This window comes from Flavobacterium reichenbachii, from assembly GCF_002217435.1.
Classification (GTDB): Bacteria; Bacteroidota; Bacteroidia; order Flavobacteriales; family Flavobacteriaceae; genus Flavobacterium; species Flavobacterium reichenbachii.
Genome location: NZ_MUHF01000017.1, coordinates 38,352 through 153,694, shown reverse-complemented (window position 1 = coordinate 153,694; position 115,343 = coordinate 38,352). Strand labels below are relative to the sequence as shown.

The following is a 115,343-nucleotide window of genomic DNA, read 5'->3' as shown; positions in this document are numbered from 1 at the left end:
AACAGCTGACAGCCTTATTTTTACTTAAATTTGCAACATCCAAATCTTCTTATGAAACGTTCCGGTACAGCAGATCTTCCGTTGCATTATGGCCATGTCCCTTTATGGCTGGCCGAACGTATGTCTAAACTTGGTTTTGCAATTGTAGAAACGATTGCCTTAGAATTTTCTACTTCAGAAGTAATTACAAAATTGAGTAATCCTTTTTGGTTTCAGAGTTTTGGTGCCGTTATGGGTATGGATTGGCATTCGTCGGGAATTACAACTTCTGTACTTGGCGCTTTAAAAAAATCGGTAAATCCGCATTCTAAAGAATTAGGAATTTACATCTGCGGCGGCAAAGGAAAACATTCTACGCAGACACCTCAAGAACTTTTATACGTAGGAGAAAAAACAGGTCTGGACGGTCTGGATCTTGCCAATTGCAGCCGAATTACAGCCAAAGTAGACAACACGGCTATTCAGGACGGATTTCAGTTGTATCAGCATAATTTTATTGTAGACAATAAAGGACAATGGGCTGTTATTCAGCAGGGAATGAATCCAGATTCTAAAACCGCCAGAAGATATCACTGGCATTCAAAGGATTTGAAATCTTTTGTAAATGAGCCTCATACTTTTATTTACGGAGAAAATCAGGGTTCAATTTTAAATCTGACTGCCCAGTCTGCAGAGGAATCGAGAGCAGGAATATTAGAACTGGCAAAAGAATCTCCAACAAAAATAATGAAAGAAATGCAATATCTTTCTATGCCGGCACACCATGATGTACGTATGGAAGATGTAAACATGAAACGCCTTGGCGCAATGCTTTGGGCAACGCACGAAAACAAACCAGAAGATTTTGAAGAGCTTTTACTCTTAAAAGGAATGGGACCCAGAGCACTGCAATCGCTGGCTTTGGTAAGCGAAATAATCTACGGAACTCCAACCCGATTTGAAGATCCAGCGCGTTTTTCTTTTGCACACGGCGGTAAAGACGGGCATCCGTTTCCAGTTCCGATTACCATTTATGACGAAACAATTAATACACTGCAAAAAGCAATTCAAAGAGCAAAAATTGGCCAGAATGATAAAATTGATGCTATTAGAAAATTATCAGAAATCTCAAGAAAAGCAGAAGAAGGTTTTACACCAAATAATAACTTTGACGCATTAATTCAAAAAGAAAGAAACGAATCTTATAAATATCAGGGAAAAACAGTTTTTGGAGATGCAAAACCGCCAAAGACTAAACCTTCAAATCCCGGAAATCAATTAGAATTGTTTTGATTTAATACTCTTTTCAATAATTATAAATATAAAAACCGCACAGTCTCTATTGATTCTGTGCGGTTTTCTTTTATTTATTTTCGCTAAATTAATCCCATTTATTAGTATGAGAAATAGAATATTTTCCTGCGCCCGTAAAAAATAAAGCCACAGCTCCTAATAAATAAAGCATTAATAATTCGTTTGCATAACCTCCGTGCTCGCTGATAGAAAAAAGATCCTGCGCATGTGCAACTGCAATTGCTACAATACAATTAACTGCAAAAACAACTGCTGCAATTCTAGTACGCCATCCTAATAAAATGGCAAGCGGAGCCAAAACTTCACCAATATAAACAGCATAACCTACAGGTCCCATATTTTCCAGAAGGAAAGAAATACCATGAAGTATTTTTGATACGCCATGAAAAAGCATTAAACCTCCAACACTTATACGTAATAAAAGTAATCCAAAGTCTGTGTTTTTTGAAATCATAATAAATTGTTTTGATTAAATTAATTCAAAATTTAGGTTTTGTGATCAACTAAAATACAATTTTTTATGATTTAAAAGCCCTCGTACTTTCTTCAAATTTAAAAAAAGTGAACAGTCTCAGAATTTTTAATACCAATTAGTATATAAATTACTTTTAAATATATCTTACAAAATGCTGCTATATTTGATTACAGGTTGTTATATTCGTGTTCTAAAGTGTACATTTTTAATATGGTAGAAATTATGTTAGAAGAACCTTTTGAATTGGTTCTTACCAAATTGACAGAAGAATGCCCTAAACCCGGGTACATGCACAGTATTTTTGAAGTAGCGTACATTGTTGAAGGGAACGGCACACAGTCTGTAAACAATACTACTTTTAATTACGAAACTGGAAACTTGTTTCTTTTGACTCCTGATCATCAAAACTATTTTGATTTTGCTGCGCCTACACAATTGTTTTTCATTCGATTTAATAACTTCTATCTAAACGGAGTCTATGACCAGCAATTATTGCAGCAAATAGAAATAATCCTTAAAAATGCTCCACAGCAATCTGGCTGTATCATACAAAATGAAGACGATAAAATTATTGTTCGCCCGATCATTGAAGCCATAATTAAAGAACATGAAAAAGGAGGCTTGTACCACAAAGAACTTATTTCTCAATACATTAACACTTTACTGATTATTATCGCACGGAATATCATGGTAAAACTTCCGGAAAAGATCAACGATCAAAGTGATAAAAAAATCGTGGCAATATTGCAATATGTGCAGGCAAATATTTATCATCCTGAAAAACTAAAAGGACAGCACATCAGCAATAAATTCGGAATTTCTGAAACCTATCTCGGGAGGTTTTTCAGAAAACATACTAATGAAACATTACAGGAATATCAAACCAATTATAAGCTTAAACTAATAGAAAACCGCTTAGTAAATACCAATATGAGGATTACGGAAATTGCTGCAGAATTTGGCTTTACAGATAAAAGTCATTTTAATAATATGTTTAAAAAACACAGAGGTGTAAATCCGACAGAATTTCGCAAAATGTTTTTTGGTTTCGGAAATGTCTAATTAATAACTAAAGCAATATGGATAATCAATTACAGCCCACTGTACTTTCAGAAAGAATATCGTCTCTTGACTTTTTAAGAGGAATTGCCATCTTGGGAATATTGTTTATTAATATTGAAAATTTTGCTTACGAAAGCCCTTGGAGTTCCTGGAAATGCGGTTATGAAAGTGCGATAGATTTCAACACCAGATTTTGGGTTTATTTTTTAACTCAGGGTAAATTTTACAATATGTTTGCCATGTTGTTTGGAGTTGGTTTTGTAATTTTTTTAGAACGTTTAGAAGCAAAAAATATCGGTCTTAAAGCAATGGATATTTATGGTCGCAGATTGTTTTGGCTGTTTATAATTGGGGTCATTCATGCTTATTTTATCTGGGACGGCGATGTACTTTATCACTATTCAATTTGTGGTTTACTTTTAATTCCGTTTCGCTCTTTTAAAACCAAAAGTATAATTTTAGTTCTTTTACTTTTAGTTTCCATTATCATATTCAAAGCTTACACTACTACACTAAATTCGCAAAAAAAACAAAACGATTATCTGGCTGCTTTACAAATAAAAGAATCTCAAAGAACTGAGGAACAAGCTAAAACCATCAGTGAATGGAAAAAAAGATTTGCGGTAAAATCAACTAAAAAAGTCGAAAAAGAAGAAGTCGAAAATCCAAAACCAACTTATTTTGAAGGTTTAAAAAAATCTTTTGAACACGCAAAAGTACACGAAGGAGAACTGTACTATCAATCGATACTATTTCCGACATTAATTATTATGCTGCTCGGAATGATGCTGTACCGCACCGGCATTTTTGTAGATTACAGCGTTTGGAAAAATTATTGGCTGATTAGTATTTTGGTTTTAGCAATCGCCTTAATCATTAATTACTACAGATATTACCATTGGACTTTTGAAGATCAGAAACCCGTAGTGAGCTTTTGGGAAAATCTGCTCTATACTTTTCCAAGAGAAACTTTGGGCGTAGGATATGTTTTAATTCTAAATGGCATTTATCAGCGATTCCTAAAAAACATCAAATTAAAAATAATTTCAAATATTGGCCGCACTGCTTTATCTAACTATATTTTTCAGAGCATTATTGCCGGAATTATTTTTTACGGTTACGGTTTCGGACAGTTTAATCAATTCTCCAGATTTGAATTAATTCCGATAGTGATCATTATTTGGGTGATTCAGATTCTGCTGACAACCGTGTGGCTAAGATTTCATAAACATGGTCCTCTCGAATGGCTTTGGAGAAAACTGACTTACAGTTCCTTTAATAACTAAATCTTTCTGAATAGTCTATTTAGTAATAAATATCTAAGACAATAGTCGATTTTGAAGCATCTATTATTTTCTCCAGTTTCTTAAAGAAAACTTCATTTACCATAGGACAGCCGTGGCTTAAAGCAATATAATAATCTTGTTCTGCTTCTGGCACAGCAGAATAAGAATGTAGTACAATGGCTCTTTTTGAGGCATTATTGTTTGTCGCATCAAGACCGCATAATTTATATGATTTTCCGAACTTGCCATAGTATGATTTTCCTATTGCATAATTTCCTAATGAAGTACTGTTGGAATTGGGTTCGTTACTAAATTTCAGTTCGCCGCTAACTCCGGTTTCAGAACCGGAACCATTGGCAGTCAATCCCTGATATAAGATTTTGTCGTTCTCAAGATCGTAGACAAAAAATCGATTTTTGCCCGATTTGATTTTCATATCAACAAAAAAAGCAATTTTGGTATTATACATTCCGTTAGAACTAATTTGAGCTTTTACTGCTGTTACCTGATTATTAAATCGAATCATTTCCGCTTCAGACAGCGTTTCTATTTTATCAGATTTTGGAGCAGTAAAAAAACTGGCTGTAATAAAAAATAGCAGATTGAATAGTTTCATGATATGTGGTATTTTAATTTTAAAGTCCTTAGAAATAAAGACATGCAAATTTACCACCAAGAAGAGGATGCAAACAACCTTTAAAAGACTGAATTACAAAACAATAAGACTTATTTTTATCTTTACTTTTACAGCCTAAAATCTACCAGAATTTTTGAATTATAAACAAATCCACAAAAAAATAATGTAATTTTGGACTATTAGATCATTTTCAATTTTACAAAACAAACAGTCCAGATGTTACGACCGTGGTCATTAGAGATTCAGCTTGACAAAAATTCAGGAAAAGCCCTTTATCTGCAGATTGCAGATGCGGTTATCAATGCGATAAAAACAGGAAAACTTACAAGCGGTAATGCGCTGCCGGGAAGCCGACAGCTTGCCGGACTGCTGCAGGTAAATAGAAATACGATTGTGGCCGCACTTGACGTTCTAATTGCAGAAGGCTGGCTGATTACAATAGACCGAAAAGGAACTTTTGCTGCAGCTATACTTCCTGAAAATAAAACGCTTAAAACCAGCAGCCAAAAAATAAAAATCGATAAAGAAGAACCAAAACCGCATCTTATTTTTGATGATGGTCTTCCCGACAGCCGTCTCGCTCCTATGAATGATCTGGCGAGAGCTTATCGCGAAATATTCAGCAGAAAATCGAGATGGCAGATTATGGGTTACAGCAGCGAATTGGGGCATCCCGAATTTAGAAAAGCAATTGCGCAGATGCTCAATTTTAAAAGAGGAATGAGTATTGCTCCAGAACAAATCTGCATTACACGAGGGAGTCAGATGGCGATGTACCTTGCCGCACACTGCTTATTTGAAAAAGGCGATTATGTCATGATCGAAAATCCAGGATATAAACCCGCATGGGAAGCTTTTGAAAATGCAGGCGCAGTATTACTTCCTCTTAACATCAACAAAGACGGGATTGATATCGGCCAAGCCGAAGAATATCTTAAAAAATATCCCAACATAAAAGCCATTTACGTTACACCTCATCATCAGTTTCCGACTACCGTAACATTATCGCTCAAAAAAAGATTAAGACTTATCGAATTATCCAATCAATATGGTTTTACAATTATAGAAGACGATTATGATAACGAATTTCATTTTGGACAACGGCCAATATTACCCATTTCCAGTTACGATTCGCTGCAGAACTATATTTATATTGGCACATTAAGTAAGATTGTGGCACCGGCACTGCGTATTGGCTACCTGACAAGTTCTCTCGAAAATATTGAGAAAATAAGCCGACACAGGAAAATTATAGACGTACAAGGCGACAACATCATGGAAGAAGCAGTTTTAAGTCTTATAAACGAAGGTAAAATCAAGCGTCACCTCAAAAAAACAAATGTTCTTTATAAAGCAAAAAGAGATTATTTTGAAAATCTTTGCAGTCAATATTTAAAAGATAAAGCAGCTTTTATAAGACCAGAAGGCGGTTTGGCTTTTTGGATTGTGCCAAAATCCCAAACAAATGTACAACTCGTTTACCACCAGCTTTTAGCAAAAGGAATCAAGATTATAAATCCGGAAAACTTTAGTTTTGGCGAAACTATTTCTGGTTTTCGTTTAGGCTACGCTTCATTAACAGAAACACAAATGGAAGAAGGAATTCTTGCGCTTGCTGCACTTTTAGAAACAAAAAAAGACTGAAAGCCGCTATACTTTCAGTCTCACAATCAACCATTCTAAAATAAAACTAATTACAGTTTTCCATTTCAATAATAGAAAAACCATTTTCCCGTACCTGGTTTTCAATTTCAATTGGCGCCTTATCAATATGACAGAATCTGCATTCTTTTGAGCTTAACTCCTGCCCTTCCTGCGCCACACTTTTCAGGTATTTTTTTCCATATTCAAAAACCTCTTCTGCATTTTTTGTATCTTCATCTACCAAAATATCAAAATGCATAATTTTGCCGTCTTTTCGGGTTACATAAGTATCCCATACCGCTATTTTCATAAAATCTTTATTAAAATTAATATCTAAAAAATCTTTCCTAAAACATTGATTTTTATAAGACAAATTTACAGCAGATCTAAAATTCTAAAATGATCCAGTTTTTTTAATAATCAGCTCTAACTGGTCCAGATCATTCATTAAAATAATAATCAGGAGCTTATTCCAGCCATCCGCTGTATCTTTCTCTGCCTAAAGAAGGCACAGAAAGGATGCCGCTGCTGTCTGGGCTATGGCTCTCGTTTTCATAACAAATCTGGACTACTTTTAATATTCAAAACTGGATCAAAACCACCATCCTGAAAACCTATAATTTTACAGCATGAAAGACGAAATTATTTTAAACCTGAAAGAAGTTCACCAACGAATAACAGATGCGTGTCTTCTGGCAGGGAGAAATCCAGCAGATGTTGCACTTTTGCTGGCCGTAAAAACTGTTGCTCCAGAAAATATTCGAATTGCAGTAGAAGCCGGAGAAACCTTAATTGGTGAAAACAAAATGCAGGAACTTCGCGACAAAGATTCAGGATTAAAAGATCTGGTTATCGAGCGCCACTTTATTGGGCATCTGCAAACCAACAAAGTAAAAGACGTGCTAAAATATGTTTCCTGCATTCAGTCTCTGGATCGCTTAAATCTGGCCAAAGAACTGCATACACAATTAGAAAAACAGCACCGAACCCTTGATGTTTTTGTGCAGGTAAATACTTCTTATGAAGAAAGTAAATTTGGTCTTCCGCCCGATGAAGTTTTAGCTTTCATTAAAAAAATAAAAGAATATCCAACACTCCAAATTAAGGGATTAATGACAATTGGCCTGCTGGATGTTGACAAAGAAAAAATGCTACCTTCTTTAAGATTATTAAGAGAAATTCGGGACAAAATTTACGATGCCAAAATAGACGGTTTAACGAATCTAAAACTCTCTATGGGAATGTCTCAGGATTTAGAACTCGCTATTGCCGAAGGTTCTAATATGGTTAGAATTGGAACATCGATATTTGGAAACCGCTTTTTGGGAAAAGAAATCTGGAACGAAAATAATGCAGAATAAAACCTTAATTTTGCAAAAAAATACAATGACATGAATCTTAATGATCTTACTGTAAACGATACCGAGAAAATTGCTTTGGATGATTTATTCTTTAGCGACGAAAACAAATCTGCTTTGCTTCAGATCATTAAAGAACATCAATATATTGAAGAATTAAAAAAATACAATCTTAAAGTAGACAACAAGATTTTACTGCACGGAAGTTCGGGCTGCGGTAAAACAACTACTGCAAAAGCCATTGCCAATACGCTCAACAAAAAGATCATTATTGTAAATCTCAGTACTGTTATCGATGCCAGAATCGGCGAGACTTCTAAGAATTTAAAAGCCATTTTTGACAAAGCAATTCGGGAAAGAGCGGTTCTGTTTCTGGATGAATTTGACCAGATCGGAAAAAGCCGTGACAGTGATGATAAAGATGTCGGCGAAATGCGTCGTTTGGTCAATACAATCATTCAGCTTTTTGATTATTTCCCCTCAGACAGCTTATTAATCTGCGCTACAAACCATTACGAGATTATTGATACTGCATTGCTTAGAAGATTTCAACTGCGTTTAAAATACGAAATGCCTTCTGAGAATCAACTCAACGTTTATTACGACAAGATTGTTTCCGGATTTCCTTTGCATCTGCAGAACATCAAACGCAAATATGACATCTCTTATGCTGAAGCTTTAGATTATATTCATACCAAAATGAAAAAATTGATTATTGAAGAATTAGAATTAGTTCAGCAATAACTTCACAGAAAATAGTACCTAAAAGCAGCCGCATTTTAAAGAAAAAGAGAAATGTTATTTTTATATTCTACTAATTACATAGAATTTGTATATTAAATATAAAACCTTACATTTGTATTCAATCCAAACCTATTGAAACATGGAAAATACGATCATAACATCAGAATCTGTAAAAGTAAAAAGAGAAAGCTTAATCCTGCTTCACGGGTTATTTGGAGATTTAAGTAATTGGAATGCTGTGAAAGATAATTTTTCGGCAGATCATAATATTTTCATTCCAAAATTACCATTATATAAAAAAAGCGAAAAAGACGCTACACTAAAGCATTATGTAAAATTTTTATGTGAATACATTACTGAAAATCAAATAGAAAAACCCATTTTAATTGGTAATTCATTAGGCGGACATATTGCTCTTTTATATGCTTTAGAATATCCGAATGAAGTTGAAAAACTCGTTCTTACGGGCAGTTCTGGATTATACGAAAGTACTTTAGACATGTCTTTTCCGCGCATAAATGATTTTGAATTTATAGCCGAAAAAGTTCGCGAGGTTTTTTATAATCAGGAAATTATTTCTGATTCCTTAATCGAGAATGTTTACAATACCATTCAGGATAAAGAAAAAGCTTTATCGGTTGTACGCACGGCCAAAGCGGCACGAAATCAAAATCTTAAAGATGATCTTACTTCTATAGCACTTCCTGTTTTATTAATCTGGGGAATGCAGGATATCGTAACGCCGCTCAGCGTTGCAGAAGAATTCTTTTATTTACTTCCTAATGCCTATCTGCATTTAATTAATCATTGCGGACACGCACCAATGATGGAACAGCCGGCAGAATTTAATAAAAGGCTAAAAGAGTTTTTAATCAGTTGATTGTAAAATAGGTGAATAAAAAACACCCGATAATTTGACGTGCGGTATTATTATTATAATGCCGCTTTTTACAGCTGTTTTGTATCTTAATTCTACAAAACCTGTCAAGTTATTACCAACTGCGTAATTTTATGTGTTTTTAGACACTTTTTTGGCAATGAATAAAGTGCATAAACCGAGTCAGATTCAGTACAAGTTGGCTGCGATTGAATGAAATTGCAGGTTTTTAGCCTTACCTTTGCCGCATATTTCATTTTCATTAAAAACATACCGTATTTATTACCCATCAAAATAAAATGATTGAATTAAAAAATATAAGTAAATCTTTTAAGACACCGCGCGGCACTTTTCACGCTTTAAAAAACGTCTCGCTTCAAATTCCGCAAGGTGCTATTTTTGGCATTATCGGAACTTCTGGTGCCGGAAAAAGCACCCTTATTCGCTGTGTAAATCTTTTAGAAAGACCTGATTCCGGACAAGTTATTGTAGACGACATTAATCTTTTAGAATTATCTGCAAAAGAATTAACGCTGAAAAGAAGAGAAATCGGAATGATCTTTCAGCATTTTAATCTGCTTTCTTCCCGCACAGTTTACGACAATGTTGCTTTTTCATTAGAATTAGCAGGCATTTCAAAAAAAGAAATTAAGCATCGTGTAGAAGAACTTTTAGAATTAGTTGGATTAACAGAAAAGAGAAATGATTATCCTGCAAGTTTATCAGGCGGACAAAAACAACGTGTCGCCATTGCAAGAACGCTTGCCAACAATCCTAAAGTTTTGCTTTGTGATGAAGCTACAAGTGCGCTCGATCCTGCAACTACAAGATCTATTTTAAATCTTATAAAAAATATAAATAATAAACTCAATATTACCATTTTGCTGATTACACACCAAATGGAAGTTGTAAGAGCGATCTGCGATACTGTTGCCGTAATCAGTCACGGTGAAGTTATTGAACACGGAACTTTGAGCGAAATTTTTACGAGCGCAAAAGATCCGATTACACAAAAATTTATCGCTTCTGCCCTTCATGTTGATCTGCCTCAGTTTTATGCCGATAAGTTAAAAACCAATTGGACGGCAGACAGCAATACGTTACTGCAATTAGAATTTACAGGAAAAAGCACCGACGAACCTTTATTGACACAAGCCGCAACACGATTCGGAATCAATGCCAGTATTGTCAGCGCGCAGACTACCTATGCAGGTACAACACGTTTAGGAATTCTTTTGGTTGATCTTTCGGGAACGACAGAAAATCAAAAACTAGCCATCGAATATTTTAAAGAAAATCATATTAAAACTCAAATTTTAGGCCATGTCTGAATCTGTTATAAATTTACTAATACAAGGAACCTGGGAAACGATAGTCATGACATTTGTATCGGGATTTTTCGGTTTTGTTCTGGGTCTGCCTGCCGGAATATTTTTGTTCCTTACCAGAAAAGGACAATTATTAGAACATACTACTCTTAATCGCATCCTTTCTATAACGGTAAACGTTTTTCGTTCGATTCCTTTTATCATTTTAATTGTCTGGATGATTCCTTTTACAAGAGCTCTTATTGGCACTTCGATTGGTGTAAGCGCCGCTTTAGTTCCGTTAAGTATTGGAGCAGCGCCATTTATTGCACGTTTGGTAGAAAATAGTCTTTTAGCTTTACCGCAGGGATTAATAGAAGCAGCAAGGGCGCTGGGTGCAACACCTTTGCAGATTATTTTTAAGGTATTAATGCCAGAAGCACTTCCTTCTCTGATCAATGCTGCAGCCATCACTTTTATTACACTTGTAGGTTATTCTGCAATGGGCGGTGCTGTTGGAGCTGGCGGATTAGGACAAATAGGATATCAATACGGTTATATTGGTTATGACAGTACGATTATGAATACTGTTCTTATTCTGCTTGTCATTCTGGTATTTATCATACAATTTGCAGGAGACAGACTTTCAAAATATTTTGACCATAGATAATAATTTTAATACTAAAAAAATGAAATCAAAAAATAATATAACGGCAGTTTTCGTAATTGCTTTGGCTGTTTTAACAAGTTGCGGCGGTCCAAAAAAGAATGATCCTCATCATATTTCTGTTGGAGTTTCTTCTGGACCTGAATTTACAGTAGCACAGGCAGCACAAAAAGAAGCCAAAGAAAAATACGGTCTGGAAGTAGAGTTAATTCCATTTAATGATTATGTAGTTCCAAACGAAGCGTTAAATCAGGGAGATATCGATGTAAATGCTTTTCAGCATCTTCCGTATTTAGAAGAACAATCTAAGCAAAGAGGTTATAAACTGGCAGTTGTCGGAAAAACTTTTTTATACCCAATCGCAGCGTATTCAAAAAAAATAAAATCAATTGCTGATTTAAAAGACGGAAGTACAATTGCTATTCCGAACGATCCTACAAACGGCGGGCGTTCTTTATTGTTATTGCAAAAAAACGGACTTCTAAAATTAAAAGCCGGAACAGGATTACTTCCTAAAGTGATTGATATTGTTGAGAATCCTAAAAAACTTGTTATAATAGAATTGGAAGCGCCGCAGCTGCCAAGAGTTTTAGATGACGAGAAAGTTGCTGTTGCTATTATCAACAATACATTTTCTGCGCAGGCTGGTTTAGTTCCGTCTCGTGATGCTCTTTTTGTAGAAGGAGCAGATTCTCCTTATGTAAACTTAGTAGTTTCAAGAGAAGACAATAAAAACGAAGAAAAAGTAAAACAGTTTGTAAAAGCTTTTCAATCTGCTGCAGTAGAAAAAGTGGCAAAAGAACAATTTAAAGAAGGTGTTATTAAAGGCTGGTAATTTTCTTTACTTAAAAATATTAAAAAACTCCTGTTCATAACGAACAGGAGTTTTTTGTTGAGAATTGAATATAATAGATTGAGAACTAATCTCGTGGTTATTTAGCTACTACTAAGCCTCTGGTAAGCCATCCTTTTTTATTTGCCGTTGCAATGGCATAAGGAGCAATCCAGAATAAACTGAATGTGTAAAAGATACTGTAAGTGTAAGCCCAAAACGATTCTGAAACACTATATCTTTTTGCATAAAACAATGCAGAGAAGCTTGACAATATAAGAATTCCTAAAAATGTTGAGCTTAAAAACAATAAAGGATGTATTGCAATAAAGAACAGCATAAACAATAAAAACGGATACGTCATTACGATTTTAAAGAACTGATTTGCAAACAATAATCTTGGTCCAAATTTAGATTCTTTTCTAAAATCTGTAAACACATATTTTGCCATAGCCAGATTTTCACGCACATTACTTCTGCTCCATCTGATAAACATTTTGTACAAACCTGTATATTCTTCCGGAACATTGGTTAAAACAACAGCATTTCTCTGAAACAAAACATGCTGCCCTTGTTTTAAAATCATATTGGTCATCGCGCGGTCTTCTCCAATGTCTGACGGCTGTCCCATAAAAGTCTGATTGATCCATTCTGGAAGACAGGCAAATACTGCAGTACTTCTGTAAGCTGCTAATGCTCCCGGAGTACATAATACAGAACCTAACATGCTTTCTGCAGAACGTTGAAATTCGAAACTCATTACAAAACTAACATTCAGCATTTTAGGAAGAATAGCCGTTTTATTGTTTAGAACATGAACATTTCCTGCAACTGCACCACATTTTTCGTTGGTTACAAACGGACTAACCAAATTTCTTAAAGTATCTTTTTTAACAATAGAATCACTGTCTACTGTTACGAAAATTTCTCCGGTTCCAAGATTAAATCCACGGTATAAGGCGTGACGTTTTCCTTGGTTTTTTTCCTGCTGATAGATAGACAAACGATCACCAAGTTTCTTTTTTGCTTCCTGCATCCAATACCATGTATCATCTTTACTTCCGTCATCTACAGCCAGAATTTCTAATTTATGGGCTGGAAAATCACTTGCTGCTAAACTCATCAAAGTATCCCAAACCAATTTTCCTTCATTGTAAGCGGGCACAATTACTGTAATTGTTGGAAGCTCCTCGTCTGAAACTGAAGGAATCGCTTTGTAACGCAAATACAAATAAGAATTATAAAGAAAAACTCCTGCCTGAAAAAAGAATAATATTCCTGTAATTATTAGAAAAGGAAGTCCCCACGAAGAATTTACTCTGTCGATCTGGAACTGCTCAAAATCGGGTTGAAATTGATACACAAAAAAAGCTCCGGCCAGCATTAGAATAAAAGTACCAATCAGCACCATTAAACCAAACCCGCTCGAAGGTCTTTCTACAATTGCTTTTGATGATTTGTTTTTTGTTCCAAAAAGGGAACTATTTAATGAACTTTCGTTTATAACGGCATCGTTATTAGAATAAAATTGTTTTGCTAAGATTGTTTCGCTTTCCATGCTTGTATTTTCTATTGATTCGTATTGTGAGGCTTTTAGAAAATTTCTTTACTTCTAATGATTTTAGCATTCAAACTAAAATTAAAGAAACAAGAAATTGATACTATCACAATTTACAAGCGCTGTGCCAATATCAATTTTGATTGATGCAGAGCATTTTAGCTGATTTGAGACATACTTTGAGTGTGTAATTTGTATACACTTTGTACAAAATGTATACAGTTTTTATAGAAGTTGTGAAGTGGAAAGCAGCGTAAAATAAGGCGATGCGACTTTAAAAAAAAATAGTATTTAAAGAAGATCCAAGAATAAATTAAAACGCAGCATTTGTCAAAAAATTGTATCAGGCGTTTTTTTTGAATTCTTTACTTATTTAAAATTAAATTGATACTACAGATCTGTGTAAAGTACTAAAAAACAATTTATAACGATAAATTACAACTGCTGGTGATAATTTATTCGAGAAAAGAATTAGATTAAAATTTTAAATTATTATTAAAAAGAATTAAATTTAGCGATACAACATCGATTAAAATTGCTGCAATAAACCTCATTACAGTACTTTTAAAATTAAAGAATTTTACTTTTTATAAAAATGAACAAGCATATTTACAATCTTTTACTAGCGGATGATGACGAAGATGACTGTGATTTTTTTAAAGAAGCATTAGAAGACATTTCGCTTGAAACCACAGTAAAAATGGTTCATGACGGTGTACAGCTAATGGAATATTTAAAGACAGACTCTTTGGTAAATTTACCAGACATTGTTTTTCTTGATGTAAACATGCCTCGTAAAAACGGTCATGAATGCCTAAAAGAAATCAGGACAATTGATGCATTAAAAAATCTTCCTGTAATCATTATTTCCACGTCTTTGGATTGTGGTATTGTGGATATAATGTACGAAAAAGGTGCAAATTATTACATTCGAAAACCTGGTGATTTTTCTAAATTAAAAAATGTTATAGAAAAAGCACTTATTACAGCATCTGAAAATAACTTTCAGCGACCAAGCAGAGCAAATTTTATACTCCAGCCATAAATCATTTTTTGGAATGAACCACAACAAAAAGGACCATTATTTTCTAGCCGATGGCGGAGAAATGGGTAAATTAAGCCGCACCAAAGACTGGAGCAGAACATACTTAGGTGATCCTGAACAATGGCCAAAAAGTCTTTGCACGATGACGGCTGTGGTGCTTAATAATCCTTTGGCAATGTGCATTGCCTGGGGAAATGATTTTACACAAATTTATAATGATGCCTTTCGTCTTATCCTTGCATCGCCCCAACAGAATGAAGCTTTAGGAAGCAGCGCCAAAGAAACTTTTTCGGAAATCTGGAAGATTATCGAACCTAAGTTTACGGATGCAATGAAAGGAAAAAGTGGTTCTTTAGATGATTTTATAATTTCTGTTGATAGAAATGGAGATGAAGAAAAAAGCTGCTATAACTTTTTGTACAGCCCAATAAAACTAGAAAATGGAGAGATAGGCGGTGTTTTAATCACGGCCGTTGAAAATAAAAAACTTTTAGATACAACCATAAAACGCACTGTAAAAGAGAAAGATTCTGCAAAAAAAATAGAAGAAAGCAACAAACGTTTTCGAGATACGCTTAAACAAGCTCCAGTTGGGATTTCAATTTTGCGTGGTCCGGATTATTTTGTAGAAATGGCAAATGAAGCTTATCTGCAAATAGTAGATCGAGAAGAAAGCTCCTTTGTAGGCAGACCTTTGTTTGAATCGCTTCCAGAAGTAAAAGAATCTGTAAACAGCTTGTTAGAAAGTGTTTTGACAACTGGAATTCCCTTTCATGGAAATGAACTCCCGATTCCGTTAAAACGATTCGGAAAAATTGATATTTCGTATTTTGATTTCCTTTATTATCCTTTAAAAGAAGAAGACGGGGAAATTTCCGGAATCATTGTTACCGTGACTGAAGTAAGTGATAAAGTAGAAGCCAGAAAAAAAACAGAACAAAACGAAGAACGTCTGAACATTGTTTTAGAAGCCAGCGAACTGGGAACCTGGGAGCTGAATGTAAAAATTGGAGAACTCATCTACTCTCCCAGATATCTTGAAATCGTGGGCGGTTATACTGAAAATACAGACTTAACTCATGAACAATTAGTGCAGCATATTCATCCTGATGATATGCCAATTAGAAATAAAGCACTTCAGGATGCGCTTGTTTCAGGTGTTTTAAATTACGAAACCCGAACAATCTGGAGCGACAAATCGATTCATTGGGTTGAGGGAAAAGGGAAAGTTTTTTATGATGAAAATAACAAACCTGAGAAATTAATAGGAACTGCCAGAGATATTACCAGAGAAAAAACACATCAGCAGCAAATTGAAGAAAATGCTATTCGTTTTAGAAACCTCGTCATGCAGTCGCCAGTGCCAAAAGCTATTTTGCGGGGAACCGATATGAAAATAGAAATGGCCAATTTTGTGCTGCTAAAAAACATCTGGAAAAAAAATGAAAGCGATGTTCAGGGAAAAAGAATTCTGGACGTATTTCCTGAACTTCAAGAACAAAAATATGCAAAACTGCTGCAGGAAGTATACAGCAACGGAAATGTAATTGCAGAATCTGAATCTTTGCTTATTATTGAAAGCAATTCTTTTTATGTAGATTTTGAATTTGCACCGCTGCTGGAAAACGATAATTCTATTTCCGGCATTAAAATAACCCTTATTGATGTTACTGAAAAAGTAGAAACGAGAAAAAAAATAGAAGAAAGTGAAAAGAGATTCCGCTCTCTCACCGAAAGTATTCCGCAGTTAATTTGGGAAACCGATGAAAAAGGAAATTACTTGTTTGCATCAGGAAAATGGGTAAAATATTCTGGAATTCATCCTGAAGGAAAAGAATCCTGGAACATTATAATACATCCTGATGATCTCAAAGGAAATACAGCAATATGGAAACACTCCTTAAAAACCGGCGAAGCTTACAGGTCTGATGTAAGGATTTTAAGAAAAGATGGTGCTTACAGATGGCATACCGCAATTGGCGAACCTGTTCTGGATGAAAATAATAAAATTGTAAAATGGGTTGGCGCTTTTTCTGATATTCATACCGAAAAGGCTTTTTCTCAGGAATTGGAACAGCAGGTTGCAGCAAGAACCAGAGAACTGCTTTTGATGAATGAATCGCTGAAAAAAAGCGAAGAACGCTATCATTTAATGGTCGAAGAAGTGCAGGATTACGCCATTTTGTATTTGAATCAGGATGGAATCATTGAAAACTGGAACATTGGTGCCGAGAAAATAAAAGGGTACAAATCGGAAGAAATTATCGGCAAGAATTTTCAGGTTTTTTATACCGAAGAAGATAAAAAAAATAAACTGCCTCAAACTTTACTGCAATTGGCCCGGGAAAAAGGAAAAGCAGTACAAGAAGGATGGCGCGTTAAAAAAAATGGAAAGCTTTTCTGGTCCAGCGTAGTGATTACTGCAGTCCATAATAAAAAAAATGAGATCATCGGATTTTCTAAAGTGACGCATGATTTAACAGAAAAGAAAAAAGCCGATGATAAATTAAAACTGAATGCTTTAGAACTTAAACAAAAAAATATAGAACTGGAACTGATGAACCAGGAACTCCAGTCTTTTGCTTACATCTCTAGTCATGATCTGCAGGAACCGCTCAGAAAAATTCAGACTTTTGCAACACAGATTATGGAGAAAGAATCTATAAATCTATCCGAAACGGGCAAAGACAAATTTAAGCGAATGCAAAATGCGGCGCAGCGAATGCAGACTTTAATAAACGATTTGCTGGCATATTCCAGAACCAATGTCGAGGAACGGATCTTTAAAAAAACAGATCTTTCTAAAATTATTAATGAAGTAAAAGAAGATCTTAAAGAAGAACTCACTCAAAAAGATGCAGTTATAGAAATTGGCGAATCCTGCGAACTAAAAATTATTCCGTTTCAGTTTAGACAATTACTTTACAATCTGGTTAGTAATTCTCTAAAGTTTTCTAAACCAGATATCCCGGCTGTTGTAAAAATTAAAAGCGAAGTTAAAAAAGGAGAAGATTTAGGAAACAACACTTTGAATAAGGAACTAAATTATTGCCACATTAGTGTTGCAGATAACGGAATTGGGTTTGAAGAGCAGTACAGCAAAAAAATATTCGAAGTTTTTCAGCGTCTTCACGGACGAGATCAATACAAAGGAACAGGAATTGGTCTGGCAATCGTAAAAAAAATTGTCGATAATCATAACGGAGTCATTACAGCTTCTGGAGAACAAAACGAAGGTGCCGTTTTTGACATTTACATTCCGATAAATTAAAATACAAAAGCAAAAAACGGAAATAACTAAAAGTCATTTCCGTTTTCATTTCCAATTCCAAAAATATCAAAAATCTAATTAAAAGTATTATCTAGTATAAACTGTGATTACACCTGTTGCTTTATCTTTTAATTTTAATTCTTTGTTAGTAAGGTTCATAATGTCGCTAGTTGTAGTAACTCCGCCAACAGTAAGTGTTAAATCATTATGAGATCTTACGTAAGTTCCTTCAGTTTGTACCAAAGCACAGTTAGAACCGCTGTAATCACCAACAACAGCTGTATTACTCAATTTAAGTTCTAAAAAATCTCTGTTACATCCAGGTGTATTTCTAATATCGTCAGTTAATTGTTCTGTTCCGTTAACCACAATACCTGATTTGCTTAAGTTGTAAGTTCCTTGTAGAGGAATAATTGTTTCTCCTTCATTATCATCGTTGCTGCAAGACGTTGCAAACATTCCCACACTTAAGGCTAATACGAATAAAAAGTTTCTATTTTTCATGTCTGATTTGTTTTTAAATTTAATGTTTGATTTTGTTTAAAATTATATAGGCTAAATTACTTTATCAATAAGTAAGTTTTGTTTTATAATTTTAGATAAATTTTACATAAATCTCATCATATAGATACAAAATCGTATTATAATCAAAAAACTAAAAAAACTGATTCTCATTCTATTAGCTTATTACAGAAATTCCTACTAAACAGTTAACTATTTCATAACCTTATGATTACGTTATAATTAAGATTATTTTTTTAATTTGAATAAAACTAATCGTTATGAAATTCTTCAGTCTAAAATTTCTAGTTTCTTTCAAAGAATGGCTTTTTTTAAGAGCTATGCAATCTTCTTTTTTACATTAATATATAAGGAAAGATTTTTTGAATGAATAAAATTGAAAGCTCATTTTTGCATAAAGACCAATTTGGTCAGGATTTTTTATGGGGCGTTTCTACAGCTGCCTTTCAAATAGAAGGCGCACACGATGCCGACGGAAAAGGAAGCTCAATCTGGGACGTCTTTACTTCACAAAAAGGAAAAATTAAAAATGGCCATCATGCCATTACTGCCTGCGATTTTTATAATTCCTATCAAAACGATATTCAATTAATAAAGGAATTAAATATTCCGAATTTTAGATTTTCTATCAGCTGGTCCAGAATTATGCCTTCCGGAACTGGCTCAGTTAACCAGGCAGGAATCGATTATTACAATAAAATTATAGATTGTCTGCTGGAGTCAAACATAGAACCTTGGGTAACTCTTTACCACTGGGATCTGCCGCATGCTCTTGAAGTAAAAGGCGGCTGGACCAACAGAGAGTGCGTAACCTGGTTTTCTGACTATGTAAAAATATGTGCTGAACATTTTGGAGACCGTGTAAAAAACTGGATGGTTATAAATGAGCCGTCTGTTTTTACGGGTGCAGGATATTTTCTGGGTATTCATGCGCCGGGAAAAAAAGGCATTACCAATTATCTAAAAGCCATGCATCATGTAACTCTTTCTACTGCTGCGGGTGCCAAAATACTTAGAAATCTTGTTCAGGATGCTAATATTGGAACTACGTTTTCCTGTACTCATATTGAACCTGCTTCTGAAAAACCGTCTGATGTACAAGCCGCAAAACGTGTTGATACACTTCTTAACAGAACTTTTATAGAACCAATTTTAGGTCTCGGATATCCGCAGAACGATCTTCCTGTTCTTAAAAAACTGAATAACTACATTATAGGTGACGATTTAAATAATCTGGCTTTTGAATTTGATTTTATAGGGCTGCAATGTTACACTCGCGAAGTGGTAAAATCTTCTATCCTCATTCCGTATATTGGAGCCGAATTGGTCAGCGCCGAAAAAAGAAATGTTATTTCGACCGATATGGGCTGGGAAGTTTATCCTCCTGCCTTATATCATGTTCTAAAGAAATTTAACGAATACAACATCAAGAAAATTATCATAACCGAAAATGGTGCCGCTTTTCCAGACAAACTGACCAACGGAAAAGTTTATGATATAAAACGTACACATTATATTCAGGATCATTTAGAACAAATTCTTAAACTCAAAAATGAAGGCTACAAAGTCGATGGTTATTTTGTGTGGAGTCTTACTGATAATTTTGAATGGGCCGAAGGTTACAACGCCCGCTTCGGATTAGTTTATGTTGATTTTGAAACTCAGGAACGCACTATTAAACAATCTGGATTATGGTACAGCAGTTTTTTATCTTGAGATTGCAATTTTATCACAGCTTTTTTTTCCATACTTATCAAACATATAAGGAGTTAAAGCTCTTAGAGCCTTTCTTGTTTCGGGATGCAATCCGTGTGTGTTAAAAAAATCAACACCGTTGGCTGTTTTACTATACCAAACAATCGGTGTTCCATCTTCTCTAAAACAAGTAGTGGTATCACATACAAATACTTTTCTAAAATCCAGAAGAGTATCATCTTTTGGAATAATTATATTAGGATTACCTTTTATTCCTACACCACAATCTACAATTTCGTAGTGATCGTCTGACCACTGCATACAATTCATTTTAAAGAAAGCAAAATAAACTACAGCTCCAACTAAGCAAAAAATAATAGTTGTTGCTGCTATAGTTCGTTTTGATTTTTTTATCATTCTTTCGACAAAACCTTTTTTCGGAGTTTCAACAAAGCCAGTAGGTATATTTACATTTGTTCCTTCCACAATTTCTTTTTCTACCAAATTTACAGGTACTCTTAAATCTTCAATGAGTACTTTATCCTCTTCATCAATTTTTTCAAAGCTTTCATCTGAAAGTTTTTTTCCTTCGTTTAAAGTTGATATTGTAACATCACTTTTATCGTCCAGAACTATTCCTTCTTCCTTAAATCTTCTAAACTTATTATAAGGTCTAAGTTCAAAATCTACTAAAACCGCTGCGAGTTCAATTATTTCTTCAGTTGGGTTTTCCGTTTTTCCTCTATAATAAGCTCCAATAGATTTAAACTTATCTGTCTTTGCCTGAAGAGCATTCTTTTTAGAAATATCAAAACAAAATTCAAATAAAGAACTGAAAGCTTTCAAGTCATCTGAATTCTGATTTATTTGAAATACTTCCCAGCATAGTTTTCGAAGTTTTGCCTGAGATGGATTTTCTAAAAAACGGCTGTTCTCTCCATTTTTCACCTCTTCATATTTTTCCCGAACAGCTTTTATATAATCTTCTATAGTAATGTTTGGCATAAGCGTCAATTTTATTTTTTAGGAATTTTCAGGACTTCATAGGAATTTTTAGGATTCTAAAAAAGTATTTCGGAAGTCCCGGAATTCCGTATGAATGCAGGCTTGTAAGCGATATAACTTTGTCCTCAGAATTAGTTACCGCTTTGATCTGCAGGTCTAAAACAAAAGTACAAAACTAGTTCAATTAAAAGTGCGGAAAACCGTAAAACGGACTTTATCCGGGAAGTATAAATGAAAATTTTATAGTTCTACGCACTCTACTTCCCAAAATCATATGGCTTTGAAAAGATCCGGAAAAGTTCCGGACAGCAACAGCCATTTCAAATCTTAAAAAATAATCAAGATGAAAAATCTATTTTTAATGGGAGTATTTGCACTATTGTGTACAACGTTATTTTCTTGCACTGCTGATGAATATGAAACACAGCCAAAAAATGAAATTAAAAAACCTTCTAATACAGTTGCAGACGGTCCTGGGGATGGACCTATAACAGTACCACCTCCACCAGTTAAGGATTAAATAAAGTTTATAAATAAATATTAAAATTCACTAAATTCGGGGAAAGTAAACTTTATGTTACGATCCCCGTTTTTTTGTTTCTTTATTTTTCTTTCTATGCTTTCCTGCAAAGAAGAGCCAGCTGTTATTGTAAATAAAAAAGCTCTTAAAAAAGAAGCCCTTAACTTTCGTGAAAAAGGAATCTTAAGTATAGAAAATAAAAAATTTAATGTTGCTTTTTACAACTTCAATAAATCGAAAATAACTTTTGATGTTTTAAAAGATAGTGCTAATGTTGTTTATAATCTTATTCAAATGGCTTACATCCAGCAGATCAATGGAGATTATTACGGCAGTAAAGAAACTCTGACAGAAGCCCTGCCTTATATCACAAAAAAAAATGTTTACAGTGCTTCTATTAATAACTTTTTTGGCATTGCAGATAAAGAACTTTCAATTTATGACGATGCAATTTATTATTACAAAGAAGCTCTAAAAGACTGCACAGATATTATTTCAAAACAAAATCCTTTAAATAATATTGCTGCTGTATATATCAATCAAAAGAAATACGACAAAGCAATTGTTATTTTAGATTCTCTTCTTAATCAGAAAACATTAAATGACAAATCACTTGCTGCTACTAAAGCAAGGATTCAAGATAATTTGGGTTACGCTTATTTTAAAAAAGGCCTGAACCAAAGAGGGCTTTTATTAATGAACGAAAGTCTGTCCATAAGAAATCAAATTGATGATGTGTATGGAAGTATTGAAAGCAACCTTCACTTATCTGACTATCATGCAGCAACAGATTCTAAGAAATCTAATCAACATGCTTTAGAAGCGTATAATACAGCCACAAAACTAAATAGTATTGATGAAAGATTGAAGGCATTAAAATTTTTAATTTCAAACAATTTCAATAATCAAGGTACAAAATATGCACAAAAATATATTACGTTAAACGACAGCATAATTAAGATTCGAAATAACTATAAAAATAAGTTTGCCAAAATTAAATATGATTCAAAAAAAGAAAAAGACGAAAATCAGAAACTGCGTTTAGAAAAAGCAGAAAATTTACTGGTGATTCAAACAGCTAAATATCAAAGAATCTTTTTAATATTAGGAATTATTTCGCTTTTCTCTTTGGTCGCTTATCTGATAAAACGTCATAAAACAAAAACCCGTCTTGTAGAGATACAAACGGCTTATGCAACCGAAACGAGAATTGCCAAAGACATACACGATGGACTTGCAAATGATGTTTTTAATGCCATAACTTTTACGCAAACGCAACCTTTAACTACAGAAAATAGTAAAAAAACATTATTACAAAACCTTGATCATATCTATTCACGCGTTCGGGGTATTTCTCGAGAGAACAGTAATATTGATACCGGGCCAAATTATGCTGCTAGTTTAAAAGAAATGCTTTCTACTTATAATTCCACCAATACAAACGTCATTATAAATAATATAGAAAAGATAAACTGGGACAATATTGAAGATGAAAAAAAAGTTGCACTGCAGCGCGTACTGCAGGAATTAATGGTAAATATGAAAAAACACAGTGCATCTTCTCTCGTTGTTTTAAAATTTGACACCAACTCAAAATCTTTATTGATTGATTACAGTGATAACGGAAAAGGCTGCGAAAAAAAACAAATTATAAAAAATGGTCTTCAAAATATGGAAAACCGTATTCTGGCCATAAAAGGAACTATTACTTTTGACACTGAGCCTGATAAAGGTTTCAAAGTAAAAATAACACTGCCTAAATAAAAGCCTATGTTTAAAAAAGTTATAATTGCCGAAGATCTTGATGCTATGAATTTAGGAATTCAACAAGTCTTAAAAGATTTAAACATCAACAATTCTCAACATTCAAAATATTGTGATGATGCATTTCTAAAAATACGTGCTGCAATCAATCAAAATGAGCCTTACGATTTATTAATCAGCGATCTTTCTTTTAAAACAGATCATCGCGCGGTGACAATTGCGAGTGGAGATGAATTGGTTCAAAAAGTTCGTGAATTACAGCCTGACATTAAAATTATTGCCTATTCTGTAGAAGACAAAAGTTTCCGAATCAAATCGCTATTTGATAATGCCGGAATTAATGCTTTTGTTTTAAAGGGTTTAAATAGTATTGAAGAATTAAAAAAAGCAATTAACATTCTTTTGAATTCCGATCAAAAATTTATTTCTCCCGAAGTTGCTTCGGCATTGCAGGAAAAAAATAATTATGAAATTGATGATATCGACATCAAAATCTTAAAACATTTATCGGCAGGAACTTCGCAAGACGAAATTATCGAAATCTTTAAAAATTCAGATATCAAACCCAACAGTAAAAGCGCCGTTGAAAAGAGACTTTCTAAACTGAAAGACTTTTTTAAAGCAAATAATACGGTTCATTTGGTTTCTATTACAAAAGACATGGGAATTATTTAAAGCCTGCTGTTTATAATTTTACAAAGCTCCTTCGGGGGCTTTTTTTATTCCTGAATTTAAAATTTTTAGGATTATGGATTTCCGTAAAATACTGGTTTTGATTGAGTTTACATTTGAATAATTAAATAATAATTAAAACCTAAAAAATCATGGAATATAAAGTAGTACCATTTGTAGCTTCAATTGATCCCAAAAAAGGAAATTCTAATCATGTTGCGGAACAACTTGAAGACTTAATAAAAAATTTCACAAATAGAGGTTGGGAATATGTGCGATTAGAAAGCGTATCAACATTTATTCAACCAGAAACTGGGTGTTTTGGTTTGGGAGCTAAACCAGGATATACAACAACTCGTCAAATGATTGTTTTTAAAAAATAAATGAAATATTTCATCTTATTTGCTATTCAAATATATTGGAAAGCTATTCCTGCGTCTAAAAGGAAAAAATGCATTTTTAAAAAATCCTGTTCTAATCATGTTTTTGAAATAACTCAAAAGGAAGGATTTTTAAAGGGAATAAAAGCATTCCAATTTCGATATAAAAATTGCAGAGGGAACTTTGTAATTTTTGAGAATCCAATAAATAATAAAATCCAAATGATTCTTCCCTCTCAAATAATAATTGAGAGGAAGGAAATTGCGGATCGACTAATCAATTAAAAGCCAGAATAAAATCAGGTATAATTACGCATTTTAAGAGAATCAATTCTATTTACATTTAAAAAATATCTGAAATTTAATATCCTATAATTTGTTTTCAAAATATTTAAAATATTTACTTAAAAAAAGCGCCTTTACAAAAACAGTATTGGCCAGATTCTTTATTATACTTTTTAGAAGAAATAAAGATATTATACTATTAAAATTAAATTACAACGCCAATCATCTTTTCAAAAATAGTTTTATCATCATAGATTATCAATTCAATAATGCACTATGGTATTCATTTAACAATAGAAAAACTTTAGAAAAAAGTATCAAAATTTTCAACCTTGAAAATATACCTTCAAAGATAGATATTGAAGTCTATGGCTTTTTTAGAAAAAAGAAATATTCATTAAAATTTGAACCTACATTAAAAATTGAAAATCAAAGTTTTAAAACGAATTTTTCAAATCTTTCTTTAAATCTAAAAAGAAATTCAATTCCACAATTAACTCACTCTTTGATTGAGATTTCTACTAAAAAACCAGCAATAAAAATATCAAAAATTAGAATAGAAGATCAACCATTCAATATCAAACATAATAATTATAACCAAAACGATTTTATATGATACGAGAATATTACAAATTACCAGAATCAAGTGCAGTGATGCGATTTCTATGGAAATGCGCTGGTGGAGATCGCTATTTACTTGAAAGAGCAACCTATTCTGATCAAATAAAATATATGTGTCTTGGCGGAATTGTTTTTGCAACTGGTGCATTAGCAGGTATTGCAGGAGGTTATGCTTTTTATACCATATTTGAGCCTAGAGGATCAGCAATTGAGAATCCAATAGATTTACAAACAATTTGCATAGCATTGTTCTTTGGAATTGTTTGGGGACTAATGATATTTAATATTGACAGATTCATTGTTACTAGTACTGGAAAAGGAGATGGAACTGAAGCTATAACGATAGGCGAATTAAAAAGTGCTCTCCCAAGAATTTTGATGGGAATGATAATCGCAATGACAATATCAAAACCTGTCGAAATTAGAATGTTTAAAACTGAAATTGATATAAAATTACGAGAAAAGCAACTTGAACAACAAGCTGAATATCAGAAAAAAGTAGATAAAACTTATGCAGATAGAGAAAAACTACTGACAGCAGAATTTGGAAATATTGCAAAAGACAGAAATGCTCTCAATGAAAGAATTAAAGTGGCTGAACAGGCATATACTGATAATTTAATGGGTAAAGGAGAAAAAGTTCCTGCAGGTAACGGACCACTATCTAAGGCGTTAAAATCACAATTGGATGATTTATCTAATCAATTAAAAACTTTTGATAATCAAAATGGAAAAGATTTAGCTGAATTAAATAAAAGAAAAGATTTCTTACGAATAGAAAAAGACAAAGCAAGATCTGATAATACTAAAATAGCCAATGGCTTAGATGGTTTATTAGAAAGAATTAAAATCGCTCATGAAGTTGCAGGATTTTGGATTTCCTTATTTATAACCTTATTATTCATGGCTATTGAATTAACACCAATATTTTTCAAATTGATGTTGACAAAAACCACTTATGATTATCTCGCAGAAAATCGAGATGAACTAATTAAAGCTGAATACGGAATTGAAGTTAAATATGATTATTACAAAGATAAACAAGGAGTAGAAAAGCATTTAGTAATAAATCATGAAGCTGAAAAACTAATTTTTGAAAAAATGAAAGTTACAGAAATTCAAAAAGAGCTCACTGAATATGCTGTCAAAAAATACAAAGAAAGAGAAATGAAAAAGATAGACGAGAATCTTGACAACTACATTAATTCAATCGAAAAGAATGAACAAGGCAGTTAATGAAATTCGGCTTTTTCTATTTACGTGTTCAGGAGAAGACAATTATATTCTAAAAAGATGCAGTGCAAAAATTCAAAGAAGATTTGCTCTTCTAGGTTTTTTTGTTTTCCTAATATTTATAGGATGTTTTTTTAGTGCTACATTTTTCATTATCTCTTTATTTGATGGAGCCAAATGGGTCAGTTTCCCAATGGGAATAATATGGGGGACTGTAATCGTAAATATGTATTTGTTATTACTGCACACTATTTCTCCCGCAATTATTCCATTATCTTCTAAAAGAAAGAAAAACAAAAATTCTAATGTTAACTCAGATTCAAAGCAAAATGAGAGTAAGTTTTTAACGTTATCCATGAATTTACGGATTGGTTTCATGATGCTATTAGCGGTAATAATTGCACAGCCTCTGAATGTGTTTATGTTTTCTTCATCAGTAAAAAACAGCATTGATAAACACAAAATTTGTGAGAGGATTAAACTGTATTCATTAACAAATAAGCAATTAATTAAAGAAGAGTTCATTAATCAGAAAGAGTTTAATGATAAAATAATCACTCGCTTAAATTTAGCTGAAGTACGAATAATTACAAAACATCTGAATATCATAAATTCAAAAATTACAACGGACAGTTTATTTGTAATAAATGCCACAAAGAAACTAACTCAGTTTAACAAAATCGATGAAAATTTCAGCTCAACTAATGAAGATGAGTTAAAAAAAATCAAGATTTTAAATGATCTCGATAATTTATTAAACAACGAATTGATTTCGGATAATGATTTTATAACTAACATCAATTCCATATCAATTGCAGGTTCTTTAAAGAAAGATTTTGATGATTTCAAAATAACCTTAACCAAATTGGTTAATGATAAAATTGAAAACTATAATTCTCTAAATATTCTTTTAAACAAGAGTAATTTTTATATAAAAACTATTCAGCTATTATTTATTGAAAGTCCGTTTTCATGGTTACTGACATTAGCTGTTTGTTCAATATTTCTATTACCAATTTATTTCAAATATAAAGCTCGTAATTTATGTTCTAAGGTTTTCAAAACTGAAGAAAAAAATGAATCGGAGATTATTAAACTGAGAGAGGAATTAATTAATACAACAAATTTTAATTGGTTAGAAAATAAAATTAAATCGATCAACATTACTAATGTTAAAACCTCTGATTATTATTTTCAGAGAATGCTTATTGAGCACAGAATTATCTTAGAAGAATACGACGAAACTAAAAAATTATTTAAAAAAAAACTAACCCATAACATTTCATTATTTAATAGAGCATCATTGGTAAAATTAACGCCTTTATTAGAAAAACTAAAACAATACAATATTAAAAAGTACAATGAAATCTTAATAAGTATATCTAAAGAATTCGTAGACGAGGAAATAATTAAATATGAATATTGGTTAGATTCTCCATTCAGAACTAAAATGAGATCAATCACAAAAACTTTAAATGAGGAAAAGGAATTATTAGATTTTATATATAATCAAAACTTGGAAACCAACGATTAAAATATGCTTGATAAAACTATAAATATTATCAATGAAGAAACTTTCGTAGGAGAAGATAATTTGACGTATAAGAAAGTAACGTATGAAATTAAAACTCCAAGAAAGACGTATTTGAAAGGAGTAATTTCTGGAAAATATAGAGGCATTAAAATTGAAGATGATTTTGCAGATTTATTTGATTTTGAAATTTATGAAGCAAATGTAATAAGTGAAAGTCGGGATGATTTTAGGGCAGACAAACCTTTTGTTTTTGCTACAGACTTTGAAAGCGTATTTAAAAGAAAAAAAATAAAAGGCGAGAAATTTCCAAAAGAAAAATTACCACAAGATCTTCCGGTCTTAATTATTGCAAATGAAAAATCATTTGGAGTAAATGTTTTGGAGCCACAATTATTCGAATTTGAAATAATTAGGAAACTTCATCAAATTGAGGGAGATGAAATTTTTGGATCCTTTAATGCTTACATTACAGGATACATTATTGATTATACAACAGAAATTAAAGAAGAGATTATATTGGTTGAAAGTGAAGAAACACTTCAACCTGAGCCCATTGTTACTTGTTTAGCTAGTAGTATAGAAACTGGAAAAATAGAAACTAGAAATAATTACATACGAAGAGAATACAAATGCAAAAATCATAAGGATAATGTTTGGGGCAATTGGGAATATGAAAATAAAGGCTCGAATTCAAATTTTTATAGTAATACAAATACTGGTTGTTTCAATCAAGTATTTGGAATATTGGGTGTTTTACTTGGTTTAGCATTTCTTATTTTCCTATTACCTGGTATATTATACATAATTGCATATTTTTCTATTATTCTCATTTTAGGGTATCTAGGTCCCCATTTAAAACTAGTTTTTAGAATAATTGGAATACTATTCTTATTAGGATTTATTGCTTCGCTTATTAATTCCTTTAATCAGCAATCCCATACTTATAATCCAAAACCATTAATTGTTGATTCTCCAAGAGAAATAAGTCCTATTATAGAACCTGTAAAAGATATTGTTACTGATAATACTGAAAACACGGAAAATGATAGTATACTAACCAGATATAGATCTTGGAAAGATTATGCTGGAAACAAATACGAAGGGAAATATCAAATTAAATTAAGTGACTATAAAAAAGCACATCTATTTAAAACAAGTATTAAAACAGATCAAAATTCTATAAATGAATATGATCGTATAATTTTTAATCTTAAAGAATTTGACAAAGATAAAATCCCGAGTATTTATAAACTTTTTGATAGTATTGGTAATGCAAAAAAATTAGACAAAATAAAATTTGCTGAAATGATTGTATCATTTGTTCAAGATATACCTTACGCTTTAGTTTTGGATAAAGAATGTAATGCAAGTTTATATAGTGATCAATTTACAAAAAATTATCTTTTGAGTAATAAAGGAGACTGTAGTGGAAACCAAAGATTCGGAATCAACACGCCAGTCGAATTTTTAGTAAATTTAAAAGGAGATTGCGATACACGTACATTACTTCTTTATAGCATTTTAAATCATTATAATTATGATGTTGCCATTATGAGTAGTGAATTTTACGGGCATTCTGTAATAGGAATTAATCTGCCAATTACTGGCATTACTTACATTTATGATAATCAGCATTATGTACTTTGGGAAACTACTGTTCCAAATGCTAAACCTGGAAATATTCCAAATGAAATTTCAAATTTAAACAACTGGAGAATATCCTTAAAATCAAAATAATATGGACAAACAAAGTTTATTTTTTACATGTATTGTTGTAATCGTCTCAACCTTATTAATGTTATTAGCAATTCAGTTTCTTGCAAAGAAATTAAATATAAAAAGCGAATTTGAAAAACCTCTAAAAATTTCATATTCTATTTGGTACATTTCCATTTTGATTTGTTTCTTCTTATTTCTTAAAGTTGCTTCTGAATTAATCGAAAATTCAATTGAAATTATTATTTATTCCAAAACGATTGAAAATACATTTATCACAGTTATGCAAAAAGTCATAATTTTTACTGGCTTCACATTTTTCTTCACTTTTACATCATACTTCTTGGTTGATAAAATTTTACAGTTCACATTTGGTAAGCGATCAGATGACATTGAAATTGAAAAAGAAAATATTGGTTATTTTTTGATAAAGGCAATTTTATTAATATCATTTGCTCTTTCCTTAATAACTATTTTTGAACATTTTTTAAAATGGTTTATGCCAACAGTAGAAACACCTTTTTACCATTAAAGCTTATTTTTATAATAGTTATGGATTTCCGTAAAATACTGGTTTCTATTGGTTTTACATTTGAGTAAATAATTTAAACCTAAAAACAATGGAAATTAATATTCAACTTAAATCATTGGCTGATAAAATCAATCAGTTAAAAAATAAAATCGAAACAGAAGAGTCTGCTAAACATGCTTTTGTACTGCCGTTTATACATATTTTAGGATATGATGCCTTTAATCCTTTGGAAGTTGTTCCGGAATTTACTGCTGATTTGGGATTAAAAAAAGGAGAAAAAGTAGATTACGCTATTTTTCAGAATGGCGAACCTATTCTTATTGTAGAATGTAAAGGATGGAAAGAAAAACTGACAGTTCATAATTCGCAGTTGTTTCGGTATTTTCATGTTACAAAAACACGATTTGCTCTTTTGACAAACGGAATCTCATATCAGTTTTTTACTGATTTGGATGCGCAGAACAAAATGGACGAAAAGCCATTTCTGGAGTTTGATATTACCAATCTTAAAGAAAATACAATCAATGAAATTACTAAGTTTCATAAGTCAAATTTTAATGTTGATAATATTGTAAACAATGCGAGTTCTTTAAAATATATCAAAGAAATTAAAAAGCAGATCAATGACGAATTAGAAAATCCGTCAAATGAATTTACGAAGCTTTTTGCGAATAAAGTTTACACTGGCAGACTGACAGAGAAAGTTGTAGATGAATTTAAAGATTTGGTTCAGAAATCTGTGAGCCAATATATTAATGAAAAAATTAACGACCGCCTTAATGCCGCACTGACTAAAGAAACCATTAAGCAGCAGGACGAAGCAGTTTTAATTGTGGAAGACGAAAACAAAGTCAATACAACTGAAGAAGAATTGGAAGCTTACCGAATTGTTGTTGCTATTTTGCGAAGAAAACTGCCAACAAGCCGAATTGTACATCGCGACACTCAATCTTATTTCGGAATTCTTCTTGATGACAATAATAGAAAACCACTTTGCAGGCTTCATCTTAACGGAGGAAAAAAATATATCAGCCTTTTTAACGATAATAAAACAGAATCTAAAACAGCGATTACATCAATTGATGAAATCTATCAATTTGAAAAAGAATTACTAGATACTGTTGATGCTTATGAGGGCACAATTCAGGTATAAATACGCGCAACTAATAATTTGATTCTTAGTAATTTTAAAACTAAAAAAACCAGATTTTTGATCCGGAATTAACAGCTAATTATAATTAAAAATAAAATTATCGAAACAAAACTACCAACCATGTTTTCTAAATACAAAATACTATTCCTAGTCTTACTTTTAGGAATAACAGGCTGTAAAAAAGAATTACCGCAGCCCAAAATAAACACATTTCTAAAGGAAGTAATTGCATCTGACGATCGTAAAGTCATAACGCCCGAAGAAGCAAAAACGTATCATATCGATACAAAACGTAAATACGAATACCGCACAGGAAATCCGGGCGAATACAAGTATAATTATGATGTAAAAGGAATCAGCATAAATGGTGATTCGGTTTTTGGAAACATCAATACAAAAGGAAAATTTGGAGCCGGAATTCTAATTTCTGACACTATTGCAGATGTCGAAATTAAAACAGAATGGATTTCTTACGGAAAACTTAAAGCTACAGATAATCAAGGAAATGAATTCTATCTGATTGTAAAATAACTTCTTTAAACTTAAAACATAAACATGAAATATACTGCAATAGTACTATTCATCTTTTTAACCTCTTTTATTCCCACAGAAACTATGGTTTTTATATGTGGATCTGGCGGAGCAAAAAAATATCATCTTAAAGACAACTGCCGCGGTTTGTCATCGTGTAAACAGGAAATAGTACAGACTTCAATTACAAAAGCAAAAAACAGTGGTTTAACCATTTGCGGATGGGAAGATTAAGAAAATTAATACTTCTGTAAAATTCAAAAGCCTTTCAGAATTTCTTCCGAAAGGCTTTTTATCTACAAATAAAAAGGCAAAAAACTATTTCCAACCGCCGCCCAAATCTCTGTAAACATAAACTGCTGCATTCAGCTGTTCTTTTTTTGTATCTATCAATTCTAATTTTGCTTCTAAAGCGTCACGCTGTGTCATCAAAACTTCGAAATAATCTACTCTTGCCGATTTAAATAAATCATTAGAAACATCTATAGAAGTATTTAATGCATCAACCTGTTGTGATTTTAGATCATAACTTTTTTGCAGATTCTCAATTTTAGAAAGCTGATTGGACACTTCTAAATAAGCATTCAAAATCGTTTTATCATAATTATATAATGCCTGAAGCTGTCTTGCATTGGCACTGGAGAATTCTGCTTTGATCGCATTTCTATTAATCAAAGGTGCTACAACATCTCCGGCTAAAGAATATAAAAGAGATTCTGGAAATGTAAACAAATAAGATGGCTTAAATGCCTGTACTCCAAATGCTGCAGAAATATCTAATGAAGGATAAAACTCTGCACGCGCCACTTTTACATCTAATTTTGCAGCAACCAATTCTAATTCTGCTTGTTTAACATCGGGACGGTTCATCAATAATTGAGATGGAATTCCAGAATTAACGGCAGCAGGTAAAAGCGTCAGGAAGTTTGTATTTGTTCTTTTAATTTCCTGCGGATATCTTCCTAATAAGAAATTGATTTTATTCTCATTTTCTTTTATTTTTTGAAGAATATCAAACTCTAAACTTTTTGAGGTCAAAACCTCAGCTTCAAACTTCTTTACACCAAGTTCGGTAGCTCTCGCTGCTTGTTTCTGAACTTTTACAATTTCTAAAGCATTTGATTGTAAAGCAATAGTCTGTTTTACAATTTCCAGCTGGCTGTCTAAAGCTAATAATTCATAATACGAATCTGCTACTTCAGCTATAAGATTGGTAATTACAAAGTTTTTTCCTTCGACAGTTGCCAAATATCTGCTTACAGCTGCTTTTTTAGAATTGCGTAGTTTTTTCCAGATATCTACTTCCCAGTTTGCATACGCTGCAATTGTAAAATCGCCCAGCGGATCTGGTGTTTCTACTCCGGGTTTTATTTCTGTAGAAGCATCACCAGCACCCTGACTTGTATATCTTCCGACTTTTTCTACTCCGGCGCCAGCACGAATGCCTGCCGACGGAAGTAATAATCCTTTTCGAACACGAACATCATTTTTTGCAATTTCAATTTCTTGCAGCGTGATGTTTAGCTCTTGATTATTTTTTAGTGCCGTCTCAATTAAGTCAACAAGATTTTGATCTTTAAAAAAATCTTTCCACTTAAGATTAGAGGTATTTGTTGTATCCTGATTTTTAGCGGCTCCAAACAACTCCGGAACCGGCGTACTTGCAGAGGCTGTCTCTGCTGCAGGAGCTTTACAGCTCGCTGCAGCCAGACAAATACCTAAGGCTATACTATATTGATATGTTTTAAATTTATACATGGTTGTCATCAATTTCTTCTGTTAATGGATTTTCTTCTTCATGTTTTACCAATTTGTGCTTTTCTGCAATTTTTCCGAATATGTAGTACAATCCCGGAATCACAAATACACCGCAAATAGTTCCGATCAACATACCTCCTGCTGCTGCAGTACCGATAGTTCGGTTACCAATTTTACCTGGTCCGGTTGCAAAAGCAAGCGGTAATAATCCTGCAATAAAGGCAAATGAAGTCATCAAGATCGGACGGAAACGTGCTTTTGCACCTTCCATAGCAGCATCAAAAACTGATTTTCCTGCAGCGTGTCTTTGTATGGCAAACTCTACAATTAATACAGCATTTTTACCCAATAAACCAATAAGCATTACCATAGCAACCTGAGCATAAATATTGTTTTCTAATCCTGTTATTTTTAATAAAAGGAAAGCTCCAAAAATACCTGCTGGTAAAGAAAGAATTACAGATAACGGAAGAATAAAACTTTCGTACTGTGCCGCCAATACCAAATAAACAAATCCTAAACAAATTAAGAATACCCAAATAGCCTGATTTCCTTGTGCAACCTCATCGGCAGAAATACCTGCCCAGTCAATATCATATCCTCTTGGCAGTTTTTTTGCCGCAACTTCCTGAATTGTTTTAATAGCTGTACCAGAACTGTATCCTGGAGCAGCACCACCACTAATTTCTGTAGAAGTGTACATGTTGTGACGCGTGATTTCAGAAAGTCCGTATACTTTTTCTAATCTCATAAAGGCAGAAAAAGGCACCATTTCGTCACGATTATTTTTTACATACAATTTTAAAATATCATCTGGCTGTGCGCGGTATTCCGGAGCGGCCTGAACGATTACTTTATAATTAATTCCGTATTTAATGAAACTGATTTCGTAGTTACTACCTACAAGTGTTGAAAGCGTGTTCATTGCATTTTCGATAGAAACTCCTTTTTGCTGTGCCAGATCATTATCGACTTTCATCATGTATTGAGGGAAACTGGCGCTAAAAAAACTAAATACGTTAGATAACTCCGGACGTTTATTTAATTCTTTTACAAAATCATTGTTAACCTCTTCCATTTTTTTGAAATCACCCGAACCAGTTTTATCAAGCAGACGAAGCTCAAATCCTCCTGCAGCTCCATATCCCGGTACTGCCGGCGGTTGGAAAAATTCAATATTTGCTCCCGCAATATCTTTAGACTTTTCTTCCAGTTCTGTCATAATTTCCTGCACAGACTGCTTTCTGTCGTTCCAATCCTTAAGGTTGATCAAACAAGTACCAGCGTTAGATCCTGTACCTTCTGTCAAAATCTCATAACCTGCAAGAGATGAAACTGATTTTACACCTTCTACTCCTTCGGCTATTTTTTGCAGTTTTTCTGCAATATTGTTTGTTCTTTCTAATGATGAACCCGGAGGCGTCTGAATAATGGCATAAAACATTCCCTGATCTTCATTTGGAATAAATCCAGAAGGAACCGTACTGCTGATTAACCATGTACCTAAACAAAATCCTATAAGAGCAACAAAAGTAACTACTCGTCTGTCTACAATTTTAGCTAATACATTTTGGTATTTTCCTTGGGCAAGGTTAAACTTGTTATTAAATCTATCTATAAATCTATTTACAGGCGTTCTCTTTTTAGGCGTACCGTGATTGTTTTTTAACATCATTGCACAAAGTGCCGGTGTTAATGTCAAAGCCACAATACCAGAAAGAATAATCGCTGTTGCCATCGTAATAGAAAACTGTCTGTAGAAAACTCCAACAGGACCAGACATAAATGCAACAGGAATAAATACCGCGGCCATTAAGAATGTAATCGCAATAATAGCTCCTGCAATCTCATGCATTGCTTTTTTGGTTGCTTTAAATGGCGACAGATGTTCTTCTTCCATCTTGGCGTGAACTGCTTCAATAACTACAATCGCATCATCGACTACTACTCCAATTGCCAATACCAAAGCAAATAAGGTGATTAAGTTTAATGAAATATCAAAGAAAGTCATAAATACAAAAGTTCCAACCAATGAAACTGGTACGGCAATTGCCGGAATAATCGTAGAGCGCCAGTCTCCTAAGAACAAAAACACTACTAATCCTACCAGAATAAAAGCTTCGATCAAAGTGTGAATTACTTTTTCGATAGAAGCATCAAGGAATTTAGAAACGTCATAAGAAATTTCATAATCCATTCCTTTTGGAAATTTAGTTTTGATTTTTTCTAATTTGGCTTTAACATCTTCAATAACCTGATTGGCGTTACTTCCAAAAGATTGTTTCAATACAATTGCTGCAGATGGTCTTCCATTCAAATTAGAATAAATATCATACATCGAACTTCCAAATTCAACTTTGGCAATATCTTTCAAACGCAAAAGTTCTCCGCTGCTATTAGATCTTACCACAATATTCTCATATTGCTCTTTGGTTGTAAAACGTCCAGAATATTTCAACACGTATTCAAATGCCTGAGAACGTTTACCAGAACTTTCTCCGGTTTTACCAGGAGAAGCTTCCAAACTTTGGCTGGATAGTGCTTCCATTACTTCATCTGCAGATATTTTGTACGCCAGCATACGATCTGGTTTCAACCAAATACGCATTGCATATTCACGCGTTCCTAAAATATCTCCGGAACCTACACCATTTACCCTTTTCAATTCTGATAATACATTGATATCTGCATAGTTGTATAAGAACTTCATGTCGGTATTTTTATCCGTACTGTAAAGATTCACATACATTAACATACTCGGAACTTCACGAGTAATCTTAACACCTTCTCTAACTACCAATGGCGGTAGCTTATTGGTAACAGAAGCCACACGGTTCTGCACGTTAATGGCAGCCTGATTTGGATCTGTACCTAAATTAAATACTACTTGTATACTTGCTTCACCATCATTTCCTGCATCAGAAGTCATATATTTCATTCCGGGAACACCATTTAGCGCTCTTTCTAACGGAATAACAACCGATTTGATCATCAATTCACCATTAGAACCAGGGTAATCTGCCGTAACATTTACCATTGGAGGCGAAATAGAAGGAAACTGTGTAATAGGCAGACTCATCACGGACAAGATCCCTAAAAAGACAATCACAAGCGATATAACAATCGACAGTACAGGTCTTTGAATAAATTTATTAAACATTTTTATATTTTTTTAATGATTAAACCTATTAACCTATTCTGCTTTTAAGCGTAAATTATTCAATACCGTTTTAGGAGATTTAAATTCAAACTTAATTTTGTCTCCATCTTTAACTTTTTGAACTCCTTCCAGTAATATTTTATCATTTTCTGTAAGTCCGGTGCTGATTACATACAAATCTGGAATTTCTCCAGTTATGCTGATTTCTTTTGAGCTTACTTTATTATTTTTATCTATAAGGAAAACATATTTTTTATCCTGAATTTCGTAAGTTGCTTTTTGCGGAATTACAATAGCATTTTTAAGAGGTACAAGCATTTGTACTTGTCCTGTTTCGCCGTTTCTAAGTAATTTTCCGGAGTTTGGGAATCTTGCTCTAAAAGCAATATTTCCTGTTTCGTTGTTAAACTCACTTTCTATAACTTCTACATTTCCTTTTTCTTTAAAAATCTGTCCGTTTGCCAAAACCAAATTAACTTTAGTTTCTGCACGGTCTTTTACATCTGTTTGATATTGTAAGTATTCTGGTTCTGAAACATTGAAATAAGCAAACATCTGACTGTTGTCTGAAAGGCTTGTCATTAATTCGCCTTCATCAATCAGACTTCCTAATTTTAAAGGAATTCTATCAATTGTTCCATCAAATGGAGCTCTGATTTCTGTGAAGGATAAATGAAGTTTTGCAAGTGAAACTTCAGCTTTTGCAGATTGCAATTTTGCCTGAGCCACGCTCAATTCGTTTATAGAAACGATATTTTTATCTGCTAATAATTTAGCATTTTGAAGTTCAATTTCTGCCGATTTTTGTTCTGCCTGAGCTTTTAATAATTCTGCCTGATACATATTGGGCATTATTTTAAATAACAGCTGTCCAGCTTTTACAAACTGCCCTTCGTCAACATAAATGTTTTGTAAAAACCCTTTTTCCTGGGCACGCAGCTCGATGTTTCGGACCGATTTGATCTGCGAAACGTATTCTTTTGTAAATGAAGTGTCAATTTTTACCGGATTTGTTACCGTAAATGTTTCCACTTCTTCTTTTTCTTCTTTTTTAGATGTACAGCTAGTTAGGCACACTAGGGCAAATAAGCCCGTGAACAAGATAATTCTTTTCATGATTTAATAGAAATTTAAGCGATTGGATTTGCTTGGAATACAGAGATTCCCTGAGATGAAAAAATGCACCAGAAGACCGTAAGTCTGACCTTAAATTTCATATAAGAAGAAGTAGAAAAAATACATCAACAAGATATTCAGGATCGCAGCTTAGGCAACCGATGTATACTTGTAAATCAAATTCTTAAAACACGAAGTGTAATGTAGATAGGATTTGACTGGCCATAAAGCGGCTCGAAGATTTTAAAACGATTGTAATCATTTACAGCAGACTGACCAGAGAATGTCAGATACCAGCTGTCTAGTATGCTGTAATTTACAGCGTAGAATTTATTTGTAAGTCCGCCATCATCATTTCCCACTAAATCCTCTTCAAGATCCAAATCGGCATCTTCTATGATAGAAGTTCCTCGATCCTGATTCGTAAATTTTACGCGGTGCTTATGCTCAAGATGATGGTGAGAATTGTTTAGCGTATTGGCATTAAGATATTGGCCTCCGCCAAGCAGAAGCAAATTCATAAATGTTAAAAATACTATTAACTTTCTCATTTGGGTGCGAAAGTAATAAAAGATTGGAATAAAAAAAATAAAATAAGAAAGTCTTAACACGGAGATATTAACGAAAACGTTTTCATGCCGGTTTATTAGATTAATAAAATATAAAATAATGCAGAAAATTCACCAATAATAAAAACTAGAAAAGAAAAAATCAATAACTTAACATATAGCTTTAAAAATTTTAAAGATTTTCTGTTAAATTAAAATTTCCATAATTGTAAATTCCTTGCCTGATTTCATAAAATTTTTATGCGTATCTACCATTCCGAACTTCTCATAAAATGATTTTTTATTCATTCTGGCGTTACACCAAATTTTCCTGAGTTGTTTTTGTTTTGCAATCTGAAAAATATACTGCAATAATTCTGATGCAATTCCTTTTCCCTGATACGCTTCTAGAGTGGCTAGTTTTCTAAATTGCATTTCATCTTCAGTAATAAAACACGAAACTATCGAGATTAACTTTCCATTATCAAATGCTCCAAAATGCAATCCTAATTTATCTTCTTCTAATTTTACAAATGCTATAGGATGCTCCGGCCACATTACTTCATGCCGTATCATCCAGGTTTCTGAAGCTTCGATTGCTTTTATTTCCATTTTAATTTACTTTAGACAAAACTAACTAATTTAAAAACTGAAATAAAAAAAAGGAATCTAAAAATTAGATTCCTTTTATACTAGATTTTCATAAAGTAATGTTCCAAATTGTTGGTCTGTATTTTTTCAATACCATTTTCGGTTTTCTTCGCAACATTAATAACGCGGAGAATATCTCCTTTTTCATTGATCATACAATTCCAAATACTTCCATCTGAGAGAACGATTTCAGAATATAGAGATCCTGAATTATTAGTATCGTTATACACTATATTCTCTGTTTTGATAAGTTTTTTTGCGTGTGACTTTTTATCTATTTGAGAAAATAAAATCTGCGTCTGTGTAATTTCAATTGTTTCATCAAAAGTTTTTTCGTCAGCAGTATTAACCGCATCGCTTGACCAGACTGGTTTATCGCCGGCATCTTTCCATGTTCCAACTGCTTTTTCTAAAATATCTTTCCTCAAAATTTCTTTTAAGGTATCTACTTTTTTAGCAGCTTCCTGACCAATCTCGGTTTCAGGTTTAATTTTGGAGGCGATAGAAAACAAATCAATAGCTTTAACGAAATCGGCTTTTTTGTAGTAGGAAACAGCCAGTTCATATCTGCCCTTCTGAAATGAAGTTTTAGAATCGTTTTGAGCAAAAGTTTGAAAAGTAATCAATAATGTAATAAAAAGTACTCTCATTATAATTAAATTAATAGGTTTGGGGATTCAGCAAACATACTTTTTTAATCTTAGATAAACATATGTTTTTTTAACACATTTTTCATTACAAATAAAAAACGCCTTTTTCCGGGTAGAAAAAGACGTTTTAAATATCGTATTTAGTAATTTATTTTGCTTTCCAGATATTATTTCTAGGAGAAGCATCCATAAAAATACCGCCATCCAAATCGATCTGCTTGATTTTTTTTGTTCCTTTTAAAGCAATTTTTGCTGTTTTTTCATTCTTTTCCCAAACTGCAGGTGTTTGATGCAAGGTTTCTTTTGAGTTATCTGCATATACTACATTTACGTCAAACGGAATTGCAAATCCTCCGACATTTTCTATCGTAATTGTTTTATTATCTGCAGAAACATTTTTGACTGCAACGTCGATATAGTTGTTGGTAAAAAACCAATTATTAAAAAACCAATTCAGATTTTTGCCAGAAGCGGTATTAATAGAATTAAAATAATCCCACGGAATCGGATGTTTTCCGTTCCAGGTGTCCATGTATTCATGAAGTGCTTTTTTAAATAAATCATCGCCCAGCATATCTTTTAAGGCAAGATACGACAGAGAAGCTTTTCCGTATGAATTATTTCCGTATCCCGCGCCAGAAACCTGCGTTGACATGGTTATAATAGGCTGATCTTGTTCTGCAGAACGATCACTGATGTATTTTTTTACTCTAAAGTTTTTGTAGAATTTATCTGCCGCCTCTTTGCCATGTTCTGCAATTCCTATCAGATATTCAAAAGTTGTTGCCCAGCCCTCGTCCATAAAAGCATAACGCGTTTCGTTGATTCCCATGTAAAAAGGGAAATAAGTATGCGCAACTTCATGATCTTGCACCAATTGCGCAAAAACGGCTTCGCCCATTTGCGAATCGTTACACATCATTGGATATTCCATATCGGCAAAACCCTGAAAAGCGGTCATTTTAGAAAACGGATACGGAACTCCTGGCCAATTATGAGAAAAATAGTCTAAAGCATATTGGTTGTTTTTTACCGAATTTACAAAATCAGTTCCTTTTATATCATACGCTGCCTGAACACTCGCGCGTCGTTTTGTTTTTTTATCAACTATCACACTGCTTGCATCCCACAAATAATGATCACTTAAACCAAAACAGACATCAGAAATGTTTCTTGCTTCAAATTTCCATACATTCCATTCATATTGTTTGGTAACTACTCCATTTTTCATTTCCTGCTCATTTGCAATGTGCAAAATTTCGTCTGTCGTGTAAGATTTTTTTAAACGAGAAGCAAATTCTGGCTGCAACACCTCATCTGGATTAAGCAGGTCTCCTGTTGCGTATACCACATAATTTTTTGGAGCTTTTACTGAAAATTTATAATCATTAAAATCATTATAAAACTCCTGGCGATCTGTATGAGGCAGTAAATCCCATCCGTTATAATCATCGTAAACAGAAATACGAGGATAACTATACGCTGCAAAAAAAGTAGTTTCGTCTATCTGCCCTTCTCTCCCGCTCTCTATCGATAAAGGATAATTCCAGTCTATATTGATTGTTGTTTTAGAATTTGGCAGCAACGGTTTTTTTAATTTCACTGTACCAACTGTTCCCCAGCTTCTTGCATCTTCTTTATAAACTTCGTTTTCTATTTTTAAAGAAGTTATGGTTAATCCTTCGCTTAAAAAATCACTGCTGACAGCCGATCCGCGAGGCGAAGAAGGTTTATGAAGATTATTTACAAATCTGACAGCCAAAGTTTTTAAAGTGTCTTTGCTGTTATTTTGGTAAACTATAGTTTCAGATCCGGTTACAAGTCTTGTTTTAGGTTCAACAGCAATTTCCATAGTATAAATGCCATGATTCTGCCAATAGTTTTTTCCTGGTTTTCCGTCCAGAGAACGCGTTCCTTTTGTAAACGCTTCTTTTATATTTCTAGGCATATACAACTCTTGTGCAAAGCTTGTTTGTGCTAAAAACAAAAAGGCAATTAATAAAAAATGAAATGATAGTTTTTTCATAAGCCTGTTTTTGGTACTTCTGATTTTAAATTCTTTTATATAGGACTTCGTTTTTTAAACAATGTTACAAATCTCCATAAAATATACTTTTTACACAAAAAAATATTAAAGCTTCAAAATTCTAAAAAAACTTATCCTTAAATTTTTTATTCAAAAAAAGAAAAACCGTCTAATTCTAAAGAAAAAGACGGCTTCTATAATTAATATATAACCTTGATGCTACAAAATATAATCGGTATTAATGAAATTTGATTCTTTGCTGTTTAGCAATTCCTGCAGAATTTCATTGTTATAAGCGATATCTTTTGAAGCGACAAACGTACGAATTGAGAAAGAACGCAAAGCATCTGGAATACTCAAAGTTCCTACAGCAGAATCTTTACGTCCTGTAAACGGAAACGCATCTGGTCCTCTTTGGCAAGAACTGTTCAGGTTTACACGGCAAACTAAGTTTACTAAAGCATCGATAAGCGGCGCCAGAGTTTTAATGTCTTTTCCGAACAAACTTACCTGCTGTCCATAATTAGATTCTGCCATATCTTCTAATGGTTCCTGAATATCTTTAAAAGAAATAACTGGAACTACAGGACCAAACTGCTCTTCGTGATACACACGCATTTTGCTGTTTACCGGATATAAAACAGCCGGGAAAATAAAATTGTCTGTATGTTTTCCTCCCTTTTCATTCAGGATTTTTGCGCCTTTGCTTGTTGCATCGTCAATTAATCCCTGAATATAATCTGGTTTATCTGTTTCTGGAAGCGGTGTTAAAGACACTCCTTTTTCCCACGGATTTCCAAATTGCAAAGCATCAACTTTTTCAGAGAATCTTTTATTGAATTCTTCTATAATTGATTCGTGAACGTATAGTACTTTTAAGGCCGTACAACGTTGTCCGTTAAAAGATAAAGTTCCCGTAATACATTCCTGAATAGCCAGATCTAAATCGGCATCCGGAAGAATAATTGCCGGGTTTTTAGCTTCAAGACCTAAAATCAAACGAAGTCTGTTTTTATTCGGATGCTGATCCTGCAAAGCAATCGCCGATTTACTATTTCCAATTAATGCCAAAACATCAATTTTACCAGATTTCATAATTGGTGATGCTACTTCGCGGCCTCTTCCGTAAACAATATTGATAACACCTTTTGGAAAACTGCTTCTAAATGCTTCTAAAAGTGGAGAAATACATAAAACCCCATGTTTAGCAGGTTTAAAAATAACAGTATTACCCATAATCAAAGCCGGAATCAACAAAGAAAATGTTTCATTTAATGGATAATTGTAAGGTCCAAGACACAAAACCACTCCAAGAGGTCCGCGGCGAATCATGGCGTTTACACCTTGTACTTTTTCAAAATGCGAACTGCGTCCGTTTAATTCTTTATAACTGGCGATTGTATCGTAAATATATTCTACCGTTCTGTCAAATTCTTTTTGCGAATCACCAAGGTTTTTTCCAATTTCCCACATCAAAAGTTTCACCACTTCTTCGCGGGTTTCTTTCATTTGCCTAACAAAATTCTCCATGCATTTTATGCGGTCGGCCACTTTCATAGTCGGCCATAAACCCTGCCCTTTGTCATAAGCAGCATTTGCAGCTTCAACAACTTCTGCTGCTTCTTTTTCTGCCATAAAAGGAATAGATCCCAATAAAGTAGGCGTATATTTTTCTGTAGAAGAAATAGTCGAAAAAACGGGCGTAGTCTGCCCAGTCCATTGTTTCAACTCTCCATTTACAAGGTAAGTATCTTGATTTATAAGGGTTTTAATTTCAAACTCTTCCGGTATTAAACTCATCTTTGGTAATTTTTTTGGTTATTAATAGCATTTTAAAGAAAAAAGAGGCTTTTATGCCTCTTCTTCTTTTTTATGGTTGTACGGTTTCGCCTTCCCAATCCAGTATCCCGCCAAGTAAATTGTAGGCATTGTTAATACCTAACTCATTCATAACCTGGCATGCCTTAGCGCTTCTGGCTCCAGAACGACAATACACATAATAGTTTTTATTTTTATCTAATTCTTCGATTTCATAAATAAAACCCTGACCTTTATTGATATCAATGTTTAAAGCATTTTCAATATAGCCGTCATTAAATTCGTCTTCAGTTCTTACGTCCAGTATAACTGCATTCTCGTCAGCAGCAAGCTGATTAACCCAATCTTCTTGTGATAAATTCATAATATGTGTTTTTTGTAAAATTACGACGTTTCTATTAATTAAAAACGTGCCAAATGCGATTTCGATTATTATTCTCAGAAAACGTTTTAGAGAAAGTATTATAATCAATGAATTACAAATTTACTCACTATTTTTAAAATTTCAGTCTATAAAATCGATAGAAAATAGGATTTTTTCATTTACATAAAATTGGTCTTAAATATAGTTTTCTGATAATTAATCCCAATTCAATCTGTTATCTTTGTAGAAAATTATAATTTTTAATCTCTTTTTAATAAAAGTGTTCACCACGAATCACACGAATTATTCATGCTGAAATTTGTTTTGCCACAGATTAAAAGATTATTATGATTAAAAATATTTGCCACGAATTTTCACGAATTGATTTGTGTAAATTCGTGTAATTCGTGGCAAGAAAACAATACAATACATGCAAAATTCATTAAAAGCCATCTTTCCTAATTTCTCCAGCGAACTTATTGCCACTATTGAAGAAAATGGAAGTCATCAGGATTTTAAATCCGGAACAATTTTAATGCGTACCGGACAATACATAAAAAATACTGTTCTGATTACAAAAGGAAAAATCAAAATTTATCGTGAAGGCGAAGACGGCGGCGAGTTTTTAATGTATTATTTACAGCCGGGACAAGCCTGTGCTATCTCGATGATCTGCACTACCAAAAGCGAAAAAAGCCAAATCATGGCAAAAGTAGTCGAAGACGTTTCTGTCATGATGATTCCGCTGCAAATGATGGACAAATGGATGATGGAGCACCGTTCCTGGTACGAATTTGTAATCGAAACATATCGAAGCCGATTTGAAGAAGTCTTAGAAGTGGTGGACAATATCGCTTTCCGTTCTATGGATGAGCGTTTAGAATTTTACCTAAAAAGACATTCTGATGCCTGCGGCTGTTCTGAAGTAAAACTTTCGCATCAGGAAATCGCAACCGAATTAAACACTTCGCGAGAAGTTGTTTCCAGATTATTAAAAAAAATGGAACAGCGCGGTTTGGTCAAACTCAACCGAAACCAAATTGAATTACTGAACACGAATTTCACGAATTAACACTAATTATCTAAACACATAGTCCCGATCCCGAAACTTCGGGACGGGATAGCTTTAATAAGTCTATAAAAGGCGTTTCACTTACCCCAATACACATAGCTATGTGTAAATAATATATTATTTATTTAAAGCTCTCACTAAGAAAAAAATCTATGCGTCTATGTGTTTAAAATTTATGCACACATATAAATTCGTGAAATTCGTGAAATTCGTGGCAAAACAAAAACATCCTTCTGTGATAAATGTTACTGTAGATTTATAATTTCCAAAGCAACTTTGCATCAAAACAAATACAATGGAATATTTTGGCTATTTTGCTTCAATCATTATCGGAATTTCGCTTGGCTTAATTGGCGGCGGCGGGTCGATCTTGACCATTCCTATTCTTGTGTATTTATTTAATGTAAACCCCGATCAGGCAACTTCTTATTCTCTTTTTATTGTTGGAGTAACCGCATTATTTGGAAGCTACAGCCATTACAAAATGGGAAATCTAAAACTAAAATCGGCGTTGTATTTTGCGATTCCTTCTGTAATTTCGATTCTGATAATCCGCGAAGTTATATTTCCTCAAATTGCTTCTACCCTATTTTCGGTAGCTTCATATTCTGTTTCAAAAGATTTCCTGATCATGATTGTTTTTTCAGTTTTAATGATCACTGCAGCTTTATCGATGATTCGAAAAAACCTGCCTGAAATTAAAAATTGCGAAACCAATTATCCGCAATTGAGCGCAATCGGGTTTCTAGTCGGAATTGTAACAGGATTTCTCGGTGCCGGCGGCGGATTTCTAATTATTCCTGCACTCTTATTTTTTGCAAAATTACCAATGAAACAAGCCGTTGGAACATCATTATTAATTATCACCATAAATTCATCCATTGGTTTTGGAGGCGATTTATATATAGGAACTCCCATAAATTACCCGTTTTTATTAGGCGTTTCCGGCATGGCACTTCTCGGAATGTTAATAGGAAGTCAGCTTTCTAAAAAAATCGACGGCACAAAACTAAAACCGCTTTTTGGATGGTTTGTTCTCGTAATGGGATTTTATATTATTACGAAAGAAGTTTTATTTTAGAGTTTACCGCATCACGCAGTCCCGATAGCTATCGGGAGGCAGATTTGTGTAGATTTTTAAATATTTTCAATTTAGTTCACTTGTAGAGTAATCTTTGTCAAAGTTTCAAACTTTGACAAAGGTGAAACTAAAAAATCCGTTTATTCTTAACGGATTTGTATTTTTTGGGCGTTCCCTACGGTCGGGCTATTCGCTTTTATCTTTTCCTTGCTAAAGGAGCAAGAAAAAGGATATCGCTTCTATCCCTAACGCAGACTTGGGTAATTAGAACATTCCGAATTTTAGCATGTTACCTTACAAGAAAGGTTTTTGTCGATTGCATGACCAATTTTTTCCCTTCATTGGTTTCTACAAATCTTTCTTCTCTTTTGAATTCAAGTTTCAAATCTTCCATTTCTAATAATTTTAAAATATCTTTTGCCATTTGTCTCACAACTTCCCATTCTCGATTTGTCTCAAGTAAAAAATCATCCCAAAAGTCTGGGGATTTCTCTCCGCTTCTATTATCAAGAAACAAATCTAATTCATTAAGCTTTTCAAGCTGTAGATTGTTTAATAAATCAAAGTTTTTATATTCATTTACAGTTAAGGTAAAATAGGATTCAAAATCGATTGCCATTTCATCACAAACTGCTCCATAACCAATAATTTCTGTTTGTTTTTCTGCACTGCTCGAAAGCGTTATTAATGTAATTATCAACTGGTAAAAATTCAAATAAGCTAAATTTTTACTGTCCGTCAAATCTGTTTGACTGTAATCATATGTGGGATCAAATTCCATTTTTTTTATCTAATTTTTCCGAAAACTCAGTTTCGATTGATGGTTTATTTTTGAAAAACATAATTTGCCAATTCTTTAAATTTATTATCTCTATAATAACCATTGGTTGAAACCAACGGTTATTCATATCATTAATTCGTGAAAATTAGTGTAATTAGCGGCTAATAAAAAAATCACCAAAAACAAAGCAATAAAAACCCACACAATCCAGCATTAAGACCGTATTCTCCCGCAGCTGAGTTGCAAATCGTTAACGATGGATTTACATTATTAATTGATGGAAAAACATTTGCTCTCCTGTTTCAACAAAAAACATTAAAATTTATTCTAAAACTTCAAAACGATTTTCTCTAAAAACAAACAACTTATCAGAAACAATATCCACTTCTTTATCTTTGAGTTCTTTTATGTGTTCATTAATTGTGAATATATTATTTTGATCTATACTGCCTGTAACATACACCGCTTTTGGATTGGGAATTGCTACTACAATATCGCCTCTTACCGGAAAATTTTCTTTATTCCAAAGTAGTTGTACTAAAATCAAACTCGACGCTAATTCTCCTTTATATTTTACAGAATACAAACCGTCGCCCTTTTCAATACTAACTTCTGGAACAGCTGTAAGATTTTCTAATGCTTTAGCCCTTAAATCTTCTATTGAATAATTCAGATTTTCCATGTCGCTTTTTCGAATAAAACGATGTACTTTATCTGCATTTTCTATGTAATAAATAAACAATTCTTCATTGTAGCGTTCGAAAATCAATTTTTCAAAATCCCGAAGATCTTGGGAAAGGATTTTTACAGCTTCTTTACCCTTAAATATTGGAAAAATATTTTTAGTTTCTACAATATCTTTTCGCATAAAAAAATCAAAAGGCAGATCAAGATATTTATCAATTGTAGCATCAATCAAATGAGGTTGTTTTAAATAATCCTTATAGCATTTAGTATAAGTATAACCATACTTTCTATCTATGTATTCTGTATTGATACTTAATCTAGATCGCGAAATAATTTTTATCCCTTCAATTCTCTTACTTAACTTTTTTATAATTAATTCAGCAAATTTATTTGCTGTCAACAACTCTTTTTCAAATAATATTTCATTTTTTTGCTTGAGTTCCTGTAAATCCTGATACATTAAGCGCTCCTCTAAATGCTTTTCTAAAACTACTAATTGATTATCGTCATTCAAGACAAATAGTTTATTAGAAATAATAGAATGTCCTTCATTTTTTAATTTCTCAATAATGTCACGAAGTTCAGAGAGATTTTTTTCATCTTCACTGCCAGTAACAAAAAGTGTATCGCTAGTAGGAATTGCAATAACAATATCTCCTATGACAGAGAATTCCCTTCTGAGAAATAAATCCAGAATTATAAAACTCGATTCAAAAAATCCACCAGCAACTATTCTATAAAGTCCTTCTGTGTTATGCTTTTCAATATTTGGAAGATTAGTGAGATTTTTTGCTGCATTTTGCCTTAAATCCTCAAATGAATAATTCAAATCTACCAAATCTCTTTTTTGAATAGGATAAAATTCATCTCCGCGTTCTTCAATAAAAAATACAGAAATTTCTTCATTAAGTTGTGTACGAATTAAATTATCGCCTTCATAACAATCTTCGGAATATTCCTTTACAAATTCTTTGTTTTTAATATACGGGAAAATTTTTTCAATATTCACTTTTACAGTACCTGCATGAACATCAAAAGCAGATTTTATAACTCCGTTTATAATTGCATCAATTGAATTAGGATCGCTTAAGTATATTTCGTAAAATTCATTATAGTTAAATAGATACTTATTATTTTTATATTCGGTAAAAAATTCCAAATTAGTTTTAGAATTCACTTTTAAACCATCAATACCTAAAGTCAATTTTTCAATAAGAATTTTAGCAAATTCATCTTGTGAAAATAATTTCTTTTTCTTTTTAAAAAACATAGATATAAAAATTTTAAGTAGGTTGTTTTTTGAATTTCCTCCAATTTTGGCTAGGGATAATCAAATATATACAAAAAAGATTTAGCCAAACAACAATTTTAGCGAACCTTTTGTTACCTAATATTTTAAAAAAAATCCCCCCCGTCTATTCAAAATAAATTTCTAAATCAGATTTTACGCCTTTATAAACTTCTAAAAATTCATGAACATTCTTAAAAATTTCTTTTATATTTTCTTCGTGGTCATGATTTAATCTGTAGATTTTTCCTTTTTTATCAACTGCAATATAATTTCCATTCTCAAAATCCAGAATCGGATAATATAACTTTTCGTTGACTTCAATTTCAAACGTATCTTCTAAATCTAATAACTGTAATTGTTCTTTATTTAAAGAAGACAATATTTTAGAAACAATTTTTAAATCTGGATTTTGAATTGATATGTTTCTAATTGACACCTCTTTCTTTGTTATCAAATTCAAATCATAATCTTTATAAAATGTTTCAGGCTGATCAACTTTAATTTGATGTAAAACATTATTCTGATAAAACAATTTGATTTCTTTTTCTTCTTGAGTTTTCTTTTCAAGTAAATATATTCCGGAAAGTTCAAAAAATATAATTTTACCGGTTCTTCTAATTTCGCCAGTTGTAGATTGTCTTAATAGCAGAATACCTGTTTTTGAAAAATAAATTTTCAATTTTCCTTTCCCTAAACATTCCTTTATTTCCGGAAATTCCCGTGATAATAACTCTGCCGCTTTAAATTCAAATAATTGAATGTCTTTAACTTTTGTCTTTCGCTGAAATATTTTTATCATCATAGAATTAAAATTAAATCATAAATTATTCATTACTCACTCTTTCTTATCTGCTTTGAATAGCCGTTGGTTTTAACCAACGAAACTATTGAAAATCTCTTTCGGCTTTAGCCAAATATAACAAACATTTTGCTAAAGCCCGATATTAGCGAAATCAAAAAAAACCGCTGATTAAAACCAGCGGCTATTCTTATAATTAAATTCGTGAATTCGCGACAAACAAACTCAATGTTCTCCATACCCAATATCATCCATTTTCCCGCTAAAAACTCTGTATTGAATAATAAAATAAACAATCACTAAAAATAAAGCGATAAAAAACCAGCTCAATCCGGCATTCAGACCGTATTCTCCGGCAGCAGTGTTGTAAATGGTTAAGGACGGATTTACTTTATTGGTTGAAGGCAGAACATTTGCTCTCCTGTTTCAACAAAAAACATTAAAATTTATTCTAATACTTCAAAATGTTTTCCTCTGTATACTAATAATTTATCGGAAATTATAGGATACCAATCTTTTTTCATTTCATTTATTAAATCTGAAATTTTAAGTAAATTAGTCTGATCCTCGCTTCCTGTAACATATACTTTATTTGGATAAGGAATTGCAATAACAATATCTCCTATTAACGAGAAATAATCCTGTTTCCAAATTTCTAACAGAATCAAACTTGAAGCTTCTTTTCCCTTCGAAGTGACCTCATAAAGGTGTTCATCTCCAGCAATTTCCACATTCCAATCAGCAGTGAAGTTTTCTAGTGCTTTAGCTTTTAAATCCTCCAATGAATAGCTCAGATGGATCATATCCGGACGTCTAATAAAATAGATTGAATTTTCTCTGTTTTCTATATAAAAAACAAGTAATTCTTCGTTGTAACTATCATAAATAATTTTTTCAAAATTTTGCTCGGATTCTGAAACTACATCCAAAAATTTCTTATTTCTGATAATTGGAAATATTTTTGAAGATTCTACAGAAACTCCTATATACATATGTGTATCATAAGTTACATTAAGATACGAATTCATAATCTGCTCTAGTGCCTGAGGATGATTCGTATATTCTTCATAACATTTATTGTATTTATAACTAAGTTCCTGATTTCTATACTCCGTAATAATCTGCAATCTATCTTGAGAAATAACTTTTAACCCCTCAATTCTTTCACCTAACTTTTTTATAATTAGTTCCGCAAATTCATTTTCTGACAACAGTCCGTCTACAGTACCATTTTGTTCAAAAATTACAAATTTATTATAGTCGTTTAGGACAAATAACTTTTCCGAAATTATTGAACACCCTTCCTTTTTCATATTATCTATCGTATCACGAAGTTTAGAGAGATTCTCCTGATCTTCACTTCCTGTAATAAAAAGGGTATCCCGAGTAGGAAGTGCAACAACAATATCTCCAGAAACAGCGAATTCTCTTTTAAGCAATAAATCCAGAAGTATGAAACTACTTTCATATAATCCGCCGGCAGTAATTCTAAAAAGTCCTTCTGTGTCATGACTTTGAATATTGGGAAGATTGTTGAGATTTAGTGTTGCCTTCTGCCATAATTCATCTAATGAATAATTCAAATCTACCAAGTCACTTTTTTGAACAGGGATAACTTTACCTTTATATTCATGAACAAAAAGAACATATAACTCTTCATTAAGTTTATTATATACAACATTGTCAAAAGCAAAAATATTTTTAACGCTCTCTTTTATGAATTGCTGATTTTCAATGCGCGGAAAAATTTTTTCACTGTTCACTTTTGGGAGCTCTATATAAGTGAGAAAATTAGATCTAATAATTGCAAATATTACATCAATTGAAAGAGAATCAGTTACATAATTGTTATACTCATTAACGTAGTTAAAAACAAACTCATTATTTTTATATTCCATCAGTAAACTATCCGCAGAGTAATAGCTGACTTTTAGTTTATCAACACTTAAAGGCAATTTTTCCTTAATCATGCCAAGAAACTCTTGTTGTGTCAATATTTTCTTTTTCTTTTTAAAAAACATAGGTAAAATTATTTTTAAAGGAGTTTGTTTTTTTGATTGCATCCAAATTTAGATGGAGATAATCAAATATATGTAAAAAAGACTTTGCCCAAACTAAAAAAACCGCTGGTTGAAACCAACGGCTGTTCCTATAATTAATTCATAAAAATTAGTTCAATTCGCGGCATAAAACCTCAATGTTCTCCATACCCAATATCATCCATTTTCCCGCTAAAAACTCTGTATTGAATAATAAAATAAACAATCACCAAAAATAAAGCGATAAAAAACCAGCTCAGTCCGGCATTCAGACCGTATTCTCCAGCAGCAGTGTTGTAAATGGTTAAGGACGGATTTACTTTATTGGTTGAAGGCAGAACATTAGGAAAAATTGAAACAGCTGTTGAAGCAAATCCTCCAACTAAAAACAAGGTCGAAAATAGAAATCCGTGACCGTCTTTTTTGAACGAACGAACTTTGAACAATCCTAAAATTCCAACGAAAGTCAAAATCGGAAAAAACCATAAAATTGGATTTTCAACGAAATTATGAAACGGTTCAGGTTCTATAAAATGCCAGATTCCAAGCGAAATAAAAACCAAAATCAGCAAAACAATGTTCAGTTTAAAAATTACACTTTTAAGTTTCGGAATCAAAGCTGAATTTGTTTTATAAATAATCCAATTCGCACCATGAATCGTTAAAGCGACTGTACTTACAATCCCGAGAAAAAGCGTAAACCAATCTATAATTCCCAATTCATTTGCCTGCGGACTAAAAGTCGGATTCCATAAAGGCAGAAAGAAATAATGTGCTTCTTGCGTCGAAACGCCGTTTTGTACCATTCCGAGATTAACACCGCGAACAATATTTCCTAAAGCAATTCCGAAAAATAAAGCCAAAAGCAAACTCGCGATTCCGAAAGCTTTATCCCAAATACTTTCCCACATCGGATGATGTACCTGCCCGCGCATTTCTAATCCGATGGCGCGGAAAATTAAAAGCCACAAAATCATAATCAAAGGCAGATAAAAACCGCTAAAAGAGGAAGCGTATAAGGTTGGAAAAGCAAAAAACAAAACACCTCCGGCTGCGATAAGCCAAACTTCGTTAGCATCCCAAAACGGACCAATTGAATTGGTTATTACTTTTTTATCTCTTTCTGTATCGGCAAAAAACAAATGAATAATTCCTGCTCCAAAATCGTAACCGTCTAAAACCAGATAAACAGCCAAAATTCCCATTAAAACTACGTACCAAAAGAATTCCATATTTATATTTTTTCTGTTGAAAGTTCCACATGATGAGGCCCTTTATTGATAATTTTCCCAATCAAAAGCAAAAACAACATTCCGAGTAAAAGGTATAAACCAATAAAACCCAGCAAAGTAAACAAGGTATTTCCCGAAGAAACTGTTGGCGAAGCTCCTGCAGAAGTTCGCATTAAATTGTAAACAAGCCAAGGCTGTCTTCCCAGTTCTGCCGTGTACCAGCCCGTTGTATTGGCGATATACGGAAAAGGCATCATAAACATGAGCGACCATAAAATCCATTTGGTTTGGAATAATTTCCCTCTTATCAACTGAAAAAGAGACAGGACCATTAAGCCTATAAATACCGTTCCGAGTCCGACCATAATATGATAGGCATAATACAATCCGGAGATATTTGTCGGATGCAGATCTTCTTCAAACTGATCTAAACCTTTAATTTCCTGGTCCCAATTTCCGTAAGTCAGGAAACTCAAAATATTTGGAACCGCAATTTTATTATCTAGTTTTTTGTCTTTTACATCGGGCTGCCCGATTAAGACAATTTCAGAACCTTTTTTCTCGGTATGAAAAATTCCTTCCATTCCGGCAAATGTTACAGGCTGGTATTTTACAACATTTTTAGCCAGTAAATCGCCTGTCGGAACTGCAACGATAACACTCGAAATTAAACCAAAGATTACTCCTGTTTTTAGAAACAATTTCCCAAAAGCAACATTCTTCTGACTTAAAATATAAAAAGCTCCAATTCCGGCAACAACAAAAGAACTTGTAACCAGAGAAGCTGCCTGATTGTGTAAAAACGAAGGCCAAAGCCAAGGATTAAGGAATAAAGCCTGAAAATTGGTCAGCACAAATTTTCCGTTTTCAAGGATTTCATACCCAACCGGATTCTGCATCCAGGAATGTGTCGCAATAATTAAAAAACCGCTGGCCCATGAACCTATACAGATTAATAATCCGGTAACAAAATGCAATTTGTGACCAAGGAGTTTTTCTCCAAATAAAAATATTCCGAGAAAAGAAGATTCGAGAAAGAAAGAAAACATACCTTCCATTGCCAGCGTCTGCCCAATAATTCCTCCTGTTAATTCGGAGAATTTTGCCCAATTGGTTCCAAACTGAAACTCCATCGGAATTCCGGTTACAACGCCCATCGCAAAATTCAGGGCAAAAATTTTCATCCAGAAATGGGTAGCGTGATTGTATTGTTCGTCGTTAGTTTTTAAGTATTTCCACTTGAAGTACACAATAATGAGCGAGAGACCCATTGTAAGCTGTGGAAAAAGATAATGAAAAGTAATGGTGAAGGCAAATTGCATTCGGTCATAAAAGAGCATTTCTTCCATAAGGTGGTATTTGTTTTATGAAGTTCCACAAATTTAACCATTACAACCCGAATTCATGTCCTTAAAAAAAAGTTTATCGACTGATATTTGTTAAACTTTTCAACACAAGCAACTTTGTCAAAGTTTGAAACTTTGACAAAGTTTACGTATGAAATTTAAACACACAGAAACATAGATTTTTTTCTTTATTAAAGAAGATAAAAGAAACTAGTTTCCACACATAGCCGTGTGTATTTAAACATAGCCCGCGGTTTCAAACGCGGGATACGGATCGAAAAACAGATCGGGATTTTACATTACGTCCCACGATTGAAATCGCGGGCTATGTTTGATCTATTTTTTTAGAATCCCCTTTTCAATACTTTCATTAATCAAACCTTCAGCGTAATTCCATAAAGTTGCCGAACCATTTTTTATAACGCTTTTTTTCTCGTAGACCTTTTCATACTTCACATCAAACTCTTTCCAGGTTCCACCGTTGTTAGAAGTATTTTGAAGCAACGGTTCTAATCTGTCCATCGATTTTGCAAATTTTGCTTCGTTGGTTTCTCCTGCTTCAAATTCTTCCCAAACAGCAATAAATTCTTCAGCTTGTTTTTGAGGCAGTAGACCAAAAATTCTATTCGCTGCTATTCGCTCTTCATCAGAATTCAAATGATTTTTTAAGGTGTCATACATAAAAACATCTCCAGAATCAATTTCTACGATATCATGAATTAAAACCATTTTTACAACTTTCAGAATATCAATTGGCGCATCTGAATGTTCTGCCAAAACAATTGCCATTAAAGCCAGATGCCAGCTGTGTTCTGCATCATTTTCATTTCTGTCGCTGTTAAAAAGCTTTGTTTTTCGCTGAATGTATTTTACTTTATCAATCTCTTTTATAAAAGCAATTTGATTTAATAAGTCTTGTGTGTTCATTTTTATTTTGTTTTGAAATGACATTCGTCATATACAAAATTAGAAGTTAAAGCTTAATTGCTCCACTTTAAATTAATTTATATCTATATATATGGCAAAATCTATATTTTTTTACACAAAAACCTAATTTCTGTAACATTAGTCACCCATTTTAATCAAAAACAAAGCTACCTTTGTAACCCATCATTTTACAATACCTATTATGAAAATAGAACAAATTTACACCGGATGTCTCGCGCAAGGTGCATATTATATCACTTCAAATGGCGAAGCGGCCATTATTGATCCGCTTAGAGAAATTCAGCCTTATCTTGATCGTTTAGAACGCGATACTGTTAAATTAAAATATATTTTTGAAACGCATTTCCACGCTGATTTCGTTTCTGGGCACGTAGATTTAAGCAAAGAAACCGGAGCGCCAATTGTTTACGGACCCAATGCTGCCTGCGAATTTGACTGTATTTCTGCAAAAGACGGACAGGAATTTAAAATTGGAAATATCACAATAAAAGTACTGCACACTCCTGGACATACTATGGAAAGTACTACTTTTTTATTGATTGATGAAAACGGAAAAGATCACGCCATTTTCTCTGGAGATACTTTATTTATTGGCGATGTCGGACGTCCTGATTTAGCTCAAAAAGCAGCCGGAATGACACAAGATCAATTGGCTGGAATTTTATATCATTCACTTAGAGATAAGATTATGACTCTGGCAGATGATGTAGTTGTTTATCCTGCGCACGGTGCAGGAAGCGCATGCGGAAAAAACATGAGCAAAGAAACAGTTTCGACTATCGGAAATCAGAAAGCTACAAATTACGCTTTACGTGCTAATATGACAGAAGCTGAATTTATAGAAGAAGTTACAGATGGTCTACTGCCTCCTCCAGCCTACTTTAGCATGAACGTAGCCATGAACAAACAAGGTTATGAAAGTTTTGAAACGGTTTTGCATAACGGAATGAAAACAATAAAAGCAGCAGAATTTGAAGCCGCTGCAGAAGAAACCGACGCTTTGATTCTTGACACAAGAAGTGCTGCCGATTTTAGCAAAGGATTTATTCCGCAATCAATTAATATCGGAATAAACGGTGATTTTGCGCCGTGGGTTGGAACTTTGATTGCCAATGTAAAACAACCTATTATATTAGTTACGGAAAATGGTCTTGAAGAAGAAACTGTAACCCGCTTAAGCCGTGTTGGTTTCGATTCTATTATCGGACACCTGGAAGGCGGCTTTGAAGCTTGGCAAAAAGCAGGTTTTGAAACGGATACTGTAAATAGAATTACAGCAGACCAATTTGCAAATGATTTTAAATTTGGCGAAGATAAAGTTGTAGATATTCGCAAAGAAACAGAATACGAAGCAGAACATATTGATAATGCTTACAGCAAACCATTGGCGTATATTAATGACTGGGTAAAAGATATTAACCCAAATGAGCATTTTTATCTGCATTGTGCAGGAGGTTATCGCAGTATGATTGCCGCTTCGATTTTGCAGGCTCGCGGTTTCAGAAATTTTTCTGAAGTTGAAGGTGGTTTTGGAGCAATTGCAAAAACTAATATTCCAAAATCAGATTTTGTTTGTCAAAGCAAGGTTTTAAAAGCATAAATTTTCACCATATAAGTAATATAAGTTCATTTAATTTTTGACTTATATTTACTTCTATTGAAGTTGAACATAGAAATATAAGTTTTTCATCATTTATAATATATAAGATTAGAAGTTAGCATTTTATCACAAAAACTAAAATAAACTTATATTACTTATATGGTGAAAAAAAAACTTAATCTTTAAATCATATATGAGCTTACTAGAAATTATTAAAGAACCATGGCCTTGGTATGTTGCAGGTCCGCTGATCGGATTAACAGTTCCAATTTTATTAATTATCGGAAACAAATCTTTCGGAATCAGTTCGTCATTGCGACATATTTGCGCAATGTGTATTCCGGCAAATATTCCGTTTTTTAAATACGATTGGAAAAAAGAAAGCTGGAATTTATTTTTTGTTTTCGGAATATTTCTTGGCGGTGTAATCGCTGCATACTTTTTATCAAATCCAAATGCAGTTACAATTGCTCCCGAATTATCAGAGCAATTAGCGGGTTACGGAATTACAGATCACACTGGTTTAGTACCTTCACAGCTATTTTCGTGGGAAAGTTTATTTACACTTCGCGGCTTTATTATGATTGTAGTCGGCGGGTTTTTAGTAGGTTTCGGAACGCGTTATGCGGGCGGATGCACCAGCGGACACGCGATTATGGGATTATCAAATCTGCAATGGCCATCATTAGTAGCAACAATTTGCTTTATGATTGGCGGTTTTGTTATGGCACTTTTAATTTTGCCTTATATTCTTTCACTTTAAAATTTCAAAAATGAATAATTTAGAAAATAAAAATACCGATACAGAAAGAATTAATGCGAGCCAGATAAAAGATTCAGGATTCTCAAACCTTAAATATTTAATCGTAGGCCTATTTTTCGGAATCGTATTCGTAAAAGCAGAAATCATCAGCTGGTTCCGCATTCAGGAAATGTTCAATCTCCAGTCGTTTTTTATGTATGGCGTAATCGGAAGTGCCGTTGCAGTTGGTGTAATCTCCGTATTTCTGATAAAAAAATTCAATATCAAAACCCTGCAAGGCGAGAAAATAGAAATCCAGCCTAAAACGTTCAGCAAAGGACAAATCTATGGGGGCTTAATGTTTGGTTTTGGATGGGCAATTACCGGAGCTTGTCCTGGTCCGCTTTTTGCGCAAATTGGTACAGGCGCAACCGTAATTGTTGTAACTTTATTAAGTGCCATTGCCGGAACGTGGTTTTATGGATTAATTAAGGATAAACTTCCTCATTAATATTTGTTTCAAGATTTTTTGTTTCAAGTTTTTTTGTTTCAGGTTTCAGGTTCAAGTTGCTCGACAAACTTAATACGAGACTTTAGCAAAATACAAATCATATCAAACCCGACAGGTTTTAAAAATCTGTCGGGTTTCTGGTATACTGTGTTCGCGTGAGGGATAGAACTAAGCTACCGAAGTAGCAGTGAAAGCCCGACAGCATCACGATAAGAGGGCGTATAAGCGCAAAGTATTTTTGCCCTCTTATCGGGATGGTGGCACGCCCTGGTAATAAAAATTTACATTCTCTCAAAACCAATTATCTTACCCAACTGAAACTTAAATATTTCTTTATCAAATCTTTAGAATCTTTGTTAAAGATTTATTTTAAAATTTAAAAAATTAAGCTCAAAGTCTAATGTATCTCCTTAGATTTATATGATTTATTTCATAAAACAAATCATCAAAAAATGAACAAAATAGTTTCTCAAATTTTATTTCTATTCCTTTTAATAAGCTGTTCTGGACTTCAGAAAACTAACACACAAGTATCCAATACTACTTTCGACGTGAAGATTGATAGTGTAGAATTGTTTGACAAATCGAGAAATCGTAAAATCCCGGCTGCTTTATATTATGCAAAAACAGATCAGAAAATAAAAAACCAGCAAATAATAATTTTCAGCCATGGATATGGGGAAAATAAAGGCGGGGATAATAAAATCTATTCTTACTTAACCGAAAATTTAGCTTCAAAAGGATATTATGTTATAAGTATTCAGCATGAATTACCAACTGATGATCTGCTTGCTATGGAGGGCGATCTTAAGGTTACAAGAATGCCAAATTGGGAAAGAGGTGTTGAAAACATTTTATTTGTCTTGAATGAATTCAAAAAAACAAATCCTGACTTAGATTTCAAACATTTAGCATTAATTGGCCATTCAAATGGCGGTGACATGACTGCCTTATTTGCAACCAAATATCCTGATTTGGTAAACAAGATTATAACAATGGACAACAGAAGAATGCCGCTTCCGAGAGTTCATAAACCTAAAATATATAGTTTGCGTTCTATTAATTATAATGCAGATGAAGGCGTACTGCCCAACCAAAAGGAACAGGAAAAATATGGAATAACAGTTCAATATACATTAATAAAGCATAGTGACATGGATAATGATGCCACAAGTGAGGAGCGAAAAGTATTGATTAATTCGATTGAAAAATATTTAAAAGAAAAATAATAGGTACGTTTATAAACTTTGAAAGTTTAAACAAAATAATACCTCAAAAGAAACTTCTTCACCTAAATCTAATTTCCTTTTGTTAAGTTTGCTTTTAAACAAATAAGCCTCAAAATACCATATGAAACGTTCTGAACAGCTATCTCAACTACAAAATACCGAAAAATGGGACGTTATAATAATTGGCGGAGGAGCAAGCGGTCTGGGAACGGCACTCGATGCTGCAAGTCGAGGTTATAAAACCATATTGCTTGAAGCAGTAGATTTTGCAAAAGGAACTTCGAGCAGAAGTACAAAATTAGTTCATGGCGGCGTACGTTATTTAGAACAGGGAAATATTCATTTGGTTCGAGAAGCATTAAAGGAAAGAGGATTATTAGCAAAAAATGCAGGACATTTAGTCAAAAACCAATCATTCGTCATTCCAAACTACAATTGGTGGAGCGGTTATTTTTATACTTTCGGATTAAAGATTTACGATTTATTGTCTGGTCGACTCAGTTTAGGGAGTTCCAAATATATTTCAAAGAAAAAAACTATTGAAATGCTTCCTAATGTAGAACAAAACGGCTTAGTCAACGGCGTTATCTATCAAGATGGACAATTTGACGATTCTCGTCTGGCGATTAATATTGCGCAGACCGCTATAGAAAATGGAGCCTGTCTTTTAAACTACGCAAAAGTGGTTAATTTAATAAAAGATGATAAAAACCAAATTACCGGCGTTGAGATACAAGATCAGGAAACTGGAAATAAATATAACATAAAAGGTGCGGCGATTATAAATGCTACAGGTGTTTTTACAAACGCTATAATGAAACTAAACGACAACGTTTATAAAAAATATATAGTGCCGAGTCAGGGAATTCATTTGGTTTTTGACAAATCTTTCCTTGTTGGCGAAAATGCCCTGATGATTCCGAAAACAAAAGACGGGAGGGTTTTATTTGCTGTGCCGTGGCATAATCGTATTGTAGTAGGAACAACCGATACTTTAATAAAAAAACAAAGTCTAGAACCAATTGCTTTAGAAAGCGAAATTCAATTTGTGTTAGAAACGGCACAACTTTTCCTGTCAAAAAAACCAACAAGAGCAGATGTATTGTCGGTTTTTGCAGGTTTACGTCCGTTAGCAGCACCAAAAGAAGAAGGTAAAAGCACTAAAGAAGTTTCCAGAAGTCATAAAATTATAGTTTCAGAAACAGGACTAATAACGATCACCGGGGGAAAATGGACTACGTACCGAAAGATAGCAGAAGATATTATTGACAAAGCGATCAAAACAGGCAAATTGCCACACAAAGCGTGTCGTACAGAACATCTTCCCATTTATGGAAATAAAACCACTACAAATCTTGACAGAGAAAACCATTTATATATATATGGTTCTGATATTTCAAAAATCACCCAGCTGCAGGAAAACGAACCAGAATTAAAAGAAAAACTACATCCTGATCACGAATTTACATTAGCAGAAGTTGTTTGGGCTATTCGCTTCGAAATGGCACGAACAGTGGATGATATTCTGGCAAGACGCGTTCGTTTATTATTTCTGGACGCCAGAGCTGCAATTGAGGTTTCGGAGAAAACAGCCAGAATAATTGCCAGAGAATTGGGTCATAATGATGCATGGGTAGCGCAGGAAATTATAAATTTTAGAGAAATTTCTAAAGGTTTTCTGCTTTCTGAATATCAATAAACCATAAAATTTAAGTAAATATCAAAATCTTATTTTTAATCATCTTACAAAATTTATTTTTAAAGGCAGTCAGCGACCTTAATCTTTTTCAATTTAAACAAAAGGTTAAACAACAAAATATCAATACATTATAACCTAAAAATTGATTATTTTTATAGCATTAAAAATTTTAATTTTATTCTTGCTAATTCCTATCCACACGTATTAACAAAAATTTAACAAAACACTTGTATATACAACTATTAAAAGATATACATTTGTATATACAAATTATACACTTACGACTATGACAATTGAAGAGGTTATTAAGAGTACAGTTAAGATGGATAATGCGAAAAAAGTTATTCTAAACATTATGTACACACAAAATGTAATTCAGGATAATTTTAGCGAATTGATGAAGCCGTATGATTTATCTGGAGAACAATATAATGTGCTGCGCATATTAAGAGGACAAAAAGGAAATCCTGCTAATATGTGTGTGATACAAGAACGTATGTTAGCAAAAACAAGTAACACAACGCGATTAGTTGATAAATTATTACTGAAAGAATTCGTTACCAGAAATGTCTGTCCTGACAATCGTCGAAAAATAGAAGTTCTAATTACGCAAAAAGGATTAGATGTCTTAAACGAATTAGATCCAAAAGTAGATGCACATGAGCGTTTATTTGCAGAAAATATAACTCCAGAAGAGTTAGAATTATTAAACAAATTGTTAGAAAAATACCGAACCCAACAAAATTAATATTATGAGCACATTTTTAGAAGGTCAAAATTGGAGATATGCAGCAAAAAAATATGATGCAGCAAAAAAAATCTCTGATGCTGATTTAAAAACTTTAAAAGAAGCCGTTAGATTAAGCGCTTCTTCATACGGATTACAGCCATATAAAGTGGTTATTGTAGAAAATCCTGAATTAAGAGAACAATTAAAAGGCGCTGCTTACGGGCAGACTCAAATTACAGATGCTTCTCACCTGTTTATTTTTGCAAGCGATGTTACTCTTGACGCATCTTCTGTTGATCAATACATCAACAACATCAGCGAAACCAGAAACGTTCCTGCAGAAGCTCTGGGAGGTTTCAGCGATATGATGAAAAATGTAGTGGGTAATTTATCCAGCGATGCAAAAAACATCTGGACTGCAAAACAAACTTACATCGCTTTAGGAAACTTATTAGGAGCAGCTGCCGAATTAAAAATCGACGCTACACCAATGGAAGGTTTTAATGCAGCAGCTTTCAACGAAATTTTAGGTTTCGATAAGTTAGGTCTAAACGCGGTTGTTATCGCAGCGGTGGGTTACAGACATGATGAGGACGACGCTCAGCACCACAAAAAAGTTAGAAAATCTCACGAAGAATTATTTATCACTCTATAATTATTATTAATCCAAAATCAATTTTAACAACATGAAAAATTTAAAAACAATTGCAATAGCATTATTCGTAGCAGCGGCTAGTATTTCAGTAAATGCTCAAACTAAAAAAATCGACGTAAAAGCATCTACTATTAAATGGGTAGGTAAAAAAGTAACTGGAGAGCACTCTGGAACTGTAAACTTCAAAGACGGAGCGGTAGTTTTCAAAGGAAAAAAATTAACTGGAGGAAGCTTTACAGTTGATATGACTTCATTAACTGCAACAGATTTAACTGGAGAATACCAAGGAAAATTAAACGGTCACTTAAAAGCTGACGATTTCTTCGGAACTGACAAATTCCCAACTGCAAAATTAGTTTTCAAAACTATTGGTGCTAAATCAACTGACGTTTATACTGTAACTGCTGATTTAACTATCAAAGGAATCACTAAACCAGTAACTTTTGATATCGCTGTAGCTGGAAACACTGCAACTACTGCATTCAAAGTTGACAGAACTAAATATGATATCAAATACGGTTCAGGTAATTTCTTCGAAGGTTTAGGAGATAAAACTATCAACGACGAATTTGAATTAGCTGTAGCTTTAAAATTCTAATATTAGCGACTTACGAGTTCATATATTCAAGAAACCCCAATAGTTTACACTATTGGGGTTTCTTTTTTGCGAAGTTTTCAAAAAAATAACGTTCTTAATATTTACATAACACTTTGGTAATATCGATCAGGGGTTTGATTAACATATGGCTTTTAATTTTGAGGTAAATAAAAAATGTCAAAAACTAGAAATCAAATTATAGTTATGAAAACAAAAGCAAAACTTGTCATTATTACTCTTATCAGCACTTTTTTTCTTCAGGCACAGCAACAATCAAAAGGAATTATTGGAACTAATAACTGGATGAACAACTGGACCAATTTTAAGCCTGCAGCGAACGAATATAACGAAGCAACCAATATAATTGCCGGAACAATCGAAAAGGATACCAAACTACTTAAACGCAATACGTACCAATTGGTTGGTGTAGTATACGTTACAAACAATGCAACTTTGACTATAGAGCCGGGAACTGTAATTCGCGGAGACGACAAAACCTGCGGTACGCTCGTTATTACTAATGGAGCAAAAATTGTAGCCGAAGGAATAGAAACTGATCCAATTGTTTTTACTTCTAATAAAGAAAAAACAGAAAGAAAACCTGGCGACTGGGGCGGTATTATTATTTTAGGAAAAGCTCCTATAAATACTCTTGGAGGTCTGAATACGCTGCCTTTTGATTTGGAACCTTTATTAAATCATTATGGAGGACAAGATGCAGAAGATAATTCTGGAATATTAAAATATATTCGAATTGAATATGCGGGCAGAAAACTAAGCGCTCAGAAAGAGCTTAACGGACTTTCTTTGGCTGGCGTGGGAAGAAAAACAACTGTAAATAATATTCAGATCAGTTTCTCTAATGATGATTCTTTTGAGTGTTATGGCGGAGATTTGAACATGAGCAATTTAATTTCGTACAGAACTACAGATGATGATTTCGATTTTACACAAGGTGCTCAGATCAACTTGAGCAACAGTATTGCGATTCGCCATCCTTTTTCGTCTGATGTTTCGGGATCAAGATGTTTTGAAGTAGACTCTTATGAAAAGATTGCAAATACTGATATGAGCAAAAAAATGACCAAAATAAATGCAAGCAATATTACCCTTGTTAATCTGGAAGAAAACAATCAAGGTTTAGTTAGAGAATCTGTTTATGTAAAAGAAAATACATTCTTTAATTTAAGTAACAGCGTTGTTTCAGGATTTACACCTTTTGTTTTATTAGAAGGTAACATCACAAATGCAGAAGCTAATTTATCAAAAATTACTTTCAAAAATATGATTGTTAACAATTGTGTGGGCGAAATAACAAGTGAATCTGCAAGCAATGATCCAAGCTTTAAAAAATGGTACAGCAATTCGGATTTTGGTATCCAATACACTAAAATGAAAAACGTTGAATTGTTTACAACGCCTAATATCAAAGGGAATCCAGACTTTAGACTAAATGTAAACAATACAATTGCAATTGGAAATTAGGCATTAAAAAAAGTATTTTTCTTTCTACAATTTAACAAAATTATATATTTTGAAAATTTTTTTTTGAGATTTTATGTATTCTAATTCAATTTACATTTATATCTTTGTCACAATAAAAAAAGAAATGAACACAATTTTAAACAATACTTGGTGGTGGAGCAATTTACGTCAGACGTCGTGAACAAAGCTTCCTATGGTATTGTAAAAAAACTATAAATATAAAAAGGCTTGTCATCACGACAAGCCTTTTTTTTTGGTTCAAAGCGAAACACAAAAAATATATAAAAATTAAAATCTATATACATTGAAACCTTTTATACTCAACACACACTACAAACAAATTCTGGCAGACACAATTACGCCGGTAAGTATTTATTTTAAAATAAGAGATAAATTCCCTAATAGTTTATTATTAGAAAGTAGTGATTATCACGGAAATGACAACAGTTTCTCGTACGTTTGCTGCAATCCGATTGCAACAATAAAAATCGAAAATGAAGTTATTTCTAAGACTTTCCCAGACGGAACAACGGAACAAACAAAAATCGATTCTTCGACCAATATTCCAGAAGTGATTCAGGAATTTTCAAGTCAGTTTAAATCGGAGAAAAACGATTTCAAATTCATCAATAATGGCTTATTTGGATACATTTCTTATGATGCCGTTCGTTATTTTGAGAAAGTTTCGATTGCCAAAAAAGACGATACAACTTCGATTCCGGATGTCTTTTATGCAGTTTATCAAAACATTATTGCAATCAATCACTTTAAAAACGAAGCGTATATTTTTTGCCACAGTGTTGACGGAAGAAACAATATTTCTGAAATCGAGCAATTATTACAATCCAGAAATATTGCCTTGTATAAATTTACCAAAGAAGGCGAAGGTTTCTCAAATCTAACCGATGAGGAGTTTAAACACAATGTGGCATTAGCAAAAAAACACTGTTTTAGAGGAGACGTTTTTCAATTGGTTTTATCGCGCCGTTTTACGCAAGGTTTCAAAGGTGACGAGTTCAATGTTTATCGAGCTTTACGAAGCATTAATCCTTCGCCTTACTTATTCTTTTTTGATTATGGCGACTTTAAAATATTTGGATCTTCGCCTGAAGCACAAATTATCGTAAAAAACAGAAAAGCTGAAATTCACCCAATTGCAGGAACTTTTAAAAGAACTGGAAATGACGAACGTGACGCGCTGTTAGCCAAAGAACTTTCTGAGGATAAAAAAGAAAACAGCGAACACGTAATGCTGGTCGATTTGGCCAGAAATGATTTAAGCAGAAACGGTCACAACGTAAATGTAGAGAAATACAGAGAAGTTCAGTTTTTCTCTCACGTTATTCACTTAGTCTCAAAAGTTACAGGACATTTACACGATAAAGCGACTACGATGCAGGTTGTTGCAGATACTTTTCCGGCGGGAACTCTAAGCGGCGCACCAAAACACAGAGCGATGCAGTTAATTGAAGACTACGAAAAAACAAATCGTAATTTTTACGGCGGAGCAATTGGCGTTATGGATTTTGATGGAAACTTTAACCATGCCATTATGATTCGAACTTTCCTTTCTAAAAATCATCAGCTGCACTGCCAAGCCGGCGCCGGAATCGTAGCAAGTTCTGACGAAGAGAGCGAAATGCAGGAAGTTTACAATAAATTAAGAGCGTTGAATACGGCCTTGGAAATGGCGGAAAAAATATAGTTAAAATTTTAATTTCAAGTTTTAGGTTTCAAGTTGTTGGAACGTGAAACCAAAAAAACTTGAAACCTGAAACAAAAATAAAAAATGAAAAAAATATTAGTTATAGACAATTACGATAGTTTCACTTATAATTTGGTGCACTATTTAGAAGATTTAAACTGTGAAGTTACCGTTTACAGAAATGACGAATTCGAAATTGATGAAATCGCTTCTTTTGATAAAATATTACTTTCGCCAGGACCTGGAGTTCCAGATGAGGCAGGTTTACTAAAGGCCGTAATCGAAAAATACAGTCCGACAAAAAGTATTCTTGGCGTTTGTTTGGGACAACAAGCGATTGGTGAAGTTTTCGGCGGGACGCTTTCAAACCTTGACAAAGTATATCACGGCGTTGCTACAAACGTAAAAACAGTGGTTTCGGACGAAATGCTGTTTGAAGGTTTAGGAAATGAATTTGAAGTGGGAAGATATCATTCTTGGGTTGTGGACAGCAATTTACCAGATGTTTTAGAAGCGACTTCAGTAGATGAAAATGGGCAAATTATGTCACTAAGACACAAAACATTTGATGTAAGAGGCGTACAATTTCATCCGGAAAGTGTTTTGACTCCAAAAGGAAAAAGGATTTTAGAGAATTGGATTAGAAGTTAGTTACTTTTTGTTTCAAGTTTCAGGTTTCAAGTTGTTGGAACCTGAAACTTGAAACTTGAAACAAAAAAACAATATCAATGGAAATTACACTTTCAGAAACCAGAAAAATCAATATTGAAGACATTCTAACTTTATACAAAGCAAATGAATGGAGTTCGGCTAATAAGCCAAATGAATTGTATAATGGCCTTTTAAACTCCGAAACCTTAATAACTGCCTGGGAGGGGAAAAAGTTAGTTGGGCTCGGAAATGCAATTTCTGATGGATTCTTAACTGTTTATTATCCACATTTATTAGTGCTTCCAGATTATCAGGGAAAAGGAATTGGGAAGTTAATTGTCGATAAAATGCAGGAGAAATACAGTCACTTTCATATGCAAATGCTAACCGCAGACGGAAAATCAGTCGACTTTTATAAAAAAAACGGATTTGAACGCGCCGGGAAAACAGAACCTATGTGGATTTATCAAGGGAATGAACACTAAAAAAGTTTCAGGTTTCAAGTTCTAAGTTTCAAGTTTGCACAAAACCTGAAACCTGAAACGTGAAACAAAAAAACTAAAAATAAAAAAATGAAAACAATATTAAACAAACTAATCAATCACGAAGTGCTTTCAAAAGAAGAAGCCAAAAACGTATTGATTAATATTTCAAGCGGTCAATACAATCCTAGTCAGATTTCGGCATTTTTGACCGTATTTATGATGCGAAGCATTACAATTGACGAACTTTCCGGCTTTCGCGAAGCTTTACTAGAATTATGTATTCGCGTTGATTTATCAGCTTACAACACTATCGATTTGTGTGGAACGGGCGGTGACGGAAAAGATACTTTCAATATCTCAACCTTAGCTTCTTTTGTTTCGGCTGGAGCCGGAATAAAAGTTGCAAAACACGGAAATTATGGTGTTTCATCTATTTCTGGGTCGAGTAATGTTATGGAGAAAATGGGAATTAAATTCAGCAATGATGCTTCATTTTTAGAAAAATGCATCGATCATGCTGGAATTTGCATTTTGCACGCTCCCCTATTTCATCCGGCAATGAAAAATGTCGGCCCAATCAGAAAAGAATTAGCAGTAAAAACATTCTTCAATATGCTGGGACCAATGGTAAATCCATCGTTTCCACAAAACCAATTGGTTGGTGTTTTTAATTTAGAATTGGCCAGAATGTATGCCTATTTATATCAAAACACCAATATCAATTTTACCATTTTACATTCGCTTGACGGATATGACGAAATCTCTTTAACCGGTCCAACCAAAACGATAACGTCACACATGGAAGGAATGTTAAATCCGGAAGATTTTGGAGTTCGCCTCTTATCTCAAACCGAAATTGAAGGTGGAAAAACCATCGAAGAATCGGCAGAAATCTTCATCAATATTCTTTCCGGAAAAGGAACAGAAGCACAGAACAATGTCGTTTTAGCCAATGCTGCAATGGCAATTGCAACGGTTACAAAATGCTCTCCATTAGAAGGATTTGAATTGGCAAAAGAGAGTTTGTTGTCTGGAAAGGGATTAGAATCATTGAATAAATTGAAAGATTTAAGTAAGTAAAAAATAGTTTCACGTTTTCTTTGTTTCAGGTTTCAAATTGTTGGAACGTAACCTGAAACTTGAAACCTGAAACCTGAAACAAACAAAAACATGAACATCTTAGATAAAATAATATTTGACAAACAAAGGGAAGTCGTTCTCAAAAAATCGATCATTCCGGTTACGCAATTGGAAAGTTCAGTGTTTTTTGGAAGAGAAACGATTTCTTTAAGTCAAAAACTCCGAACAAGCTCAACAGGAATAATTGCAGAACACAAACGTCGTTCTCCATCAAAATCGGTTATCAATCACAATTTTACAGTTGAAGAAGTAGTAAAAGGGTATGAAAATGCTGGTGCCTGCGGAATTTCAGTTTTAACAGACGGAAAGTATTTTGGAGGTTCTTTAGATGATTTACTTTTAGCAAGAGCGAGTGTAAATATTCCGCTTTTACGAAAAGAATTCATAGTTGATGAATACCAAATATTAGAAGCCAAAGCACACGGAGCCGATTTGATTTTGCTAATTGCAGCAGTTTTAACTCGTGAAGAAATTAAATCATTATCTGAATTTGCTAAAAAATTAGGTCTAGAAGTTTTACTGGAAGTCCACAATCAGGAAGAATTAGAGAAATCGATTATGCCGAGTTTAGATATGATTGGCGTGAACAACAGAAACCTAAAAACGTTTGAAGTAAGTCTGGATTTCAGCAAACAACTGGCATCGCAGATTCCGGACGATTTTGTAAAAGTATCCGAAAGCGGTATTTCATCAATTGAAGCTATTCAAGAACTAAAACCTTACGGTTACAAAGGTTTTTTAATCGGAGAAAACTTCATGAAAACCGACAACGCCGGACAAGCAGCTATTGACTTTATTAGTCAGCTGTAATTTAAAGTTTGCCACGAATTTCACAAATTGGCACGAATTGAATTAGTGAAAATTCGCGAAATTAGTGGCAAAAAAATAAACACAAAACTTTGCGGACTTTGCGTTTTTAAGCACAATCAAAATAAAAAACTTAGCGCCTTTGCGGTAAAAAAACACAATAACAATGAAACTCAAAATATGCGGCATGAAACATCCGGAAAACATACTCGAAGTAGGTGCACTCCTGCCCGATTATATGGGATTTATTTTCTGGGAAAAATCCGCTCGATATTTTAACGGAACCATTCCGGAACTTATAGGAACAATTAAAAAAACAGGTGTTTTTGTCAATCAGAGTCTGGAAGAAATTGTTGAAAAAGTAAAAACATACGATTTGCAAGCCGTTCAGCTTCATGGAAATGAATCTGTAGAATTTTTATCAGAATTAAAAAAACAACTGCCAAAGAAAATCGAAATCATAAAAGTATTTTCTGCTGACGAAGATTTTGATTTTAATGTTATAAAGCCTTTTGAATCAGTTTGCGATTATTTCCTTTTTGATACCAAAGGAAAATTACCCGGCGGTAACGGAACCACTTTTGACTGGAAAATATTAAAAAAATACAATTCGGATAAACCCTTCTTTTTAAGTGGCGGCATCGGAATAAATGAATTAAAAGCACTAGAAGAAATTTCAAAAAGCAATTTACCTATTTATGCTGTCGATATAAATAGTAAATTTGAAATCGAACCTGGGCTTAAAAACAAAAACCTATTAACTAATTTCAAACGAAAATTTGAAATTGCAAACTTTTAAATTTCAAAAAATGAATTTTAACGTAGACGAAAAAGGATATTACGGAGAATTTGGAGGAGCTTATATCCCAGAAATGCTGTATCCGAATGTAGAAGAATTACGTCAGCAATATTTAAAAATCATAGCTGAACCAGATTTTAAAGCAGAGTTTAACCAATTACTAAAAGATTACGTTGGCAGACCAAGTCCGCTTTATTTTGCCAGCCGATTATCAGAAAAATACAATACAAAAGTTTATTTAAAACGAGAAGACTTAAATCATACCGGAGCACATAAAGTAAACAATACTATTGGCCAGATTTTAGTTGCCAAACGTTTGGGTAAAAAAAGAATTATTGCCGAAACGGGCGCGGGACAGCACGGTGTGGCAACAGCTACAGTTTGTGCCTTAATGGGCATAGAATGTATCGTCTATATGGGCGAAATTGACATTGCACGCCAGGCCCCAAACGTAGCTCGTATGAAGATGCTTGGTGCAGAAGTTCGTCCGGCGCTTTCTGGTTCAAGAACTTTAAAAGATGCTACAAACGAAGCCATTCGGGACTGGATCAACAATCCGGTAGATACTCATTATATTATTGGCTCTGCTATTGGACCACATCCTTATCCGGATATGGTAACGCGTTTTCAAAGCATAATTTCCGAAGAAATAAAATGGCAGTTAAAAGAAAAAGAAGGACGCGAAAATCCTGATTATGTAGTAGCTTGCATCGGCGGAGGAAGCAACGCAGCAGGAACGTATTATCACTTTTTGCACGAGCCGGAAGTTGGAATTATCGCTGTTGAAGCTGCAGGAAAAGGTGTCGACAGCGGTCATAGTGCAGCAACGAGCAAATTAGGAAAAGTGGGCGTGATTCACGGCTGCAAAACCCTTTTAATGCAAACACCAGACGGACAAATTACAGAACCTTACTCTATTTCTGCCGGATTAGATTATCCTGGAGTTGGCCCGATGCACGCGCATTTGGCACAAACAGGGCGAGGCGAATTTTTTTCTGTAACCGATGATGATGCCATGAACGCAGGATTACAATTGACAAAATTAGAAGGAATTATACCCGCAATAGAAAGTGCTCACGCTTTTGCAGTGTTAGATCAAAAAAAGTTCAAGCCTACAGATATTGTTGTCATCAGCCTTTCTGGACGCGGCGATAAAGATTTAGATAATTATATTGAGTATTTTAAATTATAATAAAAGTATAATTTGGGCGTTCCCCAAGGGTCGGGCTGTCTGCTATATTCCCGATTAACAAAAACTACGGCTAAAAAGCCTTGTTTTTCTAAATCGCGAGATACCGCTCCCATCCCTAACGCAGCAATAACGAGAAAAATAATAATTTATGGAACAGTTATTTTCATACGGAACATTACGATCAAAAGAAGTTCAAATGCGACTTTTCAATAAAATCTTAACAGGAAAACAAGATCAGCTTCTTGGCCACAAACTAAAAAGCCTGCAGATAGAAGAAGAATTTGGAATGGCAGATTACGTAGTAGTAGTTCCCAGCGATGATCTTTCGGACACTATACATGGTGTTGTTTTTACTATTTCAAATACAGATTTGGCAAAAGTAGATGTATTCGAATCCAATTCGTATAAAAGAGTTCGTGTTGTACTAAAGTCTGGAATAGAGGCTTGGATTTATATGGAAAATTAATTCTAAATAAAAAAATGATTCTCGCTGCAGCACAAACAAAACCAACCCGAGGAAATATCGAAGCTAATTTATTAGACCATTATCGTCTTATAAAATTGGCCGCAAATAACGGCGCGCAGTTAATTGCTTTTCCTGAACTATCAATTACGGGGTATGAAAGAGAAAATGCAGCAGATTTAGCTTTTACAAAAGACGATTCAAGAATAAATGGTTTAAGACAATTGGCAGTCGAATATAATATTATTATTGCGGCAGGCGCTCCAATTCAGACAGAATCAGAATTGTTTATTGGCGAATTTATACTTTATCCAGACCAATCCATTTCAGTTTACACCAAACAGTTTTTACATCAAGGCGAAGATGAATTCTTTCAATCTTCTTTTGATTATAATCCGATGGTTAAAATTGAAAATCAAAAAATATCGTTTGCCATTTGTGCCGATATTGATAATCCGCTTCATCCGGAAAATGCAGCCAAAAGAGAAACTGATATTTACATCGCAAGTATATTCTTTTCTCCAAACGGAATTCCGAATGCGTATAGAGATTTGCAAAGTTATGCTGAGAAACATCAAATGAATGTTTTGATGTCTAATTTTAGCGGCGAATCCTGGGGTTATCCTTCTGGAGGAAAAAGTGCTTTTTGGAATAATAAAGGCGAATTAATAGACCAAATGAACGATTCTGATTCGGGATTATTATTGGTCGAAAATCAAAATAATAATTGGACAAGCCAGATTATTATCGATTAACATTACGCAACTCCGGAAGCTTCCGGATAAAACCTTGCAGGTGTAAATAGATTACTAAAAATAACATACCTAACAGGTTTTAAAAACCTTTTAGGATAAAAAGATATTAAAATGAACAGAATAACTCAAAAATTACAAGAAGATAAAAAGATACTTTCAATCTATTTTTCTGCAGGATATCCAAGTTTAAATGATACCGTTCAGATTATTCAGGATTTAGAAAAAAACGGTGTTGATTTAATTGAAATCGGGCTTCCCTTCAGCGATCCTTTGGCCGATGGTCCGACCATTCAGGCAAGTTCTACAACAGCGCTTCAAAACGGAATGACGACTCAAATTCTTTTTGATCAGCTGCAGAACATTCGCGAAAGCGTAAAAATTCCGTTGATTATTATGGGATATTTTAATCCGATGCTGCAATACGGTGTTGAAGCTTTTTGTGCAAAATGTGCCGAAATTGGCATCGATGGTTTAATTATTCCGGATCTTCCCGTGGATGTTTATGCAGACGAATACAAAGCGATTTTCGAAAAATACGGATTAATAAATGTATTTCTGATTACGCCACAGACATCAGACGAACGTATCCGTTTTATCGACAGTGTTTCAAACGGATTTATCTATATGGTAAGCTCGGCAAGTGTTACGGGTTCTCAGTCTGGTTTTGGAAATGTTCAAGAAGATTATTTTGAGAGAATCTCCAATATGAATTTGAAAAATCCACAGATTATTGGTTTCGGAATTTCGAATAAAGAAACTTTTACTCAGGCAACAAAATTTGCTAAAGGCGCTATTATCGGAAGTGCTTTTATTAAACATTTGAGTGAAAACGGCAGTGAAAAAATTGAGGAATTTGTTGGAGAAATTCGATAATTAAAAGATGAAACTTTTTAAATCTTTATTATATTCTTTTATTGTCTTAATTTTCATAAGCTGTGACAGGAGTTGGCATTTATCTGAGTTATATATCCAAAAGATAGAAAATTCTTCAAAAGTCATCTATAAATATGATGCTTGGGGAGGTCGAGATTCTCATATTTTTGGTTATGCTATTCTAGATTCAACAGATGTGTTTGATATCGATAATGTCAAACCATTACCTTTTCAATATTTTGAAAACATTCCAACGAAACGAAATATTTCCGGCGTTATTTGTGAAAAACTTGACGACAAAAAAGCTTCAAACAAAATCTTTATGCCTCTAGAAATTAAAGATAATAAAGAACAGGGAATTAAAATCAAAACTAAAATTTTTCAAAACGAAGGTTTTGTAAGTAGAAATCAAGGTTATAAAAGATATCAATTTGAAACTTTTAAAGAATCTAAAGACAGTCTCTTCTTTTATAATTTAAATGATGTAGAAAGTCTGGAACCAGAACATTTAGATGTTTTAAAATTTAAAAAAACAAATATTTACATCAGAACCAAAAGTCAAAATCTTATTTCTAACATATCAATTGAAGATTTAAAATTATCACCAAAAAATGAGATTATTTCAAATATTAGATATGATTTAACTCCTCAGAATAAAACTGATATCAGGAATTTTTCTAATGTGGGAATTTTCAAAGAGGTTAAAATAAGGAGAAAGATTGAGTAGATCTATCTAAACTTAAACTGATAATCAAAGAAATTATTGGAGAGATCCGATAAACATATGCGATGACAAAACAAAATAGCAAAGCTGAAATACTAAGTGTTTCAGCTTTTTTTATTTCTCAAAATCAACTACACCGTTTTATGTTAATATTACGTTAAAATAAAATTAAACAAGTGTTTAAATTAAACAAGTGTTTAATTTTGTATTCGATTTCAAAATAATACCATGTCACAGATCGAATTAAACGATAAAAAAATTAAAATTCTGGAAGTTGCAGAAAAACTTTTTTCTGACAAAGGATTTGAAGGAACATCTATACGAGACATCTCAAAAGAGGCGAAAATTAATATTGCCATGGTTTCGTACTATTTTGGTTCTAAAGAAAAACTTCTTGAATCTTTAATTATTTATAAAACTGCTGATTTAAAATTCCAAATCGAAAGTTTACAGCACGAAAATCTGGAACCTCTTGATAAAGTAAATAAATTGGTCGAAATTTATATTAACCGAATTAATTGTAACAGAGGAATTTTCAGAGTTTTACACTTCGAACTTTCTTCTAAAAAAAGAGAAGACAGCCAGGCAGTTTTTACAGAACTAAAAAAAGGAAATCTGAAATCTCTGGAAACTATTATTAAGGACGGCCAATCTAAAGGCATTTTTAGAAAAGATGTAATAATCCCGTTGATCACGCCTACGATTATGGGAACTTATTTTCACTTTCACATGAATAAACCCTTTTTTCAGGAAATATTAAATTTAAATACCGAATCGTTGTACAACGATTATATTAAAAACAGTCTCACAAAGCACATTCAACAAACTATAAAAGCGCTACTTGTTTATGAAAATTAGTCAATTAATGCTCTTTGGAGTTTTCTTTATCGGAATCTCTTCAATAGAAGCACAAGAAAAAACAAGTTTAACCTTAGATGAAGCCGTAAAAATGGCTTGGGAAAAGAGTAACGAAGTTACGCTTGCCAATACTAAGGTAAACTCAAAGAAATACGAACTTCAAACGGTTAAAAATAACCAATATCCGGATCTTAAAATTCAAGGTCAATACCAACGCTTAGGGAAAGCTTCAATCGACATGCATAATGACGAGGCAAACGCAGAACCAACAGCTTCTCCGGATCGCGCTATGTTTGGTATGGCAAATTTAAGCCTTCCTATTTTCTCCGGATTTAAAATTCAAAGCAGTATTGATGCTTATGACAATCTTTACGAAGCTGAAACAGCAAATGCAGCAAAAACTAAAGAAGATGTTGCACTTCGTGTAATTACTTATTACACTGCTTTGTATAAAGCTCAAAAAACATTAGATCTTTTAAACGAAAATCAGAAACAAGCAAAACAGCGTGTAACGGATTTTACGGAATTAGAGAAAAACGGAATTATTCCGAGAAATGATTTATTGAAAGCGCAGTTGTTGGTTTCTAAAACGCAATTATCTATTGATGAAGCCAATAATAATATTAACAACATTAATTTTTATCTCGTAACTTTATTAAAACTTGATCCGAGTGTAAAAATTGAAGTTAATGAAGGTAATTTCTTTAGTTTAAAAACTACCAATGCACCAACATCTGATGCTTTGGCACTGGAAAGCAGAAAAGACTTAGAAGCAATTCGTTTCCAGCAAAAAGCCAGTGAGGCAAATATTAGAGTGGCAAAAGCAGGATATTATCCTTCGCTTGCTCTGTTGGGTGGCTACACAGCGTTGGACCTAAAAGATTTTATTACAGTTAAGTATGCAATGAATTTTGGAGTAGGGTTGTCTTATGATTTATCTGGTATTATAAAAAACAATGCTCATGTGCGTGAGGCAGAAAGCAGAGCTTTGGAAGTTAAAAATACAGAAGCTATCATGACAGATCGCATTAAGGTTGAAGTTCAGAAATCTATCGAGGATTATGATCTTGCAATCAATCAAAGTGTGGTTTACGACGAAGCATTACAACAGGCTGCAGAAAACTACAGACTTGTAAAAGACAAATTTGACAATGGTTTGTCTGATACAAATGATTTAGTTGAAGCAGATGTAGAACATCTTAATGCCAAAATAAATACCGCTTTGTCTAAAGCAGCCATTATTCAAAAATATTACGAATTACTTTCAGTATCAGGACAATTATCACAATCATTCAATCTTTCTAAAATATAATCTTTAGCTCTCATGGAAAAGAAAAAAACAAATAAAAAATTCATCATTATACTAACCGTTTTGATTTTAGTGGGCGGAACATACGGAATAACAAAATACCTGCACTCACAAGCTCACGAAGAAACGGATGATGCTCAAATCGAGAAAAAAATGAATCCGATTATCCCAAGAGTTTCTGGATATATTAGTAAGGTTTATGTAAAAGATAATGATTTTGTAAAAAAAGGAGATACTTTATTTACAATCGACAAAAGAGATTACCAGTTAAAAATTGATGAAGCAAATGCTGCATTGTTAGGTGCTGAAGGACAATACGAAGCTGCAAAAGCAGATATCGGAAGTGCATATGCAAGCATCTCAGTTTCTGATGCTAATGTAAAATCTGCCGGTGGTTCTATCGAAAGTGCAAAAATCAGACTAAGACAATTGACAAACGACTTTAATCGTTATGACAATTTGTATAAAACTCACACCATTACAAAACAGCAATTTGAGCAGGCACAAACTGCAAAAGATGAAGCAGAAAACCAAGTTCGTGTTTTAGAGCAGCAACAAAGAGCAAGTTCTTACCAAAAATCGGTAATTGAATCTAAATCTAAAGTTTCTGACAAACAAACAGAAGTAGCTTCTGCAAACATCAAAAAAGCAAAAACTATGCTTGATGTTGCTAAATTAAATCTTACTTATACTGTGGTAACTGCAGCAATTGATGGACAAGTATCTAAAGTTGATATTCAGCCAGGGCAATTGGTTCAGCCGGGACAATCTTTATTTTATATTATTAATAATACTGAAGCTTGGGTTGTAGCAAACTTTAAAGAAACACAATTAAACAAAATGATTGTGGGACAAAAAGTAAGCTTAAAAGTAGATGCTTATCCTAATTATGAATTTAAAGGAACTTTGACTTCTTTTTCTCCTGCTACCGGATCACGTTTTTCTCTTTTACCTCCTGATAATGCTACAGGAAACTTCGTAAAAACAATTCAGAGATTACCAGTAAAAATTAGTTTAGATCAATCAAATGATCCTGAGAAAGTAAAATTATTACGCCCAGGAATGAATGTTGATGTAGACGTACATTTGAAATAAAAAAATGACAACAGTACAAGGAGAGGACGATTTAGTAGAATACGGTTACAGACGTGTTATTATCACGATCACAGCAGTACTTTGTGCTTTGCTGGAAATTGTTGATACGACGATTGTAAACGTAGCGCTGACAGACATGCGAGGCAGCCTTGGTGCTACTTTGACTGATGTGGCTTGGGTGATTACAGCATATGCAATTGCAAATGTTATAGTAATCCCGATGACGAGCTGGTTATCACAGCAATTTGGGAGACGTAATTATTTTGTGGCCTCTATCATTATATTTACCGTCTGCTCTTTTTTATGTGGAAATGCCAGTAATATATGGGAATTGGTTGCATTTAGGTTTGTACAGGGAATGGGCGGAGGTGCCCTTCTTGTAACCGCGCAAACCATTATTACCGAGAGTTATCCTGTAGCAAAGCGCGGAATGGCGCAGGCTATTTACGGAATGGGTGTAATTGTAGGACCAACATTAGGACCGCCTTTGGGAGGTTATTTGGTAGATCATTATTCTTGGCCTTATATTTTTTACATTAATATTCCGTTAGGAATTATTGCAACTATTTTGGCTGTTTCTTTTGTGAGAAGTCCTAAATATGGAGAAAAATTAAAGGCTAATCAGGTTGACTGGTGGGGAATTATTTTATTAACTGCTTTCATTGGTTCCTTACAATTTGTCTTAGAACATGGACAGCAGGATGATTGGTTTAACGATTCACTTATTGTTGCTTTAAGTGTTGTAACTGTTTTTGGATTAGTTCTTTTTATTTGGAGAGAACTTACATATGAACATCCAATTGTAAACTTAAGCGTGCTAAAAGACGGAAATTTAAGAATTGGAACTGTAATGTGTTTTATTCTGGGTTTCGGTTTGTATGGATCAACGTTAATTATCCCCATTTATACACAGTCTATTTTAGGATGGACAGCAACTGATGCCGGATTATTATTGATTCCGGGTTCGATTACCACTGCCATCATGATGCCTTTTGTAGGTAATATGATTCAGAAAGGTGTTCCGCAGGGATATATGGTTGGAGTTGGATTTTTAGTCTTCTTCTTCTTTACTTTCATGATGCAGACCCGCATGACACCAGATACTGGAGTAGAACATATGTATTGGCCGTTAATTTTGAGAGGAATTGGTTTAGGATTACTTTTTGTTCCTATCACTACGCTTTCGCTTTCAACATTAAAAGGAAAACAAATTGGTGAGGGAGCTGCTTTTACCGGAATGATGCGTCAGCTTGGAGGATCATTTGGTATTGCGATTATTACCACTTTTATAACCCGATTCAGCCAGGAACACAGAGTCAATTTAATTAATAATCTAGATCCTGCCAAACATGAAGTACAGCAGCGTATTGCAGGAATGCAGCAAGCTTTTATGGCAAAAGGATATAGTGCAGATGTTGCGCTTAAAAAAGCATATCAGGCAATTGATTACGCAGTTCTAAAACAAAGTACCGTAATGTCATACATGGATATTTTTATGTATTTAGGAATTATGTTTTTATGCTGTATACCGATTATCCTTTTCATTAAGAAAGGGAAGAATAAAATTAATCCTGCTGATGCAATGCATTAATATTTAATAATTATTTATAATACTAAAAAGCCGAGTCAATTTCCTGTGACTCGGCTTTTTTATTGATATTCGGGGTTCAGGTTTTGGTTTCAGGTTTCAGGTTTAAAGTTTCATGTTTCATGTTTTTAATCTTTGCGCTTAAAAAGAGTAATTATACACAAGTAAAAAAAACCTTAGTAACTTAGAACCTCAGCTCCTCAGAACCTTCAAAAAAACTATCTTGTAAAAACTAAATGATTATCCTTAGAAAGATTCGCATCAAACTGATATCCTTCATAATTAAATCCTTTTAGATCGTCAATTGTTTCTGCATTAGTATCTATAATATAGCGCACCATCATGCCTCTCGCTTTTTTTGCAAAAAAGCTTATTATTTTAAGTTTTCCGTCTTTGTAATCTTTAAAATCAGGAGTAATTACGGGAACTTTTAAAGCCTTTACGTCAACAGCAGAAAAATATTCGTTACTGGCAAGATTTACAAACAACTCGTCTTTTTTCAATTCTTTATTCAATGCTTTTGTAACTGGAGATTTCCAGAAATCATGTAAGTTTTTATGCTCTTCAATTGGTAGTTTTGTTCCCATTTCCAAACGGTAGGCCTGCATTAAATCAAGCGGTTTAAGAACTCCGTAAAGTCCGGATAAAATTCTTAGTTTATCCTGCAAGGTATCTAATTTTTCAAGCGGAATTGTATAGGCGTCTAAACCTGTATAAACATCGCCATCAAAAGTATAAACTGCCGGGCGCGCATTTTCTGGAGTAAAAGGCGTTTTCCAATCTTGATTACGCTGCCAGTTTAAGTCGGCTAATTTCTCTGAAATAGACATTAATTCTGCCAGATCTGCTGGTTTTTTAGGTTTTAAAACTTTATGAACCTGACGCGCTTCTTTTAAAAAAGATGGTTCTGTATATTTTTTAGTTGGTAATTCTTTTTCGAAATTTAATGACTTCGCCGGAGAGATAACAATTTTCATTTGTGCATTTTTATATCATTCAAAAATACAAATTGAATTTTTAAAAATATGGTATTGCAATTGATTTGTTTTATTGCAGTATAGTTTTTTAGCCACGAATTCACGAATTATTCTTCTAATCTATGCGCATAAATTTGTATTAATTCGTGTAATTCATCCGTACAATTTTCTATTTCAGTAATTTTCACTTGAAAAATCGTGAATTTACTCAAAAAATTCAGCCATAGATTATAAAAGGCATTTTCTATGTTGTAAATTTGCAACCATAAAATTCCAAATAACATTTCAATATAAAATTGAAAGTTATATTCTAAGTAATGGCCACGAATTCACGAATTAACTTTTTAAAAATTAATTAAAAAAAATTCGTGAATTCGTGGCGAAAATTTAAATATGACAAAAATATTGTATCAGCTGGAAAGTTATCAGATAATGGGAATTTTATTTGATGTTCATAGAAATTTAGGTGGACGCTTTTCTGAAATTGTATATAAAGACGCTTTAGAATACGAATTTAAGAAAGCAAATATTCCATTTGAAAGAGAAAAAGAATATTTGGTAAACTATAAAGACATAATATTAAATCACCGATTTTATGCTGATTTTGTTTTGTTTGATAAAATTATACTTGAAATAAAATCAAGTGATTTTTTACATCCTAAACATATTTCACAATGTCTAAATTATCTAAAAGTTTCTAAAACGCATTTAGCAATTTTAGCAAATTTTAATTCTGTCTCACTTGAATACAAACGTATTATTTTATAAAAATCATTGAATTCGTGGCTATACAAACAAATTACAAAACTGCTTTACAAAATAAAATCTTCGATATCATTTCGAAAGCTTCTCAGGAATTAAACGTTGACAGCTATGTTATTGGCGGTTTTGTTCGTGATTTGCTTTTAAAACGCGGCTCCAAAAAAGACATAGATGTTGTTGCAGTTGGAAGCGGCATAGAACTGGCGCTAAAAGTTTCTGAACTGCTTCCGAATAAACCTAAAGTTCAGGTTTTTAAAACTTACGGAACTGCCATGCTGCGTTTTGAAGATACTGATATTGAATTTGTAGGTGCGCGAAAAGAATCATATAATTTTGAAAGCCGAAATCCGATTGTAGAAAACGGAACTCTGGAAGACGACCAGAACCGTCGTGATTTCACGATTAATGCTTTGGCACTTTCATTAAACGAAAAAACATTTGGTGATCTTTCTGATCCTTTTAATGGTTTAGCCGATTTAGAGAATAAAACAATCAAAACACCTCTAAATCCTGATATTACCTACTCAGATGATCCGCTGCGAATGCTTCGTGCGATCCGTTTTGCAACACAATTAAATTTTGAAATCGAAGAAAATTCGCTGAATGCGATCACAAAAAATGCAGATCGTATCAAGATTATTTCTGGTGAAAGAATTGTAGACGAATTAAACAAAATACTTTCTACCCCTAAACCTTCAACAGGATTTTTACTTTTATATAAAACCGGAGTTCTGGATATTATCTTACCCGAATTAACAGCGTTGAATCAGGTAGAAGAAATTGAAGGTCATACGCATAAAAACAACTTTTACCACACATTGGAAGTTGTAGATAATATCTGCCCGAACACTGATGATGTCTGGCTGCGCTGGTCGGCTTTACTGCATGATATTGGAAAAGCGCCAACAAAACGATTTAACAAAAAACAAGGCTGGACTTTTCACGGACACGAATTTCTGGGCGGAAAAATGGTAAAGAAAATCTTTGAGCGTCTGCATATGCCGTTAAACCACAAAATGAAATTTGTGCAAAAAATGGTTATTATGAGTTCACGTCCAATTGTTTTGGCCGAAGATATTGTAACAGACAGCGCAGTTCGGCGTTTGGTTTTTGATGCTGGTGAAGATGTCGAAAATTTAATGACTTTATGTGAAGCTGATATCACAACCAAAAATCCGTCAAAATTCAAGAAGTATCATAAGAATTTTGAAATTGTTCGCAATAAAATTGTTGAAGTAGAAGAACGCGATCATGTTCGTAATTTTCAGCCGCCAATTACCGGCGAGGAAATTATGGAAATGTTCGATCTGAAACCTTCGCGTGAAATTGGGGTTTTGAAGGAAGCTGTGAAAGAAGCCATTTTAGAAGGTGATATTCCGAATGAATATCAGGCCGCTTATGATTTTGTGATTAAAAGAGCTGCAAAATTAAATTTAACGCTGAAAAAGTAATGGACTCTTTAGGATTTATTTTTTTTATATTATTGCTATTAATGATAATATTACCGAATTATCTCTTTCAGAGAAAATTAAAATTAACTGATTTAAGCTATTTTAAATACAAAGCTATTTATCTTGTAATTTCTATTAGTTCACTAATATTAGTTTTTGTATTTTTTTACTATCTCAAAGAATATTTTCTTAAATACTATTTCGAACTTAATACTAATAATAAAAATGAATACGAAGCTAATAAGGCTAGAACAATAACCGTTTCAATTGTACTTCTTCTAAATAGTGTTTTAAATATTTATTTCGCGAAATTCTATTTGAAAAGAATTTCCAAAACAAAAAATGAAATCGAATTAATCGGAAAAGAATGAAAAAAGAGAATAAATCAGTAATCATCTGGTTACTATCAGGTTGTGTCTTATTATTTTTAATGGTTGTTGTTGGCGGTATTACACGTTTGACCAATTCAGGTTTATCAATGACCGACTGGCATTTGGTAACCGATACTTTCCCGCCTTTAACAGAGCCAAAATGGAATGAAGCTTTTGAGCAGTACAAGAAATTTCCTGAGTATCAAAAAATCAACATTCACAATGATTTTCAACTTTCAGATTATAAATTTATTTATTTCTGGGAATGGTTTCACCGTTTTATTGGTCGTATCATCGGGTTGGTTTTCTTTGTTCCTTTTGTTTATTTTTTAATTAGAAAAAAACTAGATCGCCCAACAATCAAAAAATGCATTGTTCTTTTGGCAATGGGAGGTTTTCAAGGATTTCTTGGATGGTTTATGGTTCGCAGCGGTTTAATTGATAATCCGGATGTCAGCCACTTTAGACTTTCATTACACCTTACTTTTGCTTTTATTACTTTTGCCTATACGCTTTGGGTTGCGCTGGATTTAATTTATCCAGAAAGAAATATCAACAAAATTATACCGCTCCGCACAATTGCAAGATATGCTTTGGCTGCATTATTAATTCAGATTATTTACGGCGGATTTGTAGCTGGCTTAAACGCCGGATTAATTCACAATCATTGGCCATTGATGAGCGATGGAGAATTTATTCATGAATCGGTTTTTATTGAGCAGTCTACTTTGGTAAAAAATTTAATCGAAGGCAAGAGCGGTGTTCAATTTGTACACAGAACTTTTGCTTATGTTGTTGTGGCAGTTATTCTTTTTCTTTTCTTTAGAAGCAAAAAATATACGCTTACTAATACGCAGTCAAACGGAATCAAAACTTTGGTCGCTTTTGTATTTATACAATTTCTTCTTGGGGTTTTTACACTATTATACAGCGTACCTCTTGCTTTAGGATTAATCCACCAGATTATGGCTTTTTTCCTTTTGAGCGCTATGACTTTTACGTTACACCGATTGAGTAAATAAAATATAGGAATGAAAAAATTACTTTCGATTTTACTTCTGTTTTTAATAATTGCCTGTGAGAATAAGAAAGATTCTTCTACAGATAATGCTGCATCAGCCAATAAAGATTTACCATCTGAGATTGAAACCAAAGAAGCTGAACATAAGATAAGTTTTAAAAAATACGAAAAAGACGGAATACTTTTAAAGGGAGAAATCAGTTTGTTTGATGAAAAATTAAATCAAACCGGAAAACTTACTGTTGAAGAAACTTCAAAAATTCAGATTCTGGAAAAGAGTACAGAAATGTACAACATTAATAAAAGTGAAGATAACTGCTTAAAATCTAACTTTTTAAAAATCAAATATAAAAATCAGGACTATTTGCTTTTTGGAGATCAAGTTTATGAAGGAGATGAACAAGGAAAATTTGATTTTGTTAACAGCAAAAATGAAAAATATTCTATTTTTTCGATTAAAAACTTCCAAATGGGAGCTTCAGATGATGTAGGACTAACCGGATGCGACGATTTTAGTATTTTATTGGTACTGAACCAGAACAGTAATAAGTTTTTTACAATTACTGCTCCTAAAGAAAATGGTAATTATTCTAATCAAAAAATTGCAACTCTAATTCATGATGATGGTTCTGGAGAAGAAATTTATCGCGCGCAAGTTTCAAATGATACTCTGACATTAGGAATCAAAATTGGGTATCAGGAAGGTTACGGCTCATATTTTCTTAAAACGAATATTCAGGATAACTTTAGCCAGTCTGTTGTAATTGACAGAGTACGATTTGAGGACGAAAAAACTTTCAATAGTCTTAAATAAGTAACTTTTTACCCCAGCCAGGCTTTAAAATCCTGTACCTTTTCTCGGCTTACAATAACCTCATCTTCTTTATAAGAAGGCAGAATCACTTTTAGACGGGAATTGGTATAAACCTGAATTTCTTTAATCGCTTTTAGCGGGACTATAAATTTTCTGCTTACGCGAAAGAAATCCTTCTTGTCTAATTCTTGCTCCAGAATTTCTAAAGTCGAATCAATCAGATAGTCACGATTGTCGAAAGTATGAATATAAGTTCCCTTATTCTCACTAAAAAAACATTCTATTTCATCTGTTGTAATTACTTTCAAATGCTGTCCGATTTTTACTGTAAACCGCTTTTTATAAGTCTTCTCAAAGGGATTTGAAAGCATTTTTCTGATCTGCTCAAAATCAAGCTGAAGATTATTGTTTTCAGATTGCGGTTTTGGCAGGCGGGATTTGAATTTAGTAACGGCAACATCCAGATCATCTTCGTCTATGGGTTTTAGAAGATAGTCAATACTATTGAGTTTAAATGCTTTTAGGGCATATTCGTCATAAGCAGTGGTAAAAATAATAGCACTTTTTATATCTATTTTTTCAAAAATTTCAAACGATAAGCCGTCAGATAGTTGGATATCCAGAAAAATTAAATCCGGATGTTCATTAGTAGAAAACCAGTGAATAGATTCTTCTACAGAATGCAGCATGGTTTCTACTGCAATATTCAGCTTTTCAAGCTTTCGCTGCAACAATCTTGCTGCCGGCTTTTCGTCTTCGATAATTAATGTGGTCATTGATTAGAATGAAAATTTAGTTTAAAGTTACTGCCATTTATTAGTATTACCTTGTTCTTTCTTCATATACTCCTGAATTTTTCTCTGTTCCCATTCATTATTAAAAAACAAATCACCTCCAAAAACAGATATTGCGTGAATTGCTAAACCAATTCCCCAAAAAATCGCTGTAGAATAAGTATCCCAGTCTAATAATCCGTTGTGAGTAATTTCTCTTCCAAAAAAACCTCTATTCAAACTTGATACTATAATGATCAAATTAACAATTATATAAATTTTTAGATGCGAATAAAAACGTTTTATTCTTCGCACTTTTTTGTAAGCTGCATTAAAACTTTCGTCAGAGGTAAATTCCTGCGAGTATTCTTCGTACATGCGTTTTCTAGATCGTCCCATTTTTTATTATTTTAAAATTTTTACTGCCACTTATTGTTTCTATTATTTTTTTCCTTTTCCATGATTTCTCTGATCTTTCTTTCTTCCCAGCCTTTACCTAAAACCGGAAATATTTCGAAAACCTTTAATCCGTGAAAAACAACTCCTACACCCCACCAGATTAGCGGCCAGTAAAACCATAAATGATGTGGAGTTGTATACAAATTAATAAAAATAAGAACTATATTAACTCCTATGTATGCCGTAAGGTTACTGTAAAAACCTTTAATATCCTCAACTTTCTTTTTTGCTAAGTAATATTTATCTTCTTCGTTATGATTTATTTCCATGATTACTGCCATTTTGTTTTTTAGTTTTTTTCTATAATATACTTTTGACTTTTCTGACGGCTATTTTTCAAGCACAAATTCTTTTGTATTATTTTAAAATTTGCTTTCCATCATTATTTCCAATTTTGCTTTTTATTTTCCTTTTCCAGAATTTCTCTGATTTTTCGTTCTTCCCAGTCTGAACTGTATCCAAAAACTTTAAAGGCATGCATGGTCACTCCAAATCCCCAGCCTAATGCCGAAAACCAAAACCATTCAAATCCAGGAGAATACCTCAAATTTATAAAAACTAAAAGAGGAATAACACAACAATAAGAAATTAAGTTTCCGTAGAAACCTTTTAGCTCTTCTACTCTTTTTTTAGCTCTGAAATAGGCTTTGTTTTCATCGCTGTATTCTGCACTATTTTCCATAACTGTAATTTGTTTCGTTAAAATTGGAATCTTAACCGTAAAATGTGCTTCATTTTGCTCAATCAGTACTTTTCTATCGGTAATAATTCCGTATCTATTTACTATATTTTGAAGTCCGACTCCCTGTCTGTCCTGCAAAACTTCTTTTTTCTGAAAATCATTTTGAATGGCTAGATAATCTCCATCAACAAAAATTCTGATATGCAATGGTTTTTGTTCGCTTACCACATTATGTTTTACTGTATTCTCGAGCAAAAGCTGTAATGATAACGGCACCACTCTGGCATCTGGATTTATTGTTTCTGTCGGCATCTCATAAAACAAGCTGTTTTCGAAACGCATTTTCAGCAGATTCATATACGTTTTTGCAAATGACAATTCATCATCAACAGAAACCAGTTCTTTGTCTTTCTGTTCTAAAACATAGCGGTAAATTTTAGACAAAGAGGTCGTAAATCGCTGTGCATTATCTGGGTTTTCTTCAATCAAAGAACTTAAAACGTTTAAACTGTTAAAGAGAAAATGCGGGTCGATCTGGTTTTTTAAACTTTCGAATTTTGCATTGGCTGTTCCTGCAATAATTTTTTGCTGCGTGATCTCAAATTTCGATGCCTGTTTCCATTTTATCATAAAACTTCTGGCCTGCATAAAAGTCGAAACTCCCAAAGAAAGAATGACATAAAAAAGATGTACCCACAGCATTCTTGCTCCAAAAAAAACTTCTAAAGTCACATTTTGCAAGACCACAAAAATGAAATAATTTATTCCTAAAACTACGGGAACCGTGTACAAAATAGTCACCAAAATTCCGTAATAAACTCTCAAATTGGTCTGCTCCAGCCAATCCCATTTTCGATCCAGCAGTACATTAATAAATCCGTTGCCAAAACCCAATCCGAAAGAATAAAGGCAGCTTACAAAAAAAGTAACAAGAACATTTCTAAAATTCAAATCATCTCCCAGACAAGCAGAAAATATTATTGCAAAAACCATAGAAACCTTGAAACAGGCGATAGTTGCACTTTTTAAATCAGAAAATATATGCACTTGACTTTTCATATAATCAGCTTAATTTTTTTTATATTATTTCTTGCAGTTTTTTTGCGCTTCCAAAGCTCTGTCTAATCCCCATTTTGGTGAAAAAGGCGATGCTGGCTTAAAACTTGCAAAAAGTTCGATCGATTTTTCAACTTGCGCGCATAGAGGCTTTGTGTCAACACCTGTCCATTTTGCTCCTCCTAACTGATAATCAGCTTCTCCAAAAACTGCTCTCGGATTGTTAGGATCTATTGCTTTTGCTTTTGCATAGTTCTCCATTATTTTACCCGAATATTTAACTGCGTTTGTCATCGGATCCTGCACCACCCACGCCGTATAAACTAATGCCTGTAAAACATATAATTCTGCATTGTTCTGATCTTTTATTAATTCGGTATCTAATGCATCCTGTGCTTTTGTCAATAATAAATCAACTTTAGATTTATCTTTTTCAGAAAAAGAAGCTGTCGTATTTACAAGAGCAACATAATAATTTGGAAACCAGCTGCTTTTTTCAGCTGCAGCAATTCTTTCGAACATTGCCGAAGCTTCATTGTTTTTTCCTTCTTTCCAAAGTCCAAAGGCTTTTCCCATTCCTTGTTCAAATTGGGTTTGGGCTGAACTTATTACGACTACAAATAATGCGATTGCGGTGATGATTTTTTTCATTTTAATATTTCTGTTTAATGGTTAATTATTTTTTTAATAGTATTTTTTATTTGAATGTAATTTCAACTTTTGAATCTTTATCAACTGTAAATTTAGCATCTTTATACGAAGGCGGTCCCATAAATCCTTTTGCATTATTAGAAGCTGCATAATCTTCAGAAGGTATTCCCATCATATTTTTATCAAGAATTCCGTTATTGTTTTCATCATGAAAAGTAGAAATCGCATATTCTCCTGCCGGAATGCCTGTAAATGTTACTATAGCCTGATTATTTTTAATTTCTGAAATCATGCTTTTGTAAGTAGTTTTTAGAAAAGTTTGTTCTGAATTGTATAATCCCACTTTAACAATTCCCGAATTGTCTTTTAAACCTGAAATCTTAACCGTAAGATTTGAATTTTGCGCGGCTAATAAATTGCAGATAAACAAAGTAATTATTGTGATCATTTTTGTCATGGCCTTTGATTTTATTTGTTAGTTATTACATTTTAAGCTTCTTAAAGCTTTAGTTTTTTTGATTGATGATTAAAACTCTATTTGTTTTTATTTATATTATACTTCAAAAATATATTGGATTTTACTCTTTTAAAACTAAATAATACTGAGTTGTCGAATTTGGTTACTGAATTGTTTTTTTTTAGATTCTGAGGTTCTGAGGTACTAAGGTTCTTAGATATTGACACACAGAAAACTTAGCACCTTAGCACCTCAGAACCTTCAATTAAAGATTCTTCAACTGATTATCATTTTTATTTTTGCTGATGGTCCAGAAGAAACCAACGAAGAAAAATCGATCTGCGGTTGGTGTAACAGCTTGTCTGTTATACACTCCGTTTGCATCTGGAGTGTTGGCGTAATCGTATCCAAAAACATTTTGACTTCCTAACACGTTAGAAACAGAGAAATACAAGATTTTTTGTGTGGTCAGCAAATATGCCCAGTTAAAACTTAAGCTGTTGTAAGCTTTAGTTTTTCCATTCATAAACTGCGTCTGATTTGGATCATTATAAGGTCTCCCAGAACTATAACTGTTTGTAAATCCTATTTGAGATTTCCAATCTGTTATAAAATATTTGGTTACAATAGACAAACTGTGATTGGCAATAAAACTTGGGGTTGCCATTGTTGGGAAATTTTTATACTGTCTTTCTGAGTCGATATAAGAATATGAAATCCAGTATTCTAAATTTTTATACAAATTGCTGTCTCTCCAAAACAAATCCAATCCTTTTGCATAACCTGAACCGTTATTATTAAAAACCGAATTGTACTGAATATCTTTGGTGTCATACTGAACCAAATTGCTGTAATCTTTGTAATAAGCCTCGGCTCTAAAAGTTTGTCCCGGTTTTGTATATTGATAGTTTAGGATAAAATGTTGTGCTTTTTCGCTTTCGAATTGGTGAAATTTTGAAAACTTGATATAATTAACCACCGGAGTTTGTGTAAAATCTCCGTAAGCAAAAGAAAACTGACTTCTTTTAGAAACTTTATATGCAATAGAAGCTCTTGGTGCAAGATTTGTTTCGTCTAATAAGCTATTGTTAGAAAGACGAAGACCCACTTTTAACGCCAGGTTTTTAGAAAATAAAACATCTCCTTCTGTGTAAAATGCTGCAATATTAGAATTGTAACCGCTTGTTAGTTTAGGCGAAATATCATCATCAAAATTCTCATTGTATTTGGTTATGAAATAATCTCCTCCAAAAGATATTTTAAAGTAATTTGAAATGTTTTTTCTTAATTTTAATTTCAGCTGTGCTGCATTTTCATTACTGTCTACGTTGTTAATATCAAATTTTACTTTGTTGTTGCTGTAACCGTAACTAATTCCTGAAGTAAGCTGCCATCCGGTTCCAAAATCTCCTTTGTAAGAAGCATTTACATACAGGTTATTATTGTTTAAATCGGTTCTTACAGGATTTTCAAAATTGATGTTTTTTTGGTCCAAATCGAATTTTTCTGAATCGTAGGCTGCGTATAATTTTAAAATTCCGTTCGTAAAATGATAACGATAAACTGCTTCACCTCCCAAAGATTGATAAGGGCTGTTCCATTTTACATTTTGAGGAACCACAGCCTGATAAGGAGCTAGATTAATATAATTGGTATTAATACTGAAAGAACTTTTTTCCCATTTTTGAGTATTTCCTACTCCAAGACCAACCGTCATTAAGGAAATATCTGTTTTATTCTGGTCCGGCTCATCCTGCGTATTCAAAAGTAAAACACTTGATAAAGCTTCGCCATATTCTGCAGAATATCCTCCTGTCGAAAATGCAATACCGCTAAACAAAAATGGAGAAAACCTGCTTCTTGTTGGTAAATTATTGGTCGTTGCTCCGTATGGCTGTGCAACGCGGAGACCATCTACAAAAGTCTGTGTTTCGCTGGCTTCCCCTCCACGAACGAACAAACGTCCATCTTCTCCAACAGTTTGTGTACCAGGCAGAGTTTGCAAAGCAGCAATAATATTTCCGGCAGAACCGGCAGTTGTAACAATATCTAAAGGTTTTAAAACAGAAACTCTGGCCTTGTCTCCAGATTCTAAAGTTCCGGCTGTAATTACCACTGCATCCAGAGAATTTACATTTTCTCTCAGTTTAATGGTTTGTTCCTTATAGTTTGCAACATCAATTTCTTGTTTAAACGTTTCATAGATCAAAAAACTTACTACTATAAACTGATTTCCTACGGCAGTAGTTTCAAAAGAAAAATCTCCATTTTCAGAACTTGTTGCTCCATCATAAGTTCCGTCAATGTAGATGTTGGCTCCAGGAATTGGTTTTCCTTTTTGGTCCACTACTTTTCCTGAAATGGTGTTTTGAGCAAAAATAAATGCTGTGGTAAATAAAAAAATTATGGTAAAAAGTAACTTTGATTTCATAACTGTTTAAATTTTATTTTCGGTTTGGTCTTGTACGTTATCGGTTTATTGTCACAGCCGCACTTTTTTATGCGATTGCATTTTTGATAGAACAAATATATTTTAACAGTTTTAGTTAAAAAATATTTAATAACCGAATTGTAGATTTTTGTGGATGAGTTGTAAATTACTTATTTTTACCTTAGCTACCAGCATTTAAAACTAAACAATATGTCAGAAAGTACCAGAATTTCAAATCTATATCAATCCATTTATAATGGAAACCCATGGCTGGAGGTTACTTTGGCCCATACTTTAGAAAATGTTACTGCAAAGCAGGCTTACACAAAAGTAAATCCGAATTTAAACACAATTTGGGAAATTGTCAATCATCTTATACAATGGAGGCGAAACATTCTAAAACGTCTTCAGGGAGAAACTGTCGTTACTCCAGATCATAATTACTTTGTTCCGGTCTTAGATTCCTCAGAAGCTGCTTGGGAACAATCGCTTCAAAGTCTGGCAAAATCACAAGAATTATGGAATGCCTTTTTTGAAGATTTTGATGATGCTGATTTGGCCAAAGTATACGCAGCAAACAATCACACGTTTTATGAACATATTCACGGAATTATTCAGCATGATATTTATCATTTAGGACAAATTGTTATTTTGAAGAAACTGCTTTAATCCTACATTAGAAATTAGCGTATGAAACATATAGACAGGATCGGGAATTTGCTTCCTTTGGGTTACGTTATTCTTGTAATGATAGGAATTATAAGAGAAAGTGTATTCTTTTATCAAATTGGAATTAACATTCTAAAATATTCCTCTATTATGGATATTTTAATTAGCCCTCTAGCTACCCTAACCTCACATCCTATAGTATTAGCTGCTATCATTTTAATGATAATACTTCATTTTAAGTTACCCGATTTATTACAAAAGAATGATCATAAAAACTGGGTTAGAAGACTTTTCGAATTGGATAAAATAAAAGATAAAATATCTCAGGAAGAACAAAAAAACTATTACATCATTATTTCGATAAAAACATTTTTTGCTGTTTTTTTCTCTTTTTTTCTTGGATTCGGAATTGCTGACGGTTATGCTGTTTCGAATAAAATTAAAAATAATGAATTAGATTACGATTGTAAACTCAATTTCAATACTGGAGAATCAGAAGATGTTTTTTTAATTAATACCAATACGGAGTATTATTTTTTTGTCACAAAAGGCAGTCAAACTATAAAAATTGCTCCGATAGGTTCTATAAAAAGCATTGAATTGACCAAAAACCGAGCTCTAAATAAATCACTTCAATTACCGGGCAAAATTAACTCACGCATTTACTGATTTTATTTAAGAAGAAAATAATACTATGAAAACTGAAAAAGAGAAAATGATCTCTGGTGAATACTACAATGCTTTTGATCCAGAATTATTAAAAGGCCGAAGAGCAGCAAAAAATCTTTTACACAGTTTAAATGTGAAAGAATACAGAGTTACCAAAAAAGCAAAAGAAATTTTGGCAACATTAATTCCGAATGCAGGAGCTGGTTTATATATAGAACCGCCTTTTCATTGTGATTACGGTTATAATATTTTTTGCGGTGACAACGTTTATTTTAATGTGAATTGTGTTGTTTTGGACTGTGCGCCTGTAAATATTGGATCAAATGTTTTTATTGCACCAAATGTGCAAATTTATACTGCTTCTCATCCGCTTGACGCTGAATTGAGAAAAACGTTGGAGAATGCTTATCCGGTTACCATTGGAGACGATTGCTGGATTGGCGGAAACTCTGTCATTTGTCCTGGCGTTACAATTGGTAAAGGTTGTGTTATTGGCGCCGGATCGGTCGTTACAAAAGACATTCCGGACAACTCGTTAGCCGTTGGAAATCCGGCGAAAATTATTAGAAAATTAAATCAGGAACCTCAACAGAATACATAATGCTTACCTTAAATAAAATTCATCATATTGCCATTTTATGCTCCGATTATCAAAAATCTAAAACTTTTTATACAGAGGTTTTAGGATTAACAATAATCAGAGAAATTTATCGCGAAGAACGTCAATCTTATAAATTAGATTTGGCTTTAAACGGCAATTATGTGGTGGAGTTATTTTCATTTCCAAATCCGCCAACACGACCGTCAAGACCAGAAGCGGTTGGTTTACGACATTTGGCTTTTGAAGTGACAAATTTAGAAGAAACAATTGCTTTTTTAGAGGCAAAAAACATTGAATCTGAGCCTATCAGAATTGATGAAACGACTGATAAGCGTTTTACTTTTATTGCAGATCCTGACCTGTTGCCGATTGAGTTTTATGAAAGATAAGTTTTTTATTAAGCTAAGATTCTGAGAAATTAATTTTTCCTATTTTAAAAAAAAAGCGAATCCGCAAAGATGTATTTCTTTGCGGATTCGCGTTTTTGTGGAACTTTTTATTTTTCTAGATATAATAAAAACCTCAGCACCTAAGTCCCTAAGCATCGAGAAAACTCAAAACCTCAGAATCTTAGAACCTCAGCAACTTAGAATCTTAAAAAAAAATCTCTATTTCCAAAACGTCCAGTCAGCTCCATTATAGATACAAACCAAATTTTTAACGGTGTCATAACAAATTGTGCCAGCCATAGTTATAAACCCATGTCAAAAGTCAAAAACTAAATTCATTATCATTACTTCTGTCGACTGCTTATAAAGTATTGTATACCAAACCTAAAGTTTACTTTGGCGGGTTAACAGGATCCGGACAAGCTTGTTCTAATAATTTCCAGCCTGTTCCATTGTATAATTTTAGTGCATTAACTGTTGTATCATACACCAGCATTCCTGTAACGGGGTTTGCAATAGCTGTTTCCGGAGATGATATTCTGGTTAGCACGAAACCTTTATTGTTTGACTCCAGTATCAGGCTTCCTGTTCTGTAATCAGCATAGTTGCGCGGTACAGCCACCCTGTCTAGTGTAGATATTATTGTTTTTAAAGGTTCTGATGTTCCTGTTGCAATACCATGAACATAACATACTTCCGGAAGCGGCACAAACCATGAGGCTGAAAATGAAGGAAGACCAATGTGATTGGTTCCAGTTATGAAAACAGGAGTTTTGTAAACTCTTAAGTTATCAAATTCTTCTGGATTATCTACAATGAAGAAATCTTGTTTCATATAATCCGCAATATACAAACGACCATCCGGGGCTAATTGAATGGCTCCTGTATTACTTGTCTTGCATATTTGCTTTTTCCCATTAAAGCCAGCGGTAGGATCTTGCAAAAGCGCATTAAAATCTATAGCGTATGTGATACCATAAATACTAGAACTCATACTGGCCAGATTTAAATATAAATATTTTCCAGACCTACTAAATTCAACTCCGTATGCAGGTACACTAACTGTTTTAACATTTGAAAAAACTCCAGTACTTGCATTAAAATCTCCAAATATCAATGTAGGATTTTCAGAAGGCGCAACTCCCCATGCAAAATGACTACCGTCTGGTGAAATTCTCATATAACCACCAAAACTTACAGAAGCTGCAGTATTAATTCCTAATACACTCTTTACCGGAGTCGTATTTTGTACTCCCGCTGCGGTTACCAGCCATGCATTCATTGTAGTTGTACCTCTTCCAGGGGCTATAACCCAATAGTCCGTTCCATTTGCATGTTTTATCGCAGTAAGAGATTCTCCAGTAGTTCCTGATTGTCCGCTAAAACTAGCATTTTTCTGAATTACACCGCCCAATCCACCGTTAAGTGTCATATCAATAACAGAATAAGCAGGCAAAGTTCCTGTCAAACCAATTGTGACCGCTATATATTGATGAGCATGTCCCGGATAAGGAAAGATAATACCCGATTGTGCAGAAGACCAGTTTCCAGCCAATCCAGAACCATTAGCCATAACTGCATTGTTTTTGTTCCAGACAGTAGATCCATCAGAGTAAAACTGTAAATTACCACTACTATCTGAGATTGAAAAACAACCTTCATCAGTTTGCATAGTAACTCCTGTGAAATTTGTTGGAAGTCCTTTCAAGGTAGCGTCCGGAGTTCCATTCTGACCTGTACAGAGAACATCACGTGTTGTATTCCAGGTAAGCCCGCCATTATAACCAAATGCCCAGTTATTTGCTTCCTTTTGTGCGTGTAAGGTAACATTCACCAATATAGCTAGCAATAATACCCGCTTTTTGATTGTTTTTCCAGAGTTTAAAACTTTTTCCATTTTATTAAATAATTATTATTCATTCTACGTTTATTATTGCACAGACTATTAAAACAGCTTGTAAAGTTTTTTTTTATAGTTTTTTGAGATTGTATTCTTATCCAGAAAGATTTGCAACACTTCCGTTAACTGCTTTTATCCCTATTTGATAATCTTTTTGTTATGCAGTAGTTTGATTCCCATATTTTGAAACACTATATTTTGAACAATGCATCTAAAATTATCAAATCTTGAGATCAGTAGACTTTGGCTTTATTTTCATTAAAGCAATTAAATTTTATATTTTAACAAGATAAATCTGATTAAATTACACGAAATATAAGGCGTATTTTTTAAAATACAACCGTCCCTGGACGTCCTTGAAACAATACAATAAGGTTAAATATTTTTCAAAAGTTAGATAAGAATTCTACCCCACAACATTGAACTCCTCTATGGAAAGTTTTCGAACTTCATATGCTCTTTTAAAATCTTAAAAATTGCCAGAAAATATAATTAAATTACCTGTGAGCAGAATATTAATAAGTCTTTGCAAACTGCTTAAATGTTTTTTTTTAAGTTAGTAAACCTAAAGTTTTTCAAACCCAAGATTTCGTAGATTGCCAACCATTACTGCTTCTCATATAAAAAAAGCGAATCCGTAAAGAAATACATCTTTGGGGATTCGCGTTTTTGTGGAACTTTTTATTTTTTTAGATATAATAAAGACCTCAGCACCTCAGTCCCTAAGCATCGAGAAACCTCAAAACCTCAGAATCTTAGAACCTCAGCACCTTAGAAACCTTAAAAAAAATCTATTTCCAAAAAGTCCAGTCACTTCCGTTATAGACACAAACCAAATTTTTAACGGTGTCATAACAAATTGTGCCCGCCAATGGTTTTACAATATTAAGGTGCGGTGAAACTACTTTGGGCAAGATTAGTGCCATACTTGATGATTCTAACACCAGCACACCATCTGTGGTGCTACTTTGCGCTCCAATAACAGCTCCCTTAATAGTCGATTCCGGAACTCCGTTTTGAATTGATAAATCTACTGCAGTACCTGACGCTAGAGATAGATCCACCCAGGCTGTGCCGTTATAATACATTACTTTTTTTAAATTGGTATCGTAAATCAGTACCCCTCCAGCAAGTGCCGCTCCTGTTGGCAGCGTGCTTACCCACGGAAGCACAATACCGGATTTTCCTCCTGCATTAAAATCTAAAATTCCTGAACCATCCGCCGGAGCTACTTTTCCGATGCTGGTTTGCGCGTTTGCTGCTAATCCTGCAAAAACTGCACAGATTATAAATACTATTTTTTTCATGATTTTATTTTTTCTTTATTTCAATAGTTATAAGCCCAGGTCAAAAGTTCTATAACCATATTCATTTTCTTACTTATTGACTGTTTATACCGTATTCTTTATATCAAAACCTAAAGTTTACTCTTGGTTAACAATATACGGGCAAGCTTGTTCCAATAATTTCCACTCTGCTCCATTGTATAATTTTAGTGCATTAACTGTTGTATCATACACCAGCATTCCTGTAACGGGGTTTGCAATAGCTGTTTCCGGAGATGCAATTCTGGTTAGTACGAAACCTTTGTTGTTTGACTCCAGTATCAGGCTTCCTGTTCTGTAATCAGCATAGTTGCGCGGTACAGCTACCCTGTCTAGTGTAGATATAATTGTTTTGGAAGGTTCTGATGTTCCTGTTGAAATACCAGGAGCATAACATACTTCCGGAAGCGGCGTAAACCATGAAGAGGCAAAGGTAGGAAGCCCAAGACGCCCCACCCCTGTTAAAAAACTTGGAGCAGTGTAAACTTTTAAGGCATTATATTCTTCCGGATTATCCACAATCCCCATATTTTTGGTTTTGTGGATGACTATATATAACCGTCCATCGGGTCCCATTTGAAGGGCTCCATAAGTGCTAGTTGATAATACTGATTTAGCAGCGGTACTAACATTTGACAATAGGGCCATGAAATCATATACTTTTACACCACTACCGCCACTTATATATAAATATTTACCTGAATTACTAAACTCTACCCCGTACGCGTTTACAGAAACGTTTTTAGGATTCGAAAAAACACCGGTATTAGAATCAAAATCTCCAATAATAAGCCTTGAACTAGAAGGTGCAACCCCAAAAGCAAAATGTTTTCCATCTGGCGAAATTTTCATATAACCGCCGGGATCGCTAAGATTTGGAGTTGTAATGGGTAATGAGCTTTTTACAGGAGTCGTACTTTGTACTCCTGCTGCAGTAACGAGCCAGGCATTCATGATGGTGGTAGTGCCTTTTCCTGGCGCAATAATCCAATAATCGGTTCCATTGGCATGTTTGAAGGCGGTAAGAGACTCTCCGGTGAATCCCCCACTTCCAGTGAGCGAAACATTTTTTTGAGAAGTATCTACATCGCCCAATCCTCCGTTTAGGGTCATATCTATCACTGAGTAGTAGACCGGAGCCTGAGTAGCACCTATTGAGGCTGTGATAAATTTATTCTTCTGACCGGGATAAGGAAGAATGACACCAGATTGCGCGGACGAAGGATGTCCTAACATACCCGAACCATTTGGCATTAGTGCATTATTTTTGTCCCATATCTTCATACCATCTGAATAAAACAACAAATTACCGTTGTGATCTGAGAGTGAGAAACAGCCTTCATCAGTTTGCAGGGCAATACCAGGAATATTTGTGGGTAATCCTGTCAAAGTAGCATTAGGTGTACCGTTAGCACCTGTACAAGCGAAACTTTGTGTCGTATTCCACGTAAGTCCGGCATTATAACCAAATGCCCAGTTGGCTGTTTCTTTTTGTGCCTGCACGGTAGTATTCACAGCCAATATTGCCAGCAACACTACCAGCTTTTTCATTGTTTTTCCAGTGTTTATAACTTGTTTCATTTTATTAAATAATTAGTATTCATTCATTTTATTAAATAATTAGTATTCATTCATTTTATTAAATAATTAGTATTCATTCATTCTACGTTTATTTAATGTACAGGCTGTTTCAACAGTTTGTACATCATAGTTAGATAGGTTCTTACATGAATGCAAAGAACTTATTTCAAAAAACCTGCAATAGCATCTTTTACTGCTTTTTCCAAGAGCTGATAATCTTTTCTAATGCTGTCTGGTTTGGTGCCATTTGCATTTCCTGCAAGACATTTACGGATATAATACTTTGAAACTCCATACTTTACAAACAGGGCATCTAAAATCATTAAATCGTAAGATCTGTAAACCTTTGTTTTACTTTCATCCATAGCCTCAAAATTTAAATTTGTATCGTAAACGAGACAAGTAAGAATTTATCCGCAAAATTAAGTCTATTTTCTAAACAGGCATAGCTCTATAGGTCTTTATAATAATAAAATAAGGTAAGATTAAGAAGTTTTGTTACCAAAGAAACAAAGGGTTAGAAGAAACAAGGAGTGAAGTTTTTTTTTACCGGAAAAGTATCTTTTACCCTAAAACTAACTCGTAGAAGATCGCCTGGATGTAAAAAGTAAATATCCAGAGGAATAAAGTTCTTTTTTGGAAATAATTATTTTGAAACTTGTAAAGAAGAAATTCTGTTTAAAAAAACTTAACTTAAATCAAAAAAAAAGCGGTTTTAACCAAAACTATAAAAGTTTTAGCTAAAACCGCTTTTCACATTCTTTGTGTAGCGCATAAAAATCTTTGCAGATTTTTATAATGCCCTACCTATATTTTCAGGGAAATATATAAGGAATAATTTAAAACAACAGCCCTACCCTTTATCTACAATAGCAGATGCCAAAACTGTGCTAGAAGAATTTCCTTGTTTTAATAATTTTAACAAATTATAAAGACCGCTTTTTATTAAAAAACAGATTTGATTGACTAATTTTGTGAAATCGCAAATAAAATTACGCGATCTACAAATCCACATCTGATGAACAAAACGGCGCAAATCAAAAAAAATCATCAATTCATTAAATTCCGAAAATTAGTTATTGTTTCTATTTTGATTGGCTTTCTTTCTGCCTTTCTCGGAATTTCACTTAAAAAAATTACTGAATATTACGAAGAAATCTTCTTTCATGAAGTTACCGTTCATCCTCTGTTCTACATTATTTTTCCGGTTTTCGGATTGTCTGTGATTTACTTTCTAAGACAATATCTTTTTAAGAAAAAAGAAAACAAAGGTATTAAAGAAGTATTTGAGAGCACACAATCTAAAACAAAAAATCTTCCTTCGTACAAAATTCCTTCCCATTTTATAAACGGTTTAATTACGGTTATTTTTGGCGGTTCAACGGGAATAGAAGTTTCAACCGTTGTCGCTACGGCAACCATTGGCTCGGTGGCGCACGAAAAAGAAAATATTTTCCGTCGATACAAAACAGAATTGATCTGTGCGGGAGTTGCAGCCGGAGTTACGGCACTTTTCAGCAGTCCGATTGCGGGAATTTTATTTGCTTTTGAAGTAATTTCCAGAAAAGTAACCCGAGCTTTTATCATATCCAATATTATTGCCGTTTCAGTCGCTTTTGGTTTACTGACTATTTTAAAAGAAGAGCCTCTGTTTGCTGTTTCCATTACAACCTGGCATCTAAAAGCGATTCCGTATTTTATTTTGTTGGGAATCCTGGCGGGAATGAACTCGGTTTATTTAACCCGTTGTGTTTTATTTTTCAAATCACAATTTGGTAAAATAGATACGCATTATTATAAAATTATTATAGGATCTGTTGTTTTAAGCGTTTCATTGTTCTTTTTTCCGCAATTATACGGTGAAGGTTATCACGCTATAAAAGGAATTTTCGGTAATTCAGCACAAATTCCTTTGACAATCACATTGGCTTTAACTTTTATTGGAATTTTAATTTTAAAACCAATTGTTACTTCAATAACACTTGCTTCTGGTGGTGATGGCGGAGTGTTTGCACCAAGTTTATTTATTGGAGCTTTTTTAGGGTTATTATTGGCTTCAGTCTTAAACAGCTTTTTCCATGTAAATGTAATTCCGGTTAACTTCATGATTATCGGAATGGCGGCTGTTTTAAGTGCAAGTATTCACGCTCCGTTTACAGCCATTTTCTTAGTATGTGGATTAACAAATGATTATACTTTATTCTTCCCAATTCTTGTAGTTTGTCTGATTTCAAAGTATACAGCAAAAATGATTTATCCGTATACAGTTTATAGTTATTCTCCAAGCTTAATTAAATAACCCAAACCTACAAGCTACAGATTCACAAAGCAATAAGAAATAATACTTTACCTCAAAGTGTATTTAAAAACATAACGAGCAAAATAATACCACAATACTATGCCCACTGAAAAAATAAAAAGAAGCTATCGCAAAACACGTTATATTCTTTATAAAGAAACTTTAATCGATTATAAAGAGCATTTCTGGTCGTTTATTGGATCATTTGTCGGAATTGGAATTTTGGCTTACGTACAGGCGATGCATTTTTCCGGAAGCGATGCAGTATATTTAATTGGTTCTTTCGGAGCTTCGAGTGTTTTGGTTTATGGAATTATTCAGAGCCCATTTTCTCAGCCTCGTAATTTGATTGGAGGCCACGTAATTTCAGCAATTGTCGGCGTAACGGTTCATAAACTGGCTCCGGACATTATGTATATTGCGGCTCCACTTGCAGTTTCTATTGCGATTATATTAATGCAAATCACTAAAACACTGCATCCACCAGGAGGAGCTACAGCTTTAATTGCCGTCATCGGAACTGAAAAAGTGAAATCGTTAGGTTATATGTATGTCATTTCTCCGGTTTTAACTGGTGTTTTGATTTTGTTTCTTACCGCTTTGATTTTTAATAATATGACATCAAGCAGAAGTTATCCAAGTCATAGTACCTACCATAAGCATTATCATAAAATTAGAAAGAGATTGACTGGGAAGTAATTATTTCTTTTTTATCCAATTGTGCCCCTGATTGATCCCGAAGATTCGCGACGCTCAGCCTGACAATGATATCTACTAATCAAAAAATCGAAAAATCTTTTCAACAAATCGTAATTCATAATTCGTATTTCGTTTTTTATATTTTACCTTTGACCTCTCAATAAAAACAAAGATTATGGTTTATAAATTTAGAGTAATTCTAGACGCCGAAGAAGATATTTTTAGAGACATTGCTATTCTTGAGGAAGATACACTTGAGGATTTACACAATGCAATCTTCAACGCTTTTGGTTTTGACGGATCAGAAGTTGCTTCTTTCTATACTTGTGATGAAACCTGGAATCAGGAAGATGAAATTCCTCTTTTTGATACAGGAGATGTTCCTGGCGAAATCAGAACCATGAACGATTATCCGTTATCTAGTATTTTAGATAAAGAAAACACTAAGATTATTTACGTTTACGATTTCATAAGCATGTGGACTTTCTTAGTCGAATTGGCTGCAATTGAAGAAGAATCTGTTGGTGCAATTTACCCAGAAACTTTATTCTCTCACGGTGAAATGCCGGACGAAGCTATCGAAAAAAACTTTGAAGCTGACATGCACGACGATATCTACGGTGAATTTGAAGACGACTTAGACGAAGATGATCTTGACATGTTCGAAGGCGATGACAGCTTTGAAGATTATGGATTTGAAGAGAATTGGAATTAATTAAAGGTTCTGAGGTTCTGAGACGCTAAGGTTCTGAGATTTTATTTTGAAAGTTTTTTCTTATTTTTAATTTTTCAAATCAAAAATATTTAAACATGAGTAATTTTAGAAGCTTGCTTATCTGGCAGAAATCGATGGCCTTGACAACCAAAATTTATTTTTCAACAAACAATTTCCCAAAAGAAGAAATTTTCGGATTAACTTCACAAATTAGACGCAGTGCAATTTCTATTCCCAGCAATATTGCAGAAGGATTTGGAAGAGAAAGTGATAAAGATTTTTTACGCTTTTTAAACATTTCATTAGGTTCATTATTCGAAATGCAAACTCAATTAGAAATTGCTAACAATATAACCTATATTCACGAACAAGAATTTAATAATTTATATGAGGATAGTCGCGAAGTAGAAAGAATGTTGGTTTCGTTTATTAAGAAATTAAAAGCCAGAAACTAAAAACTCAGACCCTTAGCATCTAAAAACTCAGCACCTTTAAAATGAGGACAGCCGCGAAGTAGAAAGAATGTTAGTTTCTTTTATAAAAAAAATAAAAGTTAGAAACTAAACCTTAGCACCTTAGCATCTCAGAACCTCAGCACCTTAAAAAATGATCAACCTATTCAACACCCACATCGAGACGCTTGCGATACACCGCGTAGGAAACAAAAGCAGAAACGAAGCAATTTTTTTATCGGAACAGCCTTTTAACTTAAATGACGAAATTGTTCCTTTGATAAAAGAGTACTTTTTTAAGCCTTTTAGAGAGAAAGAAGAAAACTATTATCAGTTTGCGCACGAAGTCGATTTGGATTATAACGACATGTTTAAATATGCAACTGAAATTTTTGCAAATCCTTCTAATGTTCAGGAGGTTTCTAAAAAAATTACAACGCATTTATTTGAGCAGTCCAATCATCCGCACATTAAAAACGGAGAGGTTTATGTAACGTATTTGACTAATTTGAGTATTGACAATAATATAGTTGATGCAATCGGAATTTTTAAAAGCGAATTACAAGCTGACTTTTTACAGTTTGAAGAAAAAAACAGCAACCTGGAAATGATCTTACAGCAGGGAATCAACCTGAGCAAATTAGATAAAGGATGTTTGATCTTTAATTATAAAAAAGAAGAAGGATACAAAATCTTAACTGTAGACAGTAACCGTTATGACGCGCGTTATTGGTTAGAGCACTTTTTGTCTGTTGATGCTTTTGAAGATGAAAACTTTATTACAAAGAAATATTTGAAATTCTGTCAGAACTTTGCCAAAGATGTGGTTTTACCGGCAGAAGACAAAAAAGAAGAAGTAATGTTTATGAACCGATCTGTGAATTATTTCGCTAAAAATGATCAGTTTGAAGAACAAAATTTCCTGAATGAAGTATTAGACAATCCAGACTTAATTCCAGAATTTAAAAACTATAAAGTTGACAAAGGAGAAAAATACAGCATTGAAGATGTAACCTCATTCCCTATTGCCAACGCAGCAGTTTCTGACGCTCGTAAATCGATTAAAAATGTTATTAATCTGGATACTCATATTCAGATTAAAATGGACTTTATCAATCCTGAAAGCGCTGAGAAGTTTGTTGAAAAAGGCTGGGACGAAGAGAAACAAATGTATTACTACTTAGTATATTTTAATAAAGAAGAAAAAAGCTAATTAAAGCTTAATCAATTCACTACTTACTTATTATATTCCGTGAATATAAAAATTACAAAGATTTATTTCGAATAAGAATCTTTACAATAATTTTTATATTCGCGGAATATTTTTTTATGTTTATTTTAAAATTACAGCAAACCCAAAAGCCTATCTAACAAAAATACCCCAGACATGAAAATATTTTTTGGTCATAAAGATTTCAAAATAAAAGAATTCGCACCTCACGAATTAGGATTTGCACCAGATCCAGGCATAAATTTTAATATAGAAGTGCGACAGAAATATTTTCATATCTATTGGATTCCGTTTTTCGGAACCGGAAAAGTATGGGCTATGAGAAGAAATGGTGAATTATACGAACTCCCTTTAGAATATCATTATCAAATCAGAGCAAAAAAAATTAAAGTTCGCAGTCCATGGTATACGTACACGTGGCCGATATTAATTGCTCTTGGTTTTTTAATCTATACTTCAGTAGAAGGAGTAAAGCATAGAAATCGCGAAGAAAATGATCGTGTTTATTTCTCAAAAAGTGTAGCAGGTTTTGACAGCAAAATCGAAAATCCCAAAACAAACGAATTCTTTATTCTGGAAAACGTCAAAGACAACAACCCTGAATCCAAAATATATTTGAAGGTTGAAAAAGTATATGCAGACAAAATTTTATTTACAATTGTTCCTCGCTCTGTTCTTAAATCTGCCGGACTAAATTTAGAAGATTATTATACTCAAAACGAAAAACAGCTGGATAAAATCACGCTTTCAAAATCAGAATTGAAAAATGCTTACGCAAGAGATTTTGATGTATCACAAAGTAACACCTTTCAAGGAAAAGATCTTTTAAAATCAGGAAAGCTGTATCGTGTCGCCACGATTAAAGAAAAATTTCGAATAATGCTTAGTTCATCAGTTCTTTTTAGGGATTACAAAAAAATTCAAATCTCAATAACAAGTACTGGAAAGGAATTTACAATCTTATCTATAAAAAATATTGAAAACACAATTCCGTGGGATATAAAATTTCCATTAAAAATAGAAGCCGGCACTAAATCTGAACCTGTAAATTTTGTTTTAAATAGTAAAGAGCAAGAAAATTTCAGCTTTTATAATCATGATAATTATAAAGCAGATCTTAAGATTCTGGATTCTTCTCATATGGAACATACTTATCGTCTGGACGGAAACAGCAGTTATGTTTCAATCGTCAAAATTAATTAAGATATAAATCAATATTTTACTACTACATAAAATAATGGCAGATTTAGACAAAACAGAGCTTACATTAGAGCAACGCGCTTTTCAGGCTGCGAAAACATTACTTCAAAAATATCAGAATCCACATGATCTTAAACTTGAAGAAAATTCAAATTTAGAAGATTCTTATACTATTCTCATTACTCTTTTATATACTGAAAAGTTGGACGAAGAAGAGCAATTGGCGATTGTAAGTATAATTGATGAAATGAAATTACTTGACGGAAACAGATAATTTTTTAAATACCCTTAAAAAAAATGAGTACTTTCTGGAAAGAAAAAAACCTCGACTACTAAGTGTAATTGAGGTTTTTTGATTTTGACTATTTTGCAGTTATTAAAATAACGAAAACATTGCTTTTAGAATATCATCATAAACTTTTTTATCCTTTTCTCCGCCACGAGCCAAAACCCGAATTCCAGAATAATTATTAAAGATAAAACGAGCAAGGGATCTGGCTTCTTGTTTGTCTGAAATCTGTCCTGACTCCTGCCCTTTTTTTATTGCTTTATAAAAAACCTCTTCCATCACTTTCTGGTTATCGCGAACGATGTATGCTATTTCAGCATCGTGCATAGCAAGTTCTACAGCAGAATTTACCATAAAACATCCTTTAGTGATTCGGTCTTCGAGACTTTCTAAAACGGCTTGTTTAAAAATCTCTGTCAGCGTTACTTTTACATCATTTGATTCTTCGAGCAGCTTTTTTACATTATCCTGACCTTGATTTTGGTATTTTTTTAAAGCTTTAGAAAAAAGCTTTTGCTTATCGCCAAATGTATCGTACAGGCTGGATCGGCTTAAACCCAAATGCGTTACTAAATCCTGTGCAGATGTGCCGTTGTATCCTTTATGCCAAAAGATTTCTATAGCTTTATCTAAAGCTTTATCTTCATTAAATTCTTTTGTTCTAGCCATGACTTCAAAATTAAATTCATTTACAAAGATAATGAAAATACGGAACAATCGTTCCTGAATTATTCAAAAAAATTATAATACTGCATTTACAGTAAGTCCGCCGTCTACAACAATCTCAGTTCCTGTAATAAATGACGCATCATCTGAAGCAAGGAAACTTACAGTTTTTGCAACTTCTGAAGCTCGTCCAAAACGTTTTAATAAAATCTTTTGACCTAATGCTGCACCTAAACCTTCAACTTCTTCTTTTTCTAAACCAACTTTTCCATAAAGAGGAGTTTCTATTGGACCAGGAGAAACTGCATTTACTCTAATTTTTCTTGATGCCAATTCTACTGCAAATACTCTGTTTAGTGATAAAACTGCTGCTTTGCTTGCTGCATAAACACTAGAATTTGGCATTCCTAATTGCGCATTTACAGAAGTATTAAAAATAATAGAACCTCCATCGTTTAAAATTGGCAGCATTTTTTGAACTGTAAAATAAACACCTTTTACATTTACACTCATAATGCTGTCATAATGATCTTCTGAAGCTGCATCTAATGGAGCAAAAGCAGCAATTCCTGCATTCAAAAATAGAATATCTACTTTACCATACTGAGATTTTACCTGATCAACTAAATTGTCTATTGCTTTTAAATCAGATTGATCTGCAACAATTCCGGTAACATTTAATTCTGTTTCAGCTTTTGTCAAAGCTTCTTTGTTTCTTCCTGTTACAATTACTTTTGCTCCTTTTGATACTAAGTCAGCAGCAGCTGCGTATCCAATTCCACTGTTACCACCTGTTACTACTGCAACTTTGTTTTCTAAACTTTTCATTTTTATTTGTTTTAGATTATTGATTATTCAATTATTATGGTACAAAGATACAATAACGGAACGATCGTTCCGTTATTATGAATGTTAATTTTTAGTTAAAAATAAAACAGCCTTTTGAAACTCCCTTATTTAAAAGGGAATTAACTATTTAGCTATAGAGTAAAGAAATAGTTATATGTCGGACATTCTTAATTTATGCTTAATTTTGTACTCTAAAAAATATCACGATGGATCGTCATGTACCAAACGAAAGTCCTTTCGAAACGATAATCTCATTTCACAAACTAATTGAGTCTTTTGAACAAATTGCTTTATCAGATGTTGATTACCGATCTAACTACGCAAAAGCTATTCTAAAAGAAGTAGAAAAGTTTCCGGAATTCAGAACTGGAATCAGGGATTTAGCTACTATAAAGAAAAATGAAGTTTTAATTAAAAATATTGCGGCAGATTTATTCCCTACAGCTTTGACGCACAATGAAATAAAAGCGATTACAATTCCTTTTCAGAATATATCATTTAATTATACGGAGCGTTTCAAGAAAATTTTAAAAAATGCCGGCGACGAGTTTTATATGGAAATTCGTGATTTTGATGATCACCAATTCTATATAAATAACTGCTGTCTAATTTTGAGCAGTTATTATCATTACAATATCGATTTTAATAAGCCTTTCTTTTATGATATTCCAGATGAAGAAGGTGTAGAAAAACATTACCGCATTATGTACAATGCAGATTTTATGGAAATTACTCCAACTGACAAATCTGTCCCGCTTACACAAAATGATATTGACGAATTAATTGACAATTATAATGATATAGCTCTTTGGAAATCTAAATTTCCTCCTGGAAGCTGGCTTTTAAAAGGTTTTGGAATAGTTTCTTTATTTGATGCTACGACAGAAAGTGCGATTTCTATTTTAAAAAGTAATCTCTTAAAACCTAGTACTACAAAACTGGATTCTAACGATATTCTGGTAAATATCTTTAAATCCATTTTTAAGATTTCGAGTCTAAAGGTTGGTTTTATTATTTATAACCCTGAAGAAGAAAAATTTATCAGACCCGTTAAATTTGATGAACAGATTACGAGCTTTTTGCTTCATGCTGACCAGGAAGTAGATTGTAAGAATGCTTTTTTTGGCTGTTCGTTTGAAAATCTGTTACACAAAAAAGAGCCGTTTGTTATTTCGAATGTTGAAAAATTTGTAGAGCAATCTCCAAATAAAAAGCTTGGCGAACATTTATTAAGACAAGGAATTCACAGCTGCGTTTTTGCTCCGGTTACCAAAGAAGGTAATTTATTAGGCGTAATCGAATTGGTTTCTGAAAATGCCAGAGATCTAAACAGTGTGAATGCAACAAAACTGGAATTGGTTTTACCGTATTTGACCGATACGATTGATCGTTATAATACCGACATGCAGCATCAGGTTGAGGCGATTATTCAGCGTGAATACACCACAATCCATCCTAGTGTTTATTGGAAATTTAAAAAAGAATCTCAAAACTATTTTCAAAATAATAATCCAACAAAAGATTATATTTTTAAGGAGATTGTTTTTAAAAATGTATTCCCTTTATACGGACAAATCGATATTAAAGGTTCGTCTGAACATAGAAACGAAACGGTAAAAAAGGATTTAAAAAATCAGTTGAACACCATTTTAGAAATTTTCGAGAATCAGAAGCCAAACAGTAATTTGATGCTTTTGGAACAGCGTAAATTCGAATTAGAATCGCTTCGTGATGATCTGGATCAGCCTTTAAAAGCAGATACTGAACAACATATTCAGCGTTATATTGAGGAAGAAATTCATCCGATTCTAAAAAATACTAAAGAAACGGCAAAAAATAAAAAACTCGAAGAATTGTATTTTGAAAGTCTGGACGAAAAGACAGGAATGTTTTATCAGGAAAGAAAGAAATTTGATAATGCAATGTCTATTGTCAATAAAAAACTGGCTTCGGTTCTGGATAAAAAACAGTTGGAAGCGCAGCAGATTTATCCGCACTATTATGAGCGTTTCAAAACAGACGGCGTCGAACATAATTTATATATTGGAGCATCTATTTCCCCAACAAAGCCTTTTGACATTATGTATCTGCACAATCTGCGTTTATGGCAGCTGCAGACTTTATGCGAAATGGAACTGGAACATCATCAGCTTAAGGAATCTCTGCCTTATGAACTGGATGTCACTTCTTTAATTTTAGTGTTTAGTTCTGCACTTTCTATTCGTTTTAGAATGGATGAAAAACGTTTTGATGTTGACGGAACTTATAACGCACGTTATGAAGTAGTTAAAAAACGTATTGATAAAGCACACATTAAAGGAAGCAGAGAAAGAATTACTGAAAAAGAAAAAATCACGATTGTCTATTCTCAAAACAGCGAAGAAAGTGAGTATTTAAAATACATTAAATACCTGCAGCACAAAAAAATTCTTGAACCTGCAATTGAGCAATTTGAGGTAGAAGATCTTCAGGGAGTTTCTGGGTTGAGAGCCATCCGCGTCAAAGTAATTAACAATGTCGCAAATGAAAGTGCTAAAAAAATAACTTATCAGGATTTATTAGACGAGCTCAACTAAATAGTTGAGCTTCGTTTTTATATACTTTTGAAAGCAATTACAAATGAGATTACGGTTATTATCAGACCGAACATAAAAAAGTTGTAGGCTATTCGCAGTAAATTATATTTACGCTGTAAAACTAAACCGAGATAATATAAATCTTTAATCATAGTAGAATAAAGATAATCGCGGTCTTTCATCATTTCGTTCATTGCCCAGTCATAATCTTCGAGAGGCATTTTGTAGAAATTTCCAAAAAACATCAGATTTACTTTTTTTGCTTCGACGTCTTCACGTGTAAAGAAGCCCGAAGTTACTTTTGGTCTTGTAGAAAGTATTGCAAAAATAATAGTAATTACACTAGACATCAGCATTATAAAAGTAGGAATAACTAAATGAGCATTTTTCGGACTGTCTAATTTTGGTATAATAGACGAAAGTGCAATCGAAATAATAATTGCATTTACAGATAATAAAATATTGGCTTTACTGTCTGCAATACCACTCAAACGTGTGTGATTTCCTAACGTAACACGAAATAAAGTATCAATGCCACGGTCTGGTTTATCTACTTTTTCTTTCTTTTTATTTTCGTCTTCAATCGCAGCTGCTGCTTTTAATTCCTGTTTGTTTATTTTTTTCTGAATCAGCAGTAAGTTTTTCTCTTTTAATGGCTGCCATTTTTTTAGAGCATAGTCAGTGTAGAATCGATGTTTATTCAATAGAAAATTCAAATTTTCTTTCGTCCATTCGGCATTACTAAAGCTTATTATTCCGGTGTTTTTAAGTTCCAAACGTAATAATTCGCAGGTTGTAACGTATTCAGTTCCCATTAAATGGGCATAATCGGCATCTTTAATTATCTTTTCTAAATGAGTTTTGGGTTGATATTCTTTGGCTGTAGCCATAATTAAACTGGATACAGTGGATATAAAATCTTCAGATCTGCCTCTTTCACGCAAAAAATCAGCGGCAATTTTTGTACTGGATTCTTCGTGATTTTCATATCCTTCAGTGTATCCGGTATCATGAAACCACGCCGCTACTACAAGCTTCTCCTTATCATCGCCACTAACATCTTCTTTTTTACACAGTTCTTTTACGGCAGTAACTACCGTTAAAGTATGGTTAAAATTATGATAAGAATATAGATTAGAAAGTTTATCTTTGAGTAAAATACTGACGAAATCTTCGGATTGTTCTATTAAATTCATGGAGAATATTTTTTATACCACTAAATTATGAAATTGTTTTTGGATAATCATTTTATTGCTAAGATTAAAAACTATTCATTAGCAATTACTACTATAGCATTGATAAATTCCTGCGCCACACATAAGCCGCAATATGGAAAAAAGGTCAGTGCAAACGAAACAGAAAACGCAACCGATTCTATAAAAATTGCACACACTTTTTATCTTATCGGCGATGCGGGAAATGCTGATCAGGAACAGGCTCAGCAAACACTGGAATTATTACATAAAAAACTAAAGAAAGCGAATAAAAATTCTACTTTACTTTTTTTAGGTGATAATATTTATCCAAAAGGTTTTCCAAGCGATAAAAACTCAGCAGAAATAAAATCAGCAGAAACAAAACTGAAAAATCAATTAGATCTGGCAGATGGTTTTAGAGGAAAAACCAGAGTTATTCCGGGAAACCATGATTGGTACAGCGGTATAAAAGGTTTGGAGAATCAAGCTGAATTTGTAACTCAATATCTAAACGATAAAAAAGCATTTCTGCCAAGAAAATCCTGCCCTATTGAAGATATAAAAATTGACAGTACTACATCATTAATAACTATTGACAGTGAATGGTTTCTGGAAGATTGGGACGATCATCCAACCATAAATGATAACTGCGATATTAAAACGAGAGAAGATTTTTTTAAGGAACTGGAAAACCTATTAAATAAAAATCAGGAAAAAACAGTCGTTCTTGCTATTCACCATCCTTTATTAAGCAACGGAACGCACGGAGGCCAATTTTCTATTGAAAAACAATTGTTTCCGTTAGAGAAGAAAATCCCCCTGCCGATCATTGGTTCGTTTATTAATTTACTTCGAAAAACGTCTGGAGTAAGTCCACAAGACATTCAGAATAAACAATATACTATTTATGCAAAAAGGATTAAAACGCTTCTGCAAAAACAAAAAAATGTAATTGTGGTTTCTGGACATGATCATAATTTGCAATATATCAGTAAAGAAAATATTCAGCAGATTATTAGCGGCGCCGGATCAAAATCTGAAGCCGCAAGAGCTATCAATCCCTATGATTTTTCGTATGGAGGAAATGGTTATGCAACTTTAACTTTATTTAAAAGCGGCGATGCAAAGGTTTCATTTTTTGGAAATGTAAATAATAAAGAGAAACTTCTTTTTGAACGTGAGATTATAAAAGCCAAAGAAATAAACTGGGCTGCAGATACTCCAAATAAATTCCCTTCAAAGATTACAACTTCTATCTATTCAAAAGAAATGACAGATAAAAGTTTGTTTCATAAATTCTTATTCGGCAAACACTACCGAAAATATTACAGCATGCCAATTGATGTAAAAACAGCTACTCTGGACACTTTAAAGGGCGGTCTGAAACCTATTCGCGAAGGCGGCGGGCATCAATCTGTATCTTTAAGAGTATCAGATCCTAAAGGGAGAGAATATGTGATGCGCGCAATGAAAAAAAGTGCAACTGTATTTTTGCAGTCTGTGGCTTTTAAGGATCAATATATTGTGAATGATTTTGAAGATACTTATACAGAAAATTTTCTACTGGATTTCTATACCACTTCTCACCCGTATGCGCCTTTTGTAATTGGCAGTATGTCTGATAAAATTGGGGTTGCGCATACAAATCCGCTTTTATATTATATTCCAAAACAAAAAGGTTTAGGAGAATTTAATGCCAATTTTGGAGATCAATTGTATATGGTTGAAGAAAGACCTGCTGATAATCATCTTGATGGAAAAAACTTTGGAAATCCGAGTAATATAATCGGAACTGATGATATGATGGCTAACCTTCATAAAGATGAAAAATATAGTGTTGACGAAAAAGAATATATAAAAGCGCGTTTGTTTGACATGCTTATAGGCGACTGGGACAGACATAGTGACCAATGGCGCTGGGCAGAACATAAAAAAGACGGCAAAGTGATCTACAAACCAATTCCGAGAGACCGGGATCAGGCATTTGCAAAGTATGACGGGACGCTGCTTTCTATTTTAATGAATATTCCGGCTTTACGTCATATGCGAACTTTTAAAAATAAAATTGACAATGTAAAATGGCTGAGCAGAGAACCTTATCCAATGGATTTGGCTTTTTTGAAAACTGCAGAAGAAAAAGACTGGATTGAACAAGCAAAATTTATTCAGGAAAATTTGTCTGACAGTGATATTGATGATGCTTTTAAAAACATGCCAAAAGAAGTTCAGGATGAAACAGTCGATGAAATTAAACGCAAATTAAAAAACAGAAAAAGAGATTTACAGAAATATGCGCTAAGATATTCTGATATTTTAAGTAAAACTGTTATGATGGCCGGAACTGATAAAAAGGATAAATTTATTATCACCCACAACGGCAGAAAAAGTATTGAAATTCAGGTTTTCAGAGTAAAAAAAGAAGGAGATGAATTGCAGTACACAAAAACGGTGACAGATGCCAAAACCAAAAACTTATGGATTTATGGTTTGGATGATAATGATATTTTTGAGGTAAAAGGAAATGAGAAATCAAAAATTAAAATTCGTTTAATTGGCGGTCAGAACAATGATACTTATGCTGTTGAAAACGGAAGAAAGGTTATTGTCTACGATTTCAAATCAAAAGAAAACACTTACAATTTAGATAATAAAACACAAACGCAGTTGACAGACGATTACGATGTTAACTTATACAATTATCAAAAACCAAAATACAATGTTATTTCTGGTCTTCCGAACATCGGATTTAATCCTGATGATGGTGTAAAAGTGGGTATTAATTTAAATTATACGGTTAATAACTTCAAGCAGAATCCGTATACACAAAGACACGTTATTAATGCTTTTTATTATTTTGCAACAGGTGGTTTAGAGTTTAATTATGCAGCACATTTTCCTGGATTATTAGGAAAATGGGTAATTGATGTCGAATCTTTATATACTACTCCGAATTTTGCCATGAATTATTTTGGATATGGAAATGAGTCTAAATATGATGACGATTTGGGAATGGATTACAATCGTGTCCGCATTAGGAAATTTAACGCTTCGACTGCTATTAGACATGTAGGAAGATATGGAAGCGAATTTAGCATCCAGCCCATTTTTCAGAGAATGACGGTTGAAGAAACTGAAAATAGATTTATTGACACACCAAATATTATAAATCCTGATGTATTTAACAGTCAGAATTACGGAAGTTTAAAGATGAAATATCAATTTAAAAACTCTGATTTTGCTGCTAAACCAACTTTAGGAATGTATTTTATGATTGCAGGAACGTGGACTGCAAATTTGAACGAGACGAAGAAAAACTTCCCAACGCTTGAAAGTATTTTAGGTTTTACTCATAAAATTGATCATAATGGTAAATTGGTTTTGGCTACTTACCTAAAAGGAAAAGCCATCCTGAATAATAATTATGAATTTTATCAGGGAGCGGCTTTGGGCGGCGATACTGATCTTAGAGGCTTTAGAAATGAGCGCTTTTTGGGTAGTTCTTATTTTTCTCAAAGCTCTGACCTTCGTTTGAGTTTAGGAAAAATTCGACGCACAGTGGCACCGATGACGTACGGAATTTTAGGTGGTTTTGACTATGGAAGAATTTGGCTTGACGGAGAAAACTCAAAAAAATGGCACCAGGATTATGGCGCCGGACTTTGGCTTAATGCTATAAATGTAATTACAGCAAGAATTTCATATTTTAAATCTCCTGAAGAAATAGGAAGAGTTATTTTTGGAGCGGCTTACAGCTTTTAAAAGATGCTAAGTTATTAAGGTTCTCAGGTTCTAAGTTTTTTTCTTAGTGCCTCAGAACCTTAGCATCTTAGAATCTAAATTTATAGTTTAAACTCGTAAACCTTACCTCCTATTTTGTTTGTTTTTTCATCGGCAATTAAGAGCGTATTATTGTCTTTAAAAACGATGGCTTCTTTTTGAGAATAATGATCTAGTTTTATTTCTGTCTGTGTGCCTTTATGAAATAAATCGCCTTTGAAATCCTTAAACAAAACAATTTTGTCATGACTTAATAAAACAACTTTTTTTCCGTCAGGGCTAATTGTTGCACTGGTCAATACGCAGTGATTGTAATTATTACAGGTTTTAAACTCTCCTATTTTAACTGCTTTTTGAGTTCCCGAAGCATTTTTAATCTTATAAATAAAAGCAGTTCCATCAAAACCTTTGCTTCTGTTTTTGGTGAAAAGATAAAAATAACCGTTCATCTCAAAAAAACCTTCAACATCATAAAACATTTCTTTTTTCTTTGGAGGAAATTCGGTCTGTTCCGGATAAGAAAATGAAATTTTATATTCTGCAACAGCATTATCTTTATTCAATTCCTTCTTAGAAATTTTATAAATACATAAATCTCTGCGTTCGTTATCATTATTTCCAAAATCTCCTATGTAGATATTGCCTTTTTTATCTTTTGTAATATCTTCCCAATCTATATTTGAAGCATTAGTAATTGTAATGGTTCTGGCTAGTTTTCCTTTATTATCGATTGCATAAATGGCATTTTTATTTCCGCTGTCTTCCAAGGTATAAATGGAATTTGTTTCAGGAAAATAAGTAATACCAGAAACTTCTTTCAGCTTTTTAGGCAGGGAATAAAGCGTTTTTAAATCAGTATTAGATTGTTGCTGACAAGCCAATAAAACAATAGAAATTACAAGAAGAAAAAACTTTTTCATATGATTGTATTTTAAATAGGTAATTTTTTTTAAACCATATAAGTGATATAAGTTCAGATAAACTGCAACTTAAATTTACTTATATCGCTTATATGGTTCAAAAATCCTCAGATTAAATTCGTTTTTTTAAAGTTAAGCGTAATAAATTCAAACGCC

107 protein-coding genes and 1 pseudogene are annotated in these 115,343 nt (G+C 33.3%); 69 read left to right on the top strand and 39 right to left on the bottom strand.

The window, feature by feature from the left end:
- Positions 1–51: 51 nt before the first annotated feature.
- A complete protein-coding gene (locus tag B0A68_RS14310) occupies positions 52–1,272 on the top strand; it encodes a DUF763 domain-containing protein (RefSeq protein WP_035680096.1) in 1,221 nt (406 codons plus the stop codon).
- A gap of 88 nt (positions 1,273–1,360) precedes the next feature.
- On the opposite strand, the gene B0A68_RS14305 is transcribed toward B0A68_RS14310, so the two are convergent.
- Positions 1,361–1,747, bottom strand: coding sequence for a DoxX family protein (locus B0A68_RS14305; RefSeq protein ID WP_051892418.1), 387 nt, complete (start codon positions 1,745–1,747; stop codon positions 1,361–1,363).
- Between the two features lie 231 nt (positions 1,748–1,978).
- Here B0A68_RS14305 and B0A68_RS14300 point away from each other — a divergent pair, with 231 nt between their 5' ends.
- Complete coding sequence (locus B0A68_RS14300) at positions 1,979–2,830, top strand: AraC family transcriptional regulator (protein WP_035680098.1); 852 nt, start codon at positions 1,979–1,981, stop codon at positions 2,828–2,830.
- A gap of 17 nt (positions 2,831–2,847) precedes the next feature.
- On the top strand, positions 2,848–4,116 hold the full coding sequence (locus B0A68_RS14295; RefSeq protein WP_035680100.1) for a DUF418 domain-containing protein: 1,269 nt from the start codon (positions 2,848–2,850) through the stop codon (positions 4,114–4,116).
- Positions 4,117–4,135: 19 nt separating this feature from the next.
- On the opposite strand, the gene B0A68_RS14290 is transcribed toward B0A68_RS14295, so the two are convergent.
- Positions 4,136–4,732, bottom strand: coding sequence for a murein L,D-transpeptidase catalytic domain-containing protein (locus B0A68_RS14290; protein WP_035680103.1), 597 nt, complete (start codon positions 4,730–4,732; stop codon positions 4,136–4,138).
- A gap of 237 nt (positions 4,733–4,969) precedes the next feature.
- On the opposite strand from B0A68_RS14290, the gene pdxR reads away from it, so the two are divergent.
- Positions 4,970–6,397 (top strand): MocR-like pyridoxine biosynthesis transcription factor PdxR, encoded by a 1,428-nt coding sequence (gene pdxR / locus B0A68_RS14285; protein WP_035680105.1) that lies wholly within the window; start codon positions 4,970–4,972, stop codon positions 6,395–6,397.
- 46 nt (positions 6,398–6,443) lie between these two features.
- Here pdxR and B0A68_RS14280 read toward each other — a convergent pair whose 3' ends face one another.
- Positions 6,444–6,707: a DUF2024 family protein gene (locus B0A68_RS14280; protein ID WP_035687616.1), complete on the bottom strand. Its 264-nt coding sequence runs from the start codon at positions 6,705–6,707 to the stop codon at positions 6,444–6,446.
- A 319-nt stretch (positions 6,708–7,026) separates the two neighbouring features.
- On the opposite strand from B0A68_RS14280, the gene B0A68_RS14275 reads away from it, so the two are divergent.
- From B0A68_RS14275 to metQ, 6 genes are all read left to right on the top strand, one after another.
- Complete coding sequence (locus B0A68_RS14275; protein WP_035680108.1) at positions 7,027–7,758, top strand: YggS family pyridoxal phosphate-dependent enzyme; 732 nt, start codon at positions 7,027–7,029, stop codon at positions 7,756–7,758.
- Between the two features lie 30 nt (positions 7,759–7,788).
- Positions 7,789–8,499, top strand: coding sequence for an AAA family ATPase (locus B0A68_RS14270; protein ID WP_035680111.1), 711 nt, complete (start codon positions 7,789–7,791; stop codon positions 8,497–8,499).
- A gap of 139 nt (positions 8,500–8,638) precedes the next feature.
- Positions 8,639–9,379 (top strand): alpha/beta fold hydrolase, encoded by a 741-nt coding sequence (locus B0A68_RS14265; RefSeq protein ID WP_035680114.1) that lies wholly within the window; start codon positions 8,639–8,641, stop codon positions 9,377–9,379.
- Positions 9,380–9,675: 296 nt separating this feature from the next.
- Positions 9,676–10,707: a methionine ABC transporter ATP-binding protein MetN gene (gene metN, locus B0A68_RS14255; protein ID WP_035680119.1), complete on the top strand. Its 1,032-nt coding sequence runs from the start codon at positions 9,676–9,678 to the stop codon at positions 10,705–10,707.
- A complete protein-coding gene (metI, locus tag B0A68_RS14250) occupies positions 10,700–11,353 on the top strand; it encodes a methionine ABC transporter permease MetI (RefSeq protein WP_035680122.1) in 654 nt (217 codons plus the stop codon). The genes metN and metI overlap by 8 nt, the downstream gene beginning before the upstream one ends.
- Before the next feature lie 19 nt (positions 11,354–11,372).
- Entirely contained in the window at positions 11,373–12,185 is an 813-nt protein-coding gene (metQ, locus tag B0A68_RS14245) for a methionine ABC transporter substrate-binding lipoprotein MetQ (protein WP_035687619.1), read from the top strand.
- A gap of 97 nt (positions 12,186–12,282) precedes the next feature.
- On the opposite strand, the gene B0A68_RS14240 is transcribed toward metQ, so the two are convergent.
- Positions 12,283–13,740, bottom strand: coding sequence for a glycosyltransferase (locus B0A68_RS14240; protein ID WP_035680125.1), 1,458 nt, complete (start codon positions 13,738–13,740; stop codon positions 12,283–12,285).
- Positions 13,741–14,335: 595 nt separating this feature from the next.
- On the opposite strand from B0A68_RS14240, the gene B0A68_RS14235 reads away from it, so the two are divergent.
- Entirely contained in the window at positions 14,336–14,785 is a 450-nt protein-coding gene (locus B0A68_RS14235; RefSeq protein WP_035680128.1) for a response regulator, read from the top strand.
- Positions 14,786–14,798: 13 nt separating this feature from the next.
- Complete coding sequence (locus B0A68_RS14230) at positions 14,799–18,056, top strand: PAS domain-containing sensor histidine kinase (protein WP_035680129.1); 3,258 nt, start codon at positions 14,799–14,801, stop codon at positions 18,054–18,056.
- A gap of 87 nt (positions 18,057–18,143) precedes the next feature.
- Here B0A68_RS14230 and B0A68_RS14225 read toward each other — a convergent pair whose 3' ends face one another.
- Complete coding sequence (locus B0A68_RS14225; RefSeq protein ID WP_035680131.1) at positions 18,144–18,560, bottom strand: lipocalin family protein; 417 nt, start codon at positions 18,558–18,560, stop codon at positions 18,144–18,146.
- A gap of 384 nt (positions 18,561–18,944) precedes the next feature.
- Here B0A68_RS14225 and B0A68_RS14220 point away from each other — a divergent pair, with 384 nt between their 5' ends.
- A complete protein-coding gene (locus B0A68_RS14220; protein ID WP_035680135.1) occupies positions 18,945–20,294 on the top strand; it encodes a GH1 family beta-glucosidase in 1,350 nt (449 codons plus the stop codon).
- Here the strand turns inward: B0A68_RS14220 and B0A68_RS14215 are convergent.
- Entirely contained in the window at positions 20,286–21,278 is a 993-nt protein-coding gene (locus B0A68_RS14215; RefSeq protein WP_051892419.1) for a hypothetical protein, read from the bottom strand. The two genes, B0A68_RS14220 and B0A68_RS14215, sit on opposite strands and share 9 nt — an antisense overlap.
- Before the next feature lie 343 nt (positions 21,279–21,621).
- On the opposite strand from B0A68_RS14215, the gene B0A68_RS24490 reads away from it, so the two are divergent.
- The 13 genes from B0A68_RS24490 to B0A68_RS14155 all read left to right on the top strand — a co-directional run bounded on the left by B0A68_RS24490 (position 21,622) and on the right by B0A68_RS14155 (position 32,453).
- Complete coding sequence (locus tag B0A68_RS24490; RefSeq protein WP_165571316.1) at positions 21,622–21,798, top strand: hypothetical protein; 177 nt, start codon at positions 21,622–21,624, stop codon at positions 21,796–21,798.
- A gap of 96 nt (positions 21,799–21,894) precedes the next feature.
- The gene (locus tag B0A68_RS14210) at positions 21,895–23,562 is read left to right on the top strand and encodes a tetratricopeptide repeat-containing sensor histidine kinase (protein WP_316930956.1); all 1,668 of its coding nucleotides are present in this window, start codon (positions 21,895–21,897) and stop codon (positions 23,560–23,562) included.
- Positions 23,563–23,568: 6 nt separating this feature from the next.
- The gene (locus B0A68_RS14205; RefSeq protein ID WP_035680140.1) at positions 23,569–24,237 is read left to right on the top strand and encodes a response regulator; all 669 of its coding nucleotides are present in this window, start codon (positions 23,569–23,571) and stop codon (positions 24,235–24,237) included.
- A 149-nt stretch (positions 24,238–24,386) separates the two neighbouring features.
- Positions 24,387–24,617: a hypothetical protein gene (locus B0A68_RS14200; protein ID WP_035680143.1), complete on the top strand. Its 231-nt coding sequence runs from the start codon at positions 24,387–24,389 to the stop codon at positions 24,615–24,617.
- Positions 24,618–24,899: a membrane protein insertion efficiency factor YidD gene (gene yidD, locus B0A68_RS14195; RefSeq protein ID WP_035680145.1), complete on the top strand. Its 282-nt coding sequence runs from the start codon at positions 24,618–24,620 to the stop codon at positions 24,897–24,899.
- A gap of 91 nt (positions 24,900–24,990) precedes the next feature.
- Entirely contained in the window at positions 24,991–25,515 is a 525-nt protein-coding gene (locus B0A68_RS14190; RefSeq protein ID WP_035680146.1) for a hypothetical protein, read from the top strand.
- Positions 25,512–26,756 (top strand): DUF4407 domain-containing protein, encoded by a 1,245-nt coding sequence (locus B0A68_RS14185; RefSeq protein WP_035680147.1) that lies wholly within the window; start codon positions 25,512–25,514, stop codon positions 26,754–26,756. Before B0A68_RS14190 ends, B0A68_RS14185 begins: the two co-directional genes overlap by 4 nt.
- The gene (locus tag B0A68_RS14180) at positions 26,740–28,287 is read left to right on the top strand and encodes a DUF4407 domain-containing protein (RefSeq protein ID WP_084678956.1); all 1,548 of its coding nucleotides are present in this window, start codon (positions 26,740–26,742) and stop codon (positions 28,285–28,287) included. The genes B0A68_RS14185 and B0A68_RS14180 overlap by 17 nt, the downstream gene beginning before the upstream one ends.
- A gap of 3 nt (positions 28,288–28,290) precedes the next feature.
- A complete protein-coding gene (locus tag B0A68_RS14175; protein WP_035680156.1) occupies positions 28,291–30,024 on the top strand; it encodes a hypothetical protein in 1,734 nt (577 codons plus the stop codon).
- Between the two features lies 1 nt (position 30,025).
- Positions 30,026–30,535 (top strand): hypothetical protein, encoded by a 510-nt coding sequence (locus B0A68_RS14170; protein ID WP_123947516.1) that lies wholly within the window; start codon positions 30,026–30,028, stop codon positions 30,533–30,535.
- Between the two features lie 88 nt (positions 30,536–30,623).
- Positions 30,624–31,688, top strand: a complete 1,065-nt coding sequence (locus B0A68_RS14165; protein ID WP_035680160.1) for a type I restriction endonuclease — start codon at positions 30,624–30,626, stop codon at positions 31,686–31,688.
- A gap of 120 nt (positions 31,689–31,808) precedes the next feature.
- The gene (locus B0A68_RS14160; RefSeq protein WP_035680163.1) at positions 31,809–32,219 is read left to right on the top strand and encodes a hypothetical protein; all 411 of its coding nucleotides are present in this window, start codon (positions 31,809–31,811) and stop codon (positions 32,217–32,219) included.
- 24 nt (positions 32,220–32,243) lie between these two features.
- The gene (locus tag B0A68_RS14155) at positions 32,244–32,453 is read left to right on the top strand and encodes a hypothetical protein (RefSeq protein ID WP_035680165.1); all 210 of its coding nucleotides are present in this window, start codon (positions 32,244–32,246) and stop codon (positions 32,451–32,453) included.
- An 84-nt stretch (positions 32,454–32,537) separates the two neighbouring features.
- On the opposite strand, the gene B0A68_RS14150 is transcribed toward B0A68_RS14155, so the two are convergent.
- The 9 genes from B0A68_RS14150 to B0A68_RS14110 all read right to left on the bottom strand — a co-directional run bounded on the left by B0A68_RS14150 (position 32,538) and on the right by B0A68_RS14110 (position 44,310).
- On the bottom strand, positions 32,538–33,977 hold the full coding sequence (locus tag B0A68_RS14150; protein ID WP_035680167.1) for a TolC family protein: 1,440 nt from the start codon (positions 33,975–33,977) through the stop codon (positions 32,538–32,540).
- Positions 33,970–37,137 (bottom strand): efflux RND transporter permease subunit, encoded by a 3,168-nt coding sequence (locus B0A68_RS14145; RefSeq protein WP_035680168.1) that lies wholly within the window; start codon positions 37,135–37,137, stop codon positions 33,970–33,972. The genes B0A68_RS14150 and B0A68_RS14145 overlap by 8 nt, the downstream gene beginning before the upstream one ends.
- Positions 37,138–37,170: 33 nt before the next feature.
- Entirely contained in the window at positions 37,171–38,253 is a 1,083-nt protein-coding gene (locus tag B0A68_RS14140; RefSeq protein ID WP_035680170.1) for an efflux RND transporter periplasmic adaptor subunit, read from the bottom strand.
- 176 nt (positions 38,254–38,429) lie between these two features.
- A complete protein-coding gene (locus B0A68_RS14135) occupies positions 38,430–38,804 on the bottom strand; it encodes a hypothetical protein (protein WP_035680173.1) in 375 nt (124 codons plus the stop codon).
- A gap of 204 nt (positions 38,805–39,008) precedes the next feature.
- Positions 39,009–39,413, bottom strand: a complete 405-nt coding sequence (locus B0A68_RS14130; RefSeq protein WP_035680175.1) for a GNAT family N-acetyltransferase — start codon at positions 39,411–39,413, stop codon at positions 39,009–39,011.
- Between the two features lie 80 nt (positions 39,414–39,493).
- Complete coding sequence (locus B0A68_RS14125) at positions 39,494–40,102, bottom strand: hypothetical protein (protein WP_035680179.1); 609 nt, start codon at positions 40,100–40,102, stop codon at positions 39,494–39,496.
- A gap of 148 nt (positions 40,103–40,250) precedes the next feature.
- Complete coding sequence (locus B0A68_RS14120) at positions 40,251–42,128, bottom strand: M1 family metallopeptidase (RefSeq protein ID WP_035680180.1); 1,878 nt, start codon at positions 42,126–42,128, stop codon at positions 40,251–40,253.
- Between the two features lie 219 nt (positions 42,129–42,347).
- Positions 42,348–43,928, bottom strand: a complete 1,581-nt coding sequence (locus B0A68_RS14115) for an NADP-dependent glyceraldehyde-3-phosphate dehydrogenase (RefSeq protein WP_035680181.1) — start codon at positions 43,926–43,928, stop codon at positions 42,348–42,350.
- A 70-nt stretch (positions 43,929–43,998) separates the two neighbouring features.
- The gene (locus B0A68_RS14110; protein WP_035680182.1) at positions 43,999–44,310 is read right to left on the bottom strand and encodes a rhodanese-like domain-containing protein; all 312 of its coding nucleotides are present in this window, start codon (positions 44,308–44,310) and stop codon (positions 43,999–44,001) included.
- Between the two features lie 430 nt (positions 44,311–44,740).
- Between B0A68_RS14110 and B0A68_RS14105 the strand changes: the two genes are divergently transcribed.
- Entirely contained in the window at positions 44,741–45,382 is a 642-nt protein-coding gene (locus B0A68_RS14105) for a Crp/Fnr family transcriptional regulator (protein WP_035680183.1), read from the top strand.
- Between the two features lie 295 nt (positions 45,383–45,677).
- Positions 45,678–46,463 (top strand): sulfite exporter TauE/SafE family protein, encoded by a 786-nt coding sequence (locus B0A68_RS14100; RefSeq protein WP_035680185.1) that lies wholly within the window; start codon positions 45,678–45,680, stop codon positions 46,461–46,463.
- A 289-nt stretch (positions 46,464–46,752) separates the two neighbouring features.
- Here the strand turns inward: B0A68_RS14100 and B0A68_RS14095 are convergent, their stop codons facing one another.
- From B0A68_RS14095 to B0A68_RS14065, 8 genes and pseudogenes are all read right to left on the bottom strand, one after another.
- Positions 46,753–47,244 carry a hypothetical protein gene (locus tag B0A68_RS14095; RefSeq protein WP_035680188.1) on the bottom strand — a complete coding sequence of 164 codons (492 nt, stop codon included), beginning with the start codon at positions 47,242–47,244 and terminating at the stop codon, positions 46,753–46,755.
- A gap of 322 nt (positions 47,245–47,566) precedes the next feature.
- The gene (locus B0A68_RS14090) at positions 47,567–49,201 is read right to left on the bottom strand and encodes a DUF1444 family protein (RefSeq protein ID WP_035680191.1); all 1,635 of its coding nucleotides are present in this window, start codon (positions 49,199–49,201) and stop codon (positions 47,567–47,569) included.
- A 145-nt stretch (positions 49,202–49,346) separates the two neighbouring features.
- Entirely contained in the window at positions 49,347–50,024 is a 678-nt protein-coding gene (locus tag B0A68_RS14085; RefSeq protein ID WP_123947515.1) for a hypothetical protein, read from the bottom strand.
- Positions 50,025–50,246: 222 nt separating this feature from the next.
- Positions 50,247–50,435, bottom strand: a pseudogene (locus tag B0A68_RS24725) (cytochrome d ubiquinol oxidase subunit II); the annotation flags it as partial.
- A gap of 32 nt (positions 50,436–50,467) precedes the next feature.
- Entirely contained in the window at positions 50,468–52,084 is a 1,617-nt protein-coding gene (locus B0A68_RS14080) for a hypothetical protein (protein WP_051892420.1), read from the bottom strand.
- Between the two features lie 131 nt (positions 52,085–52,215).
- On the bottom strand, positions 52,216–53,292 hold the full coding sequence (cydB, locus tag B0A68_RS14075; RefSeq protein WP_035680198.1) for a cytochrome d ubiquinol oxidase subunit II: 1,077 nt from the start codon (positions 53,290–53,292) through the stop codon (positions 52,216–52,218).
- Positions 53,293–53,294: 2 nt separating this feature from the next.
- Complete coding sequence (locus B0A68_RS14070; protein WP_035680199.1) at positions 53,295–54,641, bottom strand: cytochrome ubiquinol oxidase subunit I; 1,347 nt, start codon at positions 54,639–54,641, stop codon at positions 53,295–53,297.
- A gap of 333 nt (positions 54,642–54,974) precedes the next feature.
- Positions 54,975–55,565 (bottom strand): HD domain-containing protein, encoded by a 591-nt coding sequence (locus B0A68_RS14065; protein WP_035680200.1) that lies wholly within the window; start codon positions 55,563–55,565, stop codon positions 54,975–54,977.
- 202 nt (positions 55,566–55,767) lie between these two features.
- On the opposite strand from B0A68_RS14065, the gene B0A68_RS14060 reads away from it, so the two are divergent.
- The 24 genes from B0A68_RS14060 (at position 55,768) to B0A68_RS13945 (ending at position 79,282) form a co-directional block, all read left to right on the top strand.
- Entirely contained in the window at positions 55,768–57,186 is a 1,419-nt protein-coding gene (locus B0A68_RS14060) for an MBL fold metallo-hydrolase (RefSeq protein ID WP_035680202.1), read from the top strand.
- A 193-nt stretch (positions 57,187–57,379) separates the two neighbouring features.
- Entirely contained in the window at positions 57,380–57,949 is a 570-nt protein-coding gene (locus B0A68_RS14055) for a YeeE/YedE family protein (protein WP_035680211.1), read from the top strand.
- 10 nt (positions 57,950–57,959) lie between these two features.
- Complete coding sequence (locus tag B0A68_RS14050; RefSeq protein ID WP_035680213.1) at positions 57,960–58,439, top strand: DUF6691 family protein; 480 nt, start codon at positions 57,960–57,962, stop codon at positions 58,437–58,439.
- Positions 58,440–58,891: 452 nt separating this feature from the next.
- Positions 58,892–59,668: an alpha/beta hydrolase family protein gene (locus tag B0A68_RS14045; RefSeq protein ID WP_035680215.1), complete on the top strand. Its 777-nt coding sequence runs from the start codon at positions 58,892–58,894 to the stop codon at positions 59,666–59,668.
- Between the two features lie 121 nt (positions 59,669–59,789).
- Positions 59,790–61,367, top strand: a complete 1,578-nt coding sequence (locus tag B0A68_RS14040; RefSeq protein WP_035680218.1) for a glycerol-3-phosphate dehydrogenase/oxidase — start codon at positions 59,790–59,792, stop codon at positions 61,365–61,367.
- 286 nt (positions 61,368–61,653) lie between these two features.
- A complete protein-coding gene (locus B0A68_RS14035) occupies positions 61,654–62,115 on the top strand; it encodes a MarR family winged helix-turn-helix transcriptional regulator (RefSeq protein WP_035680222.1) in 462 nt (153 codons plus the stop codon).
- A gap of 4 nt (positions 62,116–62,119) precedes the next feature.
- Positions 62,120–62,752 carry an NAD(P)H-dependent oxidoreductase gene (locus B0A68_RS14030; protein ID WP_035680225.1) on the top strand — a complete coding sequence of 211 codons (633 nt, stop codon included), beginning with the start codon at positions 62,120–62,122 and terminating at the stop codon, positions 62,750–62,752.
- A gap of 31 nt (positions 62,753–62,783) precedes the next feature.
- Positions 62,784–63,350: a YceI family protein gene (locus B0A68_RS14025; RefSeq protein ID WP_035680227.1), complete on the top strand. Its 567-nt coding sequence runs from the start codon at positions 62,784–62,786 to the stop codon at positions 63,348–63,350.
- A 204-nt stretch (positions 63,351–63,554) separates the two neighbouring features.
- Entirely contained in the window at positions 63,555–64,835 is a 1,281-nt protein-coding gene (locus B0A68_RS14020; RefSeq protein ID WP_035687626.1) for a hypothetical protein, read from the top strand.
- A 304-nt stretch (positions 64,836–65,139) separates the two neighbouring features.
- Complete coding sequence (locus tag B0A68_RS14015) at positions 65,140–66,540, top strand: anthranilate synthase component I family protein (protein WP_035680229.1); 1,401 nt, start codon at positions 65,140–65,142, stop codon at positions 66,538–66,540.
- 84 nt (positions 66,541–66,624) lie between these two features.
- Positions 66,625–67,191, top strand: a complete 567-nt coding sequence (locus tag B0A68_RS14010; RefSeq protein WP_035680233.1) for an anthranilate synthase component II — start codon at positions 66,625–66,627, stop codon at positions 67,189–67,191.
- A 77-nt stretch (positions 67,192–67,268) separates the two neighbouring features.
- Positions 67,269–67,676 carry a GNAT family N-acetyltransferase gene (locus tag B0A68_RS14005; protein WP_035680237.1) on the top strand — a complete coding sequence of 136 codons (408 nt, stop codon included), beginning with the start codon at positions 67,269–67,271 and terminating at the stop codon, positions 67,674–67,676.
- A gap of 87 nt (positions 67,677–67,763) precedes the next feature.
- Positions 67,764–68,756, top strand: a complete 993-nt coding sequence (gene trpD / locus B0A68_RS14000; protein WP_035680240.1) for an anthranilate phosphoribosyltransferase — start codon at positions 67,764–67,766, stop codon at positions 68,754–68,756.
- A 90-nt stretch (positions 68,757–68,846) separates the two neighbouring features.
- Positions 68,847–69,626 carry an indole-3-glycerol phosphate synthase TrpC gene (trpC, locus tag B0A68_RS13995; RefSeq protein WP_035680241.1) on the top strand — a complete coding sequence of 260 codons (780 nt, stop codon included), beginning with the start codon at positions 68,847–68,849 and terminating at the stop codon, positions 69,624–69,626.
- Between the two features lie 163 nt (positions 69,627–69,789).
- Positions 69,790–70,422 (top strand): phosphoribosylanthranilate isomerase, encoded by a 633-nt coding sequence (locus tag B0A68_RS13990; RefSeq protein WP_035680245.1) that lies wholly within the window; start codon positions 69,790–69,792, stop codon positions 70,420–70,422.
- Positions 70,423–70,432: 10 nt separating this feature from the next.
- Positions 70,433–71,614, top strand: coding sequence for a tryptophan synthase subunit beta (gene trpB, locus B0A68_RS13985; protein ID WP_035687628.1), 1,182 nt, complete (start codon positions 70,433–70,435; stop codon positions 71,612–71,614).
- Between the two features lie 148 nt (positions 71,615–71,762).
- Positions 71,763–72,080 (top strand): gamma-glutamylcyclotransferase family protein, encoded by a 318-nt coding sequence (locus tag B0A68_RS13980; RefSeq protein ID WP_035680249.1) that lies wholly within the window; start codon positions 71,763–71,765, stop codon positions 72,078–72,080.
- 14 nt (positions 72,081–72,094) lie between these two features.
- Positions 72,095–72,832 (top strand): carbon-nitrogen hydrolase family protein, encoded by a 738-nt coding sequence (locus tag B0A68_RS13975; protein WP_035687631.1) that lies wholly within the window; start codon positions 72,095–72,097, stop codon positions 72,830–72,832.
- A 111-nt stretch (positions 72,833–72,943) separates the two neighbouring features.
- On the top strand, positions 72,944–73,705 hold the full coding sequence (gene trpA, locus B0A68_RS13970; RefSeq protein ID WP_035680252.1) for a tryptophan synthase subunit alpha: 762 nt from the start codon (positions 72,944–72,946) through the stop codon (positions 73,703–73,705).
- 7 nt (positions 73,706–73,712) lie between these two features.
- On the top strand, positions 73,713–74,432 hold the full coding sequence (locus tag B0A68_RS13965) for a hypothetical protein (RefSeq protein ID WP_035680256.1): 720 nt from the start codon (positions 73,713–73,715) through the stop codon (positions 74,430–74,432).
- 225 nt (positions 74,433–74,657) lie between these two features.
- Entirely contained in the window at positions 74,658–75,287 is a 630-nt protein-coding gene (locus tag B0A68_RS13960; protein ID WP_035680259.1) for a TetR family transcriptional regulator, read from the top strand.
- The gene (locus tag B0A68_RS13955; protein ID WP_035680263.1) at positions 75,277–76,599 is read left to right on the top strand and encodes a TolC family protein; all 1,323 of its coding nucleotides are present in this window, start codon (positions 75,277–75,279) and stop codon (positions 76,597–76,599) included. The genes B0A68_RS13960 and B0A68_RS13955 overlap by 11 nt, the downstream gene beginning before the upstream one ends.
- Before the next feature lie 12 nt (positions 76,600–76,611).
- Complete coding sequence (locus B0A68_RS13950; protein ID WP_035680266.1) at positions 76,612–77,691, top strand: HlyD family secretion protein; 1,080 nt, start codon at positions 76,612–76,614, stop codon at positions 77,689–77,691.
- Positions 77,692–77,695: 4 nt separating this feature from the next.
- Positions 77,696–79,282, top strand: coding sequence for a DHA2 family efflux MFS transporter permease subunit (locus B0A68_RS13945; RefSeq protein ID WP_035680269.1), 1,587 nt, complete (start codon positions 77,696–77,698; stop codon positions 79,280–79,282).
- A gap of 215 nt (positions 79,283–79,497) precedes the next feature.
- Here the strand turns inward: B0A68_RS13945 and yaaA are convergent, their stop codons facing one another.
- Positions 79,498–80,256 (bottom strand): peroxide stress protein YaaA, encoded by a 759-nt coding sequence (gene yaaA / locus B0A68_RS13940; protein ID WP_035680272.1) that lies wholly within the window; start codon positions 80,254–80,256, stop codon positions 79,498–79,500.
- 393 nt (positions 80,257–80,649) lie between these two features.
- On the opposite strand from yaaA, the gene B0A68_RS13935 reads away from it, so the two are divergent.
- The 4 genes from B0A68_RS13935 to B0A68_RS13915 all read left to right on the top strand — a co-directional run bounded on the left by B0A68_RS13935 (position 80,650) and on the right by B0A68_RS13915 (position 84,675).
- On the top strand, positions 80,650–81,024 hold the full coding sequence (locus B0A68_RS13935; protein WP_035680275.1) for a GxxExxY protein: 375 nt from the start codon (positions 80,650–80,652) through the stop codon (positions 81,022–81,024).
- Positions 81,025–81,038: 14 nt separating this feature from the next.
- Positions 81,039–82,469, top strand: a complete 1,431-nt coding sequence (locus B0A68_RS13930) for a CCA tRNA nucleotidyltransferase (RefSeq protein ID WP_035680277.1) — start codon at positions 81,039–81,041, stop codon at positions 82,467–82,469.
- Positions 82,470–82,836: 367 nt separating this feature from the next.
- Positions 82,837–83,862, top strand: coding sequence for a COX15/CtaA family protein (locus tag B0A68_RS13920; RefSeq protein ID WP_035680283.1), 1,026 nt, complete (start codon positions 82,837–82,839; stop codon positions 83,860–83,862).
- A 9-nt stretch (positions 83,863–83,871) separates the two neighbouring features.
- Positions 83,872–84,675, top strand: a complete 804-nt coding sequence (locus B0A68_RS13915) for a hypothetical protein (protein ID WP_035680286.1) — start codon at positions 83,872–83,874, stop codon at positions 84,673–84,675.
- A gap of 8 nt (positions 84,676–84,683) precedes the next feature.
- On the opposite strand, the gene B0A68_RS13910 is transcribed toward B0A68_RS13915, so the two are convergent.
- From B0A68_RS13910 to B0A68_RS13880, 7 genes are all read right to left on the bottom strand, one after another.
- Positions 84,684–85,451 (bottom strand): LytR/AlgR family response regulator transcription factor, encoded by a 768-nt coding sequence (locus tag B0A68_RS13910; protein ID WP_035680289.1) that lies wholly within the window; start codon positions 85,449–85,451, stop codon positions 84,684–84,686.
- 27 nt (positions 85,452–85,478) lie between these two features.
- Positions 85,479–85,847, bottom strand: coding sequence for a 2TM domain-containing protein (locus B0A68_RS13905; protein WP_035680291.1), 369 nt, complete (start codon positions 85,845–85,847; stop codon positions 85,479–85,481).
- Between the two features lie 20 nt (positions 85,848–85,867).
- Entirely contained in the window at positions 85,868–86,176 is a 309-nt protein-coding gene (locus tag B0A68_RS13900) for a 2TM domain-containing protein (RefSeq protein WP_035687636.1), read from the bottom strand.
- 113 nt (positions 86,177–86,289) lie between these two features.
- On the bottom strand, positions 86,290–87,648 hold the full coding sequence (locus B0A68_RS13895; RefSeq protein WP_051892421.1) for a 2TM domain-containing protein: 1,359 nt from the start codon (positions 87,646–87,648) through the stop codon (positions 86,290–86,292).
- 24 nt (positions 87,649–87,672) lie between these two features.
- Positions 87,673–88,296: a hypothetical protein gene (locus tag B0A68_RS13890; RefSeq protein ID WP_035680294.1), complete on the bottom strand. Its 624-nt coding sequence runs from the start codon at positions 88,294–88,296 to the stop codon at positions 87,673–87,675.
- Positions 88,297–88,342: 46 nt separating this feature from the next.
- Positions 88,343–88,753, bottom strand: a complete 411-nt coding sequence (locus B0A68_RS13885; protein ID WP_084678962.1) for a DUF2141 domain-containing protein — start codon at positions 88,751–88,753, stop codon at positions 88,343–88,345.
- 265 nt (positions 88,754–89,018) lie between these two features.
- On the bottom strand, positions 89,019–91,184 hold the full coding sequence (locus B0A68_RS13880; RefSeq protein WP_035680296.1) for a TonB-dependent receptor: 2,166 nt from the start codon (positions 91,182–91,184) through the stop codon (positions 89,019–89,021).
- Between the two features lie 210 nt (positions 91,185–91,394).
- On the opposite strand from B0A68_RS13880, the gene B0A68_RS13875 reads away from it, so the two are divergent.
- Genes B0A68_RS13875 through gloA2 form a run of 4 tightly spaced genes read left to right on the top strand, consistent with a single transcriptional unit; the run spans position 91,395 to position 93,512 of the window.
- Positions 91,395–91,853: a DinB family protein gene (locus tag B0A68_RS13875; RefSeq protein ID WP_035680300.1), complete on the top strand. Its 459-nt coding sequence runs from the start codon at positions 91,395–91,397 to the stop codon at positions 91,851–91,853.
- Between the two features lie 21 nt (positions 91,854–91,874).
- Positions 91,875–92,522, top strand: coding sequence for a hypothetical protein (locus B0A68_RS13870; RefSeq protein ID WP_035680304.1), 648 nt, complete (start codon positions 91,875–91,877; stop codon positions 92,520–92,522).
- 25 nt (positions 92,523–92,547) lie between these two features.
- Positions 92,548–93,123 carry a sugar O-acetyltransferase gene (locus B0A68_RS13865; protein ID WP_035680307.1) on the top strand — a complete coding sequence of 192 codons (576 nt, stop codon included), beginning with the start codon at positions 92,548–92,550 and terminating at the stop codon, positions 93,121–93,123.
- Complete coding sequence (gloA2, locus tag B0A68_RS13860) at positions 93,123–93,512, top strand: SMU1112c/YaeR family gloxylase I-like metalloprotein (protein ID WP_035680308.1); 390 nt, start codon at positions 93,123–93,125, stop codon at positions 93,510–93,512. Before B0A68_RS13865 ends, gloA2 begins: the two co-directional genes overlap by 1 nt.
- Positions 93,513–93,903: 391 nt before the next feature.
- Here gloA2 and B0A68_RS13855 read toward each other — a convergent pair whose 3' ends face one another.
- From B0A68_RS13855 to B0A68_RS13840, 4 genes are all read right to left on the bottom strand, one after another.
- Positions 93,904–95,409 carry a hypothetical protein gene (locus tag B0A68_RS13855; RefSeq protein WP_035680309.1) on the bottom strand — a complete coding sequence of 502 codons (1,506 nt, stop codon included), beginning with the start codon at positions 95,407–95,409 and terminating at the stop codon, positions 93,904–93,906.
- 794 nt (positions 95,410–96,203) lie between these two features.
- Positions 96,204–96,719 (bottom strand): hypothetical protein, encoded by a 516-nt coding sequence (locus B0A68_RS13850; RefSeq protein WP_035680311.1) that lies wholly within the window; start codon positions 96,717–96,719, stop codon positions 96,204–96,206.
- Between the two features lie 117 nt (positions 96,720–96,836).
- A complete protein-coding gene (locus B0A68_RS13845) occupies positions 96,837–97,850 on the bottom strand; it encodes a hypothetical protein (protein WP_123947513.1) in 1,014 nt (337 codons plus the stop codon).
- A 629-nt stretch (positions 97,851–98,479) separates the two neighbouring features.
- The gene (locus tag B0A68_RS13840; RefSeq protein WP_035680317.1) at positions 98,480–98,683 is read right to left on the bottom strand and encodes a hypothetical protein; all 204 of its coding nucleotides are present in this window, start codon (positions 98,681–98,683) and stop codon (positions 98,480–98,482) included.
- 653 nt (positions 98,684–99,336) lie between these two features.
- Between B0A68_RS13840 and B0A68_RS13830 the strand changes: the two genes are divergently transcribed.
- From B0A68_RS13830 to B0A68_RS13800, 7 genes are all read left to right on the top strand, one after another.
- Positions 99,337–100,617, top strand: a complete 1,281-nt coding sequence (locus B0A68_RS13830; protein ID WP_051892422.1) for a chloride channel protein — start codon at positions 99,337–99,339, stop codon at positions 100,615–100,617.
- A gap of 99 nt (positions 100,618–100,716) precedes the next feature.
- The gene (locus B0A68_RS13825; protein WP_035680319.1) at positions 100,717–101,316 is read left to right on the top strand and encodes an HPP family protein; all 600 of its coding nucleotides are present in this window, start codon (positions 100,717–100,719) and stop codon (positions 101,314–101,316) included.
- Positions 101,317–101,491: 175 nt separating this feature from the next.
- Positions 101,492–102,031, top strand: a complete 540-nt coding sequence (locus B0A68_RS13820; protein ID WP_035680322.1) for an IS1096 element passenger TnpR family protein — start codon at positions 101,492–101,494, stop codon at positions 102,029–102,031.
- Between the two features lie 95 nt (positions 102,032–102,126).
- Entirely contained in the window at positions 102,127–102,486 is a 360-nt protein-coding gene (locus B0A68_RS13815; protein WP_035680325.1) for a four helix bundle protein, read from the top strand.
- A 151-nt stretch (positions 102,487–102,637) separates the two neighbouring features.
- Positions 102,638–103,696, top strand: coding sequence for a nucleoid-associated protein (locus tag B0A68_RS13810; protein WP_035680328.1), 1,059 nt, complete (start codon positions 102,638–102,640; stop codon positions 103,694–103,696).
- Positions 103,697–103,870: 174 nt separating this feature from the next.
- On the top strand, positions 103,871–104,917 hold the full coding sequence (locus B0A68_RS13805) for a hypothetical protein (protein ID WP_035680332.1): 1,047 nt from the start codon (positions 103,871–103,873) through the stop codon (positions 104,915–104,917).
- A 34-nt stretch (positions 104,918–104,951) separates the two neighbouring features.
- Entirely contained in the window at positions 104,952–105,188 is a 237-nt protein-coding gene (locus tag B0A68_RS13800) for a hypothetical protein (protein ID WP_035680335.1), read from the top strand.
- A gap of 102 nt (positions 105,189–105,290) precedes the next feature.
- On the opposite strand, the gene B0A68_RS13795 is transcribed toward B0A68_RS13800, so the two are convergent.
- Both B0A68_RS13795 and B0A68_RS13790 read right to left on the bottom strand, forming a co-directional pair.
- Complete coding sequence (locus tag B0A68_RS13795; protein WP_035680337.1) at positions 105,291–105,872, bottom strand: TetR/AcrR family transcriptional regulator; 582 nt, start codon at positions 105,870–105,872, stop codon at positions 105,291–105,293.
- 72 nt (positions 105,873–105,944) lie between these two features.
- Entirely contained in the window at positions 105,945–106,697 is a 753-nt protein-coding gene (locus B0A68_RS13790) for a glucose 1-dehydrogenase (protein WP_035680339.1), read from the bottom strand.
- Positions 106,698–106,924: 227 nt separating this feature from the next.
- Here B0A68_RS13790 and B0A68_RS13785 point away from each other — a divergent pair, with 227 nt between their 5' ends.
- Positions 106,925–109,294 (top strand): GAF domain-containing protein, encoded by a 2,370-nt coding sequence (locus B0A68_RS13785; protein ID WP_089069748.1) that lies wholly within the window; start codon positions 106,925–106,927, stop codon positions 109,292–109,294.
- Positions 109,295–109,311: 17 nt separating this feature from the next.
- Here the strand turns inward: B0A68_RS13785 and B0A68_RS13780 are convergent, their stop codons facing one another.
- On the bottom strand, positions 109,312–110,490 hold the full coding sequence (locus B0A68_RS13780; protein WP_089069747.1) for a Pycsar system effector family protein: 1,179 nt from the start codon (positions 110,488–110,490) through the stop codon (positions 109,312–109,314).
- 27 nt (positions 110,491–110,517) lie between these two features.
- Between B0A68_RS13780 and B0A68_RS13775 the strand changes: the two genes are divergently transcribed.
- Positions 110,518–114,249: a metallophosphoesterase gene (locus B0A68_RS13775; protein WP_089069746.1), complete on the top strand. Its 3,732-nt coding sequence runs from the start codon at positions 110,518–110,520 to the stop codon at positions 114,247–114,249.
- An 80-nt stretch (positions 114,250–114,329) separates the two neighbouring features.
- On the opposite strand, the gene B0A68_RS13770 is transcribed toward B0A68_RS13775, so the two are convergent.
- Positions 114,330–115,187, bottom strand: a complete 858-nt coding sequence (locus B0A68_RS13770) for an SdiA-regulated domain-containing protein (RefSeq protein ID WP_089069745.1) — start codon at positions 115,185–115,187, stop codon at positions 114,330–114,332.
- Positions 115,188–115,343: the final 156 nt, after the last annotated feature.

Bases quoted from the DNA above. Each gene is read 5' to 3' on its own strand.
- B0A68_RS14205 (WP_035680140.1), top strand. From the start codon at position 23,569: ATGTTTAAAAAAGTTATAATTGCCGAAGATCTTGATGCTATGAATTTA.
- B0A68_RS13900 (WP_035687636.1), bottom strand. From the start codon at position 86,176: ATGGAAATAAATCATAACGAAGAAGATAAATATTACTTAGCAAAAAAG.
- B0A68_RS13980 (WP_035680249.1), top strand. From the start codon at position 71,763: ATGGAACAGTTATTTTCATACGGAACATTACGATCAAAAGAAGTTCAA.
- B0A68_RS14120 (WP_035680180.1), bottom strand. From the start codon at position 42,128: ATGAAAAAACTATCATTTCATTTTTTATTAATTGCCTTTTTGTTTTTA.
- metQ (WP_035687619.1), top strand. From the start codon at position 11,373: ATGAAATCAAAAAATAATATAACGGCAGTTTTCGTAATTGCTTTGGCT.
- B0A68_RS14130 (WP_035680175.1), bottom strand. From the start codon at position 39,413: ATGGAAATAAAAGCAATCGAAGCTTCAGAAACCTGGATGATACGGCAT.
- B0A68_RS13800 (WP_035680335.1), top strand. From the start codon at position 104,952: ATGGCAGATTTAGACAAAACAGAGCTTACATTAGAGCAACGCGCTTTT.
- B0A68_RS14170 (WP_123947516.1), top strand. From the start codon at position 30,026: ATGGACAAACAAAGTTTATTTTTTACATGTATTGTTGTAATCGTCTCA.
- B0A68_RS14125 (WP_035680179.1), bottom strand. From the start codon at position 40,102: ATGAGAGTACTTTTTATTACATTATTGATTACTTTTCAAACTTTTGCT.
- B0A68_RS13820 (WP_035680322.1), top strand. From the start codon at position 101,492: ATGGTTTATAAATTTAGAGTAATTCTAGACGCCGAAGAAGATATTTTT.
- B0A68_RS13880 (WP_035680296.1), bottom strand. From the start codon at position 91,184: ATGAAATCAAAGTTACTTTTTACCATAATTTTTTTATTTACCACAGCA.
- yaaA (WP_035680272.1), bottom strand. From the start codon at position 80,256: ATGAAAATTGTTATCTCTCCGGCGAAGTCATTAAATTTCGAAAAAGAA.
- B0A68_RS14035 (WP_035680222.1), top strand. From the start codon at position 61,654: ATGACAATTGAAGAGGTTATTAAGAGTACAGTTAAGATGGATAATGCG.
- trpB (WP_035687628.1), top strand. From the start codon at position 70,433: ATGAATTTTAACGTAGACGAAAAAGGATATTACGGAGAATTTGGAGGA.
- B0A68_RS14070 (WP_035680199.1), bottom strand. From the start codon at position 54,641: ATGGAAGAAATGCTCTTTTATGACCGAATGCAATTTGCCTTCACCATT.
- yidD (WP_035680145.1), top strand. From the start codon at position 24,618: ATGAAATATTTCATCTTATTTGCTATTCAAATATATTGGAAAGCTATT.
- B0A68_RS14275 (WP_035680108.1), top strand. From the start codon at position 7,027: ATGAAAGACGAAATTATTTTAAACCTGAAAGAAGTTCACCAACGAATA.
- B0A68_RS14145 (WP_035680168.1), bottom strand. From the start codon at position 37,137: ATGTTTAATAAATTTATTCAAAGACCTGTACTGTCGATTGTTATATCG.
- B0A68_RS14310 (WP_035680096.1), top strand. From the start codon at position 52: ATGAAACGTTCCGGTACAGCAGATCTTCCGTTGCATTATGGCCATGTC.
- B0A68_RS13955 (WP_035680263.1), top strand. From the start codon at position 75,277: ATGAAAATTAGTCAATTAATGCTCTTTGGAGTTTTCTTTATCGGAATC.
- B0A68_RS14080 (WP_051892420.1), bottom strand. From the start codon at position 52,084: ATGCAATCAAAAAAACAAACTCCTTTAAAAATAATTTTACCTATGTTT.
- B0A68_RS14050 (WP_035680213.1), top strand. From the start codon at position 57,960: ATGAATAATTTAGAAAATAAAAATACCGATACAGAAAGAATTAATGCG.
- metI (WP_035680122.1), top strand. From the start codon at position 10,700: ATGTCTGAATCTGTTATAAATTTACTAATACAAGGAACCTGGGAAACG.
- B0A68_RS14110 (WP_035680182.1), bottom strand. From the start codon at position 44,310: ATGAATTTATCACAAGAAGATTGGGTTAATCAGCTTGCTGCTGACGAG.
- B0A68_RS14240 (WP_035680125.1), bottom strand. From the start codon at position 13,740: ATGGAAAGCGAAACAATCTTAGCAAAACAATTTTATTCTAATAACGAT.
- B0A68_RS13810 (WP_035680328.1), top strand. From the start codon at position 102,638: ATGATCAACCTATTCAACACCCACATCGAGACGCTTGCGATACACCGC.
- trpD (WP_035680240.1), top strand. From the start codon at position 67,764: ATGAAAACAATATTAAACAAACTAATCAATCACGAAGTGCTTTCAAAA.
- B0A68_RS13895 (WP_051892421.1), bottom strand. From the start codon at position 87,648: ATGAAAAGTCAAGTGCATATATTTTCTGATTTAAAAAGTGCAACTATC.
- B0A68_RS14270 (WP_035680111.1), top strand. From the start codon at position 7,789: ATGAATCTTAATGATCTTACTGTAAACGATACCGAGAAAATTGCTTTG.
- B0A68_RS14100 (WP_035680185.1), top strand. From the start codon at position 45,678: ATGGAATATTTTGGCTATTTTGCTTCAATCATTATCGGAATTTCGCTT.
- B0A68_RS13855 (WP_035680309.1), bottom strand. From the start codon at position 95,409: ATGGAAAAAGTTTTAAACTCTGGAAAAACAATCAAAAAGCGGGTATTA.
- B0A68_RS14010 (WP_035680233.1), top strand. From the start codon at position 66,625: ATGAAAAAAATATTAGTTATAGACAATTACGATAGTTTCACTTATAAT.
- B0A68_RS14060 (WP_035680202.1), top strand. From the start codon at position 55,768: ATGAAAATAGAACAAATTTACACCGGATGTCTCGCGCAAGGTGCATAT.
- B0A68_RS13825 (WP_035680319.1), top strand. From the start codon at position 100,717: ATGCCCACTGAAAAAATAAAAAGAAGCTATCGCAAAACACGTTATATT.
- B0A68_RS13915 (WP_035680286.1), top strand. From the start codon at position 83,872: ATGAAAAAATTACTTTCGATTTTACTTCTGTTTTTAATAATTGCCTGT.
- B0A68_RS14115 (WP_035680181.1), bottom strand. From the start codon at position 43,928: ATGAGTTTAATACCGGAAGAGTTTGAAATTAAAACCCTTATAAATCAA.
- B0A68_RS13790 (WP_035680339.1), bottom strand. From the start codon at position 106,697: ATGAAAAGTTTAGAAAACAAAGTTGCAGTAGTAACAGGTGGTAACAGT.
- B0A68_RS13945 (WP_035680269.1), top strand. From the start codon at position 77,696: ATGACAACAGTACAAGGAGAGGACGATTTAGTAGAATACGGTTACAGA.
- B0A68_RS13770 (WP_089069745.1), bottom strand. From the start codon at position 115,187: ATGAAAAAGTTTTTTCTTCTTGTAATTTCTATTGTTTTATTGGCTTGT.
- B0A68_RS14165 (WP_035680160.1), top strand. From the start codon at position 30,624: ATGGAAATTAATATTCAACTTAAATCATTGGCTGATAAAATCAATCAG.
- metN (WP_035680119.1), top strand. From the start codon at position 9,676: ATGATTGAATTAAAAAATATAAGTAAATCTTTTAAGACACCGCGCGGC.
- B0A68_RS13910 (WP_035680289.1), bottom strand. From the start codon at position 85,451: ATGACCACATTAATTATCGAAGACGAAAAGCCGGCAGCAAGATTGTTG.
- B0A68_RS13780 (WP_089069747.1), bottom strand. From the start codon at position 110,490: ATGAATTTAATAGAACAATCCGAAGATTTCGTCAGTATTTTACTCAAA.
- B0A68_RS13935 (WP_035680275.1), top strand. From the start codon at position 80,650: ATGACAAAAATATTGTATCAGCTGGAAAGTTATCAGATAATGGGAATT.
- B0A68_RS14200 (WP_035680143.1), top strand. From the start codon at position 24,387: ATGGAATATAAAGTAGTACCATTTGTAGCTTCAATTGATCCCAAAAAA.
- B0A68_RS14140 (WP_035680170.1), bottom strand. From the start codon at position 38,253: ATGAAAAGAATTATCTTGTTCACGGGCTTATTTGCCCTAGTGTGCCTA.
- B0A68_RS13815 (WP_035680325.1), top strand. From the start codon at position 102,127: ATGAGTAATTTTAGAAGCTTGCTTATCTGGCAGAAATCGATGGCCTTG.
- B0A68_RS14030 (WP_035680225.1), top strand. From the start codon at position 62,120: ATGAGCACATTTTTAGAAGGTCAAAATTGGAGATATGCAGCAAAAAAA.
- B0A68_RS14180 (WP_084678956.1), top strand. From the start codon at position 26,740: ATGAACAAGGCAGTTAATGAAATTCGGCTTTTTCTATTTACGTGTTCA.
- B0A68_RS13840 (WP_035680317.1), bottom strand. From the start codon at position 98,683: ATGGATGAAAGTAAAACAAAGGTTTACAGATCTTACGATTTAATGATT.
- B0A68_RS13960 (WP_035680259.1), top strand. From the start codon at position 74,658: ATGTCACAGATCGAATTAAACGATAAAAAAATTAAAATTCTGGAAGTT.
- trpC (WP_035680241.1), top strand. From the start codon at position 68,847: ATGAACATCTTAGATAAAATAATATTTGACAAACAAAGGGAAGTCGTT.
- B0A68_RS14175 (WP_035680156.1), top strand. From the start codon at position 28,291: ATGCTTGATAAAACTATAAATATTATCAATGAAGAAACTTTCGTAGGA.
- B0A68_RS13865 (WP_035680307.1), top strand. From the start codon at position 92,548: ATGAAAACTGAAAAAGAGAAAATGATCTCTGGTGAATACTACAATGCT.
- cydB (WP_035680198.1), bottom strand. From the start codon at position 53,292: ATGGAATTCTTTTGGTACGTAGTTTTAATGGGAATTTTGGCTGTTTAT.
- B0A68_RS14005 (WP_035680237.1), top strand. From the start codon at position 67,269: ATGGAAATTACACTTTCAGAAACCAGAAAAATCAATATTGAAGACATT.
- B0A68_RS14105 (WP_035680183.1), top strand. From the start codon at position 44,741: ATGCAAAATTCATTAAAAGCCATCTTTCCTAATTTCTCCAGCGAACTT.
- B0A68_RS14040 (WP_035680218.1), top strand. From the start codon at position 59,790: ATGAAACGTTCTGAACAGCTATCTCAACTACAAAATACCGAAAAATGG.
- B0A68_RS13850 (WP_035680311.1), bottom strand. From the start codon at position 96,719: ATGAAAAAAATAGTATTTATAATCTGTGCAGTTTTTGCAGGATTAGCA.
- B0A68_RS14160 (WP_035680163.1), top strand. From the start codon at position 31,809: ATGTTTTCTAAATACAAAATACTATTCCTAGTCTTACTTTTAGGAATA.
- B0A68_RS14295 (WP_035680100.1), top strand. From the start codon at position 2,848: ATGGATAATCAATTACAGCCCACTGTACTTTCAGAAAGAATATCGTCT.
- B0A68_RS24490 (WP_165571316.1), top strand. From the start codon at position 21,622: ATGAAAAATCTATTTTTAATGGGAGTATTTGCACTATTGTGTACAACG.
- B0A68_RS14095 (WP_035680188.1), bottom strand. From the start codon at position 47,244: ATGGAATTTGATCCCACATATGATTACAGTCAAACAGATTTGACGGAC.
- B0A68_RS13890 (WP_035680294.1), bottom strand. From the start codon at position 88,296: ATGAAAAAAATCATCACCGCAATCGCATTATTTGTAGTCGTAATAAGT.
- B0A68_RS14230 (WP_035680129.1), top strand. From the start codon at position 14,799: ATGAACCACAACAAAAAGGACCATTATTTTCTAGCCGATGGCGGAGAA.
- B0A68_RS13990 (WP_035680245.1), top strand. From the start codon at position 69,790: ATGAAACTCAAAATATGCGGCATGAAACATCCGGAAAACATACTCGAA.
- B0A68_RS14225 (WP_035680131.1), bottom strand. From the start codon at position 18,560: ATGAAAAATAGAAACTTTTTATTCGTATTAGCCTTAAGTGTGGGAATG.
- B0A68_RS14155 (WP_035680165.1), top strand. From the start codon at position 32,244: ATGAAATATACTGCAATAGTACTATTCATCTTTTTAACCTCTTTTATT.
- B0A68_RS14085 (WP_123947515.1), bottom strand. From the start codon at position 50,024: ATGATGATAAAAATATTTCAGCGAAAGACAAAAGTTAAAGACATTCAA.
- B0A68_RS14235 (WP_035680128.1), top strand. From the start codon at position 14,336: ATGAACAAGCATATTTACAATCTTTTACTAGCGGATGATGACGAAGAT.
- B0A68_RS14135 (WP_035680173.1), bottom strand. From the start codon at position 38,804: ATGAGAAAGTTAATAGTATTTTTAACATTTATGAATTTGCTTCTGCTT.
- B0A68_RS14185 (WP_035680147.1), top strand. From the start codon at position 25,512: ATGATACGAGAATATTACAAATTACCAGAATCAAGTGCAGTGATGCGA.
- gloA2 (WP_035680308.1), top strand. From the start codon at position 93,123: ATGCTTACCTTAAATAAAATTCATCATATTGCCATTTTATGCTCCGAT.
- B0A68_RS14090 (WP_035680191.1), bottom strand. From the start codon at position 49,201: ATGTTTTTTAAAAAGAAAAAGAAATTATTTTCACAAGATGAATTTGCT.
- B0A68_RS14280 (WP_035687616.1), bottom strand. From the start codon at position 6,707: ATGAAAATAGCGGTATGGGATACTTATGTAACCCGAAAAGACGGCAAA.
- B0A68_RS13975 (WP_035687631.1), top strand. From the start codon at position 72,095: ATGATTCTCGCTGCAGCACAAACAAAACCAACCCGAGGAAATATCGAA.
- B0A68_RS14210 (WP_316930956.1), top strand. From the start codon at position 21,895: ATGCTTTCCTGCAAAGAAGAGCCAGCTGTTATTGTAAATAAAAAAGCT.
- B0A68_RS13845 (WP_123947513.1), bottom strand. From the start codon at position 97,850: ATGACCCTAAACGGAGGATTGGGCGATGTAGATACTTCTCAAAAAAAT.
- B0A68_RS13875 (WP_035680300.1), top strand. From the start codon at position 91,395: ATGTCAGAAAGTACCAGAATTTCAAATCTATATCAATCCATTTATAAT.
- B0A68_RS14290 (WP_035680103.1), bottom strand. From the start codon at position 4,732: ATGAAACTATTCAATCTGCTATTTTTTATTACAGCCAGTTTTTTTACT.
- B0A68_RS14215 (WP_051892419.1), bottom strand. From the start codon at position 21,278: ATGCCAAACATTACTATAGAAGATTATATAAAAGCTGTTCGGGAAAAA.
- trpA (WP_035680252.1), top strand. From the start codon at position 72,944: ATGAACAGAATAACTCAAAAATTACAAGAAGATAAAAAGATACTTTCA.
- B0A68_RS13805 (WP_035680332.1), top strand. From the start codon at position 103,871: ATGAAAATATTTTTTGGTCATAAAGATTTCAAAATAAAAGAATTCGCA.
- B0A68_RS14150 (WP_035680167.1), bottom strand. From the start codon at position 33,977: ATGTATAAATTTAAAACATATCAATATAGTATAGCCTTAGGTATTTGT.
- B0A68_RS13965 (WP_035680256.1), top strand. From the start codon at position 73,713: ATGAAACTTTTTAAATCTTTATTATATTCTTTTATTGTCTTAATTTTC.
- B0A68_RS13775 (WP_089069746.1), top strand. From the start codon at position 110,518: ATGAAATTGTTTTTGGATAATCATTTTATTGCTAAGATTAAAAACTAT.
- B0A68_RS14020 (WP_035687626.1), top strand. From the start codon at position 63,555: ATGAAAACAAAAGCAAAACTTGTCATTATTACTCTTATCAGCACTTTT.
- B0A68_RS13885 (WP_084678962.1), bottom strand. From the start codon at position 88,753: ATGACAAAAATGATCACAATAATTACTTTGTTTATCTGCAATTTATTA.
- B0A68_RS13870 (WP_035680304.1), top strand. From the start codon at position 91,875: ATGAAACATATAGACAGGATCGGGAATTTGCTTCCTTTGGGTTACGTT.
- B0A68_RS13830 (WP_051892422.1), top strand. From the start codon at position 99,337: ATGAACAAAACGGCGCAAATCAAAAAAAATCATCAATTCATTAAATTC.
- B0A68_RS13785 (WP_089069748.1), top strand. From the start codon at position 106,925: ATGGATCGTCATGTACCAAACGAAAGTCCTTTCGAAACGATAATCTCA.
- B0A68_RS14045 (WP_035680215.1), top strand. From the start codon at position 58,892: ATGAACAAAATAGTTTCTCAAATTTTATTTCTATTCCTTTTAATAAGC.
- B0A68_RS13950 (WP_035680266.1), top strand. From the start codon at position 76,612: ATGGAAAAGAAAAAAACAAATAAAAAATTCATCATTATACTAACCGTT.
- B0A68_RS14065 (WP_035680200.1), bottom strand. From the start codon at position 55,565: ATGAACACACAAGACTTATTAAATCAAATTGCTTTTATAAAAGAGATT.
- B0A68_RS14300 (WP_035680098.1), top strand. From the start codon at position 1,979: ATGGTAGAAATTATGTTAGAAGAACCTTTTGAATTGGTTCTTACCAAA.
- B0A68_RS13795 (WP_035680337.1), bottom strand. From the start codon at position 105,872: ATGGCTAGAACAAAAGAATTTAATGAAGATAAAGCTTTAGATAAAGCT.
- B0A68_RS14220 (WP_035680135.1), top strand. From the start codon at position 18,945: ATGAATAAAATTGAAAGCTCATTTTTGCATAAAGACCAATTTGGTCAG.
- B0A68_RS14055 (WP_035680211.1), top strand. From the start codon at position 57,380: ATGAGCTTACTAGAAATTATTAAAGAACCATGGCCTTGGTATGTTGCA.
- B0A68_RS14305 (WP_051892418.1), bottom strand. From the start codon at position 1,747: ATGATTTCAAAAAACACAGACTTTGGATTACTTTTATTACGTATAAGT.
- B0A68_RS13920 (WP_035680283.1), top strand. From the start codon at position 82,837: ATGAAAAAAGAGAATAAATCAGTAATCATCTGGTTACTATCAGGTTGT.
- B0A68_RS13905 (WP_035680291.1), bottom strand. From the start codon at position 85,847: ATGGGACGATCTAGAAAACGCATGTACGAAGAATACTCGCAGGAATTT.
- B0A68_RS14265 (WP_035680114.1), top strand. From the start codon at position 8,639: ATGGAAAATACGATCATAACATCAGAATCTGTAAAAGTAAAAAGAGAA.
- B0A68_RS14025 (WP_035680227.1), top strand. From the start codon at position 62,784: ATGAAAAATTTAAAAACAATTGCAATAGCATTATTCGTAGCAGCGGCT.
- pdxR (WP_035680105.1), top strand. From the start codon at position 4,970: ATGTTACGACCGTGGTCATTAGAGATTCAGCTTGACAAAAATTCAGGA.